The organism is Corynebacterium sp. Marseille-P8863, from assembly GCF_946902955.1.
GTDB classification, from domain to species: domain Bacteria; phylum Actinomycetota; class Actinomycetes; order Mycobacteriales; family Mycobacteriaceae; genus Corynebacterium; species Corynebacterium gottingense.
Window position 1 is genome coordinate 56,978 of sequence record NZ_CAMPQC010000007.1, and the last position, 88,976, is coordinate 145,953.

Annotated in this window: 85 protein-coding genes and 4 tRNA genes (1 of these 89 cut by a window edge); 37 read left to right on the top strand and 52 right to left on the bottom strand. The window is 63.9% G+C overall.

All coding sequences use genetic code 11. The annotated features are described in order from the left end of the window. Both OVO38_RS06695 and OVO38_RS06700 read right to left on the bottom strand, forming a co-directional pair. Positions 1-837 carry the 5' portion of an EfeM/EfeO family lipoprotein gene (locus OVO38_RS06695; RefSeq protein ID WP_233126951.1) on the bottom strand. 363 nt of this gene lie to the left of the window's left edge, so only the first 837 of its 1,200 coding nucleotides appear in the window; the start codon lies at positions 835-837; the stop codon falls past the left edge of the window. 15 nt (positions 838-852) lie between these two features. After that, the gene (locus tag OVO38_RS06700) at positions 853-2,796 is read right to left on the bottom strand and encodes a phospholipase C (protein ID WP_095553584.1); all 1,944 of its coding nucleotides are present in this window, start codon (positions 2,794-2,796) and stop codon (positions 853-855) included. A gap of 395 nt (positions 2,797-3,191) precedes the next feature. Here OVO38_RS06700 and brnQ point away from each other — a divergent pair, with 395 nt between their 5' ends. The 8 genes from brnQ to OVO38_RS06740 all read left to right on the top strand — a co-directional run bounded on the left by brnQ (position 3,192) and on the right by OVO38_RS06740 (position 12,164). Beyond that, a complete protein-coding gene (gene brnQ, locus OVO38_RS06705) occupies positions 3,192-4,589 on the top strand; it encodes a branched-chain amino acid transport system II carrier protein (protein WP_095275476.1) in 1,398 nt (465 codons plus the stop codon). Between the two features lie 9 nt (positions 4,590-4,598). Then, positions 4,599-5,591: an LLM class flavin-dependent oxidoreductase gene (locus OVO38_RS06710; protein WP_095275475.1), complete on the top strand. Its 993-nt coding sequence runs from the start codon at positions 4,599-4,601 to the stop codon at positions 5,589-5,591. Between the two features lie 85 nt (positions 5,592-5,676). Continuing rightward, positions 5,677-6,438 carry a GntR family transcriptional regulator gene (locus OVO38_RS06715; protein ID WP_095553585.1) on the top strand — a complete coding sequence of 254 codons (762 nt, stop codon included), beginning with the start codon at positions 5,677-5,679 and terminating at the stop codon, positions 6,436-6,438. A 30-nt stretch (positions 6,439-6,468) separates the two neighbouring features. After that, the gene (locus OVO38_RS06720; protein ID WP_095553586.1) at positions 6,469-7,944 is read left to right on the top strand and encodes an ABC transporter substrate-binding protein; all 1,476 of its coding nucleotides are present in this window, start codon (positions 6,469-6,471) and stop codon (positions 7,942-7,944) included. Between the two features lie 92 nt (positions 7,945-8,036). Beyond that, the gene (locus tag OVO38_RS06725) at positions 8,037-8,951 is read left to right on the top strand and encodes an ABC transporter permease (protein ID WP_198947144.1); all 915 of its coding nucleotides are present in this window, start codon (positions 8,037-8,039) and stop codon (positions 8,949-8,951) included. Beyond that, entirely contained in the window at positions 8,951-9,763 is an 813-nt protein-coding gene (locus OVO38_RS06730) for an ABC transporter permease (RefSeq protein WP_267208054.1), read from the top strand. Before OVO38_RS06725 ends, OVO38_RS06730 begins: the two co-directional genes overlap by 1 nt. Next, positions 9,760-11,202, top strand: coding sequence for an ATP-binding cassette domain-containing protein (locus tag OVO38_RS06735; RefSeq protein ID WP_244213346.1), 1,443 nt, complete (start codon positions 9,760-9,762; stop codon positions 11,200-11,202). The genes OVO38_RS06730 and OVO38_RS06735 overlap by 4 nt, the downstream gene beginning before the upstream one ends. Next, positions 11,199-12,164 carry a ribokinase gene (locus OVO38_RS06740; RefSeq protein WP_267208055.1) on the top strand — a complete coding sequence of 322 codons (966 nt, stop codon included), beginning with the start codon at positions 11,199-11,201 and terminating at the stop codon, positions 12,162-12,164. The genes OVO38_RS06735 and OVO38_RS06740 overlap by 4 nt, the downstream gene beginning before the upstream one ends. On the opposite strand, the gene OVO38_RS06745 is transcribed toward OVO38_RS06740, so the two are convergent. Then, positions 12,161-12,298 (bottom strand): hypothetical protein, encoded by a 138-nt coding sequence (locus OVO38_RS06745; protein ID WP_165765481.1) that lies wholly within the window; start codon positions 12,296-12,298, stop codon positions 12,161-12,163. The genes OVO38_RS06740 and OVO38_RS06745 overlap by 4 nt on opposite strands. Positions 12,299-12,344: 46 nt before the next feature. Beyond that, the gene (locus tag OVO38_RS06750; RefSeq protein WP_267208056.1) at positions 12,345-13,553 is read right to left on the bottom strand and encodes an alpha/beta fold hydrolase; all 1,209 of its coding nucleotides are present in this window, start codon (positions 13,551-13,553) and stop codon (positions 12,345-12,347) included. Here OVO38_RS06750 and OVO38_RS06755 point away from each other — a divergent pair. Continuing rightward, on the top strand, positions 13,552-15,120 hold the full coding sequence (locus tag OVO38_RS06755; RefSeq protein WP_122085192.1) for a type II CAAX prenyl endopeptidase Rce1 family protein: 1,569 nt from the start codon (positions 13,552-13,554) through the stop codon (positions 15,118-15,120). The genes OVO38_RS06750 and OVO38_RS06755 overlap by 2 nt on opposite strands. Beyond that, positions 15,117-15,908, top strand: a complete 792-nt coding sequence (locus tag OVO38_RS06760) for a CPBP family intramembrane glutamic endopeptidase (RefSeq protein WP_122085194.1) — start codon at positions 15,117-15,119, stop codon at positions 15,906-15,908. The genes OVO38_RS06755 and OVO38_RS06760 overlap by 4 nt, the downstream gene beginning before the upstream one ends. On the opposite strand, the gene lepA is transcribed toward OVO38_RS06760, so the two are convergent. Next, on the bottom strand, positions 15,892-17,748 hold the full coding sequence (gene lepA, locus OVO38_RS06765; RefSeq protein WP_095546509.1) for a translation elongation factor 4: 1,857 nt from the start codon (positions 17,746-17,748) through the stop codon (positions 15,892-15,894). The two genes, OVO38_RS06760 and lepA, sit on opposite strands and share 17 nt — an antisense overlap. A 100-nt stretch (positions 17,749-17,848) precedes the next feature. Here lepA and OVO38_RS06770 point away from each other — a divergent pair, with 100 nt between their 5' ends. The 3 genes from OVO38_RS06770 (at position 17,849) to OVO38_RS06780 (ending at position 20,223) form a co-directional block, all read left to right on the top strand. After that, positions 17,849-18,460, top strand: coding sequence for a type II toxin-antitoxin system PemK/MazF family toxin (locus OVO38_RS06770; RefSeq protein WP_243389107.1), 612 nt, complete (start codon positions 17,849-17,851; stop codon positions 18,458-18,460). A gap of 222 nt (positions 18,461-18,682) precedes the next feature. After that, positions 18,683-18,946, top strand: coding sequence for a 30S ribosomal protein S20 (gene rpsT / locus OVO38_RS06775; RefSeq protein ID WP_095275464.1), 264 nt, complete (start codon positions 18,683-18,685; stop codon positions 18,944-18,946). Positions 18,947-19,137: 191 nt separating this feature from the next. Then, positions 19,138-20,223 carry an alpha/beta hydrolase family esterase gene (locus tag OVO38_RS06780; RefSeq protein WP_267208057.1) on the top strand — a complete coding sequence of 362 codons (1,086 nt, stop codon included), beginning with the start codon at positions 19,138-19,140 and terminating at the stop codon, positions 20,221-20,223. A gap of 47 nt (positions 20,224-20,270) precedes the next feature. Here the strand turns inward: OVO38_RS06780 and OVO38_RS06785 are convergent, their stop codons facing one another. The 15 genes from OVO38_RS06785 to OVO38_RS06855 all read right to left on the bottom strand — a co-directional run bounded on the left by OVO38_RS06785 (position 20,271) and on the right by OVO38_RS06855 (position 36,760). Then, the gene (locus OVO38_RS06785; protein ID WP_144717329.1) at positions 20,271-20,921 is read right to left on the bottom strand and encodes a LysE family translocator; all 651 of its coding nucleotides are present in this window, start codon (positions 20,919-20,921) and stop codon (positions 20,271-20,273) included. Then, on the bottom strand, positions 20,918-21,334 hold the full coding sequence (locus tag OVO38_RS06790) for an ankyrin repeat domain-containing protein (RefSeq protein WP_144717331.1): 417 nt from the start codon (positions 21,332-21,334) through the stop codon (positions 20,918-20,920). The genes OVO38_RS06785 and OVO38_RS06790 overlap by 4 nt, the downstream gene beginning before the upstream one ends. Positions 21,335-21,346: 12 nt before the next feature. Beyond that, positions 21,347-22,282 (bottom strand): DNA polymerase III subunit delta, encoded by a 936-nt coding sequence (gene holA / locus OVO38_RS06795; protein WP_095275460.1) that lies wholly within the window; start codon positions 22,280-22,282, stop codon positions 21,347-21,349. Between the two features lies 1 nt (position 22,283). Then, positions 22,284-23,939 carry a ComEC/Rec2 family competence protein gene (locus OVO38_RS06800; RefSeq protein ID WP_267208058.1) on the bottom strand — a complete coding sequence of 552 codons (1,656 nt, stop codon included), beginning with the start codon at positions 23,937-23,939 and terminating at the stop codon, positions 22,284-22,286. A gap of 2 nt (positions 23,940-23,941) precedes the next feature. Then, positions 23,942-24,616: a helix-hairpin-helix domain-containing protein gene (locus OVO38_RS06805; RefSeq protein WP_095537337.1), complete on the bottom strand. Its 675-nt coding sequence runs from the start codon at positions 24,614-24,616 to the stop codon at positions 23,942-23,944. A 114-nt stretch (positions 24,617-24,730) separates the two neighbouring features. Next, positions 24,731-25,534, bottom strand: a complete 804-nt coding sequence (locus tag OVO38_RS06810) for a DegV family protein (RefSeq protein WP_095537338.1) — start codon at positions 25,532-25,534, stop codon at positions 24,731-24,733. After that, positions 25,531-26,172, bottom strand: coding sequence for a histidine phosphatase family protein (locus OVO38_RS06815; RefSeq protein ID WP_095537339.1), 642 nt, complete (start codon positions 26,170-26,172; stop codon positions 25,531-25,533). The genes OVO38_RS06810 and OVO38_RS06815 overlap by 4 nt, the downstream gene beginning before the upstream one ends. A gap of 87 nt (positions 26,173-26,259) precedes the next feature. Then, positions 26,260-26,715 (bottom strand): ribosome silencing factor, encoded by a 456-nt coding sequence (rsfS, locus tag OVO38_RS06820; RefSeq protein WP_095275455.1) that lies wholly within the window; start codon positions 26,713-26,715, stop codon positions 26,260-26,262. A gap of 70 nt (positions 26,716-26,785) precedes the next feature. Then, positions 26,786-27,406, bottom strand: coding sequence for a nicotinate-nucleotide adenylyltransferase (nadD, locus tag OVO38_RS06825; RefSeq protein ID WP_267208059.1), 621 nt, complete (start codon positions 27,404-27,406; stop codon positions 26,786-26,788). A 75-nt stretch (positions 27,407-27,481) separates the two neighbouring features. Continuing rightward, on the bottom strand, positions 27,482-28,417 hold the full coding sequence (locus tag OVO38_RS06830; RefSeq protein ID WP_267208060.1) for a cutinase family protein: 936 nt from the start codon (positions 28,415-28,417) through the stop codon (positions 27,482-27,484). A gap of 43 nt (positions 28,418-28,460) precedes the next feature. Continuing rightward, a complete protein-coding gene (locus OVO38_RS06835; protein WP_267208061.1) occupies positions 28,461-29,762 on the bottom strand; it encodes a glutamate-5-semialdehyde dehydrogenase in 1,302 nt (433 codons plus the stop codon). A 1-nt stretch (position 29,763) separates the two neighbouring features. Beyond that, positions 29,764-30,693 carry a D-isomer specific 2-hydroxyacid dehydrogenase family protein gene (locus tag OVO38_RS06840; RefSeq protein ID WP_095535406.1) on the bottom strand — a complete coding sequence of 310 codons (930 nt, stop codon included), beginning with the start codon at positions 30,691-30,693 and terminating at the stop codon, positions 29,764-29,766. 16 nt (positions 30,694-30,709) lie between these two features. Continuing rightward, on the bottom strand, positions 30,710-31,834 hold the full coding sequence (proB, locus tag OVO38_RS06845) for a glutamate 5-kinase (protein WP_095535405.1): 1,125 nt from the start codon (positions 31,832-31,834) through the stop codon (positions 30,710-30,712). 6 nt (positions 31,835-31,840) lie between these two features. Next, positions 31,841-33,382, bottom strand: coding sequence for a GTPase ObgE (gene obgE / locus OVO38_RS06850; RefSeq protein WP_267208062.1), 1,542 nt, complete (start codon positions 33,380-33,382; stop codon positions 31,841-31,843). Positions 33,383-33,445: 63 nt separating this feature from the next. Continuing rightward, entirely contained in the window at positions 33,446-36,760 is a 3,315-nt protein-coding gene (locus tag OVO38_RS06855; protein WP_267208063.1) for an AAA family ATPase, read from the bottom strand. Between the two features lie 117 nt (positions 36,761-36,877). Between OVO38_RS06855 and OVO38_RS06860 the strand changes: the two genes are divergently transcribed. Beyond that, a complete protein-coding gene (locus tag OVO38_RS06860) occupies positions 36,878-37,672 on the top strand; it encodes a hypothetical protein (protein WP_133064800.1) in 795 nt (264 codons plus the stop codon). 45 nt (positions 37,673-37,717) lie between these two features. On the opposite strand, the gene rpmA is transcribed toward OVO38_RS06860, so the two are convergent. From rpmA to OVO38_RS06890, 6 genes are all read right to left on the bottom strand, one after another. Then, positions 37,718-38,044, bottom strand: coding sequence for a 50S ribosomal protein L27 (rpmA, locus tag OVO38_RS06865; RefSeq protein WP_095275447.1), 327 nt, complete (start codon positions 38,042-38,044; stop codon positions 37,718-37,720). Positions 38,045-38,069: 25 nt separating this feature from the next. Beyond that, entirely contained in the window at positions 38,070-38,375 is a 306-nt protein-coding gene (rplU, locus tag OVO38_RS06870) for a 50S ribosomal protein L21 (RefSeq protein ID WP_095275446.1), read from the bottom strand. Positions 38,376-38,595: 220 nt separating this feature from the next. After that, complete coding sequence (locus OVO38_RS06875) at positions 38,596-42,078, bottom strand: translation initiation factor IF-2 N-terminal domain-containing protein (RefSeq protein ID WP_267208064.1); 3,483 nt, start codon at positions 42,076-42,078, stop codon at positions 38,596-38,598. 266 nt (positions 42,079-42,344) lie between these two features. Further along, positions 42,345-42,941: a TetR/AcrR family transcriptional regulator gene (locus OVO38_RS06880; RefSeq protein WP_158221619.1), complete on the bottom strand. Its 597-nt coding sequence runs from the start codon at positions 42,939-42,941 to the stop codon at positions 42,345-42,347. 195 nt (positions 42,942-43,136) lie between these two features. Further along, a complete protein-coding gene (ndk, locus tag OVO38_RS06885) occupies positions 43,137-43,547 on the bottom strand; it encodes a nucleoside-diphosphate kinase (protein WP_095535401.1) in 411 nt (136 codons plus the stop codon). Then, positions 43,544-43,867: a hypothetical protein gene (locus tag OVO38_RS06890; protein ID WP_158221620.1), complete on the bottom strand. Its 324-nt coding sequence runs from the start codon at positions 43,865-43,867 to the stop codon at positions 43,544-43,546. The genes ndk and OVO38_RS06890 overlap by 4 nt, the downstream gene beginning before the upstream one ends. 28 nt (positions 43,868-43,895) lie before the next feature. On the opposite strand from OVO38_RS06890, the gene OVO38_RS06895 reads away from it, so the two are divergent. Beyond that, entirely contained in the window at positions 43,896-45,335 is a 1,440-nt protein-coding gene (locus OVO38_RS06895; protein ID WP_158221621.1) for a class I adenylate-forming enzyme family protein, read from the top strand. On the opposite strand, the gene OVO38_RS06900 is transcribed toward OVO38_RS06895, so the two are convergent. The 5 genes from OVO38_RS06900 to OVO38_RS06920 all read right to left on the bottom strand — a co-directional run bounded on the left by OVO38_RS06900 (position 45,332) and on the right by OVO38_RS06920 (position 52,215). Beyond that, positions 45,332-45,811, bottom strand: a complete 480-nt coding sequence (locus tag OVO38_RS06900; RefSeq protein ID WP_144717354.1) for a DUF4233 domain-containing protein — start codon at positions 45,809-45,811, stop codon at positions 45,332-45,334. The genes OVO38_RS06895 and OVO38_RS06900 overlap by 4 nt on opposite strands. Before the next feature lie 68 nt (positions 45,812-45,879). Further along, positions 45,880-46,749, bottom strand: coding sequence for an ATP-grasp domain-containing protein (locus OVO38_RS06905; RefSeq protein WP_186439392.1), 870 nt, complete (start codon positions 46,747-46,749; stop codon positions 45,880-45,882). Positions 46,750-46,753: 4 nt separating this feature from the next. Then, positions 46,754-48,451, bottom strand: a complete 1,698-nt coding sequence (locus OVO38_RS06910) for a bifunctional folylpolyglutamate synthase/dihydrofolate synthase (RefSeq protein WP_240510487.1) — start codon at positions 48,449-48,451, stop codon at positions 46,754-46,756. A 10-nt stretch (positions 48,452-48,461) separates the two neighbouring features. Beyond that, a complete protein-coding gene (locus OVO38_RS06915; protein ID WP_267208066.1) occupies positions 48,462-51,203 on the bottom strand; it encodes a valine--tRNA ligase in 2,742 nt (913 codons plus the stop codon). Positions 51,204-51,225: 22 nt separating this feature from the next. Continuing rightward, the gene (locus OVO38_RS06920) at positions 51,226-52,215 is read right to left on the bottom strand and encodes a malate dehydrogenase (RefSeq protein ID WP_369825021.1); all 990 of its coding nucleotides are present in this window, start codon (positions 52,213-52,215) and stop codon (positions 51,226-51,228) included. A 288-nt stretch (positions 52,216-52,503) separates the two neighbouring features. On the opposite strand from OVO38_RS06920, the gene OVO38_RS06925 reads away from it, so the two are divergent. After that, positions 52,504-53,343, top strand: a complete 840-nt coding sequence (locus OVO38_RS06925; protein WP_095553612.1) for a TetR/AcrR family transcriptional regulator — start codon at positions 52,504-52,506, stop codon at positions 53,341-53,343. A 30-nt stretch (positions 53,344-53,373) separates the two neighbouring features. Here OVO38_RS06925 and clpX read toward each other — a convergent pair whose 3' ends face one another. Next, a complete protein-coding gene (clpX, locus tag OVO38_RS06930) occupies positions 53,374-54,651 on the bottom strand; it encodes an ATP-dependent Clp protease ATP-binding subunit ClpX (RefSeq protein ID WP_267208067.1) in 1,278 nt (425 codons plus the stop codon). Between the two features lie 197 nt (positions 54,652-54,848). Here clpX and OVO38_RS06935 point away from each other — a divergent pair, with 197 nt between their 5' ends. Then, a complete protein-coding gene (locus tag OVO38_RS06935; RefSeq protein ID WP_095547418.1) occupies positions 54,849-55,613 on the top strand; it encodes an alpha/beta fold hydrolase in 765 nt (254 codons plus the stop codon). A gap of 51 nt (positions 55,614-55,664) precedes the next feature. After that, positions 55,665-56,222 carry a hypothetical protein gene (locus tag OVO38_RS06940; protein WP_095553613.1) on the top strand — a complete coding sequence of 186 codons (558 nt, stop codon included), beginning with the start codon at positions 55,665-55,667 and terminating at the stop codon, positions 56,220-56,222. 89 nt (positions 56,223-56,311) lie between these two features. On the opposite strand, the gene OVO38_RS06945 is transcribed toward OVO38_RS06940, so the two are convergent. The 4 genes from OVO38_RS06945 to OVO38_RS06960 form a co-directional block, all read right to left on the bottom strand. Further along, complete coding sequence (locus tag OVO38_RS06945) at positions 56,312-56,932, bottom strand: ATP-dependent Clp protease proteolytic subunit (RefSeq protein WP_095275433.1); 621 nt, start codon at positions 56,930-56,932, stop codon at positions 56,312-56,314. Positions 56,933-56,965: 33 nt separating this feature from the next. Beyond that, positions 56,966-57,556, bottom strand: coding sequence for an ATP-dependent Clp protease proteolytic subunit (locus tag OVO38_RS06950; RefSeq protein WP_095275432.1), 591 nt, complete (start codon positions 57,554-57,556; stop codon positions 56,966-56,968). A gap of 197 nt (positions 57,557-57,753) precedes the next feature. Beyond that, positions 57,754-59,151 carry a trigger factor gene (tig, locus tag OVO38_RS06955; RefSeq protein WP_095535397.1) on the bottom strand — a complete coding sequence of 466 codons (1,398 nt, stop codon included), beginning with the start codon at positions 59,149-59,151 and terminating at the stop codon, positions 57,754-57,756. Between the two features lie 79 nt (positions 59,152-59,230). Then, positions 59,231-59,304 (bottom strand) — tRNA-Pro (locus OVO38_RS06960). 168 nt (positions 59,305-59,472) lie between these two features. On the opposite strand from OVO38_RS06960, the gene OVO38_RS06965 reads away from it, so the two are divergent. Next, positions 59,473-59,928, top strand: coding sequence for a hypothetical protein (locus OVO38_RS06965; protein ID WP_267208068.1), 456 nt, complete (start codon positions 59,473-59,475; stop codon positions 59,926-59,928). 38 nt (positions 59,929-59,966) lie between these two features. Here OVO38_RS06965 and OVO38_RS06970 read toward each other — a convergent pair. Further along, positions 59,967-60,041 (bottom strand) — tRNA-Gly (locus tag OVO38_RS06970). A 112-nt stretch (positions 60,042-60,153) separates the two neighbouring features. Between OVO38_RS06970 and OVO38_RS06975 the strand changes: the two genes are divergently transcribed. From OVO38_RS06975 to OVO38_RS06995, 5 genes are all read left to right on the top strand, one after another. Continuing rightward, entirely contained in the window at positions 60,154-61,053 is a 900-nt protein-coding gene (locus OVO38_RS06975) for a DUF1542 domain-containing protein (protein WP_267208069.1), read from the top strand. An 88-nt stretch (positions 61,054-61,141) separates the two neighbouring features. Beyond that, positions 61,142-61,921 (top strand): electron transfer flavoprotein subunit beta/FixA family protein, encoded by a 780-nt coding sequence (locus tag OVO38_RS06980; RefSeq protein ID WP_267208070.1) that lies wholly within the window; start codon positions 61,142-61,144, stop codon positions 61,919-61,921. 13 nt (positions 61,922-61,934) lie between these two features. Continuing rightward, entirely contained in the window at positions 61,935-62,873 is a 939-nt protein-coding gene (locus OVO38_RS06985; protein ID WP_095553619.1) for an electron transfer flavoprotein subunit alpha/FixB family protein, read from the top strand. A 7-nt stretch (positions 62,874-62,880) separates the two neighbouring features. Then, the gene (locus OVO38_RS06990; protein WP_267208072.1) at positions 62,881-64,344 is read left to right on the top strand and encodes a cytochrome b/b6 domain-containing protein; all 1,464 of its coding nucleotides are present in this window, start codon (positions 62,881-62,883) and stop codon (positions 64,342-64,344) included. 52 nt (positions 64,345-64,396) lie between these two features. Continuing rightward, a complete protein-coding gene (locus OVO38_RS06995; protein WP_267208073.1) occupies positions 64,397-65,236 on the top strand; it encodes an aldo/keto reductase in 840 nt (279 codons plus the stop codon). Here OVO38_RS06995 and OVO38_RS07000 read toward each other — a convergent pair. Next, positions 65,221-66,450, bottom strand: a complete 1,230-nt coding sequence (locus OVO38_RS07000; protein ID WP_267208074.1) for an aminotransferase class I/II-fold pyridoxal phosphate-dependent enzyme — start codon at positions 66,448-66,450, stop codon at positions 65,221-65,223. The two genes, OVO38_RS06995 and OVO38_RS07000, sit on opposite strands and share 16 nt — an antisense overlap. After that, positions 66,447-67,175: a 6-carboxyhexanoate--CoA ligase gene (locus OVO38_RS07005; protein WP_267208075.1), complete on the bottom strand. Its 729-nt coding sequence runs from the start codon at positions 67,173-67,175 to the stop codon at positions 66,447-66,449. Before OVO38_RS07005 ends, OVO38_RS07000 begins: the two co-directional genes overlap by 4 nt. Positions 67,176-67,245: 70 nt before the next feature. On the opposite strand from OVO38_RS07005, the gene OVO38_RS07010 reads away from it, so the two are divergent. Both OVO38_RS07010 and bioD read left to right on the top strand, forming a co-directional pair. Continuing rightward, positions 67,246-68,553 carry an adenosylmethionine--8-amino-7-oxononanoate transaminase gene (locus OVO38_RS07010; protein ID WP_267208076.1) on the top strand — a complete coding sequence of 436 codons (1,308 nt, stop codon included), beginning with the start codon at positions 67,246-67,248 and terminating at the stop codon, positions 68,551-68,553. Then, positions 68,550-69,224: a dethiobiotin synthase gene (bioD, locus tag OVO38_RS07015; RefSeq protein WP_239215112.1), complete on the top strand. Its 675-nt coding sequence runs from the start codon at positions 68,550-68,552 to the stop codon at positions 69,222-69,224. Before OVO38_RS07010 ends, bioD begins: the two co-directional genes overlap by 4 nt. 6 nt (positions 69,225-69,230) lie before the next feature. Here bioD and OVO38_RS07020 read toward each other — a convergent pair whose 3' ends face one another. Genes OVO38_RS07020 through OVO38_RS07030 form a run of 3 tightly spaced genes read right to left on the bottom strand, consistent with a single transcriptional unit; the run spans position 69,231 to position 71,211 of the window. Continuing rightward, positions 69,231-70,037: an N-formylglutamate amidohydrolase gene (locus OVO38_RS07020; RefSeq protein WP_267208077.1), complete on the bottom strand. Its 807-nt coding sequence runs from the start codon at positions 70,035-70,037 to the stop codon at positions 69,231-69,233. A 22-nt stretch (positions 70,038-70,059) separates the two neighbouring features. After that, on the bottom strand, positions 70,060-70,545 hold the full coding sequence (locus OVO38_RS07025) for a ribose-5-phosphate isomerase (protein ID WP_095275570.1): 486 nt from the start codon (positions 70,543-70,545) through the stop codon (positions 70,060-70,062). 39 nt (positions 70,546-70,584) lie between these two features. Then, positions 70,585-71,211, bottom strand: coding sequence for a DsbA family protein (locus OVO38_RS07030; RefSeq protein WP_267208078.1), 627 nt, complete (start codon positions 71,209-71,211; stop codon positions 70,585-70,587). A gap of 69 nt (positions 71,212-71,280) precedes the next feature. Here OVO38_RS07030 and pepN point away from each other — a divergent pair, with 69 nt between their 5' ends. Continuing rightward, positions 71,281-73,698, top strand: a complete 2,418-nt coding sequence (pepN, locus tag OVO38_RS07035; protein WP_267208079.1) for an aminopeptidase N — start codon at positions 71,281-71,283, stop codon at positions 73,696-73,698. A 9-nt stretch (positions 73,699-73,707) separates the two neighbouring features. Here the strand turns inward: pepN and OVO38_RS07040 are convergent, their stop codons facing one another. Both OVO38_RS07040 and OVO38_RS07045 read right to left on the bottom strand, forming a co-directional pair. After that, positions 73,708-74,445: a GntR family transcriptional regulator gene (locus OVO38_RS07040; protein ID WP_239215108.1), complete on the bottom strand. Its 738-nt coding sequence runs from the start codon at positions 74,443-74,445 to the stop codon at positions 73,708-73,710. Positions 74,446-74,886: 441 nt separating this feature from the next. Beyond that, on the bottom strand, positions 74,887-76,023 hold the full coding sequence (locus OVO38_RS07045) for a cystathionine gamma-synthase (protein WP_095553628.1): 1,137 nt from the start codon (positions 76,021-76,023) through the stop codon (positions 74,887-74,889). Between the two features lie 180 nt (positions 76,024-76,203). On the opposite strand from OVO38_RS07045, the gene OVO38_RS07050 reads away from it, so the two are divergent. Together OVO38_RS07050 and OVO38_RS07055 are read left to right on the top strand one after the other, a co-directional pair. Then, positions 76,204-77,220: a mechanosensitive ion channel family protein gene (locus tag OVO38_RS07050; protein WP_095555044.1), complete on the top strand. Its 1,017-nt coding sequence runs from the start codon at positions 76,204-76,206 to the stop codon at positions 77,218-77,220. After that, complete coding sequence (locus OVO38_RS07055; protein WP_095275414.1) at positions 77,210-77,617, top strand: globin; 408 nt, start codon at positions 77,210-77,212, stop codon at positions 77,615-77,617. Before OVO38_RS07050 ends, OVO38_RS07055 begins: the two co-directional genes overlap by 11 nt. A gap of 10 nt (positions 77,618-77,627) precedes the next feature. Here OVO38_RS07055 and OVO38_RS07060 read toward each other — a convergent pair whose 3' ends face one another. The 5 genes from OVO38_RS07060 to OVO38_RS07080 form a co-directional block, all read right to left on the bottom strand. After that, entirely contained in the window at positions 77,628-78,260 is a 633-nt protein-coding gene (locus OVO38_RS07060) for a hypothetical protein (protein ID WP_095553630.1), read from the bottom strand. Continuing rightward, positions 78,261-78,731: an acyl-CoA thioesterase gene (locus OVO38_RS07065; RefSeq protein WP_095275412.1), complete on the bottom strand. Its 471-nt coding sequence runs from the start codon at positions 78,729-78,731 to the stop codon at positions 78,261-78,263. Positions 78,732-78,878: 147 nt separating this feature from the next. Next, positions 78,879-80,549: an energy-dependent translational throttle protein EttA gene (gene ettA, locus OVO38_RS07070; protein ID WP_095275411.1), complete on the bottom strand. Its 1,671-nt coding sequence runs from the start codon at positions 80,547-80,549 to the stop codon at positions 78,879-78,881. A 157-nt stretch (positions 80,550-80,706) separates the two neighbouring features. Continuing rightward, positions 80,707-81,360: a single-stranded DNA-binding protein gene (locus OVO38_RS07075; protein WP_095555041.1), complete on the bottom strand. Its 654-nt coding sequence runs from the start codon at positions 81,358-81,360 to the stop codon at positions 80,707-80,709. Positions 81,361-81,500: 140 nt separating this feature from the next. Further along, positions 81,501-83,492: a cytochrome c oxidase assembly protein gene (locus OVO38_RS07080; RefSeq protein WP_267208081.1), complete on the bottom strand. Its 1,992-nt coding sequence runs from the start codon at positions 83,490-83,492 to the stop codon at positions 81,501-81,503. 104 nt (positions 83,493-83,596) lie between these two features. On the opposite strand from OVO38_RS07080, the gene OVO38_RS07085 reads away from it, so the two are divergent. Continuing rightward, positions 83,597-83,670: transfer RNA gene (locus tag OVO38_RS07085), tRNA-Arg, on the top strand. 25 nt (positions 83,671-83,695) lie between these two features. On the opposite strand, the gene OVO38_RS07090 is transcribed toward OVO38_RS07085, so the two are convergent. Genes OVO38_RS07090 through OVO38_RS07100 form a run of 3 tightly spaced genes read right to left on the bottom strand, consistent with a single transcriptional unit; the run spans position 83,696 to position 84,877 of the window. Beyond that, entirely contained in the window at positions 83,696-84,244 is a 549-nt protein-coding gene (locus OVO38_RS07090; RefSeq protein WP_267208082.1) for an LURP-one-related/scramblase family protein, read from the bottom strand. Between the two features lie 9 nt (positions 84,245-84,253). Further along, positions 84,254-84,496, bottom strand: coding sequence for a hypothetical protein (locus tag OVO38_RS07095; protein ID WP_095553634.1), 243 nt, complete (start codon positions 84,494-84,496; stop codon positions 84,254-84,256). Positions 84,497-84,502: 6 nt separating this feature from the next. Beyond that, entirely contained in the window at positions 84,503-84,877 is a 375-nt protein-coding gene (locus tag OVO38_RS07100; RefSeq protein ID WP_095275406.1) for a hypothetical protein, read from the bottom strand. Between the two features lie 182 nt (positions 84,878-85,059). Here OVO38_RS07100 and OVO38_RS07105 point away from each other — a divergent pair, with 182 nt between their 5' ends. The 7 genes from OVO38_RS07105 to OVO38_RS07135 all read left to right on the top strand — a co-directional run bounded on the left by OVO38_RS07105 (position 85,060) and on the right by OVO38_RS07135 (position 88,691). Next, positions 85,060-85,710 (top strand): hypothetical protein, encoded by a 651-nt coding sequence (locus OVO38_RS07105; RefSeq protein WP_095547441.1) that lies wholly within the window; start codon positions 85,060-85,062, stop codon positions 85,708-85,710. Further along, positions 85,707-86,264 (top strand): hypothetical protein, encoded by a 558-nt coding sequence (locus OVO38_RS07110; protein WP_267208085.1) that lies wholly within the window; start codon positions 85,707-85,709, stop codon positions 86,262-86,264. Before OVO38_RS07105 ends, OVO38_RS07110 begins: the two co-directional genes overlap by 4 nt. 41 nt (positions 86,265-86,305) lie before the next feature. Then, on the top strand, positions 86,306-86,788 hold the full coding sequence (locus OVO38_RS07115; RefSeq protein WP_267208086.1) for a hypothetical protein: 483 nt from the start codon (positions 86,306-86,308) through the stop codon (positions 86,786-86,788). After that, positions 86,781-87,107, top strand: a complete 327-nt coding sequence (locus tag OVO38_RS07120; RefSeq protein ID WP_095275403.1) for a transcriptional regulator — start codon at positions 86,781-86,783, stop codon at positions 87,105-87,107. Before OVO38_RS07115 ends, OVO38_RS07120 begins: the two co-directional genes overlap by 8 nt. A gap of 19 nt (positions 87,108-87,126) precedes the next feature. Beyond that, the gene (gene cmrA / locus OVO38_RS07125) at positions 87,127-87,933 is read left to right on the top strand and encodes a mycolate reductase (protein ID WP_267208087.1); all 807 of its coding nucleotides are present in this window, start codon (positions 87,127-87,129) and stop codon (positions 87,931-87,933) included. A 2-nt stretch (positions 87,934-87,935) separates the two neighbouring features. Further along, positions 87,936-88,565 (top strand): oligoribonuclease, encoded by a 630-nt coding sequence (orn, locus tag OVO38_RS07130; RefSeq protein WP_255395997.1) that lies wholly within the window; start codon positions 87,936-87,938, stop codon positions 88,563-88,565. Between the two features lie 50 nt (positions 88,566-88,615). Beyond that, positions 88,616-88,691, top strand: a tRNA-His gene (locus OVO38_RS07135). The last annotated feature ends 285 nt before the right edge of the window (positions 88,692-88,976 follow it).

Consider the following 88,976-nt stretch of genomic DNA (forward strand, 5'->3'; position numbering starts at 1 on the left):
CCCATAATCGGGTGCCGGGATGGCAAAGTGCAAGGTCTGAAGCGCGTGCGCCGCCTTGTCGACGGCGTCGGCCAGCGCCTCCGCGGGCGCCACCGCGTCCTGCACCGGTGCCTCGGAGAAGAGCAGCTTTTCGACGTCCTCGTACCCGCCAAGTGCCGCGCCCGGCCACATCTCGGACGCGTCGTCGAAGGAGCGGTACGTCTCCAGGTATGCCAGGTAGGAGGCCTGCGCCTCGCTGCGGTTGCCGGAGCGGGTGGCGTCGACAAGCGCCTGCGCCTTGACCTGCAGCTCGGGGACGCGCTGTTTCTGCGCGGCGGCGTGGGCGGTGGAGACGGCGGCGACTTCTCGGTCTGTGATGGGCACCATCTTCGGGGCGTCCGTGATGGGGGATCCGGTGACCTGGAACGGTTCGGACTTCACCGCGGAATCACTGTGAAACACGCACGTCAGGTGGTACGTGCCGTTTTGAAGTTTGGGGGTCCAGGCGCGCTCGGCGGGGAAGCCGACGCGCTCGAGGACCTGGTAGGCGTAGCCGTCATCGTCCGATACGTAGACGGTGAGGGCCAGGCCAGAGGTGTTGTAGACATTCCAATTCGCCTGGTCCTGCACATCCCCGGGGGACGGGCAGTTGTACACGTCGCGCACGTGCAGCGTGAGCTGGTCGGGGTTGTCACTCGGTGCGGGCTGCGCGGAAGGCTGGCCCTGCGATTGCGACGAGGAGCCACTCGAGCCTTCCGTGCCACTCGAGCTTGAGATTCCTGGGATGTGCACGATGCCGACGATGACTGCGATGAGTGCAGCCAGCGCCGCCAGAGCGTATTGGATGTTTTCCTGCATTACTGAGCGCCTGCCTTAGAACGGGAGCTTGATGGAGTCCTTGATGTTCGCGGGCAGCCCCGGCATGCCGTTCATGACCCAAGCGCCGATGCCACCCAGGACAGCAAGGACGGCAACGACCGCGGCGATGATGCCGCCGGTGGAGGATCCGTCCTGCTCGCCGGCGGGATCATCCTTGCCCGGCTGCTGCGCACCCGGCTTCGCGTCGCGGTTGACCATCTTGGCCACCTCGGCGACACCGTTCTCGGTGACCAGCGGGTTGTTCATGCCTTCTGCGACCGGCTTGAGGTTAGAGATCTCGCGGGAGGTGTTGTCCACCTTCTCAATCGAGGCGTAATCCTTGGCCACGGTGCCGTCGGTCTCATTGAGGAACAGCTTCGGCGCCTTCTCACCGTCGAAGTCGAACATGTTGTTCAGCTCGCCGGCGCGCTCGTCGAAAGCGATGCCTCCCAGTCGGCCCAGCCCCCAGTTGTCCTGGATGAACTTAGTGATGGAGGTCTGCTCGGTGTAGGTGGAGTCGACAAAGTTGGTCTTTGCGTACGGGGAGACGATCAGCAGCGGCTGACGGGTACCCGGGCCGCACTGGCCGTGCTTGTCGCCCGCGACGCCGACCTTCTTGGCTGCAGCGGTGCAGATCTCCGCGTCCTGGTGCGGATCGTTGGAGCCGTTGAGGATCGTCGGTGCCTGGTGGTCGTACCAGCCGTCGGAGTCGTCGTAGGCGATGACGACCGCGGTGGAGTCCCACTCCGGCGAGTTCTGCAGCTCGTTGATGTAGTGGGTAATGAAGGCCTGCTCGTCGTACGGGTTGGAGTAACCGGCGTGGCCGTCCTGGTAGTTCGCGGCCTTGAGGAAGGAAACGGCCGGCAGGTTGCCCTGCTCGATGACCTTGTCAAAGTCGGTCAGGTCGTACTGATGGTTCGCGCGGTCGGTCTTACCAATCATCTCGTCGCTGGACGGCGCGAAGTGGTGCGGGTTCGCGGTGGATGCGTAGTACTGGAACGGCTGGTGGTGCGGGTTGTAGTCCGTCTTATCCTGGCCGGTCAGCGTCTTGTGCGCGGCGCCGCAGCGTGCACGGGAGGAATCGGTTGCCTCTTCGGTCGGGCGGAATCCGCCCTGGAACCAGCCCCAGGTGACGTCCTTCTCGTTGAGCTGGTCACCGATGTTCTTGGAGTGCATCGCGGTGACCTGGTTGGTACCCGCGGAGGAGGAGTTGGAGCAGTCGTCGAACAGCGGGTCCGGGTCGCCAACGACGGTCGCGGTCTTGCCGTCCTCGGAGACGCCGGCGAGGGCGTGGTTCTGGCCGTCGACGATCTTCTGCTGCTCGCCGGTCGCCGGGTCGTGCATGGTGGCGTCGGCCACGGTGCCGGAAATCAGGTTGAGCGCACCCGGGGTGGACGGGCCGAAGATGGTGGAGAACGAGTTGTCGTTCATGGCGAAGTTCTGCGCGTAGTTCCACAGGCCGGTGACGGTGTTGCCGTCGTAGTAGCCCATGGTCGTGCCGACAGTGGCGAAGGAGCCCTCGCCGTACTTGTCCACATCGGTGGACACGGTCTCTGCGAACTTGTCCATCTTGCCGCCGTTGTAGGCCTTCTGCTCGTCACCGTAGTGGTGGTTCTGGTCCGTAGTCACGGCCTGGCCCGGAGTGAGGCGGAACGGCTTCGTGGAGTTCGGGTTCTTCTCGCCGAGCAGGTCGTTGTTTTCCAGGTTGTTGACCTTCGGGGTGTCCTTCTTGGCGGTGAACTTCGGGGCGTCGTTGCCCGAGCCCTGCATTTTCTCGCCGTCGAGGTTTGCGGCGTTGGGGTAGGTGCCGAAGTAGTGATCGAAGGAGATGTTCTCCGAGTAAATGACCACGACGTGCTCGATCGGGGTCTTAGTGTCGGCCTGGGCCACACCCGGGACGATTACAGTGGTCGCGGCGACTGCGGCGCACGCGGCGATAGCGCGGTGACGAAGCTTCATGGCGAAGTCCAATCTTGAAGTAAGTGGATACTGCGGTAACAACGAAAGCTGCGGCACCCCTGCGCGAGGACCGTATCCTTTCAGCACCTATTTAAATTCCCACCAGGTCACTTTGCAAAGCCTGTCAATCCATCCATTTCCCGCGCGTTCAAGCCTGTGAGCTGGAACAACAGTGAAATTCTCGCCCGATCACACCTACTGTTGACGCAAAATTCACCAACAGTTTGCCTAACTTTCCACTTTCTCGCTCCGCTCGCGCCGATCGCTTATCGACGCAAACCCGCTGGCAAATTAGTTACGTTCCCCAAATTTTCCACTATTTGGGACAAATTTTCCCAAAAATGGAATCTTCGATGTACGCTGAAAACCACCCAACACCCACAAGGAGGGTTTCAATGAGTTCCACAGCAACGTCCGCCGGCGCCTCGGGCAGCACCGGCGGCCAGACGAAAACGATCGTCATCACCGCGCTTGCACTGTTTTCCATGTTTTTCGGTGCTGGCAACCTGATTTTCCCGCCGATGCTGGCCGTCTCGGCTGGCGACAACTTCTGGCCCGCCATTCTCGGCTTCCTGGGCACCGGCGCACTCCTGCCAGTGCTCGCGGTGATCGCGATCGCCATGTCCGGAGCAAACGTTCGCGACCTTGCGCAGCGCGCCGGTTCCGTCTTCGGCCTCGTCTTCCCGGTGCTCGCTTACCTGTCTATCGGCGCCTTCTACGCGTTGCCCCGCACCGGCGCCGTGTCCATGGAAACGGCGATCACGCCGCTGTTTGGGTGGGACGGGTTGTTCGCCTCCGGCGTCTTTAACGTGATCTTCTTCGGAGTCTCCCTGGCGCTGGCGTGGAACCCCACCCGCATTATGGAAACCCTGGGCAAATTCCTCGTGCCTGCCCTGGTGGTCCTGCTGATCATCATGATCTCCGTGTCCATTGTCAAGTGGGACGCGGAGCCTTCCGCCCCGAGTGAGACCTACGCCGACGGCCCGTTCACCTCCGGCCTGCTCGAGGGCTACCTCACCATGGACTCCATCGCCGCGTTGGCGTTCTCGATCGTGGTCATCTCCACGCTGCAGTTCAAAGGGTTCAAGGAGGGCAAGGAAATTGTCCGCGGCACGATCCTCGCCGGCGTTGGCGCGGGCATCATGCTGGGCGCCATCTACCTCGGCCTGGGCACCATCGGCCGCGTCATCCCTAACCCCACCCAGTACGACAACGGCGCGGGCCTGCTTGCAGACGCTTCCAACCTGACCATGGGCATGGCGGGCCAGATCATCTTCGCGCTGATCGTCCTGCTCGCATGCTTGACCACGTCGGTCGGTCTGATCACCGCGACCGCCGAGTACTTCTCCTCGCAGTTCCCGGGCTCCTACAAGATCTGGGCCGTCGTATTCACCGTTACGTCGATGGTCATCGCAACGCAGGGCCTCGACTTCGTCATGACGATTGCGGCCCCGGTCATCGGCTTCTTGTACCCGCCCGCCATCTCCCTGATCTTGGTAACGCTGGTCGAGCCGGCGTTTGCCAAGCGCACCCGTTTTACCTGGGCGTTCTTCCTGCCCATCTGGGTCGCTGTGATCTACTCGGCGATCGAGACCTGCATTTCCCAGGGGTGGGGCGCGGACGCGCTCACGCCGCTGGTGTCCTGGCTGCCGCTGCACGCCGAGGGACTGGGGTGGATCGTCCCGGTTGTCATCGCCTTCCTCATCGGCCTGGCCATCGACTGGGCACACCCCAAGACGCCGATGGCGGTGGGCACCAACGAGACCGTCGACGGTGACGTAGTCACCGCGTAGTGTGGGGGCATGAATACGCGTGCCCCACTGTCACTCATTGATTTTTGCACCCGCTACCCCGACGAATCCGTCGGCGAGGCCATGGAGCGCTCCGTAGCCTTCGCCCAGCACGCGGAGTCGTTGGGGTATTCGCGTATCTGGTACTCCGAGCACCACAACATGAGCTCGATTGTCTCCTCCTCGCCCGCAGTGCTCATCGCCCACATTGGCGCGAAGACTGAGCGCATCCGCCTGGGGTCCGGCGGCGTGATGCTGCCCAACCACTCCCCCTACGTCATCGCCGAGCAGTTCGGCATGCTCGAGGAACTCTACCCCGGCCGCATTGATTTGGGCTTGGGCCGCGCCCCCGGCACCGACCAGCAAACCCTGGGCCGCGCGTTGCGACGCGACCCCCGCGCCGCCGAAAATTTCCCGCAGGATGTCCTCGAGCTCCAGGCATGGCTGTCCAACGAGTCGCCGCTCCCGGGCGTAACCGCCGTCCCCGGCTTCAACACCAACGTGCCGCTGATCATCCTCGGCTCGTCCATGTTCGGCGCGTCCCTGGCCGCCAAGCTGGGCCTGCCCTACGCGTTCGCGTCCCACTTCGCGCCGCAACACCTGGAGCAGGCCACCGCCTACTACCGCGAAAACTACGAACCCTCCGAGCGCTACCCCGAGCCGTACTGTGTGGCCGCTGTCAACGTCACCGCCGCGGAGACCGAGGAGGACGCGGAGCGGCAGACCGGGCTGGTACACCGCAACCGCGTGCGCGCGATGTTGGGCCGAAGGGGCCAGGTGCTTGACGACGCCCAACTGGACGCCGTCGTCGACTCCTACCAGGGCCGGCAGATCATTGACATGCTGCGGTACACCGCACAGGGCACCGGCGAGCAGGTCGTCGAGTACCTCGACTGGTTTGCACAGCACGCGGGCGCGGACGAGCTCATGATTTCGTTGCAGGCACCCAGCCACGAGGAAGTACTCGCCTCCATGGACATCCTCGCAAGCCACTGGAAACATTAATTCGCCGATGCGTGAACACTCAGGATCCTGGTATAGGGTCTAGCCGAGTTCATACTTTTAGGCGCGCTATAGCTGGGAGAGTGTCATGTCCGTTTCGCCGCTTCGGCCCCCGCAACAACACGAGGAAATCGCGGCGCACCTGCGCGATGAAATCTTCACGGGCCGGATCCCCGCGGGCGAACCACTCCCCTCTGAGGCGGACCTGTGCGAGCAGTTCAATTCGTCCCGCGGCCCCGTCCGCCAGGCGATGGCGACCCTGCGTGCCGAGGGACTCATCTCCTCTGGCCGCGGTCGGCGCTCGCTCGTGCTCTCCAACATTCGCACCGAGTCGTTCGAAGAGATCCTGTCCAACACGGCCTGGATTGTGAACCTGGGGAAGGCCCCCGGCCAGGTCCTGGAGCACTACGGCCTCGCCCCGCTGCCCGAGCACGCGGCGGACGTGCTGCGCGTCCCCGGCCGCGAGGAGGCGGTGACCGTGCAGCGCACCCGCACCGCCGACGGCGCCCCGCTGGTGATCGAGTCTCTCTACTTCCACCCCAGTGTGACCAACGCCCTTGACGGGGTTGATCCAGAGCACGATTCCATTCACCGCCGCCTCGTGAGTAGTGGGATCGACTTCAACAACCTGTCCCGCGCGCTGACGGTCCACGCCGCGACCGACAACGAGGCGGACGCGCTCGACATCGCCCCAGGTACACCGGTGATTCAGGTGGAGATGCGCGTCTTCGACCACTCAGGCAGGCCCGTCGAGCTCGCGGTGCAAACCTACCGCGCCGACATGATCACCATCGGGCTGAACAATGTGCGGGGGCACTCTTCCCCCCTGTGGTTTGAAATCGATTCGTAGTCGCCGCGTGGACCCCGTTACACTCTGCCCATGGCTTCCACAGCTGGTTCCCACCTTCCCCGGCTCGCCGGGGCGCTTGCCGCGTCCTGCGCGCTACTGACCACCGCCGCGTGCGGCAGCGGAGGAGACACGGACGCGGCCTCCGAGCATGCCCGCGGAGAAGTCGTCGTCGCCACGCAAGCGGCACCCGCCAGCCTGGATTTCACCACCACCGGCGGCGCGGCCGTCCCCCAGGCGATGATGGGCAACGTCTACGAAACCCTGGTCCGGATCGACGAATCGGGTAAACCGCAGCCGTTCCTCGCCACCAGCTGGGAGGAAAGCACCGACGGCACCGAATACACCTTCCACCTGCGCGACGACGTCGCATTTGCCGACGGCACCCCCTTCGACGCCGACACCGCCGCGTTTTCCATCAACTACGTCAAAGACCAGTGGACGAACGGCCTGAAGAGCCAGATGGCGCCGGTGCGGGAAGCGGTGAGCGTCGATAAGCACACGCTCCGCGTCACGCTCGACTCCCCGAGCCCGGACTGGTTATGGTCCATGGGCACGCTGACCGGCGCGATGATGGCGCCGGCGAGCGTGGACCGGCTCGCCACGGATCCGCTCGGGACCGGCCCATACGTAGTGGACAACTTCCGCGTCGGCGAAGCCATCGAATTCAGTGCGCGCGAGGACTACTGGGGCGAGCCCGCCGAGCACGACGCCAAAATCCGCTACTTCGATGATTCGATTGCCGCCGTCAACGCGCTGCGCACTGGCGACGCCGACGTGGTGTGGGCGATGCAGGCGCCGCAGCTCATCGACGCGCTCCCCGACGACATCACGGTGGACATCGGCACCACCAACGGCGAGGTCCTGTTTTCCATGAATAATAATCGCGCTCCGTTTGATGACCCCGACGTCCGCCGCGCTGCTGCCTTCGCCATCGACCGCGAGGCGGTGAATAGCGTCGTGTACAACGGACTCGCCACCGACACCGGCGGCGCACCCGTGCCGCCGACCGACCCCTGGTATACGGGCGAGAATTACTACCCCTACGATCCGGAGCGCGCGCGAGAGCTTCTCGGCGGGCGCGCTCCGGAAATCACCATCACTGTGCCGAACCTGCCGTACGCGCAAACGGCCAGCGAACTTATCTACTCCCAGCTCACCGACGTCGGATTCCGCGTTCACCTTGAAACGGTCGAGTTCCCCGCGGTCTGGCTCGCAGACGTGCTCAAGGGGCACGACTACCAGGCGTCCTTGGTCGCGCACGTGGAACCGCGTGACCTGGGTGTGCTGTTTGGCGACCCCGACTATTACCTCGGCTACGACTCCGAGGCAGCGCGCGCCGCGCTCGGCAGCGGTGACCGCGTGCGCGCCGTGGACACGATCATGGCGGACGCCGGCGCGCTCACCCTGGTCAACGCCCCAAACGTCGTCCTCTACGCCCCGGGCGTGCACGGCCTGAACCCCAACGTCGTCACCGACTCGCTACCGTTAAAGGAGGTTGAACGGTGAGCACGCTCCTCTCGCGCGAGCACCGTGCGGTCAGCACCGGCAGAGCCAGGAATGGCGCTTCCGCGTTCGCGGCGCGCCTCGGCCGTGCGCTCCTGCGCTTTGTCCTATTACTCTTCGCCGCGAGCGTCATCATCTTCGTGTTGCTCCGCGCCGTCCCCGGCGACCCGGCGCGCGTCGCCCTCGGCGTGAGCGCAACCGACGAGGCGGTCGCGGAGCTCTCCCACCGGCTGGGCACCGACCGTCCGCTCGTGGACCAGTACCTGGACTGGGTAGGTGGAATGCTCACCGGAAACTTCGGCATCTCCATGGCCAGCGGCACTGAGCTCGCCCCCGTCGTGGCGGAGCGCGCAGGCGCGTCGCTCACGCTGACCGTCATCGCGATGGTGTGCTCGCTGGCCATCGCGGTGCCGGCGGGCACCTACCTGGCGCGCCGCCGCGGCCACGCCGACGCCGCGCTCATCAACGCGCTGACCCAGGTCGGCATCGTGGTCCCCTCATTCCTGGTGGGCATCCTCGCCGTCGCGTGCTTCTCCGTCCGACTGGGTTGGCTTCCCGCGAACGGGTGGGGCACGCCGTCGCACATCGTGCTGCCGGTGTTCGCGCTGACGTTGGTGCAGGCATCGATCCTCACCCGCTACGTGCGCGCCGCGATTTCGGAGGAGCTCACGAAAGACTATGTGCGCACGGCAAGGGCGAGCGGGGCGTCGGTAAGCACTGCCCTGGCTCGCCACGCGCTACGCAACGCCGCGCTGCCGGTACTGACGGTGACGGGCGTGCAACTGTCCACCCTCATCGTTGGCGCTGTGGTGATTGAGCGCGTGTTTGCGGTGCCTGGCCTCGGGAGCATGCTTATCGACGCCGTGTCGACCCGCGATCTCACCGCGGTCCAAACGGTGATGATGTGCATCGTCGCGTTTACGCTCGCGGTCAACCTCGCGGTGGACGTCAGCTACGCCGCGATCGATCCGCGAACAAGACAAGCTGGGCGGCCGGGGAGGTTCGCATAATGGTGACAACGCGTAAACGCTTCGGAGCGGGGCGCACCTTCGGGCTCGTGCTCGTCGCAGTGGCAGTGCTCGCCGCACTGCTCTCCCTGGTATGGACTCCGTACGACCCGCTACACGCCGACCCTGCCGCTCGCCTGGTCGGCTCCAGCTGGCAGCACTGGATGGGGACCGACGAGCTCGGCCGCGACATTCTGTCTCGCATCATGGACGGCGCACGCCTCACGCTTGCGGTCTCGCTTGCCGCCGTCGCCGGTTCCGCCCTGGTCGGTGTTCCACTGGGCGTCCTCGCCGGAATGCGTGGCGCAGCAGGCCGCGGCGGCGTGGTCATGGCGGGCGCGGACCTGCTGCTGGCGTTCCCCGCGCTGCTGCTGGCCATCGTCTTTACCGCCGTGTTCGGTGCGTCGATGTGGGTGGTCATCCTCGCTGTCGGCATTGCCGGCGTGCCCGGATTCATCCGCGTCGCCAGGGTCGGCACTATGCAGATCATGCACCAGGATTACGTGCTCGCCGCACGCATCTCTGGCGTTGCTGGGTGGCGCATCGCGCTGCGGCACGTCCTCCCCAACATCGCACCCATTATTACGGTGCAGCTGTCAGTTGCGTTCGCGCTCGCAATCCTCGCGGAGGCGGGGCTCTCCTTCCTCGGCCTGGGTACCCCGGCGCCGTACGCGTCGTGGGGGCGCATGCTGCAGGCGTCGCAGCCGTTCTTGGCCACGTCCCCGCACCTAGCGCTGTGGCCCGGGTTGGCCATCGCGCTGACCGTGCTCGGGTTTAACCTGCTCGGCACCGGAACCGAACGGAGGGCACAGTGATTTTGGCGAATAGCACCGCAGACGGCTCGTCGGCACCGTTCATCACCGTCGACGGGCTGACCATCCCCGGCGTCCTCGACCACGTCAGTTTTACCCTCGAACGCGGCGAGCGGGTCGGCATCATTGGTGAATCCGGCTCGGGCAAGTCGCTCACCGCCTTGTCCATCATGGGACTCGCCGACCAGCCTGGACTTCCGCCGGCCTCAGGCTCGGTCACCGTCGACGGCATCGAGATGGTGGGGACCCGCGACAGGACCCGCCGAAAGGTACGCGGGCAACGCGTCGCCATGGTGTTCCAAGAACCGATGACGGCGCTGGATCCCCTGACCAGGATTGGGCGGCTCGTCCCCCGCGACCTGTTGCGCCAGGTCGGCGTGGATCGCCCGGACGCGTACCCACACCAGTTGTCGGGCGGACAGCGCCAGCGCGTCCTCATTGCGCTCGCCCTCTCGCAGGACCCCGACGTGCTCATCTGCGACGAGCCGACCACCGCGCTCGATGCAACGACGCAAACGGAGGTCCTCGACCTCATCGACTCGCTCGTCACCGAGCGAGGCATGGGGCTGCTGTTCATCTCCCACGACCTCGCGGTCGTGCACCATATGACTGACCGCACCCTTGTCTTCCACCGCGGGCGCATCGAGGAATCCGACGGGGAGTACGCCCGGTCGCTCGCACGCGCCGCGCAGCCGGGCCCGCCCGCGGCAGATCCGCATACGCACGACCGTGAGCTGCGCCAACCCGTGGTCGAGCTTGCCGACGTCACACTGACCCGCGGGGCAACGCGGGCACTCGACCGTGTCAGCCTCACCGTGCGTGAGGGCGACCGCGTGGCCATCGTCGGCGGGTCCGGCTCCGGCAAGACCACGCTCCTGCACGTCATCGCGGGGCTTTTGGCCCCGGATTCCGGTGAGGTGAGTGTTTCCAAGCGATTGCACATGGTGTTCCAGGACCCGTACTCGTCGCTGGACCCCCGCATGCGCGTGCGCGATTCCATCCGCGAGGCCGGCGTCGACGCCGAGCGCGCCGACGCGATGCTTGACGCCGTCGAGCTCGGTGGGACGGGATCGCGACTGCCGAGCGAGTTTTCCGGCGGGCAGCGCCAGCGCATCTCGATCGCCCGCGCCGCAGCGCCGCGCCCCGGGCTCTTGCTTGCCGACGAGCCCGTCTCCGCCCTCGACGCATCCGTGCAGCACCAGGTGCTCGACCTGCTTCGCTCCACCGTCGGCGACGGCACGCTCATCTTTGTCACCCACGACTTACAGGTTGCCCGCGAGCTGTGCCCACGGCTGGCGGTCATGCACCGCGGGCGCATCGTCGAGCACGGAGCGACCGAAAAAATCTGGGCCGACCCGCAGCACGAGTACACCCACCAGCTCCTCGACGCAATCATCCCCTACGAGACCCCGACCGATCTTCCGTACGATGAGGACCTATGAGCCAACACAGCGCACCCCGTCCCGCCGCAACGAGCAACACAGCGAACACCACAGCCACAGCCGACATTGTTGTCGTCGGCTCCGTCAACGCTGACCTGACCGTGAACGTGCCGCGGCACCCCGAGCCCGGAGAGACGCTGCTGGGCAGTGGCGGTGGCATCACCGCCGGTGGCAAGGGCGCGAACCAGGCGTGCGCGGCAGCCAAGCTTGGCGGGCGCGTGGCGCTCGTCGGCGCCGTCGGACGCGACGCGAACGCCACGCCAGCGACCGCGCTCATGCGCGAAGCTGGAGTGAACCTCGACCACCTCGAGGACGTCGACGACGTCACCGGGCTCGCCGTGATTACCGTCGCCGCCGACGGCGAAAACACCGTCCTGGTCATCCCCGGCGCAAACGCTTTGGTCGACGCAACGTTCGTGCGCGCGCACCGTGCCCCCATCGAACAGGCGCCGCTGGTCTTGTTGCAGGGCGAAATTCCGGCGGACGGGTTCGCCGAGGCCGTCAAGCTGGCTCACGGGCGGGTGGTGATTAACCTTGCGCCTGTTGTCGACGTACCGCGCGACGCGCTGCTCGCGGCCGATCCGCTGCTCGCCAACGAACATGAGGCCGGCCTGATCCTGGCGCAGCTTGGCCTCGACGGCTCGGGAACCCCGCCCGAACTGGCGCAGCGCTTGCTCGACGCGGGGGTTGCGTCGGTCGTCCTCACGCTTGGTGCGGCGGGCGCGCTCGTCGCCGATGCTGACGGCCTGCGCGACATCGCGAGCCCGCGCGTGACGGCGGTAGATACTGTCGGTGCCGGGGACTCGTTCGCTGGCGCCCTGTGCTTCCGGCTCGTCGCCGGCGACTCGCTGGATGACGCGGCCGCCTACGCGGCGCGCGTCGGCGCGTTTTCGGTCCAGCGCCCAGGCGCCCAGCCGTCGTACCCAAACTCCGGTGACGAGCTGCCGGGGGCTGCGCGCTAGTCGCGGATGCGGGGCACCAGAGACCAACTCAGCAGGTGCTCCTCAACTCGCTCAAACACGGCCGTGAGGTCCTCAAATTCGTGCGCCTCGGCGGGACTCAACTGCACTTGCTCGCGGGGAACCGGTCGTTGCATGCCCCGATCATAGCCCGCGCGCAACCGCGCGTGCACCCTACACGCACTACCGCTGCGCAGCCATCTCCAGCAGCCGCCCAATGACCTCCGTCCCGTGTCGCCGAAGGCCGTCGTGTTGGTACGTTGCGGTCTCCCACACGCTCACACCCAGCGCGTCCGCGGTGGCCAGCGACAGCTCGCGAGGTACGAAGATGTCATCGGTGTAGACGGCTGCAACGCGCTTGCCGCCCGCAGCCTCGTGCGCCGACGCGCCGTCGATGACGCCCGCGTACTGGTTACCCCAATCCGTTTTCTCCGCGAGTGCGTGCGCCGCGTCCTTGAACGGGCGCAACGCGGGATCCTCGTCGAACTGGAAGGGGAAGATGTGTTCGCCGGTGAGGTAGAACTCGTCGTCGTCCGGCGAAGCGTCGGGACCGAACCCCGCGATGATGCGCGAGACCCGCTCGGCAGACCAGTTCGTCGCTCCCGGCACGGTGCCGCCGTAGATGGATTCGTGGATAGCGGCGTAGAGCGGGTTGGGGGCAAAGCTGACGCGTTGCCCTACGCTTGCGAGGAAGTCGGTGCGCAGGCGTCCGTTGGGGTGGAAGGGTGACTCGAGGAGGCTCGCGAGCGTCGCAAAGCCGCCCTCGCGCCCAAGCTCAATGCCGACGGTGCGGAAACGGCGCGGGGTGAGCCGCTCCCCTGTCGGCAGGCACTCCTCGGCGGCCTCAAGGTGACGGCACACCTCGCGCATCGTGCGCTCCGCCTCCGGGTGGCTGCGGTTGAACGCGCGGTGGCGGGCGCGCAGCTTCGCAAACGTCGCCTCGTACACCGCGTCGGGGCCCTCGCTTATCGACGCCAACCCGCCCGTAAACATCGCCACCCCGATATGTTCCGGCGCGACCGACAGGTAGTGCAGCAAACAGAACCCGCCAAAGGACTGCCCCAGTACGTCCCAGCGCTCGATGCCGAGCTCCTCTCGGATCGCCTCCGCGTCTTTGATGATCTCCGGCGCACGCAGCTGCGCCAGCGTATCGGCGTTGATGAGCTCGGGTGTGGCGGCGTCGACGCGCGTCGACCGGCCCGTGCCGCGTTGGTCCAGCAGCACGACTCGATAACCGCGGCGCAGCGCCTCTTCGATCCACGCGAATCGCTCGCGCGGCGCGGGCGAGCCCGGCCCTCCCTGCAAGAACAGCAACGCTGGGGCGTCGGTGTCTCCCAACACGCGAGCGAAGACGGACCATTGGCCTCGGGTGACCTCTACAGTTGACTCCATGCCTGCGATCGTAGACACTTCCCGCATGATCCCCGCCTTCCACCGCCTCGCACGCCGCGACCGCATCCGCCCGTACCGGTGGTGGCGCCCGCTTCTTGAGATCGCAGTCGCCGCTGCACTGTTCGTCGCACTCCAGGCAGTGTGGGTGGTCGCGTTCATTCTCATCAACGGCAAAGAGAGTATCGGTCATATTGCGGACGGCACACCCACATCGATGCTGGTTGGCTTCGGCGCACTCGCGATGACGGTCCCGGCCGCGTTCGTAGCGGCGTGGGCCTCAGGACGCGACGTGCGCGCGCTGTGGTCGGTCGAGCGGCGGTTCCGGTGGCACTACTTCCTGCCCGGGCTCGCAGTGTTTGCGGCGCCCGGCCTGCTCACGCTCGCTGCAGACATCGTCATATACGGCGCGCCTCCCACCCCGTTGGACCCGACCTTCTTCTGGAGCGTCGCCATCGTGCTCAGCCTGGTGCCGCTGCAGTGTCTCGCTGAGGAGCTCCTTTTTCGTGGCGTGGTGGTGCAAAGCTTCGGCGCGTGGATGCGCTCGCCATGGCTCGCATACCTACTGGCCCTGCCAATCTTCGTCGTGGGGCACACTGCGGGCGGCGGCGGCATGGTCACCATTGTGGTCTTCGCGCTGATTGCCTCGCTGCTGGTCCACCGCTCGGGCGGGATCGAGCTTTCGGTGGCGCTGCACATTGTCAATAACATCACTGTCTCGTACGCAAGGTTCTCCGGTCTTATTGATCTGGAATCGGCGCGCGTCCTGCTGCCCATCGTCGGCCAACTTGGCGCGTTCGCCCTCGCACTCATCGCGCTGCCGATCATCGGCAGTAAGGTTGCCCCCATGCCAACCACCGATGCCCACCTGCGTACCCTCCCCCACCCCACCGGCGACCTCCTGTTCAACTCGTCCGCCGGGCCCGAGCACGGCGGCGTCCCCGTGGTTGCGCCGTGGTTCGCACAAACGCTGGGCCCGCAGATGCACGGGTGGGCGCGCGCCTTGCCGTGGATAGTCATCGAGGAGACTGGCGAGACCACCACTGCGGAACTCAGCAACGATCGCCTCCGCCTGATCTACACCGTCCGCCGCGGCCCCGAGCCCGCGTTCACGCTGCGTGCGGTCAATGAGGACGAGGAGTCTCGCCGTATTCAGCTCGCGCTCCACCCTTACTGGGCCGTCGACACCGCGCGCGCACGCGTCACCGGTCTCGCCGACCAGCCGTACTTTGACAAGGTCGCGGGTGAAGCGCGCAGGATTGACGGCGATCTCGCATTTGGCCGGGAGGTCGACAGCGTCGTTCGCACCACCAACGACTGCATGCTTATCGACGACCACCGCGCCCTCACCTTCCGCACCCACGGCACCGACCACGTCGTGGTGTGGAACCCAGGCCCTGAGGAATGCGCCGCCGCCGACGGGCTGCACGCGGACGACTGGACCCGCTTCGTCTGCGTCGAACCCGCGCTCCTGGGCGAAAACCGCGAAGGTGTTGAGCTCGCCCCGGGTGCGTCTGCAGAACTCTCGCTGACGGTCACTCCGACTGCTGGCAGCAGCGTGCGCGCATGACGGTACCGCTCCATCGCACCGCCGACGCGCGCCCCGGGCGCAGCACGTGGGTTCGCGCAGCAGAGCTCGCGCTGCTCGCGGCGTTTGCCACCGCCTTCGGCGTCGTCGCCGCGCTCGCCATCCAGTTGTGCAGCTCGCGCGGGATCCTGCTCGACGACCCCGCGCAGCGAGCACTCTTTGAGCCGCTGCTGATTCTCGCAGCGACGCTGCCGTCGGCGCCCCTCGCCGCCGCATGCACCGGACGCCACCCCGCGTCATTGGTGTCAACCACGCGGCGTATCAGGTGGCCCGTAGCGGGGCACGCTCTCGCCCTCACGATTGGTGTCTACGCCGCCGCCACGGCAGGCGCCGCCTTATGGGCACGAGTCAGCGGTGAATCCACCCCGCTGAACGAAACGCGCTCGGTTGCGTTTGTGTGTGCGCTGTGCGCCGTGATCACGCTGCAATCGGCAGCAGAAGAGCTCGTGTTCCGCGCCGCGCTCCCCCAGATCATTGGCTCGGGCGCGTTCGGGCGCTGGTGCGCACACCCTGCTATCGCCTACGGCCTGCCCGCGCTCGCGTTCGTCGCGCTGCACACGGGCGGGACCGGCACGATTGTCGACGTCGCCGTGTTTGCCGCCTGCGCGGCGTGGCTGACCTGGCGCACCGACGGAATCGAGGCCGCGTGGGTTTTGCACCTGGTAGGAAACGTGTGGGTGATGGGGGCGTCGATAAGCTCCGCTCCCCTGGGCACAGTCGCGACGGTGGTGTCCGCGGCGCTGATTGCCGCGTTTAACCCTCGTCGGTAGACAGGGCCGCGACGAACGCCTCCTGTGGCACCGTCACGGAACCGATCGCCTTCATGCGCTTCTTACCTGCCTTCTGCTTCTCCAGCAGCTTACGCTTACGCGAGATGTCGCCGCCGTAGCACTTCGACAGGACGTCCTTGCGCATCGCGCGAATGTTTTCGCGGGCGATGATCTTCGAACCAATCGCCGCCTGCACCGGCACCTCAAACTGCTGGCGTGGGATGAGCTCCTTGAGCTTCTTCGTCATCTTGTTGCCATACCACTGCGCGGAATCGCGGTGCACGATCGCGGAAAACGCATCCACAGGATCGCCCTGTAGGAGGATGTCTACCTTCACCAGGTCCGACTCCTGCCAACCTGCCTCCTCGTAGTTGAGCGAGGCGTAGCCCTTCGTGCGCGACTTGAGCATATCGAAGAAGTCAAAAATAATCTCGCCGAGCGGGATGATGTAGCGCAGCTCTACGCGGTCCTCGGACAGGTACTCCATGTTCTTCATCTGACCGCGTTTGGACTGGCACAGCTCCATCGTGGAGCCGACAAACTCCTGCGGCACGATGATCGTCATGTTGACCACCGGCTCGAAGACCTGCTGCAACTTGCCACCCGGCCAATCCGACGGATTGTGCACGAGGTGCTCAGTGCCGTCCTCGGCGATCACGCGGTAGGTGACCGACGGTGCCGTGGAAATCAAGTCCAGGTCAAACTCGCGCTCGAGGCGGTCGCGGGTGATCTCCATGTGCAGGAGGCCGAGGAATCCGCAGCGGAAGCCGAAGCCCAGGGCCACCGACGTTTCGGGCTCCCAAGTCAAGGAGGCGTCGTTGAGCTGGAGCTTCTCCAGGCTCTCACGCAATGTTGGGAAATCCTCCTGGCTGACCGGGAACAGGCCCGAGTAGACCATCGGCTTGACGTCTTCGAAGCCCTCCAGCGCCTCGGTGGCGCCCTTCTGCGCCCAGGTCACCGTGTCACCCACGCGCGTCTCGCGCACATCTTTCACACCGGTGATCAGGTAGCCAACCTCGCCCGGGCCCAGCCCCTTCGTCTTCTTCATGGTTGGAGAGACGACGCCGATCTCGAGGATCTCCAGCGTGGTGCCGGTATTCATCATTTGCACCTTTTGATTCGGCTCGAGCCTGCCGTCCATCATGCGCACGTACGTGACCACACCGCGGTAGGTGTCGTAGACCGAATCGAAAATCAAGGCGCGCGCAGGCGCGTCCGGGCCGTGTTCCGACGTCGGCGGCGGAACGAGCTCGACCACCTTGTCCAGCAGCTCGGCCACGCCCTCGCCGGTTTTCCCGGAGACGCGCAGCACGTCCTCCGGCTCGCAACCGATAATGTTGGCAATCTCCCCCGCGTACTTATCCGGGTCTGCGGCGGGCAGATCGATTTTATTCAGCACGGGGATGATTTCCAGGTCATTCTCCATGGCCATGTACAGATTGGCCAAGGTTTGGGCCTCGATCCCCTGCGCTGCGTCGACAAGCAAGATTGCGCCCTCACACGCGTCGAGGGAACGCGAAACTTCATAGGAAAAGTCCACGTGGCCGGGGGTATCGATCATCTGTAGCACCGTGTCCTGGCCGGCGTACTCACCGGTCGTCGGCGTCCAAGGAAGGCGCACATTCTGCGCCTTGATCGTGATGCCACGCTCGCGCTCAATATCCATGTTGTCTAGGTACTGATCGCGCATCTCGCGCGCAGCCACCACGTTTGACAACTGCAAAATCCGGTCAGCGAGGGTAGATTTGCCGTGGTCAATGTGGGCGATAATGCAGAAGTTTCGGATCCGCTCGGGCGAAGTAAACGTCTCTTCCGCAAAATTTTTCGTAGTGGCAGCCATAGTTTCACCATCCTACCGGGCACAACCCACGCGAAACCACTTGTCCCGCCCGCTGCGAACGCCTAGAGTGTCCAGCAACACGGACGGAAGGTTCAGCAGCGTGGAATCACACGGAGACCCCACCCCTCAGGGCGACAAGCCGCGCCCGGCCAAAAGGCCCAGAAGCTTTCAACCGCTGAACACGATCAAGGCGACAACGTCCAAGCTGATCAGGCGCAACCGCGGGAGCAAAGACGAGCACCGCGTAGGTTCGCTGGACCAGGGGCTCGCGTTACTCAACGAGCGCCTGGGGACCCGCAACCCGGCGCACGAGCCCCGCACCGCCACTTACGTCACGGTGAGGCCGACGGCGCACCTGCCGCGCAACATTTACTACGCACCCGATATGGACGGCAACGCCGAACCCGGCGAGGTTGTCTGGGTCACCGTCCCCTCACACCCGCCACGGCAACGCTCGATGCTGGTCGTCGGCCGCGAACGCGGCGAAGTTCTCGGCTTGCTCATCTCCTCCGAAGCCGAGCACGCCAGCGACGAACGCTGGCTGGGCATCGGTGCCGGCGAATGGAACGCCTCTGGAAAGCCCTGTTGGGTGCGCCTGGACAAGACAATGATTGTGCCGGAAATTGACCTGCACCGTTCCGGCACCATCATCCCGCAGCGCCGATTCGAGCGTGTAGCAAACCGCCTGCGCGACAGGTTCGACTGGGAGTAGCGCACGTTTTGGGGTTTCTCCTGCTGAACTGCTAGGTTTGAGTGGTTGTTTCAGCCCGGGGCATTTCGGGGCTTGCTTGACGACGCGGTCAGGACCTTGGGTCCGCGTAGACCAACGCACGGCGCACGCCGACGAGGGTCGCTACAGCCAGGCAGTTTCTTCCCCGCTTCCGGGAGATCGACACGAACCGATCCGTTTTTACGAAAGACCAAGAGGTACATCATGGCAAACATCAAGCAGCAGAAGAAGCGCGTTCTCACCAACGAGAAGCGTCGTCTGCGCAACAAGTCCATCCGTTCCGCCACTCGCACCGAGATCCGCAAGTTCCGCGAGGCTGTCGAGTCCGGCGACAAGGCTGCCGCAGAGGCTCAGCTCCGCGTGGCTTCCCGCAAGCTTGACAAGGCTGTGACCAAGGGCGTCTACCACCGCAACAGCGCGGCGAACAAGAAGTCCAACATGGCTACCGCCCTAAACAAGATGGCGTAACTGACGCTGAGCGTCGTCGCTCCCGCCCCGGCCGCAAGGTCGGCGCGGGAGCTTTTTCATATTCGCGCACGGGAGGCGCAATACTTGCTCCCAGGTTGGATTACGATTGCCGGGTGATCATTTCCCAATCGTCCAATCCCCGAGCGCCGCGCCTGCCACGATCGTGGCGACGAACAATGAGTGCGGCCGCATTGACCACTGCACTCGCCCTCAGCACCGCGGTTGCATTCAGCGAGGAGGACGGCTTCCCTGCCGTCGCCTCTGCGGATACCCTTGCGGAGAGCCGCCCGCAGGACGCCTCGGTCGGCGTCCTGCCTGCCACGAATGCGTCGCTCGCAGAAGAGCTTCTCAAGAGCCCGCCACGCGGCCTGAACGGAGCTTTCCCTCAGCTTCCCGGGGTAGATCCGGTGGTGGCGCAGCGCATTGGCGTCCTCATCGCACTCATCGCGGTACTGGGCGTTGCGCTTCCGATTGTGGGCACCGAGGGGTCGTCGAAGAACGCTGCTCCCGACGGTGACTATGAAGGCGGAGGGTCGCTCCGACGTCGCACCGTGCAGGCAGGCGGTAGAACCCGCGAGTTCAACGTCGTACTGCCCGCCCACTATCACCAAGGCGATGCCTACCCGGTCATCATCGCCTTTGGCGGTTGGCAGCATTCTGCTGAGCGCTCGCGTGAATACATGCGACTGGAATCGGTCGCTCGTGACGCAATCATTATCTATGCGCAAGGAATCAACAATGCTTGGGGCGGCGCACCATACGCTGACACGACTGTGGACAACGACATCGACTTCGTCCGTGCCGCGATCGACGATGTTGCGACCAACTTCGGTGGCGAGCGGGACCACGTTGCTGCGATCGGGCTATCCAACGGCGGTGGCATGGCTGCCGCGTTGGCGTGCCACGCACCAGAATTGGTCAAAGCAGTTGCTTCGGCTGCCGGTGCGTACTACGACCCGACCGTGAGCAACTGCACGTCCGGCGACGTGGCGACGCTCCTGCTGCACGGGACGAACGACGACGTCGTGGGGTATTTCGGCGGAACCCGACACGGCGCGCACTTTCAACCCGTCGACCGTGTGTTTGCTACGTTTGGCCGGAAGAACGGTTGCTCGACGCAGCTCATTGAAACCCCCGGAGCGTTTTCCACCAGTTTTGAGCCCACGAGTTGTCTCACGTCCACTCGACTTGAGCGCGTCGACGGTGGCGGCCACACGTGGTTTACCAGCCCTGACGCGACGACGGAGTCCGTAAATTTCGTCCTCAACGAGCTCTAACGCCGCGCCAAAGCGGTGCTGCGGGGACTATGCCGCAGCATTGCGCGTTACTGCCCCAATGCGAGTGCGCCGCGTAGAAAGAGCACAACACCGACGACGAAAAAGAAGCAGCCAGCGCCGATGTCAATGAAGGGGCCTGCCCCTAACATCCGGCGCCGGACGCGCTCTGTAGAAATGACCTGGGTATACGCCGCAAACAACGCGAAAGAGCTCAACCACAGCGCCAAAATAACGACAACCGCCGTCAGCGCCGAAGGGTGCGCCGGCAGTAGCGGGGCGATCATCGCTGAGAGGCCGAGAACAATTTTCGGGTTCGCCAGGTTCGTGGTCAGCCCTCGAATGTAGCTGGCCCGTGGCGTGCCGAGTCGGCGTGCAGCCTCAACCGTATTTGGTGGAGGCTTCCTCCTCTCAGCCCAACCGCTACGTACGTTGCCAATCCCCATCCATGCCAAGAAAGCGCCACCCAATACCTGCACGGCCTCGAGTGCCCACGGAAATGCATTGAGGAGCGCAGTCGCACCGATCACTGTCAACGTGCACCACAGCAGCACCCCAGTTTGCGTCCCCAGAGTCGTGGCCCACGCATGGGTGCGCGACCGAGTCCCTGTCCGCGTAATCAGAATGATGTCCGGCCCCGGTGATGCCGCACCCAGCAAGTTCAGGCCGACGATGACAGCCAGGTCCCCGAACCCGATCATGCGGTCGGTCCCAGCAGATCTTCGCGGCCAAACATACGCGCAGTTTCCCGCGCTGAAGGCTGCCCTGCCTCTGGGCTCGCGTCGGCGGCAAGCAGCACGCTCACCATGTCCTCGTCGCCTTTAAACACCGCACCGGCGAGAATGCTCTGGCCGCGGGAGTTGAGGAGTTCAACATCTGCTCCACGGCTGAGCAAACCACGGACCACATCCACATGCCCTGAATAGGCGGCGAGCATGAGCAAGCTATTGCCGTCCTGATTGGACAAATTCACATCCACTCCGGCGTCAACGTAGTCCAAGAGCGATACGTCGCCGGAACGTGCCAAGTTGAACATCTTGGTGGCAAATTCCCGCACTTCCTCGGGAATCTTCTCGTCTTGGTGGGCAGGATTGCTCGTGCGCTCAATGGTCATACCGAAAAACTATCACGCGAGCTGTGCGAGGCGGCGGACAGCGTTCTCCACCGCAAACTCGGGAATACCGCCATTGCCTTTCACCTCTGCGTCCAGGTCTGCCACGATGATCACGGCCTGCGACACTGCCTCAGAGGACCACCGTCGCGCGAGCTGCATGGTCTTCTTCACCCCATACGGTGGCATACCGACAACCCTGGCAAGCTGATTTGGGTCCCCACGCTCCCCTTGCAACTTTGCGAGGTCGCCGACCTTATACGCCAACGCCGCTGCAATAGCTACAGGATCCGTGCCCAGTTGCAACGCCCGGCGCGTTGACGCCAGTGCTTTGTCCGCACGGCCCTGCAGCGCGAGTTCCGCAATATCGAACCCGGCTACTTCTGCAACGCCCGTGTAATACTGACGGACTGCTTCGACCGTGACTTCGCCGTTTGTGTCCGCCACGAGCTGACTGACAGCGGACGCCAGCTCCCGCAAGTCAGATCCCACAGATTCAAGCAGCGCGGCGACGACGTCCTGATGCGGGCGAACGCCGTGACGACGAAACTCGGACGTAACCCATGCGGGTCGGTCTCGAGGGCCAACCGGATTTGCAGGATGTACTTCAGCGATTTTCTGAAATTTCTTCACCATCGCTTTTTGGCGCCCACCGCCGGTGTGCTCGATGATGAGCGTCATGCCCGGGGCAGGATCCATGCACGCGTTCAGGAGCACCTGAGTGGGCTCTTTTCCCGCTATTTCTGCTTTTTTCACCACCACGACACGTTCTTCGGCGAAGAGAGATGGGCTTGTTGCCATCGCGATTTCGCCTTCGGTGACGTCGCCTGCACGCAGCGTGGAGACCTCCGCAGCAGGGCCAATCTGGTCGATGATCTCGTTGGTGATGCGCTCCGCAAGAAACGCCTCTTCACCGAGTACGAGGTGCACGGGGTTGAGCATGTCCACCATCTTAGGGGCCGGAACCGCGAAGCTCCTGCGTGCCATCGGCGTAGAGTCGCCCCGGACCATCACGGTTGGGAAACAGCACCGGGATACCAGATGCCGTTTGCACGGGCCGCGAGTGTGGCCGCCCGGATTCAAGCACCACCACAACCTGGGTTCCTGCCGGAATTGGTTCGACGTCTTCCTTGCTCTCTACGACGTGTGCAGTAAGCTGCCTCGGATCAAGCGTGCGACCATGCCCGGAAAAGGGGGCCTGCATCACGAGGATCAACGACACAATTGTGGCTAACGTCAGTCTCGGGCGTCCCGCGACCAGCCCCGCGACGATCCATCCGTAGGCGACGAGTACGGCCGCTGGCGTGGCGTCGATAAGCGCAAAAGGCATCTCCGATCCCCATGTTGCGACCTTGTGGACCCACCACGCGAACGGTTCCATTGCGCGCAGGAGCACCACCTCGAGGCCTCCTGGCAGCAACGCGAGAACCACCGCGATCAAGCCGAGGACCGTGATGAGGGGAACCACTGGGGCGACGAGGACATTCGCAGCCACCGAGACAAGCGATACCTGTCCCGACATCAGCGCAATGATTGGTATCGTCGCAAGGTCAGCAGCAATTGCTACAGCCAGCGCTCGAACCACAATGTCCGGCCACCCGGTAACTGCAAGGGCGCGGTAAAGCAGTGGGTTGAGCGCGACAATCCCGGCAGTAGCCGCGACGGACAGCGCAAAACCGAAATGCACCGCCAGGTCTGGGTCGATAAAAATCAAGACGATCACCGACAAACACAACGCGTGAATGGGCTCGACTCTTGCCGACGCCACCACCGCCACAACACCGACCAGTCCGGTCACGGACGCACGCAGCACACTCGGATCCGGACCAATCAGCGCGGCAAAGAGCGACAGTGCTATCGCCGCGGCAATGAGGCGCCCCCGCAATCCAAGGCCTACAAGCGATGCGACGACGATCGCAAACGTTGTCACAATCGCTACGTTCGCGCCGGACACCGCAGACAGATGGCTCAGCCCCGTATCAATGTATGCCTGTTGCTCAGCCTCGGTTTGATATTGCGTATCTCCAAGTACCATTCCCGGGATGAGGCCTCCCGCAGCATCCCCAACATTTGCCTGCACAGATTGTCCAAATGTCGCACGGACATGGTGCGCAAACGCGGCAAAACCGCGCGGCGCAGCAACAGTGTCCACTTCGCCGTTTACTGTCACCGTCCCGATCCCAGGAAACGTGGACTCCCGTACCTGGCCAGATACCGCTACGCTTGCGCCTGAAACGACAGAGTCATCCAACTCCGGTGCGAAGACTGGAATCTTCGCTGGGTAGCCATCAAGGCTCACGTTTGTAAGGAACCCGCCCGAGCTCAACGGCTTAGGCTGGCCAAGCACCGTAGCGGGGAATTCTGCACTGCGACCAACCTCGTGGCTCAGTGCAAAGGATGTTGCAATACGGATACGCAGAGACGTACCAATAAGGGATGCAGCGCCAAGTCCGGCGACCAGGATCGCCTGCCCCTTTTGCCGCGCACAGAAGAACACCAATGCTGTCGCCACTACAAAGAAGCCTGCGGGGAGCAGGCCGATGAGCAGGCAGCAGATGGTTGCTCCCCACACGACGAGGGCTGCCGGAGCGAGTCGGAGTTCCTGCATAGCTAAAGCGTGATCTGGTCTTTGAGGGCGTCAAATTTGGCTGGGCCGATCCCCTTGACGTCCATGAGGTCCTCCAGCTTGGCAAACGGGCCGTTTGACTCCCGGTGGGCAACAATTGCCGCCGCTGTGGCGTCACCAACACCTGAAAGACTGGTCAGCTCTTCTGCTGTAGCGAAGTTGAGTGAAACGAGCCCACCTGCGCCACCCGCCGGAGGCGCACCGCCCGACTGGGCACCGCCAGCTCCGAGCTCGTGAGGAACCGGCGGCGCGCCTTTGCTTGGCACAAGGATCTGTTGGCCGTCGACGAGCAACTGCGCTTGGTTGAGCTGGTAGATGTCCGCGTCACCGGTTGGCCGTGCCACGTTAACGGCATCCGCGATTCGGGCTCCGTCTTGCAGCGTGACAAGCCCCTGGTTTTCCACTTGCCCGATCACGGAAACCACGATTTGGCCACTGGATTCTGCTTCAGTTGCAGTCGATTCCCACTGGGGAACAGACTCGCTGTGAGAGGGTGGGCGGGTGATGGCCCACCCACCGACCGCCAGAAATACGAGCACCACCGCGCTGATGGCATATTTTGGAGCCACCTGGATGCGAGGCGGCGGATATTTTACGTTGAGGAGATCCTCTTCCCCCGTCGGACGAGTGAGTTCTTTAATTCTTGCTAAAGATTCCATATCGCGATAATACGCAATATTCGAATCAATCGGAAGAGGAAACGCACTATTCACTCAACATCGCAAGTAAGTGAATCTGGCCCGTGGGGCACCGACGAAGATCACGCAGGCGAATTACGCCGCAGGCCGCCCCTGCGAAGAGAAGACGACCGAAAGTCCAATAGCCCCACTACCGGTGTGAACTGCGAGCACATCCACCAGAGGCGCGACAAGTACGCGTGACCCGTTTGGCAGCACCTCTCTGAGTGTTTCCGCCAACTGCTCAGCAGCGTCCTCGCATTCGGCGTGTTGGACCGCAGCAAACACAGGGAGGTCCTCAGCGCGCTCCATCACAAGTTCTGCCAGCTTGGCAAACGCCTTCGTCTGCGTCCTCGTCTTCCCCGCCAGCTCGAATTTTCCCTCGTGCAACCGAAGAATGGGCTTCGTTGCCAACAGTGCTGCAGACAGCACCGCCGTGCCAGTTGAAAGCCGCCCGCTCTTACGAAGGTCATCAAGCTGGCTCAAGTACAACCACGTTTCGGAGCGCTCGATCGTGGACCGTGCCATCTCCTCGCATTCGTCCAAATCAGCTCCCTCACGTGCAATCGTTGCCGCCGCCATCGCGGCGGCTCCAACTGCCATACCGGCAGCGTTTGTGTCCACCACTCGCACGTTTCCAGGAAAGACTCCCGCCGCCTGGACAGCCGCGGACCACGTTGAAGAAAACGATTTCGACAGATGCAAGGCGACGACGCCGTCGTCGCCTCCACGCTCGAGTTGGCGGCCGTAGCACGCAGCAAGCTCGATAGCGGTGAGTCCGCTTGTCGACGCCCCCTCGTCCCCGTCCATCACGTGGAGGTCAACCACGGCAATATCCAACTCTCGCAGGAGCTCCTCCGAGAGTCCCGCTGCAGAATCAACGACTACGCGCACCGTCATGGCACGACCAGCCCTTGGTTCCAGGCTTCGAGGTACCACTGCATTCCGGCATCGGGCTCACTGTAGGCAGGCATCGCGTACAGGCGCGCTGTATTTGTATTGCCTAGGCTCTTAAATAATGGGAATTGTGACACGTCAAGTCCCAGCAGGTTCGCTGTCAGCGCCGAGATCGTCCCTCCGTGCGCAACCAGGAGCACCGCGGAGTCATCCCACGCGTCGTATTCTGCAAGCAGCTCCTCAACAACCGGACGCGCGCGCTGCGCAACTTCGACGCGGCTTTCCCCTTCTGGTGGTGCCCACGCGGCATCGTTGCGCCAGCGAGCCCGCGCACCTGGGTGGGCCGCATCGACTTCTGCGTGCGACTTGCCCTGCCACTCGCCGAGGTGGGTCTCTCGGAGCCGAGCATCAGTCGACACGGGAAGCCCCAGCCGATCCGCGATGATCTGCGCAGTATTTGCCGCACGCTGGAGATCGGAAGCAACAATCTTTGACACTCCGAGCTTGGCCACCAATTCCGCAGCCGACCGCGCCTGCGCCAAACCGGTCTCCGAAAGCGGGGAGTCTAGGTGTCCCTGCATCCTGTTGGTCGCGTTATATGTAGTTTGCCCGTGCCGCAGCAGAATTAGCCGGCGCTGCATCGGCGCTCCTTTGCTCGTAATCAATGTGGCGCGTTAAAAAGGGGTTCAACAACGTTGGTTGCTGACGGGGTGGGGCGTCGTCAAGCGTTAGTCTTCGTCTTCCGCGACCTCACCGGCAAGCGGCAGGTCTTCCAAGGTTTCTACCTCACGGACGTCTCCGAAGTCGCTCGGGCGCTCATACGGCGCGATGCCCTCAACCGAGATCGCCGGGCAATCGGCATACAACCGGTCCAAGCCGTAAAACTCGCGCTCCGCTTCGCGCTGCACGTGCACCACAAAGTTGCCGTAGTCAAGCAGCACCCACCTGAACTCACGGTTCCCTTCCCGACGCTTCGGCTCGAGTCCAGCCGCAGTGAGCTCAGACTCGACCTCATCGACAATGGAAGCGACCTGCCGCTCACTGCTTGCAGAGACGACTACAAAAATGTCCGTGATGCCCATGACCTGGGAGACATCAAGGACGGCAATGTTCGTGCCAAGCTTTTCGTCGGCCGCCTTTGCGGCAATCGTGGCTTGATCGATGGAGACCTGCGCTGCACTCAAGAAGCAATTCCTTTTCGCTGATAACAATAATGCGCCCCCATTCTCCCACGATGAGCGCGCAAAGTGCCACTTACTGGTAGAGCTGGTTCTTCCCGATGTATTGCACGACGCCGTCCGGAACCAGATACCAGACTGGCCTCCCCTGTTCTGACCGTTCCCGGCAGTCGGTCGATGAAATCGCCATCGCTGGAATCTCAATCAGATGCACGCGCCGCTGAATTTCCTCCGGAAGCATGTCCTCGCTGAGCTCGTAACCGGGGCGCGTCACGCCGACAAATTCCGCGAGCTCAAACATGTGCTCCCAGTCGCGCCACGACATAATCGAGCTCAGCGCGTCCGCTCCCGTGATGAAGTACAGCTGCGCGTTGGGAAACTGCTCGCGGAGATCACGCAGCGTGTCCATCGTGTAGGTGGGCCCTCCCCGGTCAATGTCGACGCGAGAGACAGAGAACCGCGGATTTGACGCTGTGGCGATCACCGTCATCAAATACCTGTCTTCAGCGGCAGTAATTGTGCGTCCCGCCTTCTGCCACGGGTTACCTGTGGGCACAAACACCACCTCGTCGAGCTGGAAGCGGTCCGCGACCTCACTCGCGGCGACGAGGTGCCCATGGTGGATGGGGTCGAAGGTGCCGCCCATGATGCCAATGCGCGCGGCATCATCCAACGAGTCTGCAAAAGCGTCGTCCATGCTGCTTAGCGTACGCGGGACGTCGTTCGTATGATGCCATGACTCCGCTTTTCTGACCGGACCGCGGTAACTGGCCTAGTAGCGGACTTGGTCCACGAACCTGCCGAACGAGTCCGATACCTGGTTGTCCCACCGGGAGCTCCAGATGAAGTAGCGCCCGTGATTACCGCCGTTTCCCTGAGAAGCGCGCAGCGTTTGCACGGAAAGGTCGCAGACACCATCGAGGGGCAGGCAGTAGTTCACGCGGTTGCCAGTGCCAGCGGCCGTGCGGGAGTTAAACGGCAGGAATCCGAGAATGCCACCCGCGCCACCGCCCGGCACGCCAACGGTGGACGGGTCACCGGCAGCGGTATTCGGATTGCCAAAGTAGACCACACCGGCGAGCTGGCCGCGCCGCGCGAGCTCACGCTCGTGCTCAAGCATGATCATCGCGCCCTGGGAGTATCCCGACAGGATGTACTGCGGGTGGCAGCCCGTCGTGGCTTCGTACCCGTTGATCATGGCCATCACGCCAGTGCGACCAACCTGCACAGAGTCGAGGAACTCGTTCCCGGCGCGCATCGCCATGCGGAGCACGGGGACGGAGTATTGCATTGCGAGGCTAAACGCCTGCAGCGCTGTCGTCGGTGCAATGACGTTGGGGACCTCATACTCGGGGTACACAGCCGGGTAGAAACGCGGCTCAAGGCCGAGTACTTCGACGTCCTTCATCAGGGAATTGCCGCCGTGCGTGGCCGCGTAACGCCCCTCAGCGTGGCGGAGGAAGGCACGGATCGTCTGCCCTTCCCAGCCGTTCGACACCCACGGCGCCTGCGGGGAGTAGCTTGTGCGGAAAATCTGGTCGTTTTGTCCGGACCCGCGTGCGGCAACAAAGGCGACGGCTGGGCATCGGTGCTGCGCTTCGGCCTTTGGGGGCGGGCTCAGCGGAGTCGCGACAACGGTAATTGCGGCAACCAGGGCGATGACAATCGCGCAGAGGCGAGCGCGGAGATTGGCATGAGAATTTAACACGCCAATGAGCATATAGTCAGTTGCCGTCAATGTCTCATTACGATCACGGGCGGGTCTGACCAGCCCCCTCCAAGATCCACTTTGTGCTGGTCAGCTCGGGAAGCGCCATCGGTCCGCGCGCGTGCAACTTCTGGGTCGAGATACCAATCTCTGCGCCCATTCCGTATTCAAAGCCATCAGTAAAGGCAGTCGAAGCGTTCAGCACGACTGCCGCAGCATCGACCGAATCGGCAAACTGCTGCAGCGTCGACGCGTTCAGCGACGCGATCGCCTCGGTGTGCCCGCTGCTGTACGCAGCGATGTGCTGAATCGCACCGTCGACGCTCTCAACCACGGCGCACGCAATGTCCATCGAAAGGTACTCCTCAGCCCAATCAGCCTCGGTAGCCTCAATAATTCCTTGCGCCTGAAACGCGCCAAGCTTTTCGACGTCGCCGTGCACCGTCACCCCCGCTTCCTGCAATGATTGGACGATTCGGAGTTTGTCTGCGTCCGGGAGCGCGACGTCGATAAGCACTGTCTCCGTCGCGTTACATACGGAGCACCGGCGGGTTTTGCCATTCAGAAGCATTGCGATGGCGTCGTCGAGTTGGGCGTCACGGTCAATGTAAAAGTGACAATTGCCGGTACCGGTCTCAATAGTCGGAACAGTGGCGTTTTGAACGACTGCATCGATAAGCGCCGCGCTACCGCGCGGAATAACAACGTCCACCAGACCGCGCGCGGTGATGAGCTCCTGCACCGAATCGTGGCTTTCACACGGCAGGAGTTGCACCGCTTCGCGCGGAAGGTCGAACTGGTGGAGGGCGTCCTGGATAATGTTCACCAAGGCGGAGTTGGAATGAACCGCCGACTTCGAGCCCCGCAAAAGCGCAGCGTTGCCTGCCTTCAACGCCAACCCGAATGCGTCAACGGTGACGTTGGGCCGCGCTTCGTAGACCATGCCCATCACCCCGAGTGGAACGCGAACCTGTCGCATGCGGATGCCGTTAGGCATCGTATGCCCTCGGAGCACCTCGCCGATGGGATCGCTGAGGTTCGCCACCTGCTCTAGGCCGGCGGCCATCGCCTTGACACGCTGTTGGCCGAGTGACAGGCGGTCCACCATCGCCTCTGACATACCGGTGGCGCGCGCCGCCTCGACGTCCTTCTCGTTGGCTGCCAGGATTTCGTCCGCTCGCTCCACTAGAGCACCCGCGGTAGCAATGAGAACGCGGTTCTTCACCGCGGTCGATATTTTCGCAAGCAGCGGCGCGACCCGCTTCGCTTCACGCGCGAGTTCCTCCACAGACACCGTTTCGTCACCGGATTGGGCAGTGCCATCCGCTGTTGTGTTTCCACTCATCCTAGTATCCCGCCTCGACGTCGACTTCGGTGCTCATCGATTCGCCCGCGGCAAATAACTCCCAGTTTCTGGCCGCAAGCGCGCCAACCCGGCGGGCCATGAAGCGCGGAATGTTCGCAGTGTGGGGTGTAATCACCACATTATCCATCTCCCAGAGCGGATGGTCTGCAGGCAGCGGTTCGGGGTCCGTCACATCCAAGCCGGCACCCGCAATAGCGCCGTCTTGCAGGGCTGTTGTCAGCGCCTCCGTATCAATCAGCGCTCCCCTCCCTACGTTGACGATCACCGCGTTATTCCGCATCTTCGCCAGCACCGTGGCATCAACCAAGTGCCGAGTTTCCGGAGTCAGTGGCGCCAGGAGAACGACACAGTCGGATTCGGACCACACAACTTCCATCGCTTCGACATCCCCCATGGCAACGGTGCGATCAGCCCCACTGACGTCACGGCCTGACCGATTCACCGCGGTAATTTCGACGCCGAACGGCGCGGTAAATTCGATGAGCTTCTTCCCGATGCCACCCGCGCCGATGATCGCGAGCTTCTTCGCGTCAAAAAGGTACTCAGTTTCGCCAAAGAGTTGCTCCTGGTTCCACTCGCGAGACACTGCCTTGTGGCGGTGGAGCACAGCGAGGAGCAGTGCCAGCGTCGCTTCTGCAACCGTGTCGTCGTAGATTCCAGCTGCGTTGGCGAAACGGACACCGCACCCAGCGTGGCGGGCAAGAATTCCAGCTTCAAGCAGCTGCTCAACACCCGCGTAACCAATCTGCACGACCTTGACGCTTTCCGGCAGTTCAGCGGGGAAATCCGACGCTCCGCCGCGGAAGATTAGCAAGTCAGGGTTCTCCGAAAGGTCGACCATTTCATGACCAGCTGCGCGCAGGTGGTCCGCGGACTCTTTCCACGGTGAGGGCAAAAATGCGTACTTCATGCCCCCACAGTAATCGCTACAGGCGGCTCGCGTACTGAGAAAGGTAGTCCGCATGCACTACCGGCCGACGCTTGTTTTCTTCCAGCTCGGTAGTGTGCTTGCCCAACATCCCATGGAGTTCTGCAGCATCAAATGCAACTTCACCGCGCCCAACGACCTCGGAGTCAGGGCCGAGGATCTCTACAATGTCGCCTGCGTGAAAATCGCCCTCGACATCAGTAATACCCACCGCGAGCAAACTCGTCCCACCCCGAGTCACCGCGTCAACCGCGCCGGCGTCCAAGCGCAGCACGCCCTCTGCGTCTGCAGCATAGAGCGCCCAGAACTTCCACGCCCGTAACTGCGATTCCGGTCGTGTATGGAATACCGTCCCGCAATCGGCCGGACCGAGCGCCTGGTCAATATTGCTTGCCGACGTCAACAACACCGGTACCCCACCCCGCGCCGCGAGCCGTGCCGCCGACACTTTGGCCGCCATACCCCCGGTTCCGAACGCGCCTCCGTCGCCCGCAGCGACTCCCTCAAGGTCGCGGCCACTGCGAACCTCACTGATGAACGTTGCATTGGGGTCGGAGGGGTTTCGGTCATACAACCCGTCGACGTCGGACAAGAGCACGAGTGCGTCCGACGAAGTCAGCGTGGCTACGATGGCCGAGAGCCTGTCGTTATCACCAAATCGCATTTCTGTCGTGGCGACCGTATCGTTCTCGTTCACGATTGGCACCGTGCCAAGCTGCCGCAGCCGGTCAATGGTCCGCTGCGCGTTGCGCGCACGCTCGCGTGCCCCTGCGTCTGCTTGCGTCAGCAGCACCTGGCCGGTGGTTCGCCCGTAGCGTGCAAAAGACGACCCCCAAGCCTGAGCAAGATGGACTTGTCCCACTGCTGAGGCGGCCTGCTTGGTCGCCAGATCGCGCGGACGCTGGTGCAGACCCAGCGGCTTGCAGCCGGCCGCAACAGCACCAGACGAGACGACGATGATGTCTGTTCCCGTGCTCATACGTGCATGCATTGCATCCACGAGCGCGTCGATTTTCGCAGTGCTGACTGCCGAATCCTCATTGACTAAGGAACTCGAACCAATCTTCACCACGACCCGGCGCGCCGCAGCAATTTGTGCACGCAGCTGGGATTCAGAGGCCATGGGTTGCTAGCCCTCCCAGCGCTTCCGCTCGGCTTCTTCACCGTCGCCGTAATCAAACTCATCGATCAGGCCACGGCGAGCCTGCGAGGCACGCTTGCGTTCTGCCGCGGAGACGCGATTCGTGTCGTAGAGGCGAGCGTCGCCACCGCGGCCAGCAAGTGTCGGGTCGCCGCCACGCATCGGTTCCCAATCAAACGAGATTTCACCGATCGTGACCGTATCGCCCTCCTTGGCGCCGATCCGACGGAGCTCGTCCTCAACACCAGCCTTTTCCAGACGGTCGGAGAGATAGCCCACTGCCTCGTCGTTGTCAAAGTCGGTTTGCCGGATCCATCGCTCAGCTTTCTCGCCCGTAACAATCCAGCCCTCGGGGTACAGCGGATCGCGCTCGACAGTGATGCCGGAACCGGACCGCCCATTTCTCCCCACTGCGCGTGGTCGGATGATCTGCGGCTCCGCGCCCAGTGCGTTGCCGCTCGCACCGGCGGCCTTTCGAGCTGCTTTACGCTGCGCGTCACGCGACTTCTTCACAACGTCCCACATCGCCCACTTCAGCTCTTCGAGCCCCGCGCGAGTCACTGTGGACACGAAGTACACCGGCCAATCAAACTTGTCCTTGATGTCACTGAGCAGGAACTCTGCAAGCTCCGCCGCGTCGGGAATATCCAACTTGTTCAGCACGATGACCCTTGGCCGTTGGCGAAGGTCCCCGAGCCCGGAATCATGGTCGAGTGCCTCGGCGTAGCTATCAAGCTCGGCCTCGAGTGCTTCAATATCCGAGATCGGATCGCGCCCAGGCTCAAGTGACGCAACATCGACCACGTGAACGAGCACGGCGGTTCGCTCGATGTGGCGAAGGAAATCAAGACCGAGCCCCTTCCCTTCGCTGGCACCCGGAATAAGTCCCGGCACGTCGGCGATGGTAAACGTGTCGTCGCCGACGTCGACCACGCCGAGATTGGGCGCAAGTGTGGTGAACGGGTAGTCCGCAATTTTCGGCTTCGCAGCGGACAGTACTGAAATGAGGGATGACTTACCGGCCGATGGGAAACCCACCAAGCCCGCATCTGCGACAGACTTCAGCTCAAGAATGAGATCATGCGCTTCACCAGGTTCCCCCTTCAGTGCGAACCCCGGGGCCTTCCTCTTCGCGGTGGCCAGTGCTGCATTACCCAGCCCGCCAAAACCGCCTTCTGCGGCAATAAACTTCGTCCCCGGGACGGTGAGGTCGGCGAGTATCTCGCCATCTTCACTGCGTACGACAGTGCCGACGGGCACGTGGAGGATAAGGTCTTCGCCCCGGGCGCCATTGCGGTGATCGCCCTCGCCGTTTGCACCACGTTCAGCCTTCACATGGGGCCGGTACTGAAAGTCGAGCAGCGTGTGCACCTGGGTCGACACCTCGAGGACAATGTCCCCACCGTGTCCACCGTTGCCGCCGTCCGGCCCACCGAGTGGCTTGAACTTTTCGCGGTGCACGGAGACACAACCGTGCCCACCGTCGCCCGCTTGCAGGTGCAGAACCGCACGATCAACAAACTGCGCCATGGTTACGCCCGCCTTTCCGTGATTTCGTGCTTCTCACTTGCAGGGTACCGGGTCGGGTATCGACTACTCGCCGATACCCGCCACCGCGCGAACGGTGTCGTCTGAAATTCGACGAAGCTCCTCACCGGACACATTGTTCTGACTGATCCACAGCTTGTGCTGGTGCTCCAGCCGGTCTGCAAAATTGCGGGCCCAGCGGCCGTTGCTTCGCTCCGCAGGCGGAAGTGCTTCGTAGGCTGCGACGACAGTATCGGTGAGCAAGTCAGCGTCGACAAGCCAGCCCCTGCCGGTGATGCTTGCTTCCACAATGCGCGCGACGTCGACGGGCGAGTAATCGGGGAACTCAATGGAGTTCGGGATACGCGAACGCAAGCCTGGGTTTGCATTCATGAACTCGTCCATCTCCTTGGTGTAACCGGCAAGAATGGCGATGAACTTGCTCCGGTCATTCTCCAGGCGAGGGAGCAGTGTCTCTACGGCTTGCAGACCGAAATCGTTAGCGCCGCCTGCTGCGGTGAGCTGGTACGCCTCGTCGATGAATAGGACGCCGCCGAGCGCCTCATCCAGCGCACGGGTGGTCTGTTTTTCAGTCGCGCCAATCACCGATCCGACGAGGTCAGAGCGCGTGACTTCCTTGACAGTGGGGGATTCCAGAATACCGAGTGCGTGAAAAATTTCCGCCACGATACGCGCAACGGTCGTTTTGCCAGTACCCGGGTTGCCAGAAAAGACCATGTGGTAGGTCGGCGACGACGTCTGCAGACCTTGTGCTTCGAGGCGCTGATTCGTTTCCGCGACGCGCACCAATTCGGCCGCCCACTGCTTGACCTCTTCGAGGCCAATCAGGCTCTCCAGCTGATCCAACAGCTCTTCGACACGCTGGCCACTCGATTCTCCGCCCGAAACCGCGCGAATATCGGCGTCAGTCACGCTGGTGATTTCCTCATTCGTCACCTTCGACAGATCACCCGCGTATTCGCGTGCGAGTCGACTACTAATGGAGCTGATGAGCTTATCCTCGAAGTTTCTCGCCCAACGGCCATTCGAACCGTCGCCGGAACGTCGATACTGACGTCGGATCGCCGAATGCAACGCCTCCTCATCAAAGGTGTAGCCCTTCTTTGCCAAGCTCGCCGCACCGATCTGTGCAAGCTCGTCGGCGGAGTAGTCCTCAAAGTCAAACCGGTTCGGAATGCGGGACTTCAAACCGGGGTTCATTGAGAGGAAGTCCTGCATTTTGTCTGTGTAACCTGCAAAGATAATCACGATGTCTTCGCGGTTGTTCTCCATAAATGTCAGGATCGCATTCACGGCTTCCTTGCCAAAGTCGTTGCCTCCCTCAGAGTGAAGGTCGTAGGCCTCGTCCACAAAAAGGACGCCGCCGCGGGCTTCTTCAAGCACTTTGTTCGTCTTCTGGGCGGTGCCACCAATGTGCTCCGCAACGAGGTCCGCACGTCCAACCTCGACGAAAGTGTTCGTGCGCACTGCTCCTGCGCTATACAGCGCCTGGCCAAGAAGGCGAGCGACGGTCGTTTTACCTGTACCCGGATTACCGAGGAACATGGAGTGCATAACCACAGGCTCGGACGCGAGGCCAAGCTCATTGCGGCGCTGATTGAATTTCACGCGGTCCATAAAGGAGGCGATCTGCCGCTTCACGCTCGCAAGGCCGATGAGCTCGTTGATCTGCGCCATCGGATCGCCAGGTGCCGAGGCGACAGCCCCAGCAGCGCCGCTTCCTTGGGAACTTCCGCTGACTTGACCGCTCTTCCCCGAGTTTGCTGACGTGGGCCCGTTAACCGGCGTGGGCGCTTGGACCTGCTTCCATTGTCCATCGACGCTTTCGAATACGGCAGCAACGTCGACGTCCACCTGGCTGCCATTTTGGGAGTAGATTGCAATCTGCGCGCCCTGCGTGAGCTTTGTATCTTCGACGCTGAGCACGGAGCCATTGACCAGAAACTCACCGTAGGAGGCAAAGAGAGTGAGCTCATCGAACTCGCCTCGACTGCCGTTTTGGAGGACGAGCTGGCGGAAGTTTGCCATCGACGGGTGGAGCACCAAGGAACCAGATAGCCGCGAGTTTTCAGCCATGATCGAGAACGCTCGCGTGTTTTCAAATACGGCCAGCACACCGTCGAGAATCTGCGACCACCCGAGAAATGACCGCTTGGCCACAAGTTCCCCTCCGCTCACCGAGAGCGTCGCATTTGTTACACCCGCGGGAGATTCAACAATCGCATCCTCAAGCAAGAGCCTTCTGCCCCTGGCAAAAATGGCGGGCATATTGCTCGACCGTTGCGCGGTGACGACACGCGTACGAACTAGCTCGCCAAACGACTGGTCAAACACGTTGAAGCAATTTTGCCCATCTGCCTGCAGAATCGTTGCGTCCTCAATGCGCACGGTGCCGCCGTTTTTCGCGCAAAGCGCGCCGGTGACCGCGATCGTGGTTTCGTCGCGACCAGCCCCTCGAATTGTGAAGTGCCGCATCTTTTCCGGCACCGACTGCATCCGGTACTCCCCGGCTTCAAGAATCACCGTCGCCTCTGGCGCAAGCCTTGGGGCTACAACGCGGTCAAAGTCCGCACCTTCGGAAGCACTCCACCGAACTTCTGTTTCGTCAGCGCTCTCCCGCTCCACGACGCATGAGCTCTGATCAACATCAACCGTCGCGCCACCGGAAGCCTTGACGGTAATGCGCTCTCCAGTTTGGCTGCTCATCTGCGGAATCCGGACCGTAGCGTCCTTCACAAAGATCTCGGGGCGGCTCGTATCGACGTGCGCGCGCTGCCCCTCGAGCACACCTCCGCCAGCGACAGCTGCAATTCTCTTACCTGCCGGAGTCTTGATGGCTACGCCTTCGCCGAGGTGGGCACGTCCGCCCTTATTAATGATGAGGGTCCCCACTGTGGACGAAGCGATCGTTGCACTCACATTTGAAAGAATTTCGAGCGCGTCGGTGTGGGATCGTTCAACTGCGATTTGAGCATTTTGCGCGCCAAGGATCGCCTTCTTGGCGTCGCTGCCACGTACATCAGAATTCACCACGTTGAGCTGCGCATCTTTGACCCCGACAGCAGGGTACGTCGAAACTGCCGGGATTCGCACAGTGCAGTAGCTCAGGGTTGCTTGTCCACGGTTACAAATGACGGCGTTAGCCTCATTCGGCCCCATCACGCTCACACCAACTAATGCCGCACCATCGGCAAGTACGACGCGACCGTGGAAGATTACACCCCGACCACTCGCCTGCACGGTGCGCCCCACAACGCGAAGTGTTCCGACTGAGTACTCCCCAGGTGTTACCGTCAGTGTTCCACCCAAAGGAAGCTGCTCAAGTAGGGTTGCGAGATCATCGTGCGTGGTTGCCTGCATCTACACTCCTTTTCGCGAATTCTGCTCCACTTTACGTCAGCCCCGCATGCTTGTGCGCCCACTATGCATTTTCGCAACCCCTTGACAACCCGCACAACGTTTCGGTAGTTTCGCCGTATGGACTACTCAAACGAAATTAGCAACTACTTTATGTTCCGTCGCAATGGCATCAAACTCGCCGAGTGGGTTGCCAGATCAAATAAAACACTCGGCGAGCTCGTTCAACTAGGGATGCCAGAGGACTACGCGATGGATGTGCTCGACCTCGCGGAGCTGCTCTTTCGCCCGGTAGTGCACACGAGATACCAGAAACGGTGCCGAAAGTACGCAGCGAACAACGAACATTGCGTCGAAACTCTAGCGCTCATTTTCCGTGCTTCTCGCAGTATTAAAGATCCGACACAGCGGTGGAAATTCCGCGTAGAACTCTGCAATACTGCAGGTGACACAGACGTTGTCCGTCGCACAGCGCGGAGAATCAAGAAGGCATATAAACCGACCCAGAGCCCCCAGGACGGGGTGCGAGTAAGGCGCTCCGGCGCGAAGACGACTGTGACGTTTACAGGCGATTCCAGCGCTCTAGAGGATGTCGTCAATACGCTCAGGAGCGGCACCAATAAAACCGGTGATCCACTTGATCCAATTCTTTGGCTGTGCGGAAAAAGGCAGGATCACTCGGCAGAAGATCGCGCGCACGCGGTTATGCCGATGAGTGACTTGCAGGCCATTATGAAAGGAAGCGCCTGTTCCACCGGGGTGCGGCTCGCGGATGGATCAGTAGTTCACGGATCCGATTTCGCCGACCGCGAGTTGATCTCATTAGGCCGCATTACGCTTGTAGCCGAGGGATATGGCCCTCCAGGTCACACCACCGTTCCGGCAGATTCTCCAGGCATGCAAAAAGCCGCGTAGCCCCGAAATCGGGGCCACGCGGCCTAGCGTGTTGCCAACTTTGGCTTACGCGGTGGCTTCGTCCTCAACGACGCCTGCAGCTTCTGCCTGCTCCAGGACCTCGGAGGCGACGCCCTCACCATCGGCCGGGATGATGTTCACGATGCGACGCTTACGCTTGATGCCGAACTGGACAGCGCCCGGCTTCAGCGCGAACAGGGTATCGTCGCCGCCACGGCCGACGTTGTCGCCCGGGTGGAACTTGGTACCGCGCTGACGGACGAGGATCTCGCCGGCCTTGACCTGCTGGCCACCAAAGCGCTTCACGCCGAGGCGCTTGGACTCAGAGTCACGACCGTTCGAGGAGCTGGATGCACCCTTCTTGTGTGCCATTTGTCTATCTCCTTAAAAGTAAGTCTTACTTGATGCCAGTGATCTTGACCGTGGTCAGCTGCTGGCGGTGGCCCTGGCGGACCTTGTAACCGGTCTTGTTCTTGTACTTGAGGATGTCGATCTTCTTGCCCTTGCCGTGCTCGACGATCTCAGCCTCAACATTGACCTTGGACAGTGCGTCTGCGCCGGAGGTGACGTCTGCGCCATCAACGAGAAGGATCGGGGTGAGTGCAACCTTGTCGCCTGCTTCACCCTCCAGCTTCTCGACCTTGACGAGGTCGCCTTCGGCAACCTTGTACTGCTTGCCGCCGGTCTTGACGATCGCGTACATAGAGGGTTACCCCTTATCTCTACTCGCGCATCCGCCGGCATGCTTCGGTGGACGCATGGAACTACATTTCAGTGCTTCAGGACCTGATCGATCCGCCGTGCCCGCATGCTTGGGCAACGAGGCGGCACGCCCCAAAAACAACGACTGCCAAAGACTACACCGAGCCGGGGCGTTTCTCCAAACCGCGACCTGGGGCGCTGTGCCTCAACGACCTCGGGCGCTAGGAGCGGCGCTTGCGCGCGGCCCGTCGGCGGCCGCGCCGGCTTCGCTGGCGTCCTGCCTCCTCACCATGCTGCTCCGAGTCCTTGTCCTTACCTTCGTGTCCACGGGTGCCGCGTTGGTGGCTGGTGTCCTCGCGGGCGCCGGCATTGCGAGGGTTACGCCCGCCATCTTGTCGGGGGTTGGGCGCGGAACCGTCCTCGGACGACTCACTCCGATTCGTCCGCCGTACCGCTCGACGGCGACGACGGCCTCCAGAGGCATCACGGGAAGTTTCGGCGCTCCCACGCTTTCCCGTCGATTCACCGGCGTTCGCCCCTCGGTCTTGCGTACCAGATTGATCCGTCGTGCCTCGCCTTACAGGTTGCTGGGCTTCACTCGCCTGCGGATCGTCGTCCCACTCGTTGCGTTGTGGCCGTTGATCGGAGCGAGAGTTGCCCCGTGTCTTCCGTCGACGCCGCGGTGACTTCTCAAAGTCCGCCACTGCATCTTCAAAGCTCTGCCGCGAGTTGCCAGTGTTCTCGTTTTCTCCCTGCGCAGGAGCTTCAGTCTCGATCGAGGAACTGCGGGTTGCTGCTCTCCGAGCGCTGCGACGCTTCTTGGATCGCCCTGCTCGCGAGGTTCGCTGCGCCGGCGCGTCTTCATGATCGTTGTCGTCGTCGGCATCCCCGAAAGGTCCGCCCGACGCCTCAACTGGCTTCGAGTGCTCGGCCTTCGCATTCTTTCGCTGCGCTTGACGTCGCCTGCGCCTGTTGCGTCCACCACGCTCATTGCCACCATCGGACTGCTGAGTTTCACTTCCGGCCTCGTTGACGCCGTCGTTCTCTGCTGGCTCCGAGCTAAGAACAGTGTTTTCCTCACTGCCGCGCTGATCTCGGTGCTCCTCGGCGTCTGATGCGGTCTGTTCAGGCGCTTGCAAACGATTTCGGCCACGACCTCGACCGGAGCCGCGACGACCGCGTCGCCTCGACGAAGTCTTCGGCTCGTCCTCCTTCTCCTTTTCTGCCGCCACAACGGCATCCGCCAATTCGTCGATGGCCTCGTCATCCAGCGCCTTCTCTACGGGTTTCGGTGCCTCGGAGAGCGCAGAATGCATCGCTCTGGCCGCAGGGTGCTGCCCGGTCGGGAGTCGCCTGGAATCGACGCGCCCGTATCGCGCTCGCTTCTCTTCAACAACTGGATCTTCGGTCAGCAGAATGCCTCGACCGTCGCAGCAGTGGCAGGGTACGGAGAACGTCTCAAGAAGACCATTCCCAAGACGCTTTCTAGTGAGCTGTACCAAACCCAGAGAAGTTACCTCGGAGACATTGTGGCGGGTGCGGTCGCGCCCCAGTGATTCCTTGAGACGTCGAACAACCAATTCTTGGTTCTCCGGCAGGATCATGTCGATGAAGTCGATGATGATCATGCCGCCGATGTCGCGCAGGCGGATTTGGCGAACAATCTCCTCGGCTGCTTCGAGGTTGTTCTTTGTCACCGTCTCCTCGAGGTTTCCGCCGGATCCGGTGTACTTGCCGGTGTTGACGTCGATAACCGTCAGCGCCTCGGTGTGTTCGATGATCAAGGTGCCACCGGACGGTAGCCACACCTTCCGAGCCAAAGCCTTTTCGAGTTGCTCATCCACGCGGTACGTCTCAAAAGCATCGCGTCCATCGTGCTTCTTGCTGCGGTACTTCTTGACGCGTCCGAGCAAGTCAGGCGCGACGGATTCAACGTACGCGCGAATAGTTTTGTACGACTTCTTGCCGTCAACGATGAGTTTATTGAAGTCTTCGTTAAAAAGATCCCGCACGACCTTGATCAATAGTGCCGGCTCCTCATAAAGGGTCACCGGCTTCGCGCCATGAGACTTCTTCTCACGTTCGGCGAGTTCCTTGATCTCCTCCCACTGGCTGTGAAGGCGCTGCACGTCCGCCGCAATAGCTTCCTCAGTGATGTTTTCGGCAGCGGTGCGGATGATCGCCCCACCCTCCTCAGGTACAACCTTGTGGAGGATCTCCTTCAAGCGCTTACGCTCCGGGGCCGGAAGTTTGCGGGAGATCCCGGCTGTCCGTCCTCCCGGAACATAGACAAGGAACCGCCCCGCCAACGAAATTTGGGTCGTCAGACGGGCGCCCTTATGCCCAACCGGGTCTTTGGTGACCTGAACAACGACCTGGTCGCCGGACTTCAGCGCGTTTTCAATTCGTCGCGCGCGACCCCCGAGTCCAGCAGACTTCCAGTCGATTTCGCCCGCGTACAGCACACCGTTTCGGCCTTGTCCGTAGTCAATAAACGCGGCTTCCATGCTGGGCAGCACGTTTTGCACGCGCCCAAGGTAGATGTTCCCAACCATGGTGACCTGGTCTTCTGTGTCAACAAAGTGCTCAACGAGCAGGCCGTCCTCGAGCACCCCGACCTGTGTCACCATTCCCGTGCCATAGTGCCGCTCGCGGTCCCGCACCACCATGGTGCGCTGCACGGACTCGCGCCGCGCAAGAAACTCTGCCTGGCTGACGATACGCGAGCGCTTACGCTCCTCCGCACTCCGCTCACTGCGACGACGTCGCTTCGCTTCCAGACGAGCCGATCCCTTGATCGCCTTCGGTTCGTCTATCTGCTCAGCCTCTTGCGTATCGACGCCACGCTCTGCACCATCAGCGTTTTCCTGCCCACGTAAATCGCTGGCCTTGCTCGCCTTTGCGTTGCCGCGGTTCCGTTTCTGCCGCCCGCTACGCGCGGAGTCCGCAGAGCCTCCTTCCGCTGTGCGCAAGGTACCGTCCCCAGAATCAGAAGATGAGGCGTCCGAGTCATCCAGTCCGTCGGATCCTTCTGCCACCTCGCGGTCAGCGGCACGGGCAGCTTGCGCTGCACGACGAGCGCGTCGACGCTGCGAACGAGTCGGAGCCTTGAACAGCGGAGCGTACTCGGTGACCGACTCGTCCTCTGGCGCCGGCGTCACGTCAGGTTCCACGTCAGTAAGCGGCTCGTCGGAAGCATCGCCGCTCGGATCCGTGCCCGGTTCATCTGCGGTGGCCAACTCGGCATTGACCTTGTCCTCAATTTGGTGGATCTCGTTCTCTACGTCTTTGCGTACGCGGTGTCGGATCTTCTCGTCCGCGTCGGAAGACTCGTCCCCAGCGTCGCTTGATTGGGGTGCGTTGGTGTCGGGAGACAGTGCGTCGAGAAGCTGCTCGCTCTCCGCGCGAGTGAGCGAGGACTGCGCTACCTTGACTACTCCCATGTCCGACAGCGCAACGACCAGGTCTTTCGAAGGCACGTTGAGCTCTTTGGCCAACTGGAAGACGCGCATCTTGTCCTTGAGGCGAGAGCGGTCAAACGTCGCGTAGGGGTTGACCGTTGGCTCATTGGCTGGCTGTTCGCGCTTCGCAGGAGCCTTCTTTGTTGACTTCTTTGTCGATTTCTTGGCCGGCTTTGTCGACTTCTTCGCCGTCGCCTTCGTGCTGCGGCGCTTCTTTGGCGTGGATTCCTCGTTCTGTGCCACGAACCTATTCTCCTGTTATGCGTCTGCCCGCACAGCTTCTGCGCCGGGCACCGGGCGCTGGCATTTCCTGCCGCCGCCGCACAGTGCCGCGCGAATGCGCGGGACTTCAATGTCAAAGTTTGTCAGCACGCGCGGCGTCAACAACGTCAACAACGTGAATATCGTCAAGGACGTCAACGACGCGATGCTTGCCATCTATTGTGGCACAGGCCCCCGCCCCGCGCGTTTACCCCGCCCTGTCCACGGTCAGTCCTCTTGACCAACCGCTAGTGGTTCTCGCTCTGCGGCCCCTCCGCAAGCTCGAGGAAGCGCACAACTCCGCCAATAGTTGTTTCGACGACTGGTTTATCCCAACCCGCAACAACAAGGGATGACCCAACAATTGCTCCGAGAATTGCTTCGCCGTCCGCGTTGGTAACGCCCGCGTACTTGAGCAGTGCGTCGATGGCGTTGACTGCCTCGTAAAACTGCTCTTTGACCATCTCCTGCAACGCGGGTGCCTCGCGCTCGGCATCGACGGTTGCGGAAATAATCCCGCGCACCCAGTCTCGGTGCCCACAGGTCACAAGATCCAGCGTCGCTGCAGCGAGCTCACGCCGATCTTCTCGAATCTTGGGGTCCTTCAGCGCCTCCTCAAGGATCGCCGCCTGTACGGCGTGGAATCGCTCAAAGCACGTCTGGATGAGCTTCTCACGGCTCTCGTAGTAGTAACCAATCGAGCCAACCGGCACCCCAGCACGCGCGGCCACGTGCCGATGAGTGACTGAGGACATTCCCTCCTGCAGGAGAAGATCAATCGTGGCCTTTTCAATAGACGCGCGCTTCGCTTTTGCACGTTCTTGCTCTGGCTTGTCGTTGACCATCTCCGAGCCTTTCTCCGATAAAGCATACGATGGACTCATCGCAGCGTGACGCTTTCCTATGCATTGTGACATATGTATTGAGTCGCAATAAATCATCTGAATGATTTACGAGTTTTGCCCAGGAAAGCATAGAAAAACGCTACCCCAGGATGCGCTCTTCCGGGGGTAGCGTTGTCGAAAGTTTGGTGTGGTTGGTTACTTGTTGGGGAACCAGATGGCGATCTCACGCTCTGCAGATTCCGGGGAATCGGAACCGTGCACCACGTTCTCACCGACGGTCAGCGCGAAGTCGCCACGGATGGTACCCGGGGTCGCCTTCTCCACCGGGTGGGTGCCGCCTGCCAGCTGGCGCCAGGCAGCGATCGCAGACTCGCCCTCAACGATGCCAGCAACCAGCGGCGCAGAGGTGATGAAGTCTACGAGGTCACCGAAGAACGGCTTATCCTTGTGCTCTTCGTAGTGCTTCTCGGCGGTCTCGCGGTCCGCGGTACGCAGATCCATCTCCACCAACTTCAAGCCCTTGCGCTCGATGCGGGAAATGATTTCACCGACGTGCCCGTGGGCAACGCCGTCCGGCTTAATAAGAATCAAAGTACGTTCGGTCATGGACCAGACTCTACCGAAACCTCTCGCACGATGCGCGATGCATCTGCGGGCGTCGCGTCACGTTTCCACAACTGCACCTGCCGAACCGCACCATCTTCATTTCCCTCACGGATCATCCGCATAATTGTCGTACGCTGTTCCGGGTCAAGCGAAAGATCCGGGGCACCCATGTCCTGATACTTCATGTACAGCGCACATGCCAAAGCACCGCCCGCGATCACGATCGCAGCGGCGCCGACCCAACTCGGCCACGCAAACAACGACGCACCAACGGCGACAAGCGACATCACCGCAGCAAGCACCAGCAGGAAGAATCGCATGCCCTCCAAGCTACTAAGATTTAGGGGGATGTACCAGCATGTTCCGCTCCATGAGCTCGCGCTTAGCCAAGGCCTTCCTGACGCACCCGCGTTGACAGACCTGTCCACGGGCACGACGGTGACCTACCGCGAGCTCCGCACACTCGCTAACAACGTCTCGCGCGTACTGGCCCACGCCACAACATCACCCTCCCCCGTCATCGCGGTCCAACTCCCAAACTCGGTGGAGTTTGCGGCCGTGATCCTCGGCATCGCCCAGGCGGGTGCAGCGTCCAGTCTGATCGGCCCGCTACTTCGCAACCATGAAGCGAGACATCTCGCCGAGCTCGCCGGCGCAGACCCACAACTCGGCCTCATCCGGATGGAGCAGGCGCAAGCGCTGATACGCGGCACGACTCCCGCCGGTTGGCCACGCCGCGACGCTGCTAACCACACGCCCGCAGTCAGTGCTGCGAATGCACAAGAGCTCGCCTTCGTTCCGTACTCGTCGGGCACCACGGGGATGCAGAAGGCGGTGGGGTTGACGGGGGCGTCGGTAAGCGCAAACATGACCCAGTTTGCTGCAGCGATTGCACGAAGTGGGGTGGGTACTCACACCCCAACGATGTCGCCGCTGCCCTTCTCACACATCTATGGCTTGACCGCGCTGCTGCTCACCCCGCTCATGCTGGGGCATCACGTGCTCACGATGCAGCGCTTTGATCCGGAGCGCTTTGTGAGCGCGCACCGCGATTTCGCCGTGCAGCTCACATTCATCGCCCCGCCGCTCGCGCGCGTCCTCGAGACCGCCCCGGCCGATGCCTTCAACGCACTCGAACTGATCATCAGCGGCGCGGATCGACTCGACCCCACGGTGGCACGAACGGTGGAGTCGCGACTGGGCGCGAGCGTGATCCAGGGGTACGGAATGACCGAGACGTCGCCGGTCACCTTTGTTGGCGTGCGCGGCGAAACGCCTCCGGACTCGGTGGGGTTCCCGCTCCCCGATACCCGCTTCCGCATCGGTTCCGACGGTGAATTATCCGTCGCCGGGCCACAGCTCATGCGCGGCTACCTCGGGCAAGAGCCGATCGGTGAATGGTTTCAAACCGGGGACCTCGCGCGCGTGGGAACGCACGGCGAGCTCTACATCATCGGACGCGCCAAAGACACGATCAAATACAAGGGCTACCAGATCGCTCCGGCCGAGCTGGAGGCCACGCTGCTCGAGCATGAAGCAATTGTCGACGCCGCCGTCACCCCCTTTGTGCTCAATGGCACCGAGGTCCCCCGCGCCTTCGTCGTGCCCGCACCCTCACCGGCAGCCACGTCTGCCCGCCTCACAGCCGACGGTGTCATGCGGTTCGTGGCTGACCGGGTCGCGCCGTACAAGAAGGTGCGCGTCGTAGATTTTGTCGAAGAGATCCCCCGTAGCGCAGCCGGGAAAATCCTCCGCACCCAGCTGCGCGACCTGCCGCACGCAGACTAGCGCGCCGGGTCTTCTGCAGTGCCCAGGTGCTGGGTAACTAGGTACCCGGCGCGCATACGCTGCAGCATCTCCGAGCGCAGCTTGATGATGAAGAACCACACCACGCCGAACGTGATGCCGACGGCAGTGACGGACCAGTGGATGAAAAACCCGAAGATGAGCGGAATCTGGAGCGCCAGGTCCACCCACAGCATCACCGGCTTCTTCTGGAAGAACGCAACGACCACGTGCGCGAGGCCGATGACGGTGACGTAGACCCAGTTAAACGTGGTCCAGAGCTCCCCGTTCTCAACCTTGAGAATCACGGTGAGGATGAGGAAGATCGTGATCGCTTCCATCACGAGCGTGCCGGAAAGTACGCCGGTCAGGCCTGTCATCGGGTCTTTGACCGGGGCCTTGCCCGGGCCGAGGGGGCTCATATCCGGCTCGCGACGCGCGCCGCGGCGCGAGCGCCGGGTGTTGTTCTGGTCAGCCATGCCCTCATCGTATCGCTGAGAACGGTTGGGCCATAACTGGTGCGCGGTGGCGTCGACAAGCGCTTCGATCAACGCGCCTGGACGCAGTACTCAATTACTCGAGCGGCGACGTCGATTCCCGTCACCTCCGTGAGGGAGGCAAATTGGGCGTTCGAGTTCACCTCGCCGACAAGCGGACTGGACGCATGGAGGAAATCGACCGAGCCAATATCCAGGCCGAGCGCGCCCATCGCTGTGCGTGCAGTGTCCACGAAGTCCGCGGGCGGATCCCACGGCACCGCGCGACCGCCACCGGTCACGTTGGCGCGGAAGTCACCTCCCTGGCCGAACCTTTGCATCGCAGCAACTGGGGTCTCACCAACCATGAAGATGCGGGCGTCGTGGCCGTGGGATTCAGCGATGTATTCCTCCACGATCACGGGCGCAGGATGAGCGGCGCGGAGGAACGCGACCAGCTCCGCGGGGGCGTGGATCAGCTCGACCCCCTGCCCCCACGAGCCGATTGCACGTTTCGCCACGACCGGGTAGCCCAACTGAAGGTCTACGGCAGCGAGAAATTCGCTCTCCTCCCATTCCGCGGCCGATAAGTTCCGGTACGCCAGCGGCGCAGTCAACGTACACGGGTGCGCAATGCCGGCGTGCGAAAGCACCGCGTGCGTGTACGCCTTGTTATCGCACGCAGCGATCGCGGTCGCGGTGTTGATGGTGCGCACCCCCAGCGCTTCGAGCTGTGCGACGACGGCAACGTCTTTGTCCTGGATAAGCGCGACGCGCGGCAGCGGACCGGTGCCCATCGCGGCGACAACCTCATCGCTACTCACTCGCCGCAAATCAAGCCCGACCGCGCCGGCCGCACGCGCAAGAGCGCCGAACTGCCACTCAAACTTGTCCCAGTGCAGCCAGCGGTTGGTCACCAGCCAGGCAGCGTCGCAGCCCACCGCACTACGCCTCGGGCTCCTGCGCGTCCAGCGCAGTGAGGTAGGTGCGGGCATCACCGGCGGTGGCGATGGACCCGGTGACCAACACGCCCATGCCGTCTTCGCCAGACTCTTCGGCGACCTCGCGCGCCAGTTCCACCGCCGCCGGCAGATGCGCCTCGATCCGAACGCGGTCATCACCGAACACGTCGTACGCCACCTCCGCCAGCTCGTCGACGTCCATCGCACGTGGGGATGAGTTCTGAGTAATCACTACCTCGCGCAGCTCGGGCTCCAGCGCTGTCAGCATCTGGCGTGCGTCTTTGTCCCCAAAAATCGACACCACGCCGATCAGACCCGTGTAGTTGAAGTCCCGCTCGAGTGCGGAGGCGAGGGTGCGGGCGCCGTGGGGATTATGGGCGGCGTCGATAAGCACGACCGGGTCCTTACCAAACCGCTCAATCCGCCCCGGGACCGTCACCTGGTCAAATCCCGCGCGAACGGCGTCGGCATCAAGCGGGTGCTCGCGGGTCACGCCGAAGAACGCCTCCACCGCGGCGAGCGCAAGCGACGCATTCGCCGCCTGGTGGGCGCCCGCGAGTGGGAGGAAGATGCCGTCGTACTCTCCACCGAGTCCGCGCAGCGTGAGCTGTTGGCCGCCGACGGCAACCGTGGACTTCCCTACCGAGAACTCGCTGCCGCTCCGAGCAACGATTGCCTCTGTGTCCACCGCACGCTCGAGAATCGCGTGCATTGCGTCCGGCTCCTGCTCGGCGACCACCGCAATGTTTTCCGCCGGGCTCAACGCGCTCAACGCGTCCGCCTCGCGGGGCTTAATAATCCCGGCCTTCTGTGCCGCGATCGCGGCAATGGTCTGGCCAAGGAACGCTTGGTGGTCAAGCCCGATCGGGGTAATCACGGCGACATCGGCGTCCACCACATTCGTCGCGTCCCAGGTCCCGCCCATGCCGACCTCCAGGACGGCGACGTCGACGGGCGCGTCCGCAAACGCCACGAACGCCATGGCTACGAGCACCTCAAAGCGGCTCAGCGGGGTGGCAAACTGCGCGTCGACCATTTCCACGAAGGGCTCGAGCTCGTCAAAGATTTCCGCGAAGCGTTCCGGCGCGATCTCGGCGCCGTCGATGAGCATCGTCTCGGTCACCCGCGTGAGCTCAGGGCTGGTGAACAGCCCCACGCGGTGTCCCAGTGCGCGCAGCAACGACTCGGTCATCCGCGCGGTCGACGTCTTCCCATTCGTGCCCGCGACCTGGATCACCTTCAGCGTGTGCTCGGGCGAACCGAGTAAATCCATCAATGCGGCAACGCGGTCAAGGCTCGGGTTCGGGTCGGCAGCACCGGCGCGAGCATCAAGCTTCTCGCTGACCCGCGTGAGTGCAGCGCTATCCCCGGAGTACTCAGGAACCCGACTGATCGGCTCGCCGTCGTCGCTCGCCAGCTGCCCAACGCGCATCCCCACCAGCCCAGCGAGGCGCGCAAGCTCGTCGTTCTCCGAGCCTTCCGGAGACCCGTCGGGCTCGACGCTGTCGGCGGCCCGAGTATCACCCAGATCCCGAGTACCACCCAGATTCAGCGTCATGCCACTGTCCGTCATGGAGATACGGCCGAACTCCGTGTCGCGCTCACGCACCGGCGTGAGCTCGTCACGTTCCTGCTCGTCGCCGTGGGTGGTGTTGTCGCTGTGGTCGTACTGCTCGCTCATGCGAGCCAGTCTACTTCTCCGGCAGCGTTTCCAGTCGCGCGGTCACGCGCTCGAATTCCTCTTGCGCAACCTTCTGCCGCACCTTGATCTTTTCCACGACCTGCTCCGGCGCGTTGGTCAGGAACTGCTCGTTGGACAGCTTCGCACCGGTGGTGTCCAGCTCTTTCTGCGCGGCGGCGAGCTCCTTCTCCAGGCGCTTGCGCTCGGCAGCCACGTCGACCGTGCCGGAGGTATCCAGCGCCACGTCGAGGTTGACCTGGCTCAGGCGCATCTCGATGCTTGCCGACGCAGCAAAGTCCTCACCCGGCGCCTCTACTCGAGCGATCTGGCGCACCATGTCCTCCTGGCCAGCCAGATCCGCGGACGCGAAGTCCAAGCGCGCCGGCACCTTCTGTGACGGCTTCACCCCCTGGTCGGCGCGGAAACGGCGCAGCTCGGTGATGAGCTTGATGGAGTCCTCGACGCGACGGCGCGCGTCGAGGTCCGTCTCCACACCACCGTTGGTGTCGTCTGCGGTCGGCCACGCAGCCGTGGTTACGGTCTCCTCACCGGTCAGCGCAGTCCACAGGACCTCGGTAATAAACGGCATGGTCGGGTGCAGCAGGCGCAGGACCACGTCGAGGACACGGCCCAGCACGATCTGGGTTGTGCGGCCCCGTTGCTGCTCTTCCGCTGACGCGTCAGCATCAGTACGCGGGATCTGGGTCTTGGCAATCTCGAGGTACCAGTCGCACAGCTCGTCCCAGGCGAAGTGGTAGAGCGCCTCGTTGGCCTTGGCAAACTGGTAGTCGTCCAGGTAGGCGTTGACGCGCTTGCGAAGCTCCTCGGCGCGGTCGAGGATCCAGCGGTCGGCGTCGGTAAGCGCTTGGCGTTGCGGCAGCTCACCGACACCGGCGCCGTTCATCAGCGCGAACTTCGTGGCGTTGTACAGCTTGGTGGCAAAATTGCGGGCGGCCACGGCGTGGTCGTCGCCGATGGGCAGGTCCACGCCCGGGTTCGCGCCGCGGGCCAGGGCGAAGCGCAGCGCATCCGCACCGAAGCGGCCGACCCAGTCCATCGGGTCGATGCCGTTGCCCAGGGACTTGGACATCTTGCGGCCCTTTTCGTCGCGCACCAGGCCGTGCAGGTAGAGGTCCGTGAAGGGCACCTGCGGTCGGCCGCCCTTGCCCTCGCCGAGGATTTCCGGGGTGAATTTGCCGGCGAAGGTGCCAAACATCATCATGCGCGCCACCCAGAAGAACAGAATGTCGTACGCGGTGACGAGCACGGAGGTCGGGTAGAACTTGTCCAGCTCAGGCGTCTTCTCCGGCCAGCCCATCGTGGAGAACGGCCACAGCGCGGAGGAGAACCAGGTATCCAACACGTCCGGGTCCTGCTCGTAGCCGGCGGGCGGTTCCTCGTCGGGGCCGACGCACACCACGTCGCGCTCGCCGTTTTCGTCTTCCGGCCCGTACCAGATCGGGATGCGGTGCCCCCACCACAGCTGGCGCGAGATGGTCCAGTCGTGCATGTTGTCTACCCAGTCGAAGTAGCGCTTCTCCATCGACTGCGGGTGGATCACCGTGTCGCCGTTGCGCACGGCGTCGCCGGACATCTTAGCCATCTCATCCACCTTGACAAACCACTGCAGCGACAGGCGCGGCTCGATCGGCTCGCCGGAGCGCTCCGAGTGGCCCACGGAGTGCATGTAGGGGCGGATCTCCTTGACAATGCGGCCCTGCTCCGCGAGCGCCTCGCGCACGGCGACGCGCGCTTCCTCGCGGCTCAAACCGTCGAAGCGGGTGCCAGTGTTGGCAATGCGGGCCTGCTCATCCATGATGATCGGCATGTCCAGGTTGTGGCGCAGGCCCATCTCGTAATCGTTCGGGTCGTGCGCCGGCGTGATCTTCACCGCGCCCGTGCCCAGCTCCATATCCACGTAGTCGTCGGCGATGACCTTGACCGTGAGGTCGTCGCGCAGCGGGTGGTCGAACTCCTCGCCGATGAGGTGCGCGTAACGCTCGTCGTCCGGGTGGACGGCGATCGCCACGTCACCCAGCATAGTTTCGACACGGGTGGTGGCCACGACGAGGTGCGGCGCATCGTCGTCAAGCGAGCCGTACCGGATAGAGACGAACTCGCCCTCGACGTCCTTGTACACCACCTCAATGTCCGACACCGCGGTCTCGAGCACCGGCGACCAGTTCACCAGGCGGTAGTCGCGGTACACCATGCCCTGGTCGTACAGCTGCTTGAAGATGGTCTGCACCGCCTTGGACAGCCCATCATCCAGCGTAAAGCGCTCCCGCGACCAGTCGACCGAATCGCCGATCGCCCGCATCTGCGTGGTGATCGTGCCGCCGTACTGCTGCTTCCACTCCCAGACGCGCTCGATGAACTCTTCGCGGCCGTAGTCGTAGCGGTCCTTGCCCTCCTCGGCCTTGAGCTTCGCCTCCACCTTGGTCTGCGTAGCAATGCCGGCGTGGTCCATGCCGGGCAGCCACAGCACCTCGTAGCCTTGCATGCGCTTGCGGCGCACGAGGGAATCCATCAGCGTGTGGTCGAGCGCATGGCCCATGTGCAGCTGGCCGGTCACGTTCGGCGGCGGCAGCATGATGGAGTAGGCGGGCTTGTCGGATGCGGGGTCCGCCGTGAAGTAGCCCTTGTCCACCCACTTCTCGTACAGCGTGGACTCGTGGTCCTGCGGTTCCCAGCTCTTGGGAAGGGCGTCCGCGCGGTTCTTGCCTACTAAATCATTCGTCGCTTCACTCACGGTTGCCCATCATAGCCCCCGCTCAGAACAGCGCGTCAGCCACTTCGGCTTCCTGCCTGAGCGCGTCCACGTTCGCCTGGATGCGCTCGCGCTGGAAGTCGCTCACCTCCAGCCCTGCGACGGGCTCCCACGTCCCGCCGGTCCCCACTGCCGGCACGCCGAAGACCAGGCCAGCGTCGACGCCGTATTCGCTTGTCGACGCCTGCGCCACCGTCACCCAACGCCCATCGGTCCCCTGCACCCAGTCCCGCATGTGGTCCACGGCGGCAGACGCCGCCGACGCCGCGGAGGACTTCCCGCGCACCTCGATGATCTCGCCGCCGCGCTTGGCCACGCGCGGGATGAACTCGTCGACGTACCAGTCCCGGTCCACCTTGTTGGCCAGCGGCTCGCCGTTCACGGTGGCGTAGGTGATGTCTGGGAACTGCGTGTCTGCGTGGTTGCCCCACACCACCAACCGCTCGAGCGCGGTGGAGGGCACGTCGAGGTGCTGTGCCAGCATGGACAGCGCGCGGTTGTGGTCCAAGCGCATCATCGCATTGAAGCGATCGTCGGGAATGTCCGGGGCCGACTTCGAAGCGATGTAGGCGTTAGTGTTGGCGGGGTTGCCGACGACGAGGACGCGGATGTCCTGCGCCGCGGCGTCGTTCAGCGCCTTGCCCTGCTCGATGAAAATCTTGCCGTTGGCCGCGAGCATGTCGGCGCGAGACTCGCCCTTTCCGCGCGGCTTGGCGCCGACCAGGAACGCCGCGTTCGCTCCCTCGAATGCCTTGGCCGCGTTGTCAGCGACAGTGATGGTGTTGAGCAGCGGGAGTGCAGAATCGGCGAGTTCCATCGCGGTCCCCTCCGCGGCGCGCACGGCAGCGGGGATCTCCAGCAGCGTGAGGTTGACCGGCTGGTCCTTGCCAAAGACGTCGCCGGAGGCGACACGCCAGAGCAGCGAGTAAGCAATGTTGCCTGCGGCTCCAGTGACCACAACGTTGACGGGCTGTACCGGGGATTTCGTCATCATGACTCCTTGGCTCGGATGTGTGCTCGACTGCTTGCTCGCCGTCTGAAATGGCCCTGCGATGACCCTCATGATGCAGACGACGCGATCGCATACCCGACGAGTATAGAAACGCGACGCCGGTGGGTTCTCGCGCTGCTCCCCCCATTTGGGCACAACTTTGGCTAGCTTCTGTGGTTTTCGCTTCGAATGGAGACATCGGGGGCGCATGTGGTGCACGATGGAAACGTATGACCTTGGCGTTGACGCGCACCGACCCCTGCCCGCCCTGCATGACCCGAAGGAGACCCTGTGACGCAACAGCACAAGAGCAGTGACGCGGCTGACGCAGTTGACGCAATTGACGGGGCTGCCCAGACCTTACATACGGGTGAAGCGAGGGCCGACTCCGGCGCCGCATCTTCCGATTCGCTGGACGCGGTCGTCGATACCGCGCTGCGAATGTTTTCCGCGGACGGGTTTCACGACACAAAGCTGGACGCGATTGCCAAGGAATCCGGCATGTCCAAGCGCAAGATCCACTACAACTTCGGGGACAAAAAAGGGCTGTATACGCGGGCGACGCTGCGCGCCCTCGAGCGCCTCACCCCACCCGAGCACGTGCTGAATCGCTCCTACGCTGTACCTGTCGAGGGGATGCGCAAGTTCATCGACGCGCTCTACACGGCCGTCAAGAATAACCCCGATTCCGCAGGCATCCTGCTGCGCGAGGAGTTGGACCCGGTGCTTGACGGCACCACGTCGGTACTCACCCAGCGCACCGACACCGTCGCGCTGCACCTGGAGCGCCTCCTGCTCATCGGCCAGGACTCGGGCGCGTTCCGCCCCGGAATCTCGGCCGACGACGTACTGGTGTTGCTCGTCTCGCTCAGCTTCTTCCCCACTGCCTTGGGCGACGTCTCGGAGGGGCTGCGCAGCATAAACTTTCGCTCCGAGCGCAACAACACTGGCCTGCGCAGGATGGTCATCGACGCGGTCATCGCGTTCCTGACCACCAACATTTCCCCGTCCGGGTACGACAGCTACTTGGAACCGACGCCTGCGGCGGACGCGGCGGAGTTACCCGAAGTCCACACCATCGCGGGTGTGAGCGCCGGTTACCTGGGCGACCCGGAAACGCGTATTTACTAACGCGCGCTGCGGCCGGGGCACACGGCGCACTTAGGCCGAGCGCTGCTCTTCGTCCGTCAGGTACTGCGGCTCGGCCTCGCCCCGCACCACGTCCGCGGAGATGACCACGCGGTTCACGCCCTCACGGTCGGGGAGGTCGTACATGATGGGCACCAACAACTCCTCCATGATCCCGCGCAGCCCGCGAGCGCCGGTCTTGCGTTCCGCCGCCTTGTCTGCAATGAGCCCGAGCGCCTCGCCATCCAGCTCAAGCTCGGCACCGTCCATAGCGAACAGGCGCTGATACTGCTTCACTAGGGAGTTCTTCGGCTCCGTGAGCACACGCACCATGGCGTCGCGGTCCAGGTCCTCCACGCTTGCCAGCACCGGCAGACGGCCGATGAACTCGGGGATCAGTCCAAACTTCACCAGGTCGGCCGGCTGCACCTGGGAAAGTAGGTTAGCCTCGTCGCGCTCCGCCTTCGAGTCGATCTCTGCGCCGAAACCGATCCCCTTCTTGCCCACACGCTCCGCGATGACCTTGTCCAGACCGGCGAAAGCGCCGGCCACGATGAACAGGATGTTCGTGGTATCAAGCTGAATGAATTCCTGATTCGGGTGCTTGCGCCCGCCCTGCGGCGGGACCGACGCGACCGTGCCCTCCAGGATCTTCAGCAGCGCCTGCTGCACGCCCTCGCCGGAGACGTCGCGCGTGATCGACGGGTTCTCCGACTTGCGCGAGATCTTGTCCACCTCGTCAACGTAGATGATCCCGGTCTGCGCGCGGTTGACATCAAAGTCCGCCGCCTGCAGCAGCTTCAGCAGGATGTTCTCCACGTCCTCGCCCACGTACCCGGCTTCGGTGAGGCTCGTCGCGTCCGCGATAGCAAACGGGACGTTGAGCATTCGCGCCAGCGTTTGCGCAAGGTACGTCTTACCGGAGCCGGTCGGGCCGAGCAGAAGAATGTTGGACTTGGAAATCTCCACGTCCTCCTCGCGGCGGCGCGCCGTCGATGCAAGCGACTCTGCCTTGATGCGCTTGTAGTGGTTGTACACCGCGACAGCGAGCGTCCGCTTTGCCTGGTCTTGCCCAATAACGTACTGATCCAAAAACGCCGTGATTTCGGACGGCCGCGGGAGCCGCTCCGGGTCACCAGCCTGCCCCTGCTGCGAGCTCGCGAGCTCCTCTTCGATGATCTCGTTGCACAGTTCAATGCACTCATCGCAGATGTACACACCGCCACCTGCGATGAGCTTGCGGACCTGCTTCTGGCTCTTTCCGCAAAACGAGCACTTGAGCAGATCCGATCCGTCGTGTGTTGCTGCCATGTGCGCTATTTACTCCCGTTCGTGCAATCGCCGTGCGGTCTTTCCGTGCAATATACGTGCCCCCGCCACAGACTGACCAAAAGGTTAGGTTTCAAGTGTAGTTCCTACGTCAAACCAACGGGCGCACGCCCACGCTGGTTCCCGTTTTGCGCAACAATGGTTGCCGGACCTGCATTTCAGCGGAAAGGACGCAGACAATGACTCACCTTCACGTCACCGAACACGGGGATCCGACTCGCCCGACAGTGGTGCTGCTCAGCTCCATCGCCACGACGCACGAGGCCTGGTCCAAACAAATCCCCGCCCTCGAGGGTGCCTTCCATGTCGTCACCGTGGATCACCGCGGTCACGGCAAGTCCGACAAGGCTCGGGTTGCGCCCGGGGCATCGCTTATCGACGACCTCGCGTCCGACATCCTCCACGCCCTCGACGAGGCGGGCGTGGACCGCTTCAGCATCGTCGGACTTTCGCTCGGCGGGGCGCTGGCGCAGTACATTGCCGCCACCAGCGGCCGCGTGGACAAGGCCGTGTTCGCGTGCACCGCCACCTACCTTGGTGGGCAAGACAAGTGGTCCGAGCGCACCGCTCTCTCCCGCGAGCAGGGCACAGCGGCGCTGGCTGACGGGATGATGGGCAACTGGTTCACCGACGCTTTCCGGGAATCGCACCCGGACGAGGTGCAGCGTATCCATGACATGGTGTCCGGCATCGACGGTGAAGGCTACGCGCAAAACGGCGATGCCCTGGCCAAGTGGGACTTCGCCGACCGGCTGGGCGAGATCACCTGCCCGGTGCTAACGATCGCCGGAGCACAGGACCCGTCAACGCCTCCCGCAGAGTTGGAGAAGATCGCGCGCGGTGTCGCGGGGCCGATGACGTCGGTGGTGATCGACCCTGGTTCGCACCAAGTTGGCATCGAGCGTCCCGAGGAATTCAACCGGGCCTTGACCGCGTTTCTCTAGGCCGCATCGGCTACGCTAGTAGCGTTCATCGTCGCCGGAAAGGATCTGCTCGTGAAACGCAACCGTACCCAGTCTGTTCTCGCAGCGCTCGTTGCTGCAACGGTATTGGCGGGTTGCTCGTCTTCCGAGGGCGACGAAGCTCGCCTGGCGGAGCCGGTGATCGACTTCCCCGCGACGAGCACGACGGCGTCGTCGACGAGCTCGTCGAAGACCTCTGAAAAGTCCAGCTCGGAAAAGAAGACCTCGACGAAGAAGACCTCCGAGAAGTCCACGAGCACGCGCAAGACCAGCACCCGCCGAGCTGCAAAGGACGAGGTGGAAGAGCAGGTGATCACTGAGACGGTGCCGGTGGATGACGGCTCGAATGGGTGCGCGTGGCCGGCGCAGGGCGAGGGCAGCGGCAACCAGGAGTACAGCACGTTCTGCGACGGCACCTGGGCGCGCACCATCACGCCTGAAAACGAGCAGGAGTACTTCTGGACTTCCGACGGCGGCACCTGGACCAGCGTGGACCCGACTGGGTCGAACGAGAACGGCGTGTGCTGGGCCCGCGAGCCGTTTGCGCAAGCGCCTGAGGCCGTGAAGAACGCTGTGCCGTTCTGTGCGTAATACAGGATAGTCCGCGCGCAAACAACGCCACCCGGTTCACTGCCGGGTGGCGTTGTTGTGTGCAGCGCGGGAAGCACCCGCGCGAAGCGTTAGGCGTTGAGCTTGCGGTAGTCAAAGACCTGGTCGATGATCCCGTATTCCACCGATTCCTGGGCGGTGAGGATCTTGTCGCGGTCGGTGTCCTCGCGGACCTGCTCCGCGGTGCGGCCCGTGTGGCGGGCCAGCGTGTCCTCCATGAGGCGGCGCATGCGCTCGATCTCGTTGGCCTGGATCTCCAGGTCAGAGACCTGCCCCTGGGTGCCCTGGGTGGCCGGCTGGTGGATGAGCACGCGGGAGTTGGGCAGCGCAGCGCGCTTTCCCGGGGCACCGGCGGCGAGGATCACGGCAGCTGCGGACGCGGCCTGCCCGAGGCAGACGGTCTGCACATCGGGGCGGACGTACTGCATCGTGTCGTAAATCGCCATCAGTGCGGTGAACGAGCCGCCCGGCGAGTTGATGTACATGGTGATGTCGCGGTCCGGGTCCTGCGACTCGAGGACCAGCAGCTGCGCCATGATGTCGTTGGCGGAGGTATCATCCACCTGGGTGCCCAGGAAGACGATGCGCTCTTCAAAGAGCTTGCCGTACGGGTCGATCTGCTTGGTACCAAAGGAGGTTTCCTCCAGGAACTGCGGCAGGACGTAGCGGGAGTTCGGCATCTGGAAAGTCATAAGTTCAGTCCTTTGCGTTGAGGGTGTTCCGGGTTAGTTACCAACTGGGCCGTCGGTCTGCGCAACGTTCTCAATGACGTGGTCGACGATGCCGTACTCCAACGCCTGCTGGGCGGTGAACCAGCGGTCACGGTCCGAGTCCTTGGTGATCTGCTCGAAGGTCTGGCCGGTGTGCTCGGCGATGAGCTCAGCCATCTCACGCTTGGTCTGCGCGAACTGCTCCGCCTGGATCGCAATGTCCGCCGCGGTGCCGCCGACGCCTGCGGACGGCTGGTGCATCATGATGCGCGCGTGCGGCAGCGCGTAGCGCTTGCCCTTCGTCCCGCCGGAGAGCAGGAACTGGCCCATCGACGCGGCGAGGCCCATGCCGTACGTAGCCACGTCGCACGGCGCGTACTTCATCGTGTCATAGATCGCCATGCCGGCCGTCACGGAGCCGCCGGGAGAGTTAATGTACAGCGAAATGTCGCGCGTGGGGTCCTCCGCGGACAGCAGCAGGATCTGCGCGCAAAGCTTGTTCGCAATCTCATCATCAACCTGCTGACCGAGGAAGATGATGCGTTCACGCAGCAGGCGCTCGTAGACGGAGTCTCCGAGGTTCATGCCGTTAGCTGGGGATGTCATATGACGCTCCTTTAATCCTTCGTTTCCGTTGAGTCAATGCCCCTACCCTACTCGGGGCCGCGCGCAATGTGGACCCTGTTCGCTACCGGCGTACGCGCCTCCGATTCGCGCCGCCCGCGCACGAAAAAAGCCACCGCCCGCACGTGGGGCAGTGGCTTCACTGGGCAGGGGCAGCGTATCGACGCCCCCGTGACCACTTACTTCTCTTCGGTCGCCTCAGCGGACTCGTTGGACTCTGCAGCTTCAGTGGACTCTGCAGCCTCGTCCTCATCCTCGATCTCACCGAAGTACTCGTTCGGGTCGATGGTGTTGCCGTCCTCGTCGGTAACGGAGGTGCGGCAGATGGCTGCGGCGAGGGCCTTGCCGCGACGCACGTCTGCGAACAGGTTGCCAATTTGACCGGACTGCTGCAGCTGGGCCACGAACTGGTTCGGGTCCATGCCGTAGGACTGCGCGGTGAACAGGATGTGGTCGGTGAGCTCCTCCTGGGAGACCTCCGGCTTTTCCTCCTCAGCGACGGCGTCGAGGAACAGCTGGGTGCGCACAGACTCCTCTGCCTGCTCGCGGGTCTGCTTGTCAAACTCCTCGCGGGTGGTGCCCTGTGCCTCGAGCAGCTGAGCCAGCGCGTTCTCGTCGTGCGCCATCTGGCCGAGCAGCTGGTGCAGCTGGTTGTGCGCCTGCTCCTCAACAACGGAGTCCGGCAGCTCGAAGGTGGACTCGGAGAGCGCGGCCTTGAGGACCTCGTCGCGGATGTCCGCAGCCTGCTTCGTCTTGGTGTCCTCTTCCAGCTGGGACTTGGTAGCCTCGCGCAGCTCGTCGACGGTGTCGTATGCGGAAGCTTCCTGCACGAAATCGTCGTCAAGCTCGGGGAGCTTGCGCTCCTTGGACTGCTGGACGTGGACCTTGAAGGTGGCCTCCTCACCCTTGTGCTCGCCCTGCTCGATGGTGGCGGTGAACTCGGCGTCCTCGCCGGTCTTCATGCCGCGCAGCGCGGTGTCCAGGCCCTTGACCAGGTCGTCGCTGCCGATCTGGTAGGTCAGGCCCTCGGAGGAAGCGTCCTCGAGCTTCTCGCCGTTGACGGTTGCCTCGAGGTCGATGATGGCAAAGTCATCGGTCTTCATCTTGCGCTTGGTGTCCTTGAGCTCGCCGAAGCGGGAGCGCAGGTTGTCCAGCTCTGCCTCGACGGCCTCGTCGTCGACCTTGATGGCCGGGACGGTCACAGCGATCTTGGAGAAGTCCGGCACGGTGATCTCCGGGCGGACGTCAACCTCAGCGGTGAACTCGACAACGTCGTTGTCCTCGATCTTGGTGATCTCCAGCTCCGGCTGGGCCAGCGGGGTCAGCTCGTTCTCCGCGATGGCCTGCTCGTAGCGCTGCGGCACCATGTCGTTGACAACCTGCTCGAGGATGGGGCCGCGGCCAAAGCGCGCGTCGATAAGCTGGCGCGGAGCCTTGCCACGACGGAAGCCCGGGATGTTGACCTGCTGTGCAATGGACTTGTAAGCCTGGTCAATTTCCTTACCGAGCTCGTCGAAGGGGACGCTCACGTTCAGCTTGACGCGAGTCTCACTGAGCTTATCGACGGAAGTCTTCACGAAGTAACTCCTGTACTAGTTGATTGAAAAAGATTCGTATGTGCAGCAAGCCCGCTCACGAGGAGCGGGCTTGCTCTTGTCGGGGCGACAGGATTTGAACCTGCGACCCCCTGCTCCCAAAGCAGGTGCGCTACCAAGCTGCGCCACGCCCCGCAATTTTTACGGCATGAGCTGCGGTAAAGCAGGATGGTGGGGCACCCTACCAACTCACGCCAAGCAATTGTAGCGTGCAGCGTACGCGATATGGAATTAAGGCCCCGTTAAACCGAGTGCGGTGGCGTCGACAAGCAATTACTATGGCAAAACAACAAGGAGGTAGCCATGAAACGCACTGTCGCGCTCTTTGCACTACTCCCCCTCGCTGCATGCGCGCCCAGCCAGGACCTGCGGGAGCACCTGCTTCACGACGACCCATTCACCCTCGCAGACGTCGCCCACGAGTCGACCGGCAAAACCGTCGATCGGGCGTTCGCGTGGTGCCCTTACCACGACGCGTCGCAGGCCGCGGCGCTCGGCTTTGACGAGCAAGACTTCTTCAGCATCAACCGCAACCCGAGCGCATGGGAAACCCACACCGGCATCGGGCTCATCTTTACGGATGGAAGCTCCTCCGTCGAATGGTTCGAGCCGGAAGAGATCAACGCCTGCGGAAACGGAATTGAGTCTGGGACCGAGCTCGACCCGGGCGCGGAGCTACGCACACACGTGGAAAAGGTAGAATATTCCGGATCATCTTCCGGGATTGACCAACGCGAGGTGAGGGTGCTCGAGCGTTGAGGGCGGCGTCCCGCACTACCGGTTTTACCGGGAGAAAGTGGAGGGAATGACGGGAATCGAACCCGCGTCTTCAGCTTGGAAGGCTGAGGTATTAGCCACTATACGACATTCCCATAACGCGAAATCAGCGCGAAATCGCTGTGGAAAGTGTAGCGCAGGGCCTCAGCGAAACCAAACCCGCGCCGCATACGCTGCTGCGCGATCATCCCGGCGCACATACTCTCGGTGGAAACAAACCTCGACCTCCCCAAGGATGTGACGTTCGTGTTGTGGCCGTTTGTTTTCTTGATCGTCGGCATCGCGCTGTGCGCCTTCATCGTGAACCGCAGTGGCGACGACCCGCGCGAGCGCGTGCTTTTCGACACCGCCGAGTCCGATGCAAAACGCTGGACGGACCACCTCGGCACGCAGTTGCCGGGACTCACGGGCAAGGACGAGGCGTCCCGGCAGGCGCTGGCGGACGCAAACGAGCGACACGACGCGGCGCAAAAAGCACTCGCGTACGCCCAAGCACCTGACGAGGTGCGCGCCGCCCGCAACGCGGCGCTGGAGGGCATGCACTACCTCAACGCCGCACGCGAGATCATGGGCATGGCGACGGAGTCGCCCCTCCCGAAGCTCCGGGGCCAACTCGAGGCGGGGAGAGTGGGCGAAGAACGGATGATCCGGCAGGAGGACGGGCCGACGCTGCTGGCATCACCCACGCCGTCGGTAAGCACTCCGCACTTCTACCCCGGCGGCGCGGTCGCGGGTCGCCCGGTGCCGGCCGGCTGGTACTCCGATCCGTGGTGGAAGCAGGCGCTCGTCGCGGGCACGTGGGCCGCGGGTGCTGCGGCACTCTCCTCCTCCGTGTACGCGGAGGCCGAGGAAGATCCCCGCAAGAAGATGGAGTCCGCATCTGGCAGCGGAGGCAGCGGAGGTGGCAGTGACGACTGGTCGAGCACCCCATCCTCCGGCAACGCCACCTTTGACAACGAAAGCAGGGGCGGCCGGTTCGACGTCGACGACAACCGGGGGCGCGGCGACGACGGAAGTGACGGCGACAGTGGCGGGGGCGGCTGGTTCGGCGGCTTCTTCGGCGGAGACGGCGGTGACGGGGGCGGCGACGGCGGTGGCGGGGACTAACACGCAGATAGCCAAAGCCCTGCCCGACCAGTGAGCTGTGTGCGATAAACTGCTTGACGTTCAACCGCCCTATATATAAGGAGCCGCAGTGCGCATTGCAGTGTTGCTGAAAGAAGTCCCGGACACCTACAGCGACCGCGACATGAACCTGGAGACCGGTCTCACCGACCGCTCGGGGGACGTCGCCGCCGACGAGGTTGGCGAGCGCGCGGTGGAGGCCGCGCTGCGCATTGCGGAGAAGCTGGGGAAAGACGACGTTCAGGTCGAGGTCCTTTCGGTCGGTCCCGCACAGGCGGCGGAGTCCGTGCGCCGGGGGATCGCGATGGGCGCGCAGGAAGCGACGATGGTGACGGATGACCGCCTCGTCGGCGCGGACACGACGATGACGGCGACGGTGCTGGCAAAGCTGATCGAGCGCGGTGACTACGACCTCGTCGTTGCGGGCACGATGAGCTCGGACGGCGGCTCGGGTGTGATCGCCCCGATGCTGGGCGAGCTGCTGAACTGGCCCGCGCTGACCAATCTCACCTCGCTCGATGTGGACGGTGACACCGTCACCGCGACGCAGGCGGGCGATCACGCGACGTCGACGCTGCGCGCGCAGCTGCCCGCAGTTCTCGCGGTTTCCGACGAGTTCGCGGACGCGCGCTTCCCCAACTTCAAGGGCCTCATGGCGGCGAAGAAGAAGGAGCTCACCACGCTCACGCTCGATGACCTTGGGGTTGACGCCGAGGATTACACTCCGGCCCGCGCCATCATGGTGAGTATTGACCGCCGCCCGCCGCGCGAGCAGGGTGAGATCATCGACGCGTCGAGCTCGTCCGCCGCCAAGCTGGTCGATTTCCTCGAGTCTCAGAACCTTATCTAGTTAGGAGCCCACCATGACCACCACAGATCCGGTTCTCGTCGTCCTGCCCGACACGCTCGACGGCCAGCCCGACCCCGCAGCCGCAGAGCTCATCGGCGCTGCTAGCACGCTCGGCGCCCCGGTTGTCCTCGCCCGCAGCGCCGACCACGCCGACGCCCTCGGCGGTCTCGGGGCGACCAAGGTCGCGACCTCGGAGCTTTCGCTTATCGACGCCACCGTGGCCGCCATCGATACGTTCAACCCCCAGGCTATTCTCACCGCCCACGACGTGCGCGGCCGCGACCTGGCCGCCCGCGTGGCCATCCGCGCCGGACGCGCGCTGCTCACCGACGCTACGAACGTCCGGCGCGACGACCAGGGCATCGTCACCGACCACTCCAACTACGGCGGCGCGTTCACCGCCGTCGCTGCCGCCACCCACTCCGCGCCGGTGGTCACGCTGCGTCTGGGCAGCGTCGACACGCGCGCGGCAGCCACGAACGCGGAGGTCATCGAGGTCACCGGTGACGCACGCGAGCGCCGCGTCGCTGAGGTCGTCGAGTCGACCCCGGTGGAGCGCACCTCCTCCCGCCCGGAGCTGACCACGGCGGACAAGGTCGTCGCCGGCGGCGTCTCGCTTGGCGACGCCGACATGTTCGAGGAGCTCGTCGGCGGCCTCGCGGACGCCCTGGGCGCCGCCGTCGGCGCGACCCGCTCCGCGGTGGACGAGGACCAAGTCCCCTACGAGGCGCAGATCGGTCAGACCGGTGTGCTGGTGTCCCCGAAGCTGTACATCGGCGTGGGCATCTCCGGCGCCGTGCAGCACCTGGTGGGCATGCAGACCTCCGGCACCATCGTTGCCATCAACAATGACGAAGACGCCCCCATCTTTGAGATCGCCGACTTTGGCATTATCGGCGACCTCTTCGATGTGGTGCCCGAGATCATCTCCGAGATCGAGTCCAGGAAGTAGGCGCTCTATGCAGGTACCCGTACGTCAGGGCCTGCCCCGCGTTTCCGGCGGGGCACCGTGGCCGCCGGTGGAAGTTGCGGAGGTGCCGGAGCCCAAGGGCGGCGCGTCGACACATTCCGCACAGGCGGAAGACCCGGCACCGAACCCAGCTCACTCTGCGGCCGCAGAGTACGTCACCGTCCCGCTGCGACGCGGTCTGCCCCGCACCCCGGGCGGCCAACCCTGGCCCGCAGCGGAAACCGCCCAGGTCCCAGCACCGAAGATTTCCGCACAAGCGGAAGCACCGGCACCGGAGGCGGATCACTCTGCGGCCGCAGAGTACGTCACCGTTCCGTTGCGCCGCGGCCTGCCCCGCACCCCGGGCGGCCAACCCTGGCCCGCAGCGGAAACCGCCCAGGTCCCGGCACAGGCGGAAGCACCTGCACCGGACGCGGATAATTCTGCGGCCAAAGAGCCGGCAGCGCCGGCAGAGTCGACAGAGTCGGCAGCGCACGTCACCCCGGCGGCACCCGCAACACCTGCCACACCCGCAACTCCTGTCGCTGCCGCCGGGTCGACGGCGAAGCGTGCGGGGGGTGGCACGGAGGCGTCGAAAAGCACTCCGCACAGCACTAAACCCTGGCTGTGGGGCGGTATCCTTGTTGTGCTTGCGGCGATTGGGGTGCTGGCTGCGCGCTGGTTCGTCGGGACGGACACGGGCGCGGACTTCATTGCGCGCTACAGCGGCGCGCAGCCGCTGCCGGAAAGCGCGCCGGAGGGCTTCCCCGCGTGGCTGACGTGGTCGCACTTCTTCAACATGTTCCTCATGGCCATGATCATCAAGACTGGTCTGACGCAGCGTCGCGAGAAGAAGCCGGAGGCGTACTGGGCGCCGCGGAGCAGGCCGCGCGAGAAGATTTCGGTGAACCTGTGGCTGCACATCGTGCTGGATCTGGCGTGGATTGTGCTGGGCGTGATCTTCTACGTCCTGCTTTTTGCCACCGGCCAGTGGATGCGAATCGTACCCACGAGCTGGGAGACCTTCCCCAACGCGGTGTCGGCGGGTATCCAATACCTGAGCCTGGATTGGCCGAACGAGAACCCGTGGGTGTTCTACAATTCCCTGCAGGAGCTGTCGTACTTCCTGGTGGTGTTCGTGGCGTCGCCGCTGGCGATCATCTCGGGTGCGCGCATGAGCCCGCTGTGGCCGAGGCAGTGGAACTTCATTTCCATGCGCGTGGCTCGCGCGCTCCACTTCCCCACCATGCTGTTCTTCGTCCTGTTCGTGATCATCCACGTCGCGCTCGTATTCACCACGGGCGTGCGCGGCAACCTCAACGCGATGTTCGCCGCCACCGACGACCCGACCGGGTGGACGGGCACGATCCTCTTCGTCATCGCCATCGCGGTCATCGCGGGCGGTTGGGCGCTCGCCCGGCCGATGTTCGTCGCGCCCATCGCGGCACGCACCGGCAACGTGACGCAGCGCTAGGGGCATTCGCTTATCGACGCCCCCGTCACCCCGCCCGACTACGATGTCGGCCATGACGGAAACGATTCCCGAGCTCAAGCTCAACGACGGCACCCTGATCCCCCAACTCGGCTACGGGCTGCACCGCGTCGACCCGGCCCGCGCTGAGGAACTCACCCTCGCCGCGCTCGAGGCCGGGTACAGGCACCTGGACACCGCCTTCATCTACCACAACGAGGAGGGCGTTGGCCGCGCTATTGCCGCCTCCGGCGTGCCCCGCGACGAGCTGTACGTGACCACGAAACTGTGGAACGACCGGCACCGCGACGCCGACGCGGCGCTGTCCGAGTCCCTCGAGCGCCTGGGGTTGGACCACGTGGACCTGTACCTGATCCACTGGCCGGTCCCCTCGGAGGGCGCCTACGTGGACGCGTGGAGATCCATGGTCCAGCTGCGCGAGCAAGGGTTGACCACCTCAATCGGCGTCTCGAACTTCCTCCCCAGCCACATCCACGACCTCGAGATGGCCACCGACGTCACCCCGGCGGTCAACCAGGTCGAGCTGCACCCGCTGTTCCAGCGGTGGAAGGAGCTCGACGCGATGCGGGTACACGGGGTGGCCATCGAGGGGTGGGCGCCGCTGGGCGGCGGCAACCTGGACCTTTCCGACTACCCGGAGATCACCGACGCCGCCGAGGCGCACGGGAAGACGCCCGCCCAGGTGGTGCTGCGCTGGCACCTGCAGAACCGGGTGATCGTCTTCCCCAAGACCAACTCGCCGGAGCGCATGGCGGAGAACCTGGACATCTTCAACTTCGAGCTCAGCCACGACGAGATGGCCGCCATGATTGCGCTTGACGAGGAGGAGTTCGGCCGATTCGGGCCGCACCCCGCGCACTACGCGGACATGTAGCCTTCAATTCCCAGCGCCGCGAGCTCGGCGCACAGGGCGTCGATCTGCGCTGGCGTGTGCGTCGCCATAAGGGTAACGCGCAGGATCGCCTGCCCGCGGGCCACGGTGGGCCAACGGATGGCGGGCACGATAAACCCGCGCTCGAGCAGCTGAGCAGACGCCCGCATCGCGGCGTCCTCCTCGCCCACGTGGACCGGGATGATGGGGCCGGCGCCCGCGGGATCGATCGCGCCTTCGCCGCGGTTGGCGTACCAGCGGGCGATATTGGCGTGCAGGCGCTGCACCGGCTTGGGATCGGATTCGAGGACCTCGACCGCGGCGGTGATCGCCGCGCAGGTCGCCGGCGCCGGTGAGGTGGAAAAGACGAAGGAGCGCGCCTGCTGGCGCAGGAGTTGGGCAACCGGCGCGCTGGGTGCGACGGCTGCGCCCTCCGCCCCGAGCGCCTTGCTGGCGGTCATGAGCTGGATGTCGGGGCGCACACCGAAGTACTCGGGTAGGCCGCGGCCGGTGGCGCCGATGGTGCCGATGGCGTGGGCGTCGTCAAGCATGCTCCAGGCGCCGTGTTCCCGGCAGACCTCGAGCAGTGCGGGCAGCGGCGCGCAGACGCCGTCCATGGAGAACAGGCCGTCGGTGACCACGAGCGCGTGGGCGGTCGTGCGCTGGGACAGGGCGCGGGCGACGGCCCCGACGTCGCGATGCGGGGTGACGCGGACCTCGGCGCCGCTGGCTTTGGCTAGGCGGCAGCCGTCGATGATACTGGCGTGGTTGCGCGCGTCCGAGACGATCGTGAGGCCGCCCGCGCTCGCGCACGCGGCAGCGAGGGCTTGGAGGGTGGACACGTTGGCCTGGTAGCCGGTGGCAAACAGGACAGCGTCGTCGTAGCCGGTCAGGCGCGCGCACGCGGCCTCGGTGGCCAGGTGGAGCTCGTTGGTACCGGTGGTGAGGCGGGAGCCGCCCGAGCCCGCACCATAGGTGCGGATCGCGGCGATGGCGGCGTCGGCCAGGCGCGGATCCTCCGCGAGACCCAAGTAGTTCGAGGAGCTGAACAGGACCGCGTCGGTGCGGTGTGCCCCGTCCCGGAGGCTCGCCTCGACGCGCTGGGCGGTGGCGAAGACGGACGGGCTGCGCCACAGGCCGCGGGCGCACCAGTCATCGAGGTTGGCGGCGGCGACGTCGGTAAGCGTCTCGGGCCGCGTTGGCTGGCCGGGGGTCACTGCGCGTCCTCCTGCGACGGAACGCGCACCAACACCGGTTCTCGCTCCAGGTAGCGGATGAGCGCGGCGGTGTCGGCGCCCTCGCGGACGAGGAAGGCGCGCGCACCCGCGGGCGAGCCGGCCGGCTTGATGTTGGGGATGCGCGTGTACGTGCCGGCGTGGGCGACGTAGCCGGTGGTGTAGTCGGGGTCATCGGAGATGCACAGCTCCGCGAGCACGTCGGGGTGCGCGGCGACCTTGCTGCTGAGGACGAGCGCCTCGCGGGCGGCGTCCTTGCCGGGCGCGACTGTGGTGCAGGTGGCGTCCACGGCGTCCACGTGGCTCACGCGTACGCCGCGCTCGCGGTCGGGTTCCAGCCGCGCGCCGGTGCCCGCGCACACGAGCATGGCGCCGCGCATGTCCCGTGCAGCGAACGTGCCGCGGACCAGGGCGTCGGCGTGCGGGGTCAGCGGCGCGAGCAGCGCGCGGATCACCTGCTGCGCCTCACCTGGGTGGGCGCACTCCGCCACCTCCACGGCGAGCGCGGGGACGCGCCGGATCGCTTCGGGGTCGAGTGCTTCCACCGTGAGGTGCGTTTCGGCCGCCACGCCCTTGGGGTGGTCCAGCGCGCGCTGCGCAAGCTGCGCGCAGGTGGACGACACGCGCTCTGCGGGCACGATGCGCTCCGCGCCAGAGATGTGTCGGCCGTTGGAGCTCGCGCGCATGCGCACCGAAAAGTAGGTCATGTGACCCAACCTACACGCCGCCTTGTACAGTGTTCAATATCGCCACCAGCTGCAGCAATGAAAGGCTCCCATGACGCCCGACGAGATCACCGCGATCGACACCGCGCACATCTGGCACCCCTACGCCGCGCCCGGCTCCGGCAACCTCCCCGTCGTCCGGACCCACGGCGTCTCCCTCGAGCTCGCCGACGGGCGCACGCTTATCGACGCCATGTCGTCCTGGTGGGCCGCAGCCCACGGACACGGACACCCCCGCCTGGTCCGCGCCGCCCACGAACAGATCGACCGCATGTCGCACGTGATGTTCGGCGGGCTCACCCACGAACCGGCAGCGCGCCTCACCCAAAACCTCCTCGAGCTGACCAGCGGCGAGGCGGGCCCGAACTACAGCCGCGTCTTCCTCGCGGACTCCGGCTCGGTGTCGGTGGAGGTGGCCATCAAGATGGCGCTGCAGTACGCCCGCGGCACCGGACACCCGGAGCGCAATCGGCTGCTCACGTGGCGCTCCGGCTACCACGGCGACACCTTCGCCGCAATGAGCGTGTGCGACCCCGACGGTGGCATGCACTCCATGTGGAAGGGCGTGCTCGCCGAGCAGCGCTTCGCCCCCGCCCCGCCGGTACGCGGCGCGAGCGAGGACGCACGCGCCGCGTACCTCGCCGAGTTTGAGCAGCTCATCACCGACGACGTCGCCGCTGTGGTGATCGAGCCCGTCGTCCAAGGTGCCGGCGGCATGCGCTTCCACGACGCTGAGCTGGTCCGCGGCGTGCGCGAGCTCTGCACGAAGCATGGCGCACTCCTGCTAGCAGACGAAATTGCCACCGGCTTCGGGCGCACCGGTCAGCTCTTCACCACCCTCGACAACGGCGTGGTCCCCGACATCCTGTGCGTGGGCAAGGCGATCACGGGCGGGTTCATGACGCTCGCCGCGGTGCTCACCACCGACGAGGTCGCAGCCGGCATGGAGCCGTCGGCGATCATGCACGGGCCAACGTTCATGGGCAACCCGCTCGCCTGCGCCGTGGCCGCCGAGGCGACCGACATCATCACCGAGGGCGACTGGCGCGAGCAGACTCGCAACATCGAAACCTGGCTTACCCAGGCACTTGCGCCCGCGCGCGACATCGCCGGCGTCGCCGACGTGCGGGTTCTCGGCGCGATCGGCGTGGTGGAGATGGCGTTCGACGTGGACATGGCCGCCACCACGCAGGCCGCGGTAGACCAGGGCGTGTGGATCAGGCCGTTCGGGCGCAACATCTACACCATGCCGCCGTTTGTATGCACCGAGGACCAGGTCCGGCAGATCGGTCGGGCCGTCGTCGCGGCCGCTGACGCGGCCGCAGCCGCACACAAGGAAACACAGGAGCAGGACCAATGATTGTTGTCATCACCGGTACAAACACTGACGTGGGCAAGACCATCGCCACCGCGGCGCTCGCATCGGCGTGGCAGGCGGATGGGACGGCCGTGCGCGTGGCCAAACCGCTGCAGACCGGAGAGCCGGACGGCTCCGGCGACGCCAACACGGTCGAACGTCTCACCGGCGTGGCCACGCACGAGTACGTCCGCTTCCCCGAGCCGCTCGCCCCCAACTTGTCGGCCCGGCGCGCCGGCATGCAGGTCCCGCCGCTGGGCGAGGTCTGCGATTGGATCCGGGCGCTCGACGCCGAGGACGGCGGCCGCGGCGTCACCCTCGTGGAGGGCGCGGGCGGCCTGCTGGTGCGGCTTGCAGACGACTACACCATCGCCGACATCGCCGCCGAGCTGGACGCACCCGTCGTTGTCGTGACCTCGCTGGGCTTGGGCAGCCTCAACGCCGCGGAACTGACGGTGCGCGAGGCGACGCGCCGCGGTGTGCGCGTCGCCGGGCTTATCGGCGGCATGCTGCCCGCGGAGCCGGACTTGGCGACGCGGCTCAACCTTGAGGAGCTGCCCGTGGTCACGGGCGTGAACGTCTGGGCAAGTATCCCCGCCGGCTCTGGCGCGCTGGAGCGCGATGCGTTTGCGCGGATGGCCGGGGCACTCGGCGTTCCCGCGCCGCCGCGGTAGCTCGGTCTAGAGCGGGCGGCCGACCTCGGATTGGGCGATCTCCTCCGCGTGGCGGATCACCTTGGCCAGCGCCGCCGCGACGTCGGCCGCCCGCTCGCCGCTCAGGATGTCCTTGCGCACTTCGATCATCACGCCCAGCGCCTTCATGTTCTGGGTGAACTCGACGGGGATGTACACGCCGGTGAACGGGGTATTGCGCTCCACGTTGAACCCGGCGGCGGTGAACTCGCGGTCGGTCACGTCCGCAAGCAGCGCCGGGGTATGGATCGAGTGGGTGCCGATGCAGATGTCCGGCAGCAGCGTGCCGGGGTGGATCTGGTACTCGTCGGGCTGGTTGGAGTAGGAGTGCACGTCCACGATCACCGCGCCGTCGAGGGCGTCCAGGCGACCGCGGGTGAGCTCGGTGACGGCCTCTGCGTAGGGCTCGTAGTACTTCGCGCGCAGTTCGGTGGTGTCAAAGCCCGCGGGGCGCAGCAGGTTGCCGTCGCCAAGCTTCATGTAGACGGCGCCGCGGCCTGAGGCGTCCATCGAGTCGCGCTCGTTGGAGAACCGCCCCGGGTCCGCCACCAGGCGCGACAGGTTGTTCACGATCATCCACGCGTCCACCCCGGACTGCTCGCGGGCGGCGGTGGCGAGCTCAAGCGTGCCGTCGTCCGTCACGCGGTCGAGCTCCTGCGCCAGCTGCGCGTCGGTGGCGACGAAGTCAGCGGCCACCTCCTCGGGGATCTCGCGCGAGGAGTGCGGGACGTGGATAATCACGGGGCATGCGGCCCCGCCCTGCGTAATGATGTAGTGCTCGGGCTGTGCGCTCATGCACAGAAGCGTAACCGGGATTTTAGGATTGCGCTGGGTTACCCGGCACCTCCGGAGCCACACCGGTCTCTTCGTACTTCGCCAGGATGTCAATGCGGCGCTGGTGGCGCTCCTCCTCGCTCCATGGCTGGGCGACGAAGGCGTCGACGATCTTCAGCGCCTCCTCCTCGGTGTGCATGCGCCCACCGATGCCGATGAGCTGGGCGTTGTTGTGCTCGCGTGCCAGCTTCGCGGTCTCCTCGGACCAGGCCAGGGCGCAGCGCGCGCCCTTCACTTTGTTCGCGGCGATCTGCTCGCCGTTGCCGGAGCCGCCCAGCACGATGCCGAGCGAGCCTGGGTTCGCCACCACTGCCTCAGCGGCGGCGATGCAAAACGCCGGGTAGTCATCGGCGGCATCGTACTCGTGGGCGCCGCAGTCGATGACCTCGTGGCCTGCGTGCTCCAGGTGGGCTTTGATCTGGTTCTTTCGCTCGAAACCTGCGTGGTCTGCTCCAAGGTAAATTCGCATGTGCACAAGCCTACCTGCCGCCCGGCCCGGCCAGGGCCCCTACGCCTGTTCGCGGACCTGCGGGTCCTCAGTGCGCGAGCGCTTCAGCTCGAAGAAGTAGGGGAAGGAGGCGAGGGACACGGAGGCGTCGAAAAGCTTGCCCGCCTCCTCGCCCTTGGGCACGCGGGTGATCACTGGGCCGAAGAAGGCGGTGTCGCCGAGCTTGACCACGGGCGTGCCGACCTCGTCGCCGACGTTGTCCATGGCCTGCTGGTGGTAGGCGCGCAGCTGGTCGTCGACGACCTCGGAGTTGGCCACATCCGCCAGCTGCGGCGGCAGACCGACCGCGTCGAGGGCCACGCCGATGATCTCGTCGTAGCCGCCAAAGCCTTGCTTGCCGCCCTGGCCCTCGGTGTGCACGAGCGTGCCCATCATCGTGTACAGCTCGTCGATCTTGTCGGGGAATTCGTCCTTCACCTTGGTGAACACGCGGGCCGGGCCCCAGTTCGCCTCCATCATGCGGGCGTAGGACTCCGAGAGGTCGCGGCCGTCATTGAGCACGCTCAGGGACATCGGCACCCACTCGACCTCGATGTCGCGCACCTGCTCGACCTCCTTGATCCAGCGGGAGGTCAGCCAGCAAAATGGGCAAGAAACATCGAACCAAAAAGTGACTTGTTGGGTCATTACATTCTCCTTCGTGTGAGCGGTTGGCCCCCACAGTAGCCACTTCGTGCGTCCGAGTATGTTGGGGCCATGAAAACAAATCTGACTCGGGCCGACGCGCAGCACCGCGCCGCCCTCATTTCCAACGTCCACTACTCCATCGAGCTCGACGTTACTGGCGCCGAGCAGTTCCGCTCGCGCACCACGGTCACCTTCGATTCCCGTGCCGGCGAAACTTCCTTCGACCTGGTCGCGGACTCGTTCACGGCCACCCTGGACGGCTCGCCCGTCGAGGGCCGCGAGCTTTCGCTTACCGACGGCCAACACACCCTCAGCGTCGACGCCACCATCACCTACAACCGCACCGGCGAGGGCCTGCATAAATTCACCGACCCGGTGGACAACAAGGACTACCTCTACACCCAGTTCGAGCCCGCGATGGCGATGAAGGTCTTCGCCTGCTTCGACCAGCCGGACATCAAGGCCACCTACGACATCGCGGTGACCGCACCGGAGTCCTACACCGTGGTCCTCAATGCGCCGACCACGCGCGAGGGCAACACCTGGTCCGCCACCGTGGACTACCCCCTGTCCACCTACCTTATCGCCGTGATCGGCGGCGAGTACGAGCACGTCACCGACACCTACTCCGACGAGCACGGCGAAATCCCGCTGGGCATCTACGCCCGCGCTTCCCTCATGAAGCACCTGGACGCCGACCGCCTGTTCCGCCAGACCAAGGACGGCTTCGCCTACTACCACAAGAACTTCGGCGTGGCCTACCCCTTTGGCAAGTACGACCAGATCTTCTGCCCCGAGTACAACATGGGCGCGATGGAAAACGCCGGCGCGGTGACCTTCCGCGACGAGTACGTGTTCACCTCCGAGCCCACCCCGTACCGCCTGGAGCGCCGCAACGACACCATCCTGCACGAGATGGCGCACATGTGGTTCGGCGACCTGGTCACCATGCAGTGGTGGGACGACCTGTGGCTCAACGAGTCCTTCGCCACCTGGTCCGCCGCCATCGCGCAGACCGAGATCGGCGAGTACCCGGACGCCTGGACCACTTTCGCCGCCGTGGAGAAGGCGTGGGCCTACCAGCAGGATCAGCTGCCTACCACGCACCCGATCGCGGCGGACGCGCCCGACATCGAGACAGCGGAGCAGAATTTCGACGGCATCACCTACGCCAAGGGCGCCTCGGTACTCAAGCAGCTGCAGGCCTACGTCGGCCGCGACGAGTTCTTCGCCGGCGTCCACGAGCACTTCACCAACCACGCCCACGCCAACGCCACCTTCGCTGACCTACTCTCCGCGCTGGAGAAGTCCTCGGGCCGCGACCTGTCCAGCTGGTCCGAGCAGTGGCTGCGCACCACCGGTGTCTCCGCGCTGCGCCCGGAAATCACCGAGGACTCCTTCACCGTCGTGCAGGAATCGGACGTCATGCGCACCCACCGCGTCACCGTGGGCCTCTATTCGCTTATCGACGGCGCCGTCACCCGCACCCACCACGTCACCCTCGACGTCGACGGCGCGCGCACCGAGGTACCCGAGCTCGCCGGAGTCGACCACGACCTGGCTCTGGTCAACGACGAAGACCTCACCTACTGCAAGATGGGCCTGACCCCCGAGCACCAGCGCTTCGCCCTGGATCACCTGGGGGAGATCACCGACCCGCTGGCGCGCACCCTCGTGTGGTCGTCGCTGTGGGAGTCCGTGCGTGACGGCCAGCTCCCGGCCCGCGAGTTCGTCCGCCTGGTGGCCAAGCACGGCGCCGCCGAGGACCAGCCGAGCGTGCAGGAGCGCCTGCTCGCCCAGGCCACCCTGGCGGTCAAGCAGTACGTCGACCCCGCCTGGCAGCCTGAGGGCTTCCGCCTGCTCAACGACGCCTTCCGCGGCGCCGAGCCGGCCGCAATTTTCGACCGCGCACTTGCCCGCCTCTCCCCGACGCCGGAGACGGTGGACTACCTCAAGCAGCTGCTCGAGCGCTCGGACAACCAGGAGGTGCGCTGGCTGGCCCTGACCAGCCTCATCGCCGCCGGCGAAGCGCCGCTCGAGGACGCGGAGAAGGAAGAGGACACCTCGTCCGAGGGCGTGATTTCGCGGTTGCGGTGCCGCGCGACCGTGGAGAAGCGATGGGCGTGGGACACGCTGGTCAACGAGGACCTGACCAACCTGGAGGCGCGCTACCTCATGGACGGGCTGAAGTTCAACGGTGACGAGCTCGACGCGTTCACCGACGAGTACTTCCGCGTCGCGCCGGCGCTATGGGACCGCCTGACCAATGAGATGGCGCAGCGCACCCTCGAGGGCATGTACCCGACCTGGGCGATCTCCGAGGAGGCCGTGCGCAAGGCGGACGCATTGCTTGACGACGCCTCCGTGTCCGCCGGCCTCAAGCGCATCCTCGCCGAGGGCCAGGACCGAGTCGCGCGCGCCGTGCGCAACCGCGCTGCGGACGCTGAAGGCGCTGCAGACGCTGAAGGCACTGGCGAGGGTTGCTAAGGCGCGGCGCTAGAAGCGCGTGACCGCGCGGAGCTGCGCCACGTCCGGCCGGACGACGATGGTGGCGTAGGCGACGACGAGGCTCCCCTCGTACAGCTTGCGGGTCACGCGTTGCAGTGGCGCATTCGCCGCCATCTGGAGCCGGCCGCGCTCCACGTCTGTAGCCACGCCGGGGGTGACCACGTCCTCGCGCAGCGTTGCTGCCTCCGGCCGCCTGTCCACCGTCAAAGTCAGGCTGCTCACGGCGTAGCCTTCCTCATATCTTGGGCGCACGTAGAGTGTCTCCGAAAACGCCGGGGCCCCGTCGGCATAGTGCACACGCTCCTCCGCATACACCTTGTCGCTGGCCCCGTCGCTGGCCCCGTCGCCGAGCTCGGCGTCGGTTTCGGTGTCTCCAAAGGCCGCGGCAACAACCCGAGGAGGGGTGATGCGTCCGGAAAACAGCAGTTTGGAGACGATGTCCACACCTTTCTCCTCCAGCTGCGCCGCCAACCCGGTCGACCCGTTGAGGTCCACGACGGGCGGCAGCGCGCGCACAAACGTGCCCCCGGCTCGGCCGCGCTTGCGCTCAATGATGCCTTCAAGCTGCAACACATCAAGCGCGTGCCGCACTGTCATCCGGGCGACGTTGAACTGGTCGACTAGCTCGCGCTCGGGTGGGAGCTTGTCACCGGGCTTGAGTTCGTGAGACTCAATCCTGGTGCGCAGCGTCTCCGCGATACGGAGATACGCCGGTTTCGTCGCCATAGATACCTTCCCTCGCTCTCCCTCGCGCAATGGGAAAACTCCCAAGACGAGCAATTCGGCCGTTGATTTACGTGCATTTACACGCAGCCGTCAAAATTATTGAAAACGGCTGTGTAAATTTCTCTTCGATCAACGTTAATCAACAAAGGATGCAGTTACCCTGCATTCTTTCTACGCGCCCAACCGACAGTTGTTGTCAAATCAATGGTCTAAATTTGGACGAACGTCGCCCTTTCCGACCCCGGCAGCACACACCCAAACGGGTGCACACCTCCCCCCGATCACCCCCAAAAGGTACATTCCGACCGGACATGCATGCCATGCATGAAAAACCTTGAAATTACCCCCTATTAGGGGTCTAACTTCGATGCAATTTATGCACCCGCAGGTATAACGAGGTCACCAGGCGAACTCGCCGCACCGAGCTTCCTAGCGTCCGGCTTACAACGCCGCCACGGCTTGCTCGAGGTCGGCGATGAGATCGTCCACGTCCTCGATGCCCACCGAGATGCGAACCAACTCCGGCGGGACCTCGAGCGCCGACCCGTTGACCGCCAGGTGCGTCATGGTCGCCGGGTGCTCGACCAGACTCTCTACTCCACCGAGCGATTCTGCGAGGCAGAACAGCTTCGTCGACAAGCAAAACTCCTTCGCCTGCTCCTCGGTCTGGAATTCGACGGACACCATGCCGCCGAAGCGCGTCATCTGGCGCTTCGCCACCTCGTGGTTGGGGTGCGAGGCAAGCCCCGGGTAGTGGACCTTGGCCACACAGTCCTGGCGCTGGAGGAAATCGGCGACCGCCTCGGCATTATCGCAGTGGCGGTCCATGCGCACCGCAAGCGTCTTCAGGCCGCGGGCGGTGAGGTAGGTATCAAACGGTGACGGGATCGCGCCGACCCAGCCAAAGAAGAAGCGCAGGTCCTCCTCCAGATTCGCATCCTTGCCACACACGATGCCGCCAACGACGTCAGAGTGGCCACCGATATACTTGGTGGTGGAGTGCAGCACCACGTCCGCGCCCAGCTCGAATGGCTTTTGCAGGTAGGGAGAGGCGAACGTGTTGTCCACGACGAGGGTTGCTGCACCTTTGGCCCTACTGATTGCCGTGATGTCCGCGATGTTTAGCAGCGGGTTCGTCGGAGTCTCCACCCAAATCACCTTGGTGTTGGGCTGGATCGCCGCAGTGACCGCGTCGGTGTCCGTAATGTCCACCACCGAGTTCTCCACGCCCCACAGCGTGAAGACCTGTTGGATGAGGCGGTAGGTGCCGCCGTAGGCGTCGTTCCCGATGACGATGTGGTCCCCGGGCTTGAGCAGGATGCGCAGTAGGGAGTCAATCGCCGCCATTCCGGAGGCGAACGCCACGCCGTAGTCCGCCCCCTCCAGCGCGGCGACGGTCTTCTCCAGCGCGGTCACGGTCGGGTTACCCACGCGCGTGTACTCGTACCCGCCGCGGAGCTTGGCCAACCCGTCCTGCGCGAATGTGGTGGAGGCGTAGATCGGCGCATTGATCGGTCCGTACAGGCTGTCAGGCTCGTACCCAGCGTGAATTGAATCTGTGGAGAACCCAGAGGTCATCGCGGTACCTTTCTTGTCGTCGCGGCCCCTCCGTGCGACGCATCCGTGCGGCGAGGGGAAGTTTCCCCGAAGTGTAGACCAAGCGGTTCATTTTGGGTGCGGAATGGGCGAATTTTATGCACAGGACGTTCGTTCCGTCTGGCCAGCACCGGCACATCCAGCCGGTTAAGATTGCACCTGATGAGCTATACAACAACACTTCTCGCAGCAGCATCGAACGACACCGAGGCGCGCGTTGACAGCGCCGTCTCCGGCCTCTCCACCTGGTGGAACGACCCCGACACGCAGCAAAACTTTGTCACCCGCCCCTTGTGGATCCTCCTGATCATCCTCGTGGCCTCCGTGCTGCAGTGGGTGCTCAACCGCCTGATCCGCCGCGGTGCCGAAAACGCAATCAAGAACCCTGGCAGCGGTGTGCCCTTCCGGCGCGGGGAGCGCGACGTTGATTCGCCACAGGCGCGCTCGCAGGAGCAGCGCCGGCAGGCTCGCATCCGCACCCTGTCAAACGTGGGTCGCTCTGCGGTGGCCATTGTCATCTGGGTCTGGGCCATCATGGCGATCCTGGACCAGCTCGGCGTGAACGTCGCCCCACTCGTGGCCTCTGCAGGCATCGTCGGTGTCGCTCTCGGCTTCGGCGCGCAGTCGCTGGTCAAAGACTTCTTGTCCGGCATGTTCATCCTGCTTGAGAACCAGTACGGTGTGGGCGACGTCATCGCCGTCAATGACGTCGAGGGCACTGTCGAGGACATGACCATGCGCATCACCACGCTGCGCGACATCGACGGCACGCTCTGGTACATCCGCAACGGCGACATCGAGCAGGTTGGCAACAACTCAGACCGCTTCTCGGTCGCCCGTATGGAAGTCCCCGTCTCCTTGTTCGCCGACCCATCGAAGGCCGCAGACGTGATCCTGGATGCTGCCCGCGCCGCTGCCCAGAACGAGCGCGTCAGCCGCAACATCATCGGCGAGCCCGAGCTCCTCGGCGTATCCAGCTTCACTACCGACCACCTCACCTACCGCGTTACCGTAAACACCATGCCCGGCGAGCAGTGGGACGTGAGTCGCTTCATGTACGAGCAGATCCTCGAGGCAATGCAGGAAGCCGACGTCCGCCTGCCGGGCTCCGAACCCACCCTCGTGCGCAATGACCCGCGCGACAAGATCACCGAAAGAGGGCCCTCCAATGACCAGTAACCCGCAGGAGCATTCGCTTTACGACGCCCTTGGCGCCGACTTTTTCCAACGCCTCGTCGAAGGCTTTTACAACCAGGTCAAAGAAGACGACCTCATCGGCCCGATGTACCCGGACCAGGACTGGGACGGCGCGCAGGACCGGCTCCGTTGGTTCCTCGTGCAGTACTGGGGCGGTCCCCGGACCTACCAGGAAAAGCGCGGCAACCCCATGCTGCGGCGCCGCCACTTCCCCTTCCCCATCGGCGAGCCAGAGGCGGATCGGTGGCTACACCTCATGGAAAATTCGCTGAACCAGTTTTCGGACGAGGAGCTCCCCGAGGCGTACCGCTTCGCCCTGTGGAACCACATGCAGCGCGTCGCCTACATGATGATCAACCAGGGTCCGCGCGCGTACTAAACGAGCGTGCTTAGACGAACAGCCCGAGTCCCGTTGAGTGGTAAACGGACCCAAACGGGGCGTCGAGACGCACCCAGCGCCCCGCGGTGGACACCCGCAGATGGCGCGGGATGTCAATGGGGGCAGCGAAGCCGGGGATGAACCCCAGCGACGTGCAGGTAAAAATCATTCGCATGGGGATCTCCACCGGGCTTGCAGACTCCGCGTCGGCGGTCAGCACCGTCGAGTCCAACAGCGACTTCGGCGGCCCCATCGGCCCGGAAAACTGGCGGGCGAGTTCTCGGCCCTTGTCGGCGAGCTGGCGCGCCACCGAAACTGGCACCTCGTCACGCACCGTGAAGCCCTCGCGCGGGGGCAGCGCGCCGGGCCAGTTGGGGTCCCGCGCCGCACCGACTTCGGCGCGGCCAGCCTGCAACGCAGCCAGCAGATCGCTCGCCGCCACCACTGCCCCATCGCGCGAGGCCTCGCCGCTCACCCGGCGCGACGCGATGCAGTCGAAGGGGGTGGTGACATAGACGTCGACCGCGGGGGCGCCTGCGTCGAGCGACTGGAACCGGGCCGACGCGGAGGCGTCGAGGCCGGTGGCCCGGCCGATCAGCGCTGTCAGCCCCGGAGCGCCGTCCGTAATGCGGAGGGACTCCATTTACTCCTCGCCAGCTTCGTCGATGCTCGAGGCAACGCGGGTGAGGATGCCGATTTCCTTCTGGGTGATCTGGCGCGGGGACGTCGTCGCGGTGTCCACGGTGACCTGCACGGTTTCCACCACGCAGCAGATGTGGCCTTGCGCGTCCTTAATCTCCTGGCGCGTGGTGAAGGAGGTGTTGCCCAGCCGCACAACCTCGGTGTCCACGGTGACCTCGGTCGTGTTGGGCAGCAGCGGGCGGATGTAGTCCGCGTCAACGCGGCGGACAAACACGACGAACTCGTGGCCCTGCGCCTCGAAGAACTGCTGCGCAAACGCCAGGCGCGCCTCCTGGGCGAGCTCGATGTAGGCGGAGTTGGTGACGTGGCCGTACCGGTCAAAGTCGCCCCAGCGCAGCGAAACCTTGTGAGTATGCGGGGCCCCGGCGCCGTTCGCGCCTGCGGTCTCGCCGTGTCCTGGTTGCTCAGCCATATTCTCCACTCCAAACTTCGCGGGTATGCGGTGCACGTACTGCCGACATGCTACCCCACAACCAACGCCCCGCCACGGAACCAGTGTGAGCTGGCTCTCGGGGCGGGGCGTGAAGCGGGAGGCCGGGTGGCGTCGAGAAGCGTGTGCCTAGCGCGTCAGCTTGCGGTGCGTGACGCGGGACGGCTTCGCGGCCTCTTCGCCCAGTCGCTCGACCTTGTTCTTCTCGTAATCGCCGAAGTTGCCTTCGAACCAGTACCACTGGCCTTCCTCAACGTTGCCTTCCCAGGCGAGGATGTGGGTGCAGGTGCGGTCCAGGAACCAGCGGTCGTGCGAGATGACCACGGCGCAACCCGGGAATGCCTGCAGCGCGTTTTCCAGCGAGCCCAGGGTTTCCACGTCGAGGTCGTTGGTGGGCTCATCGAGCAGGATCAGGTTGCCGCCCTGCTTCAGCGTGAGCGCCAGGTTGAGGCGGTTGCGCTCACCACCGGAGAGGACCTTGGACGGCTTCTGCTGGTCAGCACCCTTGAAGCCGAAGGCGGACAGGTACGCGCGCGAGGGCATCTCGTTCTGGCCAACGTGGATGTAGTCCAGGCCGTCCGAGACGACCTCCCACACCGTCTTCTCCGGGTCGATGTTGGCGCGGTTCTGGTCCACGTAGGACAGCTCGACTGTCGAGCCCACCTCAACGTCGCCGGAATCCGGGTCCTCGAGACCCACGATGGTCTTGAACAGGGTGGTCTTACCCACGCCGTTCGGGCCGATCACGCCAACGATGCCGTTGCGCGGCAGGGTGAACGAGAGGTCCTTGATCAGCGTGCGCCCGTCGAAGCCCTTGTTCAGGTTTTCCACCTCGACGACCTTATTGCCCAGGCGCTGCGGGGTCGGGATCTGGATCTCCTCAAAGTCCAGCTTCTTGTACTTCTCCGCCTCTGCCGCCATCTCTTCGTAACGCTCCAGGCGGGCCTTGTTCTTTGCCTGGCGAGCCTTCGGCGAGGAGCGAACCCAGTCCAGCTCCTTCTTCAGGCGCTTCTGCAGCTTCTGGTCCTTCTTGCCCGCGACCTGGAGGCGCTCCTGCTTCTTCTCCAGGTAGGTGGAGTAGTTGCCCTCGTACGGGTAGAGCTGGCCACGGTCGACCTCGCAGATCCACTCCGCGACGTTGTCCAGGAAGTAGCGGTCGTGTGTCACGGCGAGGACGGCGCCCGGGTAGTCCTGCAGGTGGCGCTCCAGCCACAGCACACTCTCCGCGTCGAGGTGGTTGGTCGGCTCGTCCAGCAGGAGCAAGTCCGGCTCGGACAGCAGCAGCTTCGCCAGCGCCACTCGACGGCGCTCACCACCCGACAGGTTGGTCACCGGGGAATCCGACGGCGGGCAGCGCAGCGCTTCCATCGCCTGCTCGATCTTGGAGTCGACCTCCCACGCGTCGGCCGCGTCGAGCTCCTCCTGGAGCTTGCCCATTTCCTCCATGAGCTCGTCGGAGTAGTTGGTCGCCATCTCTTCGGCGATCTGCTCGAAGCGGGCCTTCTTTTCAAAAATGTCGCCGAGGCCCTCCTCGACGTTCTCGCGGACCGTCTTCTCCTCGTTCAGCGGAGGCTCCTGCAGCAGGATGCCCACCGACGCGCCGGGCTGGAGGAATGCCTCGCCGTTGTTCGGCTGGTCAATTCCCGCCATGATCTTGAGCAACGACGACTTACCAGCGCCGTTGGGGCCCACGACACCGATCTTGGCGCCGGGGTAGAAAGCCATGGTGACGTTGTCCAGAATGACCTTGTCACCGATGGCCCTGCGAACGTTTTTCATCGTGTAGATGAATTCAGCCACGTGAAGTCCCCTCTTGTGAATTCGACTGCGAAATTGGCGTAAATGCTTTCCACAGACTACATCATTTCGGGGCCTCCACATGGCCTGACTGCCTGCACCAGACCAGGCATCGCGCGCGGGGAAGCAGCGACAGATCAGCGTTGGGTGAAGTGACGGCTTAGAAGGGCACCCCCTCGGCGTCTGCGGAATCCGCAGAGTCTGCGGAATCTGCTGCGTTTGCGCCACCCGCGCCGCCACTGCCGGCGGCCGCGCCGACCAATACGGGCTCGCGCTCTTTGGCGCGCTTTGCGTGCCCGATGGCGTCTTCCTCGCTCATCAGCCGGTCAGTAACGCCCCCGCGACTGTCTCGCGTCAGCTCCTCCGTCGTCTTCGCCCGAAGCGGTTCCTGCCCGGCCAGCGTGTTGCCAACGGGCTCGCTACGCACCGAACTGACCTGGTGGCGGGCCAGGTCGAACGCAACTTGGGTCGCCTTCAGCACGATCTTTGAGCGCTTGAGCTTCTCCTGCTCGGCCCCCTCCGGCGCGTCAACCAGCCACGTTTCCGTCACCAACTTGCCACAGACGGAAACCGGCAGTCCCCGCTTCAGCGACGCCGCCACGTTGGTGGCGAGCTGCCCCCAGCATTCGACATCGATATACAGCTGATCCACGTCCTCCCACAGCACCTTCCCGGAGGAATCCTTTTCCTCCGTCGGGCGACGGCGCGAGGTGGCGAGGCGAAATTTACACAGCACCGAATCGGTGTCCTTAAACACGCGGAGGTCTGGGTTATCAATCAGGTTGCCGTGGATGTGAGTGTGCAAGTGGCTCATGGAAGAGCCACCCCCTTTCCTAAACTTTGACGTTTGTTTCGTGCAACGGGGCGTCGACAAGCGCTTGCTCCGTTAGGCGTATTTTTACACGAAACGTACGAAATAGGAAGGGGTGGCGGACAATTTTTCAAAAATGGCAGCTAGAGTCGATTGTATTGCGCGAGCATCTCGTTGTATTGGCGCCATTCCTCGTCGTCTGTTTCTTCTGCCATGCGGTCGGATTCGATCGCCTCCCGGTTGTCCTCCGCGAACCACGCGCGGAACAGCTGCGCAAACACGATGACCAGCGGGAACGAACCGGCCGCCCAGCCGATTCCGCCACCCACCTTTTGATCATCAAGCAGGTCCGGATCCCACGGGAGCTGCAGCGACTGGTAGAAATCCTCGCCCAGCACGAAGTTGAGCTGCATCAGGTACACGCCCATAAAGAGGTGGAACGGCATGGCGATCCACAGCCACGCCAGGCGAACTTTCGCCGAGTGACGCGCGGGCAGCTCGTCCGGCCCAATAAGTTCCCAGAAGTAGAAGTAGCCGGAAACAAGGAACACGGCGTTCATGATCACGTGGCCCGCGTGCTCCGAGATCATCAGCTCATACAGCGAGGGGAAGACGTACATGACGTAGAAGAGCACGAGGAACTGCACCGCGGACACCGGCGGGTAGGTGATCACGCGGACGAGGCGCGAGTGCTGGAAGCTCTCCGCCCACAGGCGCGGGTTGAACTCGCCGGCCGGGTAGGCCTCGCGGACCAGCGTGAGCGGCGCGCCGAGCACGAAGAAGACGGGAGCGCCCATCGAGAGGATCATGTGCACTGTCATGTGCGTGGAGTACGCGGCCGCCATGTGCATCCCCAGCCCGGAGCTCAGCGTGACCACCACCGTGGCGCAGCCGAGCAGCCACCACGCCGTGCGAGACGCGCGCCATCCGGGCACCCGGCGCACCAGGTGGAGGTAGTACACAGCAAGCAGCAGCGCGATAACGCTGTACAGCAGCTCCGGGCGCCACTGCGTCAGCCAGTTGCCCCACGTGAGCGGCTCGGCAAGGTTGTAGCCCAGCGCCACCTGCATCGCAGTCAGGTCCGGGTCCAGCGGCGGCGGGGGTGGGGTGCGCCCGAGTGTGACCGACAGGCCCGCAATTGCCGCCATGACCACGACCTCCACGAGGGCGAAGCGGGTAAACGCGCCGGGGCGCGACCCCAGCTGCGGCAGCGTGAGCTGGCGGTGCGCGAACCCCATCAGGCCAAGCAGGAGGATGCCCGCGAACTTGATCACCAGCACCCAGCCGTAGGCGTAGTCGAGCAAGTCGGACAGCCGGACCCGGATGAGCGCATTGGTCAGCCCAGATACCAGCATGACCAGCAGCGCGAACAGGGCAACCGCGGAATACCGCCGCGCCGCCCCCTCCAGGTTGGGGCCCAGCCTGCGGCCGTGCGCCACCAGCGCCATGAGTCCGCCGACCCAGATGAGCATGAACACCAGGTGCCAGATCAGCGAGTTCGTGCCAAAGTCGTGGCTTCCGCCCGACGCCGAGTGACCCGTCAGCGCCAGTGGCATTATCGACGCCAACGCGCCCCCACACAGCGCCACCTGGGAAAACCAGCTGCGCGCCAGGAGTCCGCACACGCCAACGACCGCGGCGATGATGGCGGTGACCAGCCACACCTTCGCGTCGGCAACCTGCTCCAGCGCGACGGACCAGGCACTGAGCTGGAAGAAGACCTCCCCGAGCGGTTCGCCGGAGACGTCGGAAAGCACGAGCGGAATCATCGTCAACCCGATAAGCGCGATGCCAAGCTGCGCCCAGCCGCCGGTCCGCGATGCGATGATCCCGTCGACGGTGAGCTGCGCGCCGTTCAGATCCGCGCCCTCGCCGCGCCGCGTCGGCGGGATCAGCCACGCGGTGAGGAAGAACGACCCCACTGACAGCGCAAACAGTAGCCAGGCGACGCCGCGCAACGCGGGCAGGCCGGCAGTGGTCAACGCACCGGGATCAGGGATGCCGAGGGCACTTAACGACGCCCCCGCGAACGATTGCGCCACCGCACCCGCCACCACCGCGGCGATCACGCAGGCTGCAACGTACACCGGCCAGGCGGGCCGCACTGCCCGCTTGCGAACTCCCACTTCAGACATGCCCCCTACCCTACTTTTGATTGATTGGGGTGCCTAACTGGCCTTGCGCTACAATAGGCGGGCTGCACGGAGCGCCCGGGCGTACGGGTGCCCTCGTGAGCGCTGCCCCCATAGCTCAGTGGATTAGAGCATCCGGTTTCTACCCGGCTGGTCGCGGGTTCGAGTCCTGCTGGGGGCGCTTGTCGTTGGGGCGAAAACCGCTGCTAGGAGGAGTTTCGGCGCTTCCGTCGCAGCATGTTCACCGCCACCGCGGTGCCGAGGATTGCCGCGTGCTGACGCTGATCCAGGCCCGGCTGGAAACTGATCCGGTACGAGGTCTTACCCATAAACGCGCGCCCCATGCCCGTGTACTCTGCATTGATGCTCGCGATCGGCTGTCCGTTGCTGGTCAGGTCAAAGTTGAGGGCGAGCAGCTTGCCATCAATCTGCACGCTGGGAAAGCCGGCGATCTCCAGGTCAAGCTTGGTGCGCAGCAGGGAAAACTTGCTGCGCAGTGTGGCGAGCACCATGTCGGGCTCCGCCAGGCGCACCTCGTAGGAGTCCCGGAGGAAATTCGCCGGGTCGGTCACGCCAAGCACGAGGGTGCCTTGGGCGTCGCGCACCTCCACCCCGCGCGAGCCACGGAACATATCGGCGAGCTGCCGCGTTTGCCGCGCCGTGCCGACGAGCTGGCCCTGCCCGTCGGTGATTTCAAATTCGTCGGTACCAAGTGCCTTGGTCTGGCTGAAAATCAGTTCATCGCGATCAAGCATGACGCCAGGCTACCGCCACGGCAGCCACCACGCTTTCCGATGCGGCGGCGCGTGCCGCACTTCCGGCTTCGCTTCGTCGACCTCCGGAGTCGCCTCAGGCTTCTCGACGACTACGTCTTCCCGGTCTTCCCTTAGCTCGTGGGCCCCGTGGTACTCCTCTGCTTCCGGCACATCCGGTGCGTCTGGCGCTTCTACCAGCTCGGCGTCAGTACCGTCGGCGGCGTCAGCGCCGTCAGTGACGTCACGCCGCACTTGCGTTCATGCCAGGCCGAACTTCTTCACGTTCGCGTTCACGGCCGTACGCAGGAGCGCCAGGTTGGTCCGGGAGGAGTCGACTGCCACGTAGATGAACAAGTCATTTTCCAGAATCTTGATCAAGTGGAACTGGTCGGTCAGGGTAAGCAGCATGTCCTGCAGACCACCCTGGATGCCCAGCGCCTCCATGGTCTTGAACTTGGCCTTCACCATCTCAGAGTTGTACGCAGCCGCGATGTCCAGGTCGAAGTCCGGGTAACGGGAGGTGGACACCAGGGACATACCGGTGTTGATGTCGACGACAGATGCGCCAATGAAGCCGCTCAGGTCCTCAGAGACGGCGTTGAGGAAGTTGTTGAGATTCTCCTGCTGGGACATTCGATTCCTTTTCGTATTCTCGTGTAATTGCTGGTCACGGCGCACAGGTACGCGCCCGTTTGGGGCGGTGGAAGTGCACGCTGGCCCGGATTGCCACCACAGAATACCGCAATATTAGACAAATGGAAAGAAAAGTCTGATAATTTGAGTGTCACTCCCCAAACTGAACCTGAGGAAATGATATGACTCAAACGCCCGCCACTGGGCGGCGCCACGGAAAGGTCGAGGACATCACCGCCGATGACCTGGACCCACACCTGACAATGCCCTCGGACGCCATCATTGGCGCGTACTCAGATTCCGAGGTCGTCTTTGTCGGCCCGGTTGGGGTTGGTAAGACGACGGGAGTCGCGACCATCTCGACGGTGACACCCATCAATACTGAGGCGCACGCCAACGCTTCCGACGACTTCATCGCGCAGACCAAGACAACGACCACCGTGGGGATCGACTTCGGCGTCTGGGACCGCGCCGACACCACGCGCGTCGCCGTCTTCGGCACCGCGGGCCAAGACCAGTTTGATGATGCGCGCACCCCCGCCCGCAATCCGGCCGCAGCGCTCGTGGTCTGGCTCTTCGGGCTCCCGCAGCTCCTGGAACAGCAGGTCGTGCACTGGCTGGAGACCATCGGGAGCTTGGACGCCTATCACCGCACCACCTTCGCGGTGAACTTCATCGACCCGGATGGGCCCGACCCGCTCCCGATCCTGCGCGATTTCCTTTCCACGGCCGGCCACTCCGACATTCCCGTGGTGGCGGCCGACCCGCGCGTGCACGACGACGTGGCGCGCGTTATTGACCTCGCCCTGACCAGACTGGAGGATTACCTGTGACCGCGACGCTTGAAAACACGACGACCACGTTGGCCACAGACGGCCTGGAGGGCGGATTGTCAGAAGCCATGAAAGATGACGTCAAAGCTCAGATTGGGCGCCACCGCCGGGTGCGCGGCACCGATTTCGCTACGAACGACCTGGCTGCCGCCGCTCTGCCATACATGTCGCGCATGCGCCACCAGGTACCGGGAATCTACGCAGTCGTCCTCGGCACCGGCGACGGCACCCACGTCTGCTCGATCGGCCTCGGCGACGCGCTCGACGCCGCCCGGATCAGCGCCCTAAACTCATCGATGTTTGGCACCGCCGGGGCGCAGGCCGCGATTGTGGACCCCTCCCGCGACCCCAATGAGGCGAAAGGCGAAGGACGCGACGCAATCGTCAGCGTCTCGCTGCCAAACGACGAGGTCATCGCACTGGCAAAAGTGGCGCACCCGCCCGTCGGCCACCTGGTCCTGGCCGTTTTTGCCCGCGACGCACAGCTGGGCATGGTGGTCCACCACGCGCGCACCTCCGCGCAGGCGCTCTCGGAGTGGCTGGACGAGGAGTAATCCCGCTTGACGATGCCCCGCATTCTGATACACTTTCCACTATGAAAAACATGGAGATGCAGGGTCGGCAAACTACGACAAATCAGCACGCCAGAGACAGAGACAAGGACACAGCCGCCTCCGCCCGCGAAGCACTCGAGGCCATCCGCAGCACCGAAGCGCGCACCAAGGCATCCCAACCCGTGCCGTGGCTGAGCATCGTGGCGACCAGCCTCTGTTTCGGCGCCGGCATGTACTTCACCCTCGTTGGGCACGCCTGGGGTTTGCTCATCCTCCTCGCTGGTGTGGTGGGCATCATCTGGATCGAGCTTTCCGCCAAACGCGGGGTGCGCACCGCGATGAAGCAAGAGGTCCGCGAGGATCCGAAGCTCAATTGGAAAGCTGTCGTCATTCCTCTGCTCGCATACCCCCTCATGACGCTCGCTGAAGGAATCGGCACAGTGGCCTGTGCCATCGTCGCGGCAGCCACAACAATTGGCATGATCGCCGCCTACGGCCTGACCTGGAACAAGTACCATGACTAACCCCGTCATCCACCCCATCAACCGTTTGAAGATTTGCGCGGCGCTCAACGCCGGCGGCGCCATCGAAGGCGAGACGCGCTACGAAATGCGCTTCAGCACGCTTCGCGACGCCACCCAGCTTTCCGACGCCACGCTGTCCAAACAACTCAACGCCCTGGAGGAAGCCGGTTTTGTGACCCGGTTCCGCGAGTACGGCTCGACTCGGGCGAAGGACACGGTGTGGGTCACGCTCACCAGGGAGGGGCGCGAAGCCTTCCAGGCGCACATGGAGGCGTTGGAGGCGCTGGCGAGGGGTGAGGTGGGCGTCGAGAAGCACTAGCCCAGGTACCCTGTAGACCATGACTTTTCCAGCCCCCGAAATTGACTCTTATGCCCTGGTGACCGGCGCGTCACAGGGCATCGGCGAGGCAATAGCGCGCGACCTCGCCGCCGCCGGCTACAACCTGATTATCGTCGCCCGTCGCGAAAGCGTGCTCATGGAGCTCGCCCACGAACTGAGCGACGCGCACGGTGTCAACGTCGAGGTCGTGGCCGCCGACCTGGCCAAGGAGCGCGATGTGGACGCGCTGCTCGCGCACATTGCGACGCGCAAGGTGACGCTGTGCGTGAACTCGGCGGGCATCGCCAGCTTCGGCCCATTCATGCGCCAGGACTGGGGCTACGAGACAAACCAGTACAACCTGAACGCCACCGCCGTGTTCCGCATCACCAAGGCCGTGCTGGACCAGATGGTGCCGCGGGGCGAGGGGGCGCTGTGCAACGTCGGCTCGGCCGCGGGCAACATCCCCATTCCCAACAACGCCACCTACGTGTTCACCAAGGCTGGCGTGAACGCGTTTACCGAGGCCCTGCACTTCGAGCTCAAAGATTCGGGCGTGCACTGCACCCTGCTTGCACCGGGCCCCGTGCGCGACGCGTACATTCCGGAAGAGGAGCAGTCCATCGTAGACAAGGTCGTGCCGGATTTCCTGTGGACCACCTACGACTCGTGCGCCCGCGACACGCTGCGGGCCATGCGCGCAAACAAGCGCCGCGTGGTCCCCGGCCCGCTGTCCAAGGCGATGGACGTGGTTTCCGCCTACGGGCCGCGCGGCGTGATCGCCCCGCTCGTAGGCAGTTTTTACGCAAAGATGGGAGAAGAGTAACCGTGGACATCCACGCAAAAGATAACCGGATCGTTTGGGTCGACCTGGAGATGACCGGTCTAGACACGCACCGCCACGTGATCGTCGAGGTGGCGGCACTGGTGACCGATGCCGAGCTCAATATTTTGGACGAAGGCCTGGACATTGTCATCGGAGCGACCGAGGCCGAGCTCGCTGAGATGGATGACTTTGTCACCAAGATGCACACAGATAACGGGCTGCTCGACGAGATCAAGGCGTCGACCGTCACCATGAAGGAGGCCGAGGACGCCGTCCTGGCACTGCTGGACAAGCACTGCGATAAGGCGCACCCCGCTCCCCTGGCGGGCAACTCAATTGCCACCGACCGCGCCTTTATCCGCGAGCAGATGCCACGCCTCGACTCGGCCCTGCACTACCGCATGATCGACGTCTCCACCGTCAAGGAGCTCACCCGCCGCTGGTTCCCGCGTGCGTACTTCAACCAGCCCGAGAAAGGCATGGCGCACCGCGCGCTCGCGGACATCGTGGAATCCATTCGCGAACTGGACTACTACCGCCGCTCCGTGTTCGTGGAATCTCCCGGCCCGGAGACCCCGGAAGCTGAGCACGCAAGGGACGCTGCCAATAGCGCCTACCAGCCGTTTTTGTGATTTAGAGACCGCGTACTAAGGTAGTTCCCGCTGCTGAAAACGCAGCGATGGTGGCTGTAGTTCAGCTGGTAGAGCACCAGGTTGTGATCCTGGGTGTCGCGGGTTCGAGTCCCGTCAGCCACCCCAAAGTTACCCCGTGACCTATACAAACAGGTCACGGGGTGTATTGCTTTCTCGGTCGGCCGCGCCCTACGGCGCCTGTTCGCCGCGCTCGCCGGTACGCACGCGGATCACGTCGTCGACGGGTTAAGCGACAAAATGTGTGCTTTTCTCGGCGTGTCGACTTAAGCGACAAAATGTGTGCTTTTTTGGGGGTGGGATGGGTGGTTTTTGGGTGTGTTGTGCTGGGGTTATGTTCGTCCTGCCCAGCCGTGTCGGATGGCCCAGGAGGGGTTGAAGTCGGTGTCGATG

Bases quoted from the DNA above. Each gene is read 5' to 3' on its own strand.
- OVO38_RS07100 (WP_095275406.1), bottom strand. From the start codon at position 84,877: ATGTCCCAGCAGGAGAATCTCAACAACTTCCTCAACGCCGTCTCTGAG.
- OVO38_RS06700 (WP_095553584.1), bottom strand. From the start codon at position 2,796: ATGAAGCTTCGTCACCGCGCTATCGCCGCGTGCGCCGCAGTCGCCGCG.
- ndk (WP_095535401.1), bottom strand. From the start codon at position 43,547: ATGACCGAACGTACTTTGATTCTTATTAAGCCGGACGGCGTTGCCCAC.
- OVO38_RS06715 (WP_095553585.1), top strand. From the start codon at position 5,677: ATGTCCGTTTCGCCGCTTCGGCCCCCGCAACAACACGAGGAAATCGCG.
- OVO38_RS06890 (WP_158221620.1), bottom strand. From the start codon at position 43,867: ATGCGATTCTTCCTGCTGGTGCTTGCTGCGGTGATGTCGCTTGTCGCC.
- OVO38_RS07105 (WP_095547441.1), top strand. From the start codon at position 85,060: ATGACTCAAACGCCCGCCACTGGGCGGCGCCACGGAAAGGTCGAGGAC.
- OVO38_RS06750 (WP_267208056.1), bottom strand. From the start codon at position 13,553: ATGGAGTCAACTGTAGAGGTCACCCGAGGCCAATGGTCCGTCTTCGCT.
- OVO38_RS06910 (WP_240510487.1), bottom strand. From the start codon at position 48,451: ATGAGCGAGCAGTACGACCACAGCGACAACACCACCCACGGCGACGAG.
- OVO38_RS06755 (WP_122085192.1), top strand. From the start codon at position 13,552: ATGCCTGCGATCGTAGACACTTCCCGCATGATCCCCGCCTTCCACCGC.
- OVO38_RS06745 (WP_165765481.1), bottom strand. From the start codon at position 12,298: ATGCAACGACCGGTTCCCCGCGAGCAAGTGCAGTTGAGTCCCGCCGAG.
- rpsT (WP_095275464.1), top strand. From the start codon at position 18,683: ATGGCAAACATCAAGCAGCAGAAGAAGCGCGTTCTCACCAACGAGAAG.
- OVO38_RS06950 (WP_095275432.1), bottom strand. From the start codon at position 57,556: ATGACATCCCCAGCTAACGGCATGAACCTCGGAGACTCCGTCTACGAG.
- OVO38_RS06800 (WP_267208058.1), bottom strand. From the start codon at position 23,939: ATGCAGGAACTCCGACTCGCTCCGGCAGCCCTCGTCGTGTGGGGAGCA.
- OVO38_RS07010 (WP_267208076.1), top strand. From the start codon at position 67,246: ATGACGCCCGACGAGATCACCGCGATCGACACCGCGCACATCTGGCAC.
- rplU (WP_095275446.1), bottom strand. From the start codon at position 38,375: ATGTACGCGATCGTCAAGACCGGCGGCAAGCAGTACAAGGTTGCCGAA.
- pepN (WP_267208079.1), top strand. From the start codon at position 71,281: ATGAAAACAAATCTGACTCGGGCCGACGCGCAGCACCGCGCCGCCCTC.
- nadD (WP_267208059.1), bottom strand. From the start codon at position 27,406: ATGGACGACGCTTTTGCAGACTCGTTGGATGATGCCGCGCGCATTGGC.
- OVO38_RS07060 (WP_095553630.1), bottom strand. From the start codon at position 78,260: ATGGAGTCCCTCCGCATTACGGACGGCGCTCCGGGGCTGACAGCGCTG.
- OVO38_RS06740 (WP_267208055.1), top strand. From the start codon at position 11,199: ATGAGCCAACACAGCGCACCCCGTCCCGCCGCAACGAGCAACACAGCG.
- OVO38_RS07075 (WP_095555041.1), bottom strand. From the start codon at position 81,360: ATGAGCCACTTGCACACTCACATCCACGGCAACCTGATTGATAACCCA.
- OVO38_RS06790 (WP_144717331.1), bottom strand. From the start codon at position 21,334: ATGACCATTGAGCGCACGAGCAATCCTGCCCACCAAGACGAGAAGATT.
- OVO38_RS06805 (WP_095537337.1), bottom strand. From the start codon at position 24,616: ATGGAATCTTTAGCAAGAATTAAAGAACTCACTCGTCCGACGGGGGAA.
- OVO38_RS06810 (WP_095537338.1), bottom strand. From the start codon at position 25,534: ATGACGGTGCGCGTAGTCGTTGATTCTGCAGCGGGACTCTCGGAGGAG.
- OVO38_RS07050 (WP_095555044.1), top strand. From the start codon at position 76,204: ATGAGCTATACAACAACACTTCTCGCAGCAGCATCGAACGACACCGAG.
- holA (WP_095275460.1), bottom strand. From the start codon at position 22,282: ATGGTGGACATGCTCAACCCCGTGCACCTCGTACTCGGTGAAGAGGCG.
- OVO38_RS07030 (WP_267208078.1), bottom strand. From the start codon at position 71,211: ATGACCCAACAAGTCACTTTTTGGTTCGATGTTTCTTGCCCATTTTGC.
- OVO38_RS06995 (WP_267208073.1), top strand. From the start codon at position 64,397: ATGACGGAAACGATTCCCGAGCTCAAGCTCAACGACGGCACCCTGATC.
- OVO38_RS06815 (WP_095537339.1), bottom strand. From the start codon at position 26,172: ATGCAGCGCCGGCTAATTCTGCTGCGGCACGGGCAAACTACATATAAC.
- OVO38_RS06985 (WP_095553619.1), top strand. From the start codon at position 61,935: ATGACCACCACAGATCCGGTTCTCGTCGTCCTGCCCGACACGCTCGAC.
- OVO38_RS06880 (WP_158221619.1), bottom strand. From the start codon at position 42,941: ATGGTCAACGACAAGCCAGAGCAAGAACGTGCAAAAGCGAAGCGCGCG.
- OVO38_RS06990 (WP_267208072.1), top strand. From the start codon at position 62,881: ATGCAGGTACCCGTACGTCAGGGCCTGCCCCGCGTTTCCGGCGGGGCA.
- OVO38_RS07115 (WP_267208086.1), top strand. From the start codon at position 86,306: ATGAAAAACATGGAGATGCAGGGTCGGCAAACTACGACAAATCAGCAC.
- OVO38_RS06935 (WP_095547418.1), top strand. From the start codon at position 54,849: ATGACTCACCTTCACGTCACCGAACACGGGGATCCGACTCGCCCGACA.
- OVO38_RS07055 (WP_095275414.1), top strand. From the start codon at position 77,210: ATGACCAGTAACCCGCAGGAGCATTCGCTTTACGACGCCCTTGGCGCC.
- OVO38_RS06835 (WP_267208061.1), bottom strand. From the start codon at position 29,762: ATGAGTGGAAACACAACAGCGGATGGCACTGCCCAATCCGGTGACGAA.
- OVO38_RS06945 (WP_095275433.1), bottom strand. From the start codon at position 56,932: ATGACTTTCCAGATGCCGAACTCCCGCTACGTCCTGCCGCAGTTCCTG.
- OVO38_RS06965 (WP_267208068.1), top strand. From the start codon at position 59,473: ATGAAACGCACTGTCGCGCTCTTTGCACTACTCCCCCTCGCTGCATGC.
- OVO38_RS07005 (WP_267208075.1), bottom strand. From the start codon at position 67,175: ATGACCTACTTTTCGGTGCGCATGCGCGCGAGCTCCAACGGCCGACAC.
- cmrA (WP_267208087.1), top strand. From the start codon at position 87,127: ATGACTTTTCCAGCCCCCGAAATTGACTCTTATGCCCTGGTGACCGGC.
- OVO38_RS06895 (WP_158221621.1), top strand. From the start codon at position 43,896: ATGTACCAGCATGTTCCGCTCCATGAGCTCGCGCTTAGCCAAGGCCTT.
- lepA (WP_095546509.1), bottom strand. From the start codon at position 17,748: ATGGCTGCCACTACGAAAAATTTTGCGGAAGAGACGTTTACTTCGCCC.
- OVO38_RS06760 (WP_122085194.1), top strand. From the start codon at position 15,117: ATGACGGTACCGCTCCATCGCACCGCCGACGCGCGCCCCGGGCGCAGC.
- brnQ (WP_095275476.1), top strand. From the start codon at position 3,192: ATGAGTTCCACAGCAACGTCCGCCGGCGCCTCGGGCAGCACCGGCGGC.
- rpmA (WP_095275447.1), bottom strand. From the start codon at position 38,044: ATGGCACACAAGAAGGGTGCATCCAGCTCCTCGAACGGTCGTGACTCT.
- OVO38_RS06855 (WP_267208063.1), bottom strand. From the start codon at position 36,760: ATGCAGGCAACCACGCACGATGATCTCGCAACCCTACTTGAGCAGCTT.
- OVO38_RS06710 (WP_095275475.1), top strand. From the start codon at position 4,599: ATGAATACGCGTGCCCCACTGTCACTCATTGATTTTTGCACCCGCTAC.
- proB (WP_095535405.1), bottom strand. From the start codon at position 31,834: ATGGCCTCTGAATCCCAGCTGCGTGCACAAATTGCTGCGGCGCGCCGG.
- OVO38_RS07080 (WP_267208081.1), bottom strand. From the start codon at position 83,492: ATGTCTGAAGTGGGAGTTCGCAAGCGGGCAGTGCGGCCCGCCTGGCCG.
- OVO38_RS06860 (WP_133064800.1), top strand. From the start codon at position 36,878: ATGGACTACTCAAACGAAATTAGCAACTACTTTATGTTCCGTCGCAAT.
- OVO38_RS07065 (WP_095275412.1), bottom strand. From the start codon at position 78,731: ATGGCTGAGCAACCAGGACACGGCGAGACCGCAGGCGCGAACGGCGCC.
- OVO38_RS07020 (WP_267208077.1), bottom strand. From the start codon at position 70,037: ATGAGCGCACAGCCCGAGCACTACATCATTACGCAGGGCGGGGCCGCA.
- obgE (WP_267208062.1), bottom strand. From the start codon at position 33,382: ATGGCGCAGTTTGTTGATCGTGCGGTTCTGCACCTGCAAGCGGGCGAC.
- OVO38_RS07040 (WP_239215108.1), bottom strand. From the start codon at position 74,445: ATGGCGACGAAACCGGCGTATCTCCGTATCGCGGAGACGCTGCGCACC.
- OVO38_RS07090 (WP_267208082.1), bottom strand. From the start codon at position 84,244: ATGCTTGATCGCGATGAACTGATTTTCAGCCAGACCAAGGCACTTGGT.
- bioD (WP_239215112.1), top strand. From the start codon at position 68,550: ATGATTGTTGTCATCACCGGTACAAACACTGACGTGGGCAAGACCATC.
- OVO38_RS07025 (WP_095275570.1), bottom strand. From the start codon at position 70,545: ATGCGAATTTACCTTGGAGCAGACCACGCAGGTTTCGAGCGAAAGAAC.
- OVO38_RS06785 (WP_144717329.1), bottom strand. From the start codon at position 20,921: ATGATCGGGTTCGGGGACCTGGCTGTCATCGTCGGCCTGAACTTGCTG.
- OVO38_RS06900 (WP_144717354.1), bottom strand. From the start codon at position 45,811: ATGGCTGACCAGAACAACACCCGGCGCTCGCGCCGCGGCGCGCGTCGC.
- OVO38_RS07045 (WP_095553628.1), bottom strand. From the start codon at position 76,023: ATGACCTCTGGGTTCTCCACAGATTCAATTCACGCTGGGTACGAGCCT.
- OVO38_RS06730 (WP_267208054.1), top strand. From the start codon at position 8,951: ATGGTGACAACGCGTAAACGCTTCGGAGCGGGGCGCACCTTCGGGCTC.
- OVO38_RS06720 (WP_095553586.1), top strand. From the start codon at position 6,469: ATGGCTTCCACAGCTGGTTCCCACCTTCCCCGGCTCGCCGGGGCGCTT.
- OVO38_RS07120 (WP_095275403.1), top strand. From the start codon at position 86,781: ATGACTAACCCCGTCATCCACCCCATCAACCGTTTGAAGATTTGCGCG.
- OVO38_RS06920 (WP_369825021.1), bottom strand. From the start codon at position 52,215: ATGATGACGAAATCCCCGGTACAGCCCGTCAACGTTGTGGTCACTGGA.
- clpX (WP_267208067.1), bottom strand. From the start codon at position 54,651: ATGGCAGCAACACACGACGGATCGGATCTGCTCAAGTGCTCGTTTTGC.
- OVO38_RS06840 (WP_095535406.1), bottom strand. From the start codon at position 30,693: ATGAAGTACGCATTTTTGCCCTCACCGTGGAAAGAGTCCGCGGACCAC.